General features: G+C 62.3%; 92 protein-coding genes and 2 tRNA genes (1 of these 94 running past the window's edge). 31 read left to right on the forward strand and 63 right to left on the reverse strand.

Annotated elements, in window-relative coordinates; translation table 11 throughout:
* A partial coding sequence (locus tag CGL56_RS18345) for a hypothetical protein (RefSeq protein ID WP_222837668.1) occupies window positions 1-320 on the forward strand: 320 nt, incomplete at its 5' end.
* Between the two features lie 424 nt (window positions 321-744).
* On the opposite strand, the gene CGL56_RS10595 is transcribed toward CGL56_RS18345, so the two are convergent.
* Both CGL56_RS10595 and CGL56_RS10600 read right to left on the reverse strand, forming a co-directional pair.
* Window positions 745-1,890 carry a lycopene cyclase family protein gene (locus CGL56_RS10595; RefSeq protein ID WP_099106534.1) on the reverse strand — a complete coding sequence of 382 codons (1,146 nt, stop codon included), beginning with the start codon at window positions 1,888-1,890 and terminating at the stop codon, window positions 745-747.
* A complete protein-coding gene (locus CGL56_RS10600) occupies window positions 1,887-2,525 on the reverse strand; it encodes a carotenoid biosynthesis protein (protein ID WP_099106535.1) in 639 nt (212 codons plus the stop codon). The genes CGL56_RS10595 and CGL56_RS10600 overlap by 4 nt, the downstream gene beginning before the upstream one ends.
* 214 nt (window positions 2,526-2,739) lie before the next feature.
* Between CGL56_RS10600 and CGL56_RS10605 the strand changes: the two genes are divergently transcribed.
* Entirely contained in the window at window positions 2,740-3,762 is a 1,023-nt protein-coding gene (locus tag CGL56_RS10605; protein WP_099106536.1) for a synaptic vesicle VAT-1 family membrane protein, read from the forward strand.
* A 25-nt stretch (window positions 3,763-3,787) separates the two neighbouring features.
* Here CGL56_RS10605 and CGL56_RS10610 read toward each other — a convergent pair whose 3' ends face one another.
* The 3 genes from CGL56_RS10610 to pth are packed head-to-tail and all read right to left on the reverse strand — an operon-like array spanning window position 3,788 to window position 6,698.
* Window positions 3,788-4,624, reverse strand: coding sequence for a phytoene/squalene synthase family protein (locus CGL56_RS10610; RefSeq protein ID WP_099106537.1), 837 nt, complete (start codon window positions 4,622-4,624; stop codon window positions 3,788-3,790).
* Complete coding sequence (locus CGL56_RS10615) at window positions 4,617-6,101, reverse strand: phytoene desaturase family protein (protein WP_099106538.1); 1,485 nt, start codon at window positions 6,099-6,101, stop codon at window positions 4,617-4,619. The genes CGL56_RS10610 and CGL56_RS10615 overlap by 8 nt, the downstream gene beginning before the upstream one ends.
* Window positions 6,102-6,149: 48 nt before the next feature.
* Complete coding sequence (gene pth / locus CGL56_RS10620; RefSeq protein WP_099106539.1) at window positions 6,150-6,698, reverse strand: aminoacyl-tRNA hydrolase; 549 nt, start codon at window positions 6,696-6,698, stop codon at window positions 6,150-6,152.
* 190 nt (window positions 6,699-6,888) lie between these two features.
* Between pth and tgt the strand changes: the two genes are divergently transcribed.
* Window positions 6,889-8,022 (forward strand): tRNA guanosine(34) transglycosylase Tgt, encoded by a 1,134-nt coding sequence (gene tgt, locus CGL56_RS10625; protein ID WP_099106540.1) that lies wholly within the window; start codon window positions 6,889-6,891, stop codon window positions 8,020-8,022.
* A 119-nt stretch (window positions 8,023-8,141) separates the two neighbouring features.
* Window positions 8,142-8,882 (forward strand): UMP kinase, encoded by a 741-nt coding sequence (gene pyrH / locus CGL56_RS10630; protein ID WP_099106541.1) that lies wholly within the window; start codon window positions 8,142-8,144, stop codon window positions 8,880-8,882.
* Window positions 8,883-8,947: 65 nt separating this feature from the next.
* Here the strand turns inward: pyrH and CGL56_RS10635 are convergent, their stop codons facing one another.
* The 7 genes from CGL56_RS10635 to CGL56_RS10665 all read right to left on the reverse strand — a co-directional run bounded on the left by CGL56_RS10635 (window position 8,948) and on the right by CGL56_RS10665 (window position 18,659).
* Entirely contained in the window at window positions 8,948-10,528 is a 1,581-nt protein-coding gene (locus CGL56_RS10635; protein ID WP_099106542.1) for an aldehyde dehydrogenase (NADP(+)), read from the reverse strand.
* A complete protein-coding gene (locus tag CGL56_RS10640; RefSeq protein ID WP_099106543.1) occupies window positions 10,525-11,355 on the reverse strand; it encodes a fumarylacetoacetate hydrolase family protein in 831 nt (276 codons plus the stop codon). Before CGL56_RS10640 ends, CGL56_RS10635 begins: the two co-directional genes overlap by 4 nt.
* Window positions 11,356-11,380: 25 nt before the next feature.
* Window positions 11,381-12,733 carry a GntP family permease gene (locus tag CGL56_RS10645; RefSeq protein ID WP_099106544.1) on the reverse strand — a complete coding sequence of 451 codons (1,353 nt, stop codon included), beginning with the start codon at window positions 12,731-12,733 and terminating at the stop codon, window positions 11,381-11,383.
* A 6-nt stretch (window positions 12,734-12,739) separates the two neighbouring features.
* The gene (locus CGL56_RS10650) at window positions 12,740-14,461 is read right to left on the reverse strand and encodes an IlvD/Edd family dehydratase (protein WP_099106854.1); all 1,722 of its coding nucleotides are present in this window, start codon (window positions 14,459-14,461) and stop codon (window positions 12,740-12,742) included.
* Between the two features lie 155 nt (window positions 14,462-14,616).
* Window positions 14,617-15,849, reverse strand: coding sequence for a metal-dependent hydrolase (locus CGL56_RS10655; protein ID WP_099106545.1), 1,233 nt, complete (start codon window positions 15,847-15,849; stop codon window positions 14,617-14,619).
* Complete coding sequence (locus CGL56_RS10660) at window positions 15,850-17,346, reverse strand: hypothetical protein (RefSeq protein WP_143470684.1); 1,497 nt, start codon at window positions 17,344-17,346, stop codon at window positions 15,850-15,852.
* A 155-nt stretch (window positions 17,347-17,501) separates the two neighbouring features.
* Window positions 17,502-18,659 carry a hypothetical protein gene (locus tag CGL56_RS10665; RefSeq protein WP_099106547.1) on the reverse strand — a complete coding sequence of 386 codons (1,158 nt, stop codon included), beginning with the start codon at window positions 18,657-18,659 and terminating at the stop codon, window positions 17,502-17,504.
* A 182-nt stretch (window positions 18,660-18,841) separates the two neighbouring features.
* Here CGL56_RS10665 and proS point away from each other — a divergent pair, with 182 nt between their 5' ends.
* From proS to CGL56_RS10680, 3 genes are read left to right on the forward strand one after another with little or no spacing between them, the layout of a single operon-like run.
* Window positions 18,842-20,311 carry a proline--tRNA ligase gene (gene proS, locus CGL56_RS10670; RefSeq protein WP_099106548.1) on the forward strand — a complete coding sequence of 490 codons (1,470 nt, stop codon included), beginning with the start codon at window positions 18,842-18,844 and terminating at the stop codon, window positions 20,309-20,311.
* Entirely contained in the window at window positions 20,311-20,844 is a 534-nt protein-coding gene (locus CGL56_RS10675; protein WP_099106549.1) for a class IV adenylate cyclase, read from the forward strand. Before proS ends, CGL56_RS10675 begins: the two co-directional genes overlap by 1 nt.
* A gap of 13 nt (window positions 20,845-20,857) precedes the next feature.
* On the forward strand, window positions 20,858-21,724 hold the full coding sequence (locus CGL56_RS10680) for a mevalonate kinase family protein (protein WP_099106550.1): 867 nt from the start codon (window positions 20,858-20,860) through the stop codon (window positions 21,722-21,724).
* A gap of 2 nt (window positions 21,725-21,726) precedes the next feature.
* Here the strand turns inward: CGL56_RS10680 and CGL56_RS10685 are convergent, their stop codons facing one another.
* The 5 genes from CGL56_RS10685 to CGL56_RS10705 form a co-directional block, all read right to left on the reverse strand.
* On the reverse strand, window positions 21,727-22,962 hold the full coding sequence (locus CGL56_RS10685) for an alanine dehydrogenase (protein ID WP_099106551.1): 1,236 nt from the start codon (window positions 22,960-22,962) through the stop codon (window positions 21,727-21,729).
* 3 nt (window positions 22,963-22,965) lie between these two features.
* Window positions 22,966-23,400 carry a tRNA (adenosine(37)-N6)-threonylcarbamoyltransferase complex ATPase subunit type 1 TsaE gene (gene tsaE, locus CGL56_RS10690; protein WP_099106552.1) on the reverse strand — a complete coding sequence of 145 codons (435 nt, stop codon included), beginning with the start codon at window positions 23,398-23,400 and terminating at the stop codon, window positions 22,966-22,968.
* Window positions 23,401-23,483: 83 nt separating this feature from the next.
* Window positions 23,484-24,134 carry a YceI family protein gene (locus CGL56_RS10695; RefSeq protein WP_167641693.1) on the reverse strand — a complete coding sequence of 217 codons (651 nt, stop codon included), beginning with the start codon at window positions 24,132-24,134 and terminating at the stop codon, window positions 23,484-23,486.
* Window positions 24,135-24,256: 122 nt separating this feature from the next.
* Window positions 24,257-25,690 carry an NADP-dependent phosphogluconate dehydrogenase gene (gene gndA / locus CGL56_RS10700; protein ID WP_099106554.1) on the reverse strand — a complete coding sequence of 478 codons (1,434 nt, stop codon included), beginning with the start codon at window positions 25,688-25,690 and terminating at the stop codon, window positions 24,257-24,259.
* Between the two features lie 192 nt (window positions 25,691-25,882).
* Window positions 25,883-26,326 carry an RpiB/LacA/LacB family sugar-phosphate isomerase gene (locus CGL56_RS10705; protein WP_099106555.1) on the reverse strand — a complete coding sequence of 148 codons (444 nt, stop codon included), beginning with the start codon at window positions 26,324-26,326 and terminating at the stop codon, window positions 25,883-25,885.
* Between the two features lie 112 nt (window positions 26,327-26,438).
* On the opposite strand from CGL56_RS10705, the gene zwf reads away from it, so the two are divergent.
* Both zwf and nadB read left to right on the forward strand, forming a co-directional pair.
* Window positions 26,439-27,971, forward strand: coding sequence for a glucose-6-phosphate dehydrogenase (gene zwf / locus CGL56_RS10710; protein ID WP_099106556.1), 1,533 nt, complete (start codon window positions 26,439-26,441; stop codon window positions 27,969-27,971).
* A 152-nt stretch (window positions 27,972-28,123) separates the two neighbouring features.
* Entirely contained in the window at window positions 28,124-29,722 is a 1,599-nt protein-coding gene (gene nadB, locus CGL56_RS10715) for an L-aspartate oxidase (RefSeq protein ID WP_099106557.1), read from the forward strand.
* A gap of 82 nt (window positions 29,723-29,804) precedes the next feature.
* On the opposite strand, the gene CGL56_RS10720 is transcribed toward nadB, so the two are convergent.
* From CGL56_RS10720 to CGL56_RS10735, 4 genes are all read right to left on the reverse strand, one after another.
* Complete coding sequence (locus CGL56_RS10720; protein WP_099106558.1) at window positions 29,805-31,145, reverse strand: RagB/SusD family nutrient uptake outer membrane protein; 1,341 nt, start codon at window positions 31,143-31,145, stop codon at window positions 29,805-29,807.
* Window positions 31,146-31,173: 28 nt separating this feature from the next.
* Window positions 31,174-34,311, reverse strand: a complete 3,138-nt coding sequence (locus CGL56_RS10725; protein ID WP_099106559.1) for a SusC/RagA family TonB-linked outer membrane protein — start codon at window positions 34,309-34,311, stop codon at window positions 31,174-31,176.
* Window positions 34,312-34,506: 195 nt separating this feature from the next.
* On the reverse strand, window positions 34,507-36,102 hold the full coding sequence (locus CGL56_RS10730; RefSeq protein WP_099106560.1) for an ATP-dependent DNA ligase: 1,596 nt from the start codon (window positions 36,100-36,102) through the stop codon (window positions 34,507-34,509).
* A gap of 21 nt (window positions 36,103-36,123) precedes the next feature.
* Window positions 36,124-37,170, reverse strand: a complete 1,047-nt coding sequence (locus CGL56_RS10735) for a ligase-associated DNA damage response exonuclease (protein WP_099106561.1) — start codon at window positions 37,168-37,170, stop codon at window positions 36,124-36,126.
* Between the two features lie 333 nt (window positions 37,171-37,503).
* Here CGL56_RS10735 and CGL56_RS10740 point away from each other — a divergent pair, with 333 nt between their 5' ends.
* Complete coding sequence (locus CGL56_RS10740; protein WP_099106562.1) at window positions 37,504-38,148, forward strand: hypothetical protein; 645 nt, start codon at window positions 37,504-37,506, stop codon at window positions 38,146-38,148.
* A 5-nt stretch (window positions 38,149-38,153) separates the two neighbouring features.
* Here CGL56_RS10740 and CGL56_RS10745 read toward each other — a convergent pair whose 3' ends face one another.
* From CGL56_RS10745 to CGL56_RS10755, 3 genes are all read right to left on the reverse strand, one after another.
* Entirely contained in the window at window positions 38,154-38,900 is a 747-nt protein-coding gene (locus CGL56_RS10745; protein WP_099106563.1) for an HpcH/HpaI aldolase family protein, read from the reverse strand.
* A 23-nt stretch (window positions 38,901-38,923) separates the two neighbouring features.
* Window positions 38,924-40,816 (reverse strand): CocE/NonD family hydrolase, encoded by a 1,893-nt coding sequence (locus CGL56_RS10750; protein WP_099106564.1) that lies wholly within the window; start codon window positions 40,814-40,816, stop codon window positions 38,924-38,926.
* Window positions 40,817-40,902: 86 nt separating this feature from the next.
* Window positions 40,903-41,790 carry an SMP-30/gluconolactonase/LRE family protein gene (locus CGL56_RS10755; RefSeq protein WP_143470685.1) on the reverse strand — a complete coding sequence of 296 codons (888 nt, stop codon included), beginning with the start codon at window positions 41,788-41,790 and terminating at the stop codon, window positions 40,903-40,905.
* A gap of 198 nt (window positions 41,791-41,988) precedes the next feature.
* Between CGL56_RS10755 and CGL56_RS10760 the strand changes: the two genes are divergently transcribed.
* The 4 genes from CGL56_RS10760 (at window position 41,989) to smpB (ending at window position 46,799) form a co-directional block, all read left to right on the forward strand.
* Complete coding sequence (locus tag CGL56_RS10760) at window positions 41,989-44,178, forward strand: S9 family peptidase (RefSeq protein ID WP_099106566.1); 2,190 nt, start codon at window positions 41,989-41,991, stop codon at window positions 44,176-44,178.
* A 270-nt stretch (window positions 44,179-44,448) separates the two neighbouring features.
* Window positions 44,449-44,916, forward strand: coding sequence for a helix-turn-helix domain-containing protein (locus CGL56_RS10765; RefSeq protein WP_099106567.1), 468 nt, complete (start codon window positions 44,449-44,451; stop codon window positions 44,914-44,916).
* A gap of 12 nt (window positions 44,917-44,928) precedes the next feature.
* Window positions 44,929-46,263, forward strand: coding sequence for a hypothetical protein (locus CGL56_RS10770; RefSeq protein WP_143470686.1), 1,335 nt, complete (start codon window positions 44,929-44,931; stop codon window positions 46,261-46,263).
* A gap of 71 nt (window positions 46,264-46,334) precedes the next feature.
* The gene (gene smpB / locus CGL56_RS10775) at window positions 46,335-46,799 is read left to right on the forward strand and encodes an SsrA-binding protein SmpB (protein ID WP_099106569.1); all 465 of its coding nucleotides are present in this window, start codon (window positions 46,335-46,337) and stop codon (window positions 46,797-46,799) included.
* Here smpB and CGL56_RS10780 read toward each other — a convergent pair.
* Window positions 46,794-47,765, reverse strand: coding sequence for a lytic transglycosylase domain-containing protein (locus CGL56_RS10780; protein ID WP_167641692.1), 972 nt, complete (start codon window positions 47,763-47,765; stop codon window positions 46,794-46,796). The genes smpB and CGL56_RS10780 overlap by 6 nt on opposite strands.
* A gap of 587 nt (window positions 47,766-48,352) precedes the next feature.
* Between CGL56_RS10780 and CGL56_RS10785 the strand changes: the two genes are divergently transcribed.
* The 3 genes from CGL56_RS10785 to CGL56_RS10795 are packed head-to-tail and all read left to right on the forward strand — an operon-like array spanning window position 48,353 to window position 51,647.
* Complete coding sequence (locus CGL56_RS10785) at window positions 48,353-49,357, forward strand: Gfo/Idh/MocA family protein (protein ID WP_099106571.1); 1,005 nt, start codon at window positions 48,353-48,355, stop codon at window positions 49,355-49,357.
* An 8-nt stretch (window positions 49,358-49,365) separates the two neighbouring features.
* On the forward strand, window positions 49,366-50,220 hold the full coding sequence (locus tag CGL56_RS10790; protein WP_099106572.1) for a hypothetical protein: 855 nt from the start codon (window positions 49,366-49,368) through the stop codon (window positions 50,218-50,220).
* Window positions 50,217-51,647, forward strand: coding sequence for a sugar transferase (locus tag CGL56_RS10795; protein WP_099106573.1), 1,431 nt, complete (start codon window positions 50,217-50,219; stop codon window positions 51,645-51,647). The genes CGL56_RS10790 and CGL56_RS10795 overlap by 4 nt, the downstream gene beginning before the upstream one ends.
* Window positions 51,648-51,924: 277 nt before the next feature.
* Here CGL56_RS10795 and CGL56_RS10800 read toward each other — a convergent pair whose 3' ends face one another.
* Entirely contained in the window at window positions 51,925-52,674 is a 750-nt protein-coding gene (locus CGL56_RS10800) for a TrmH family RNA methyltransferase (RefSeq protein WP_099106574.1), read from the reverse strand.
* On the opposite strand from CGL56_RS10800, the gene tamL reads away from it, so the two are divergent.
* Complete coding sequence (tamL, locus tag CGL56_RS10805) at window positions 52,643-55,165, forward strand: translocation and assembly module lipoprotein TamL (protein ID WP_143470687.1); 2,523 nt, start codon at window positions 52,643-52,645, stop codon at window positions 55,163-55,165. The genes CGL56_RS10800 and tamL overlap by 32 nt on opposite strands.
* Window position 55,166: 1 nt before the next feature.
* Here the strand turns inward: tamL and CGL56_RS10810 are convergent, their stop codons facing one another.
* The 9 genes from CGL56_RS10810 to CGL56_RS10850 form a co-directional block, all read right to left on the reverse strand.
* Complete coding sequence (locus tag CGL56_RS10810; RefSeq protein WP_099106576.1) at window positions 55,167-55,919, reverse strand: ribonuclease H-like domain-containing protein; 753 nt, start codon at window positions 55,917-55,919, stop codon at window positions 55,167-55,169.
* Window positions 55,920-55,989: 70 nt separating this feature from the next.
* The gene (locus tag CGL56_RS10815; RefSeq protein ID WP_099106577.1) at window positions 55,990-56,868 is read right to left on the reverse strand and encodes an OmpA/MotB family protein; all 879 of its coding nucleotides are present in this window, start codon (window positions 56,866-56,868) and stop codon (window positions 55,990-55,992) included.
* 9 nt (window positions 56,869-56,877) lie between these two features.
* On the reverse strand, window positions 56,878-57,654 hold the full coding sequence (locus tag CGL56_RS10820; RefSeq protein ID WP_099106578.1) for a M48 family metallopeptidase: 777 nt from the start codon (window positions 57,652-57,654) through the stop codon (window positions 56,878-56,880).
* 3 nt (window positions 57,655-57,657) lie between these two features.
* Window positions 57,658-58,908, reverse strand: coding sequence for a 3-phosphoshikimate 1-carboxyvinyltransferase (locus CGL56_RS10825; protein WP_099106579.1), 1,251 nt, complete (start codon window positions 58,906-58,908; stop codon window positions 57,658-57,660).
* Between the two features lie 47 nt (window positions 58,909-58,955).
* Window positions 58,956-59,669, reverse strand: coding sequence for a 1-(5-phosphoribosyl)-5-[(5-phosphoribosylamino)methylideneamino]imidazole-4-carboxamide isomerase (gene hisA, locus CGL56_RS10830; RefSeq protein ID WP_099106580.1), 714 nt, complete (start codon window positions 59,667-59,669; stop codon window positions 58,956-58,958).
* A 12-nt stretch (window positions 59,670-59,681) separates the two neighbouring features.
* Window positions 59,682-59,954, reverse strand: coding sequence for a YciI-like protein (locus tag CGL56_RS10835; RefSeq protein ID WP_099106581.1), 273 nt, complete (start codon window positions 59,952-59,954; stop codon window positions 59,682-59,684).
* 46 nt (window positions 59,955-60,000) lie between these two features.
* Window positions 60,001-60,189 carry a hypothetical protein gene (locus CGL56_RS10840; RefSeq protein ID WP_099106582.1) on the reverse strand — a complete coding sequence of 63 codons (189 nt, stop codon included), beginning with the start codon at window positions 60,187-60,189 and terminating at the stop codon, window positions 60,001-60,003.
* 154 nt (window positions 60,190-60,343) lie between these two features.
* A complete protein-coding gene (locus tag CGL56_RS10845; protein WP_099106583.1) occupies window positions 60,344-61,054 on the reverse strand; it encodes a LytR/AlgR family response regulator transcription factor in 711 nt (236 codons plus the stop codon).
* On the reverse strand, window positions 61,051-62,082 hold the full coding sequence (locus tag CGL56_RS10850) for a sensor histidine kinase (protein WP_099106584.1): 1,032 nt from the start codon (window positions 62,080-62,082) through the stop codon (window positions 61,051-61,053). The genes CGL56_RS10845 and CGL56_RS10850 overlap by 4 nt, the downstream gene beginning before the upstream one ends.
* A gap of 171 nt (window positions 62,083-62,253) precedes the next feature.
* On the opposite strand from CGL56_RS10850, the gene CGL56_RS10855 reads away from it, so the two are divergent.
* The 3 genes from CGL56_RS10855 to CGL56_RS10865 all read left to right on the forward strand — a co-directional run bounded on the left by CGL56_RS10855 (window position 62,254) and on the right by CGL56_RS10865 (window position 67,336).
* Entirely contained in the window at window positions 62,254-62,652 is a 399-nt protein-coding gene (locus CGL56_RS10855; protein WP_099106585.1) for a Spy/CpxP family protein refolding chaperone, read from the forward strand.
* Window positions 62,653-62,821: 169 nt separating this feature from the next.
* Window positions 62,822-65,491, forward strand: a complete 2,670-nt coding sequence (locus tag CGL56_RS10860; protein WP_099106586.1) for a M1 family aminopeptidase — start codon at window positions 62,822-62,824, stop codon at window positions 65,489-65,491.
* Between the two features lie 45 nt (window positions 65,492-65,536).
* Window positions 65,537-67,336: an SLC13 family permease gene (locus CGL56_RS10865; RefSeq protein ID WP_099106587.1), complete on the forward strand. Its 1,800-nt coding sequence runs from the start codon at window positions 65,537-65,539 to the stop codon at window positions 67,334-67,336.
* Window positions 67,337-67,424: 88 nt separating this feature from the next.
* On the opposite strand, the gene CGL56_RS10870 is transcribed toward CGL56_RS10865, so the two are convergent.
* The 9 genes from CGL56_RS10870 to CGL56_RS10910 all read right to left on the reverse strand — a co-directional run bounded on the left by CGL56_RS10870 (window position 67,425) and on the right by CGL56_RS10910 (window position 74,511).
* Window positions 67,425-67,498, reverse strand: a tRNA-Pro gene (locus CGL56_RS10870).
* Window positions 67,499-67,614: 116 nt separating this feature from the next.
* The gene (locus tag CGL56_RS10875; RefSeq protein WP_099106588.1) at window positions 67,615-68,550 is read right to left on the reverse strand and encodes an energy transducer TonB; all 936 of its coding nucleotides are present in this window, start codon (window positions 68,548-68,550) and stop codon (window positions 67,615-67,617) included.
* Between the two features lie 23 nt (window positions 68,551-68,573).
* Complete coding sequence (locus tag CGL56_RS10880; protein WP_099106589.1) at window positions 68,574-68,954, reverse strand: VanZ family protein; 381 nt, start codon at window positions 68,952-68,954, stop codon at window positions 68,574-68,576.
* Between the two features lie 65 nt (window positions 68,955-69,019).
* On the reverse strand, window positions 69,020-69,409 hold the full coding sequence (gcvH, locus tag CGL56_RS10885; protein WP_099106590.1) for a glycine cleavage system protein GcvH: 390 nt from the start codon (window positions 69,407-69,409) through the stop codon (window positions 69,020-69,022).
* Window positions 69,410-69,418: 9 nt separating this feature from the next.
* A complete protein-coding gene (locus CGL56_RS10890) occupies window positions 69,419-70,729 on the reverse strand; it encodes a citrate (Si)-synthase (protein WP_099106591.1) in 1,311 nt (436 codons plus the stop codon).
* 140 nt (window positions 70,730-70,869) lie between these two features.
* Window positions 70,870-71,478, reverse strand: coding sequence for a hypothetical protein (locus CGL56_RS10895; RefSeq protein ID WP_099106592.1), 609 nt, complete (start codon window positions 71,476-71,478; stop codon window positions 70,870-70,872).
* A 32-nt stretch (window positions 71,479-71,510) separates the two neighbouring features.
* A complete protein-coding gene (locus CGL56_RS10900; RefSeq protein WP_099106593.1) occupies window positions 71,511-72,323 on the reverse strand; it encodes an aldo/keto reductase in 813 nt (270 codons plus the stop codon).
* Between the two features lie 32 nt (window positions 72,324-72,355).
* Window positions 72,356-73,738, reverse strand: coding sequence for an NAD(P)H-binding protein (locus CGL56_RS10905; protein ID WP_099106594.1), 1,383 nt, complete (start codon window positions 73,736-73,738; stop codon window positions 72,356-72,358).
* Window positions 73,739-73,821: 83 nt separating this feature from the next.
* Complete coding sequence (locus CGL56_RS10910) at window positions 73,822-74,511, reverse strand: LolA family protein (protein WP_099106595.1); 690 nt, start codon at window positions 74,509-74,511, stop codon at window positions 73,822-73,824.
* A gap of 229 nt (window positions 74,512-74,740) precedes the next feature.
* Here CGL56_RS10910 and CGL56_RS10915 point away from each other — a divergent pair, with 229 nt between their 5' ends.
* Window positions 74,741-75,193 carry a MarR family winged helix-turn-helix transcriptional regulator gene (locus CGL56_RS10915; protein ID WP_099106596.1) on the forward strand — a complete coding sequence of 151 codons (453 nt, stop codon included), beginning with the start codon at window positions 74,741-74,743 and terminating at the stop codon, window positions 75,191-75,193.
* A 43-nt stretch (window positions 75,194-75,236) separates the two neighbouring features.
* Entirely contained in the window at window positions 75,237-76,484 is a 1,248-nt protein-coding gene (locus CGL56_RS10920) for an ABC transporter permease (protein WP_099106597.1), read from the forward strand.
* Between the two features lie 105 nt (window positions 76,485-76,589).
* Here the strand turns inward: CGL56_RS10920 and CGL56_RS10925 are convergent, their stop codons facing one another.
* The 3 genes from CGL56_RS10925 to dprA all read right to left on the reverse strand — a co-directional run bounded on the left by CGL56_RS10925 (window position 76,590) and on the right by dprA (window position 80,184).
* Entirely contained in the window at window positions 76,590-77,642 is a 1,053-nt protein-coding gene (locus CGL56_RS10925) for a fatty acid desaturase (protein ID WP_099106598.1), read from the reverse strand.
* A gap of 190 nt (window positions 77,643-77,832) precedes the next feature.
* Entirely contained in the window at window positions 77,833-79,026 is a 1,194-nt protein-coding gene (locus tag CGL56_RS10930; protein ID WP_245184267.1) for an alkaline phosphatase, read from the reverse strand.
* A 54-nt stretch (window positions 79,027-79,080) separates the two neighbouring features.
* Window positions 79,081-80,184: a DNA-processing protein DprA gene (gene dprA / locus CGL56_RS10935; RefSeq protein ID WP_099106599.1), complete on the reverse strand. Its 1,104-nt coding sequence runs from the start codon at window positions 80,182-80,184 to the stop codon at window positions 79,081-79,083.
* A gap of 192 nt (window positions 80,185-80,376) precedes the next feature.
* Here dprA and CGL56_RS10940 point away from each other — a divergent pair.
* A tRNA-Ser gene (locus CGL56_RS10940) sits at window positions 80,377-80,464 on the forward strand.
* Window positions 80,465-80,977: 513 nt separating this feature from the next.
* Here the strand turns inward: CGL56_RS10940 and CGL56_RS10945 are convergent.
* The 5 genes from CGL56_RS10945 to CGL56_RS10965 all read right to left on the reverse strand — a co-directional run bounded on the left by CGL56_RS10945 (window position 80,978) and on the right by CGL56_RS10965 (window position 99,417).
* Window positions 80,978-85,588, reverse strand: a complete 4,611-nt coding sequence (locus CGL56_RS10945) for a T9SS type A sorting domain-containing protein (protein WP_167641691.1) — start codon at window positions 85,586-85,588, stop codon at window positions 80,978-80,980.
* A gap of 292 nt (window positions 85,589-85,880) precedes the next feature.
* Window positions 85,881-86,654, reverse strand: a complete 774-nt coding sequence (locus CGL56_RS10950; RefSeq protein ID WP_099106601.1) for a LytR/AlgR family response regulator transcription factor — start codon at window positions 86,652-86,654, stop codon at window positions 85,881-85,883.
* Between the two features lie 17 nt (window positions 86,655-86,671).
* Entirely contained in the window at window positions 86,672-88,447 is a 1,776-nt protein-coding gene (locus tag CGL56_RS10955; protein WP_167641690.1) for a histidine kinase dimerization/phosphoacceptor domain -containing protein, read from the reverse strand.
* Between the two features lie 336 nt (window positions 88,448-88,783).
* Entirely contained in the window at window positions 88,784-96,841 is an 8,058-nt protein-coding gene (locus CGL56_RS18645; protein WP_167641689.1) for a MopE-related protein, read from the reverse strand.
* A gap of 359 nt (window positions 96,842-97,200) precedes the next feature.
* Entirely contained in the window at window positions 97,201-99,417 is a 2,217-nt protein-coding gene (locus CGL56_RS10965; RefSeq protein WP_099106604.1) for a RecQ family ATP-dependent DNA helicase, read from the reverse strand.
* A 250-nt stretch (window positions 99,418-99,667) separates the two neighbouring features.
* Between CGL56_RS10965 and CGL56_RS10970 the strand changes: the two genes are divergently transcribed.
* Window positions 99,668-100,645 (forward strand): KpsF/GutQ family sugar-phosphate isomerase, encoded by a 978-nt coding sequence (locus CGL56_RS10970; RefSeq protein ID WP_099106605.1) that lies wholly within the window; start codon window positions 99,668-99,670, stop codon window positions 100,643-100,645.
* A gap of 74 nt (window positions 100,646-100,719) precedes the next feature.
* Here the strand turns inward: CGL56_RS10970 and rplI are convergent, their stop codons facing one another.
* The 5 genes from rplI to CGL56_RS10995 form a co-directional block, all read right to left on the reverse strand.
* On the reverse strand, window positions 100,720-101,166 hold the full coding sequence (rplI, locus tag CGL56_RS10975; protein WP_099106606.1) for a 50S ribosomal protein L9: 447 nt from the start codon (window positions 101,164-101,166) through the stop codon (window positions 100,720-100,722).
* A 137-nt stretch (window positions 101,167-101,303) separates the two neighbouring features.
* Complete coding sequence (gene rpsR, locus CGL56_RS10980) at window positions 101,304-101,570, reverse strand: 30S ribosomal protein S18 (RefSeq protein ID WP_099106607.1); 267 nt, start codon at window positions 101,568-101,570, stop codon at window positions 101,304-101,306.
* 30 nt (window positions 101,571-101,600) lie between these two features.
* Complete coding sequence (gene rpsF / locus CGL56_RS10985) at window positions 101,601-102,071, reverse strand: 30S ribosomal protein S6 (protein ID WP_099106608.1); 471 nt, start codon at window positions 102,069-102,071, stop codon at window positions 101,601-101,603.
* Between the two features lie 200 nt (window positions 102,072-102,271).
* Window positions 102,272-103,255, reverse strand: a complete 984-nt coding sequence (locus CGL56_RS10990) for a M23 family metallopeptidase (RefSeq protein ID WP_167641688.1) — start codon at window positions 103,253-103,255, stop codon at window positions 102,272-102,274.
* Window positions 103,256-103,507: 252 nt separating this feature from the next.
* Window positions 103,508-104,020, reverse strand: coding sequence for an RNA polymerase sigma factor (locus tag CGL56_RS10995; protein WP_099106610.1), 513 nt, complete (start codon window positions 104,018-104,020; stop codon window positions 103,508-103,510).
* A gap of 356 nt (window positions 104,021-104,376) precedes the next feature.
* On the opposite strand from CGL56_RS10995, the gene CGL56_RS11000 reads away from it, so the two are divergent.
* Window positions 104,377-104,685 carry a thioredoxin family protein gene (locus tag CGL56_RS11000; protein ID WP_167641687.1) on the forward strand — a complete coding sequence of 103 codons (309 nt, stop codon included), beginning with the start codon at window positions 104,377-104,379 and terminating at the stop codon, window positions 104,683-104,685.
* Window positions 104,686-104,701: 16 nt separating this feature from the next.
* Window positions 104,702-105,235: a response regulator gene (locus CGL56_RS11005; protein WP_099106612.1), complete on the forward strand. Its 534-nt coding sequence runs from the start codon at window positions 104,702-104,704 to the stop codon at window positions 105,233-105,235.
* Window positions 105,236-105,272: 37 nt separating this feature from the next.
* On the opposite strand, the gene CGL56_RS11010 is transcribed toward CGL56_RS11005, so the two are convergent.
* Window positions 105,273-105,800, reverse strand: coding sequence for a helix-turn-helix transcriptional regulator (locus CGL56_RS11010; protein ID WP_167641686.1), 528 nt, complete (start codon window positions 105,798-105,800; stop codon window positions 105,273-105,275).
* A gap of 251 nt (window positions 105,801-106,051) precedes the next feature.
* Between CGL56_RS11010 and CGL56_RS11015 the strand changes: the two genes are divergently transcribed.
* The 4 genes from CGL56_RS11015 to CGL56_RS11030 all read left to right on the forward strand — a co-directional run bounded on the left by CGL56_RS11015 (window position 106,052) and on the right by CGL56_RS11030 (window position 107,837).
* Complete coding sequence (locus CGL56_RS11015; RefSeq protein ID WP_143470690.1) at window positions 106,052-106,528, forward strand: YtxH domain-containing protein; 477 nt, start codon at window positions 106,052-106,054, stop codon at window positions 106,526-106,528.
* Window positions 106,529-106,621: 93 nt separating this feature from the next.
* The gene (locus tag CGL56_RS11020) at window positions 106,622-106,990 is read left to right on the forward strand and encodes a phage holin family protein (protein WP_099106615.1); all 369 of its coding nucleotides are present in this window, start codon (window positions 106,622-106,624) and stop codon (window positions 106,988-106,990) included.
* Between the two features lies 1 nt (window position 106,991).
* Window positions 106,992-107,438, forward strand: coding sequence for a hypothetical protein (locus CGL56_RS11025; RefSeq protein ID WP_099106616.1), 447 nt, complete (start codon window positions 106,992-106,994; stop codon window positions 107,436-107,438).
* Between the two features lie 6 nt (window positions 107,439-107,444).
* Window positions 107,445-107,837, forward strand: a complete 393-nt coding sequence (locus CGL56_RS11030; RefSeq protein ID WP_099106617.1) for a PRC-barrel domain-containing protein — start codon at window positions 107,445-107,447, stop codon at window positions 107,835-107,837.
* 39 nt (window positions 107,838-107,876) lie between these two features.
* Here the strand turns inward: CGL56_RS11030 and CGL56_RS11035 are convergent, their stop codons facing one another.
* The 5 genes from CGL56_RS11035 to CGL56_RS11055 all read right to left on the reverse strand — a co-directional run.
* The gene (locus tag CGL56_RS11035; protein WP_099106618.1) at window positions 107,877-108,983 is read right to left on the reverse strand and encodes an AEC family transporter; all 1,107 of its coding nucleotides are present in this window, start codon (window positions 108,981-108,983) and stop codon (window positions 107,877-107,879) included.
* Between the two features lie 76 nt (window positions 108,984-109,059).
* Window positions 109,060-110,235 carry a pyridoxal phosphate-dependent aminotransferase gene (locus tag CGL56_RS11040; RefSeq protein ID WP_099106619.1) on the reverse strand — a complete coding sequence of 392 codons (1,176 nt, stop codon included), beginning with the start codon at window positions 110,233-110,235 and terminating at the stop codon, window positions 109,060-109,062.
* A gap of 39 nt (window positions 110,236-110,274) precedes the next feature.
* Window positions 110,275-110,673, reverse strand: a complete 399-nt coding sequence (locus CGL56_RS11045) for a hypothetical protein (RefSeq protein WP_099106620.1) — start codon at window positions 110,671-110,673, stop codon at window positions 110,275-110,277.
* Between the two features lie 37 nt (window positions 110,674-110,710).
* Complete coding sequence (locus tag CGL56_RS11050) at window positions 110,711-112,204, reverse strand: SusD/RagB family nutrient-binding outer membrane lipoprotein (protein WP_099106856.1); 1,494 nt, start codon at window positions 112,202-112,204, stop codon at window positions 110,711-110,713.
* Window positions 112,205-112,269: 65 nt separating this feature from the next.
* Window positions 112,270-115,343, reverse strand: the 3' portion of a protein-coding gene (locus CGL56_RS11055) for a SusC/RagA family TonB-linked outer membrane protein (protein ID WP_099106621.1). Its footprint extends 136 nt past the window's final position; only the last 3,074 of its 3,210 coding nucleotides appear in the window; its start codon lies off the right edge, out of view; the stop codon is at window positions 112,270-112,272.

The raw sequence follows: 115,343 nt of genomic DNA on the forward strand, positions 1-115,343 counted from the left end.
CTGCAAAAGTACAGCAAGTTTTTGATTCCTGCAAGCTGAAAAGCAAGTTTCTCACTTTTTCTTTCCAGCCCGTTTCCTCAAGTTTGCCACCGCTCATTCGCGGGGGCCGCAAAGGTACGCCGTCCGTTTCCGTTCCTGCAACCCTTTGGGAAAGTTTCTTTTCCGAAAGATTGAGAACCAAAACTCTTCCGCTACTGCCCCACCCCGTAGCAGCTCATGCGCTGCCGGCCGGGCCGGTTAACTATGGAAGGCGATTCGTCCAGGCCCGTAAGCCAGGTGAATCGGGCGCCGCTCGTTTGCGGGGTGCAAAAGTACAATGACCGCCTTCACCCCTGCAAGCTTTTCGGAGAGAATCTTTCCGAAAGATTGAGGGCCAAATGCCGCTCCATCGTAAAGCCAATAACCGCCGCTGGGCGCCGGTCAACAGGCATTAGTCCAAGGAGTGGATCCGTTCGCTGACCCCGAAGGGTGTAGCGTGGATCGGTCACCGCTCGTTTGCGGGGGCGCAAAAGTACAACGACTCTTCTCACACCCGCAAGCTTATTGCAGTTTGTTTTTCAATTTCCTCCGGGGCGACGATTTCCGTGCACCGTGGCCGTTGCCACCAGCGCTTTTCAGCGGAATCTGTCTGTATAGGAGGGGGCGCGCCAATTCGGTAAGGAGTTACCAGTGTTGGGGCGCAGGATTGTAAACGCACGTACCCAAGGAGGGTTGAATGACGGTTCCTTTTTCCCCGTACTTTTTTCAGCGGCCTCGGTTTCCCAGGGTTTCCCCCAGGAAATGGCGGGCAAAGGGGGCCAGGGGCACGGTCGACATCAGCCGCAGCTCCTCCCACAGGCTGCTTTCCCCGTTCAGGAAGGCCAGCACCCGCGCCGGGGGGTTGCGACGGAACAGGTCTACGAAGACCTCCTCCCCCGCCACCGCGCTCCGCTCCAGGATGCGGAGCAGGGTGGCGTCGTACAGCAGGTGGCGGGCGGGCCAGGGCGCTACCGTTGCGGGCTCCGGATAGGCGGCGGCCATACGCGCCAGTTGCCGCTGCAGTCCGTAAAAGGTATAGCCGGTAGAGGGCCGCGCGGCTCCCCCCCCGAGTCCTATATATATAAGGTTACCGTCCCGCCGCGGAAAGGGGTAGGTAGTCATGGGGATGTTGCCGCTTTCGGAGTGGGTGATGCGGTAGTCGGAGCGTGTCCAATGCTCACCGATGTAGTCCCTCAGCAGTGCGTCGTACGCTTCCGTGGTCAGGTGGTGGTTCCCGAAGATGGCTACTTCCACCAGGGCATGGGTCTTGCTGAACGGCAGGACGTAGAAGAAGCGGGTTTCCCCGGCCTGGGGGGTGCGGAAATCCATAAAGGTGGGCCGGTCGGGATCGAAGGTGGGCTCCGTGGTTTCCACGAACCACCCCCGGAAGTGCTGGTCGAGGTAGGGCTGGCGGACTTCCCGGTAGTCCAGGGGGTGCGGCAGGCTGCTGTACACCCGGTCGGCCTTATACTCCTTACCGTCGGCGATCAGCCGGGCACCGGTGGGCGTTTTTTCTACGCTGGATATCCGGGCCGGGAGGTAGGTGAGTCCTTCGATGGCGTCCACCACGGGATTGACCTTCGCGTAGAAGTCGGTGCTGCGAATCAGCTTGTAGGCGTAGGGGCGCAAATCGCAGGTGCAGTGGCCGGTGGAATTGGCCAGGGTTACCCGCTCCCAGCGGTGGGCTACGATGTCGTCGAAGGGCCCCGCTCCCCGTTCCCAGTACGACCAGGTGCGGTCGTGGACCGATTTGCGCTCCGGATCGACCAGCAGGACGCGCTTGCCCCGGAGTTTGCCGGCCCGGGCAAAGTGGTACAGCAGGCTCAATCCCGCCAGTCCGCCCCCCGCCACCGCGATATCGTAGTCGTTCATAAAGCCAGGTTCAGGACGACGAAGAAGAAGAGCTGGGCCAGCAGGTAGACCAGCAGCACCGGGCTCCGGTAGCGAATACCCAGCAACTGCAGGGGCAGGGAGATCAGGAAGGCCACCACCGCCCACATGAGGTAGTTCCGCAGGGGGATTTCGCCGCCGGCCCACTGCCAGTAATCCAGGGCGATGGCCACCGGCTCGATGGCCACGTCGTATAGCGCGATCAGTACACTGGCCAGGGCCGCGGCGGCCAGGGGGCGTGGGCCGATGATCCGTTCCGCCAGGTCGTTGGTGGCCAGGGTGAGGGCGCACCAGTTCAGGGCGATGACGAAGGGGACCCCCAGCCACTGCCACCACATGGTCGGACCGTAGGCGTAGTCACCGAAAATGGCCCCGGTGGCCACCCCCACGGCTTCGGCCGCGAAGGTGAAACAGTAGGCGAAGGCCAGCCACCCCCACAGGCGACCATCGCCGTGGCGGCGGTACAGGCTGTATAACAGAAGTCCGTTGATCACCAGCAGCAGTCCGTCCGTGGTGTACCGCGTCACCGGCAACACGGCCGGCAGGGTATGCGCCAGTGCCCCCGAGGCGAAGGCGAACAGGAGGAAGGCCGCCAGGTACTTTTCAAATGGGGTCAATCAAGCGGCGGTTTGGTCATGGTATAGACGCGGGCGGCGGCAAATGGTTCTCTCGCCCGGGGCCGGGGATTACTGCCTGCCGCTTCGTTGCGTACTTTCCAGTTTATTCCGCCTTCATCCGATATCATGCCCTCACAATCCTCACTGGATCTCTTCCTGCTTGCCGGACCCCGTGCATGACCTCATGAGACCGTCATTCATTCCCACAACCGCCATGCAAAGCCAATCCTACCGCCTGAAAGCCGGAGCGCTGAGTAACCTTCACCTCGTCAAGGAAGAGCTGCCGCCCCCCGCCCCCGGGGAGGTGACGGTGGCGGTGCGGACCATCGGACTGAACTTCGCCGACATCTTCGCCATCTGGGGGCTGTACGGTGCCACTCCGGAAGGCATCTTCACCCCCGGCCTGGAATATGCCGGCGTGGTAGCGGCGACGGGGGCGGGAGTAGAGAATGTGTCCGTCGGCGACCGGGTCATGGGGGTTACCCGCTTCGGGGCCTACACCACCCGGCTGAATATCGACCACCGCTACGTGCTGCCGCTGCCCGATGACTGGACGCTGGAGGAAGGGGCTTCCTATCTGGTACAGGCCCTGACGGCCTATTATGGTCTGGTACACCTGGGGAACATTCAGTCCGGGCAGACGGTCCTGATTCATTCCGCGGCCGGGGGTGTGGGCACCTTCGCCGGACGCATTGCCCGGCAATTCGGCGCCTACACCATCGGGACGATCGGCAGCGACAAGAAAATCGACTACCTGCGGGAAGAAGGATACCACGACTGGATCGTCCGCGACAAGCGCAGCTTTCAGCAGGACCTCGACCGGGCCCTTGGCCACCGGGAACTAAACCTCATCATGGAATGCATCGGGGGGAAGATCTTTTCCGTAGGCTTCAAGACCCTGGCTCCCATGGGCCGGCACGTCGTCTATGGTTCGGCGCGCTACGGGTCGGTCGGCAACCGGCCCAACTACCCCCGCATGCTCTGGCAATTCCTTACCCGGCCCAAAATCGACCCCCAGAAGTTGCCCGAAAGCAATAAGTCGGTCATGGGCTTCAACCTGATCTGGCTCTACGAGCGGGCTGAGCTCATGCACCGTACCCTGGCGGAGCTGGACAAGCTGGACATCGGTAAACCCAGGGTAGGCCATACCTTCCCTTTCCGGCAGTTACCGGACGCGATCCGCAAATTCCAGAGTGGAGAAACGACCGGCAAGGTGGTCGTCACCGTGGCGGAGTAGGCACCCGCGCGCCGCCGCCCCCCGGTCAGAGCAGGTTGAAGCGGTGCCTGACGGCGGAACTGGCCAGCAGGTACACCTTGCGGTGGTCGGCCACGCGAATGCGCTGCTCGGTCACCTCGCGGGCGGGGGAGTTACGGATCTTCTGGAAGAGCTTCGTGTAGTACACGTAGGCTAGGTAAACGCCGAAGCGGGCGCTGGGCGGCAGCTGAACGATGCCGGTGTAGGCGTGGTCGAAATCGGCCTTGATGTCGGCCTCGATGGTTGCCTTGACGTCGTTGTCGAACCGCTCATAGTCCACGCCGGGGAAGTAGACCCGCCCGCGGTCGTGGTAATCGGAACGAATGTCGCGCAGGAAATTGATCTTCTGGAAAGCGGAACCGAGCGACTGGGCCGGTGATTTCAGGCGCTCGTACTCCTCCTCATCGCCGTCGACGAAGACGCGCAGGCACATCAGCCCCACCACCTCGGCCGAGCCGAAAATGTACTCCTCATATAAGGACGGGTTGTAGCGGGTGTTGTCGAGGTCCATTTCCATGCTGTCGAGGAAGGGATCGATCAGGTCGCGGCCAATGCCGTAGCGGTGGGCCACCTCCTGAAAGGCCTGCAGGATGGGGTTCAGGCTGATGCCGTGTTCGAGGGCGTGGTAGGTGTCTTCGCGGAAGCGGCGGAAGAGTTCCTGCTTGTCCTTGTGGTGGAAGGTATCCACGATCTCGTCGGCGAAACGCACGAAGCCATAGATGCCGTAGATGGGTGCGCGCAGGGGCTTGTCGAACACGCGGATGCCCATACTGAAGCTCGTGCTGTAGCGGCGGGTGACGAGGGAGGCGCACTCCCGGCAGACTTGTTGGTAAAGGCTAAGCATGGGTAGGTTGGGCACTGAAAATATCGCGGGCGGCCACTTCGCCGGAAATGATGCTGGGGGGCATGCCGGGGCCGGGGGTGGTCAGCTGACCGGCGTACCAGAGGTTCTTCAATTTACGGCTTCTCAGCTTGGGTTTCAGGAAAGCCGTTTGCCGCAGGGTGTTGGCCAGCCCGTAGGCGTTGCCGCGGTAGGCATTGTAGTCTTCCCGGAACTCCCGGTGGGCGTAGCCGCGGCGGTATACCACGTGGGGGCGGATGTCAAAGCCAATGCGCTGGCTCAGCCGGTCGCACATCAGGTTCCAGTAGTGTTCCCGCCGTTCGGGGTTGTCGTCGAGGTCGGGGGCCAGCGGGAGGAGGAAAAACATATTCTCACAACCCGGGGGAGCGACCCCAGGATCGGTGACCGACGGCGCGCAGACGTAAAAGAGCGGATCCTCCGGCCACTTTGGCTCCTCGTAGATGTCGTGGGCGTGGCGGTTGAAGTCGGCGTCGAAGAACAGCGTATGGTGGTGGAGGCCCGGCACCTTGCGGTCGAGGCCCACGTAGAACAGCAGGCTGGAGGGGGCCATGGTGCGGTTGCGCCAGTAGTCTTCCGAATATACCCGATCCGCCGGGTCGAGTACCTCCTGTTCGAAATGGTGGTAGTCGGCGGCGCACAGCAGGATATCGGTGGGATACACCGTGCCGTCGGCCGTAGTCACCGACCGTACTTCGCCGTCCGTGGTCTGCACGCTGGCCACCGGCTGGCTGGTCAGGATCTCGGCGCCCTGCTCGCGGGCCACGGCGGCCATGCCCTCGATGATGCGGTGCATGCCCCCCAGGGGGTACCAGGTGCCCAGTTGCAGGTCGGCGTAGTTCATCAGGCTATAGAGCGCCGGGGTATTCGCGGGGGTGGCGCCCAGGAACAATACGGGGAATTCCAGTAGCTGGATGAGCTGGGGGTGTTTGAACAACCGGCGGACGTAGGTGGCCATATCGGTGAGCATCTGCAGCCGGAAGACCGACTGGAAGACCCGCCGGTCGGCGAAGTCGAGGATGCTGTGGCCCGGTTTCTGCACGAACTCGTTGATGCCTACGCGGTACTTGTATTCGGCTTCGTCGAGGAACTTCCGCAGGTTGGCGGAGCTGCCCGGTTCGAGGCGCTCGAAGAGGGCGAACAGCTCAGCGGTGGTGGCGGGTACTTCTACCCGGTCCTCCGCGCCGAAAACCACCTCGTAGCTGGGGTCGAGGCGGACGAGCTCGTAGTAGTCGGCCGCCGAGTGCCCGAAATTCTGGAAGAACTGCTCGAATACCTCGGGCATCCAGTACCAGCTGGGGCCCATGTCGAAGGTGAAGCCCTGCTCGCTGAACTGCCGGGCGCGGCCGCCGAGGCCGGCGTTCTTTTCCAGGATGCGGACGCGGTACCCGCGGCTCCCGAGGTGGGCGGCGGCGGAGAGGCCGGCGAAGCCGGCTCCGACGATGGTGACTTGTGGGTTCAAGCAGGCGGGGTATAGTGTACCGGCCTAACACGGTTTCCCCAAATCGGTTTATCGGTTGTAGGCGCTCATCGTATTGGCCAGGCCGTGGGCGCAAAAGCTGAGGCAGGCCTCGCTGGCGTCCTTGAGCAATTTGGGTAGATCGATCCGCTCGTCGGCCGACCAATCGCTAAGCACGTAGTCGGCCTGCTGCCCGGGGTGGAAGTCGTTGCCGATGCCGATCCGCAGGCGGGCGTAGTTGTTGCCGCCGGTCAGCTGATCGATACTCTTCAGTCCGTTGTGGCCGGCGTCGCTGCCCTTGCCGCGCATCCGCAGGCGGCCGAAATCCAGGTGGAGGTCGTCCATCACCACCAGCAGGTTTTCCTTCGGGATCTTCTCGGCCTGCAGCCAGTAACGCACGGCCTTGCCGCTGAGGTTCATGTAGGTATTGGGCTTGAGGAGGACGATCTGCTTGCCGCGGTGGGTAATGCGCGCCAGATCGCCGTGGGTGCCAGGGGACCAGTCGTCGCTGAGTTGCTCCACCACGCGGAATCCGACGTTGTGGCGGGTGTCTGCGTACTTGGGCCCGGGGTTTCCGAGGCCGACGATGAGAAATTTCATGGCGCGAAGGTAAGTGGTCGGACGACTATAGTCGTCCGACCACTTTGGAGGGGACGACTTAGTGGTCCATGGATTTTTTGTTGGACGACTTAGTGGTCCATGTTTAATTGGTCGGACGACTTAAGTGGTCCGACCACTAACCCGTCGGACCACTTAAGTCGTCCGACCACTAGCCTTACCTTCGCCCCCGATGCAGTTCGACCTCCAGCACACCGACCCGGCCACCGACGCACGCGCCGGCCAGATTTCCACCGACCACGGCACCATCCAGACCCCCATCTTCATGCCCGTGGGCACCCTGGGCACCGTCAAGGGCGTCCACCAGCGGGAACTGAAGGAACAGGTCCGCGCCCAGATCATCCTCGGGAACACCTACCACCTCTACCTGCGCCCCGGCACCGAAGTGCTCGAGGCCGCCGGCGGGCTCCACCGCTTCATGCAGTGGGACGGGCCCATCCTCACCGACAGCGGCGGCTACCAGGTGTTCAGCCTCGCCCACCGCCGCAAGATCACCGAGGAGGGAGCCACCTTCGCCAGCCACATCGACGGCAGCAAGCACCTCTTCAGCCCGGAAAGCAGCCTGGCCATCCAGCGCTCCATCGGGGCCGACATCGTCATGGCCTTCGACGAATGCCCCCCCTACCCTTCCACCCGCAAGTACGCCGAGAACAGCATGCACCTCACCCACCGCTGGCTGGAGCGCTGCGTGGCCTATATGCGCGACAGCGAACCGCGGTACGGCCACTCCCAGGCCCTCTTCCCCATCGTGCAGGGGGGCAGCTACGACGACCTGCGGCGGCAGTCCTGCGAATTCATCGCCAGCCAGAACCAGCCCGGCAACGCCATCGGTGGCCTTTCCGTAGGGGAGCCCATCCCGGATATGTACCGCATCACCCAGCTGTGCTGCGACATCCTGCCGAAGGACAAGCCCCGCTACCTCATGGGCGTCGGCACCCCGGCCAATATCCTGGAGTGCATCAGCCGGGGGGTCGACATGTTCGACTGCGTGCTGCCCAGCCGCAACGCCCGCCACGGCATGCTCTACACCCGACAGGGCATCATCAACATCCGCAACGCCCGCTGGAAGAACGACCACTCCCCCATCGACGACCACCCGGAGGCCGCCCCCACTTCCCAGCTGCACAGCAAGGCCTACCTCTGCCACCTCATCCGCTGCAACGAACTGCTGGCCGGCCAGCTGGCCACCCTGCACAACCTGGCCTTCTACCTTTCGCTGGTCCGGGAGGCCCGCCAGCGTATCCTCGACGGCAGTTTCCGGGAGTGGAAGGAGGAGCTCGTACCCCAGTTGGAACGGAAGCTTTAGCCCCGGCACCCGCGCCCCGGCGCCCGGGAAAGCCGCACGGACTTCTCCACCCGGGCAACCGCCGATTAATTACCTTTGCGCACCGCCGCAGGCCGCAGCGCAGCTTAATCCCTATGAATATGGCTTTGAAGTACCGCCGCATCATGCTCAAACTGTCCGGTGAGACCCTAATGGGGGACCAGCAGTACGGCATCGATCCGAACATGTTGGAATACTATACCAAGCAGATCAAGGAGTTGATCGACATCGGCGTGGAAGTGGCGGTGGTCATCGGCGGCGGCAATATCTTCCGCGGCCTCTCCGCCGCGGAGTCCGGCATCGAGCGCACCCAGGGCGACTACATGGGTATGCTGGCCACCGTGATCAACGGCATGGCCCTGCAGAGCATGATGGAGACCCACGGGGTGTACACCCGCCTGATCTCGGCCATCGAGATGCAGCAGATCGCCGAGCCCTACATCCGCCGGCGGGCCATCCGCCACCTCGAGAAGGGACGGGTCGTGATCTTCAGCGCCGGCACCGGCAACCCCTACTTCACCACCGACAGCGCTGCGGCCCTGCGGGCCAACGAGATCGACGCTGACGTCATCCTGAAGGGCACCCGCGTCGACGGCATCTACTCGGCCGACCCCGAGAAGGACCCGACGGCTACCAAGTACGACCGCATCTCCTTCCGCGAGGTACTGAACAAGAACCTGCGCGTGATGGACCAGGCCGCCTTCGCCCTCTGCGCCGAGAACAACCTGCCCATCATCGTTTTCGACATCAACGAGCCGGCCAACCTGCGCAAGATCATGTTCGGCGAGCCCGTCGGCACCCTAGTGACCAACGGGGGCGGCGTCGTGCATACGCCGGCCTAGTCCATTTCCAACCTTTTTTGGCTCGACCAGCGGGTGCCCGGTGGCGCCCCAAAAGCCGGTACCCGTCAGGCATCCACCCATTCTCCGTCCACCATCCGGCGGAGGCCCAGGGGGTTATCGTCCTGCAGGGCGGGGGGCAGCAGCGACTGGGGGAAGTTCTGGTAGGCCACCGGGCGGGCAAACCGAAGGATGGCCCGCGTACCCACCGAGGTGGTACCGCTGGCCGTCGTAGCGGGGAAGGGCCCGCCGTGAACCATGGAATGGCAGACCTCCACCCCCGTAGGGAAGTTGTTGACGATGAGGCGGCCGACCTTGCCTTCCAGGATTTCCACCAGCTCGCGGTACTCCTCCAGGTCGGCTTCGGTGCCGAAGAGGGTGGCAGTCAAATGGCCGTGCAGGCCACGGGCACCGGCCAGGAGTTGCTCGCGGTCACTTTGGGCGACCAGCACCGTGGACGGCCCGAAGACTTCTTCCTGCAAGCGCGTATTGCTCAGGTAGCGTTCGGCGGTGGTGGTGAATACCCGGGCCGTGCCGGTATAGCCAACATCTGATGTCTTCCCCTGGGCCAGGGCTTCCAGCTCCCCGTCGGCCGCCAGTTCCCGGACGCCCCGCTCGTAGGCATCCCGGATGCTGGCGTTGAGCATCACGGCGGCGTCGACGCCGCGAAATTGCTCGGCCACGGCGTCGGAAAAGGCGGAAGCGTCGGTTTCCGGGGGGAGGAAGACCAAGCCGGGGGTGGTGCAGAACTGCCCCACACCGAGGTTTACGGACTGGGTGAGCCCCCGGGCGATCTCTTCCCCGCTTTCGCTCAGCGCGCCGGGCAGGAGGAACACGGGGTTGGTGCTGCCCATCTCGGCGTAGACCGGTATGGGCTCCGGCCGGCGGTTGGCGGCGTCGAAGAGGGCCTTGCCCCCGCCGTAGGAACCGGTGAAGCCTACGGCCTTGATGGCCGGGTGGTTCACCAGCCAGCCGCCGCTGTCGTGGGTGTGCCCCTGGAGGAGGGAAAATACCCCGGCGGGCAGTCCGCAGCGTTCGGTGGCCCGGTGAATGGCGCCGGCGATCAGTTCACAGGTGCCGGGGTGGCTGGGGTGGGCTTTGGCCACGACGGGACAGCCCGCCGCCAGGGCCGAAGCGGTATCGCCGCCCGCCACGGAGAAGGCCAGGGGGAAGTTGCTCGCCCCGAAGACGGCTACCGGTCCCAGGGGGCGGAGCATCGAGCGTACGTCGGGCTTGGGGACCGGTTCGCGTTCCGGCTGGGCGCGGTCGATGCGGGCGTCCACCCAGGAGCCTTCGGCGGCTACGGCGGCGAACAGCTTCAGTTGGTTCACGGTGCGGCCGCGCTCCCCGGTAATGCGCCCGGCGGGCAGGCCGGATTCGGCGCAGCAGCGGTCGATAAGCGCATCGCCGAGGGCCATGATCTCCTCGGCGATGGCCGTCAGGTAGTCGTGGCGTTGGGCGGGGGTGGTGTGGCGGTATACTTCAAAAGCCTCGGCGGCCGCCTGGGCGGCCCGGTTCACCTCCCCTTCGGTAGCGTCGGTGAAGTGGGTATCCAGTTCAGCCCCGGTGGCCGGATTGATGGCCCGAAAAGTGTCCTGCCCCTCGGCGGAGGCGGTTCCGGCGATGTAGTTCTTGCCCGTTAGTGTCATTGTACAGTATTGATCAGTGTTCCGATGGGTGGGATGGTGATGCGGATCTCGTCGCCGCTGGCCAGAGTAAATTCCGGTCCCGGCACGATGCCCGTCCCGGTCATGAGCAGGCAACCGTAGGGGAAGCTGCACTCCCGGAAGAGGTATTCTACCAGTTCCTCCGGCTTGCGCTTCATGCTGTTCAGGGTGGTCTGACCACGGAATACTTCCCGGCCGCCGCGGAGGACCTCCATGCGGATCTCCGTCTCCGGCGGCAGCGGATCCTCGGTGAGGAGGACGCAGGGGCCCAGGCCGGCACAGGCATCGAAGGTCTTGGCCTGCGGCAGGTACAGGGGGTTTTCCCCCTCGATGCTGCGGGAGCTCATGTCGTTGCCGATGGTATAGCCCACGATTTTCCCGCTTGCCGTAACGAGTAAGGTCAGCTCCGGTTCGGGGACGTCCCAGGTGGAGTCCTTGCGGATGCGGACTTGTCCCCCGGACGCCACCGCCCGCTGCGGGGTGGCCTTGAAGAACAGCTCGGGCCGGTCGGCGTGGTAGACGCGTTCGTAGAAATCCCCGCCGCCGGCCACCGCGGACTCTTCCTGCCGGGCCAGCTTGCTGTTGAAGTAGGTGACGCCGCTGGCCCAGATCTCCTGTCGCCCGGCGGGCACTTGCAGGTCTCCCGGCACCTGCGCTCCGCCGCCGACTTCCGTGCCGCTGGCTATGATGTCCTGCGCCCTGCGGAAGAGGTTATCGTCGTTGACGAAGTCGTCCCAGTCGGCCGCGACGGTATAGAAGCGCCCCGCGGATTCCAGCAGCGGCCCCGAGGTGGTGTTGTAGAGTTTCATGGTTGCGCGTGTTGGGGTGGACTGCCTAGGCGACCACCAGGTAGATCAGGAAAAGGGTGGTGGCCGCGGAAACGCCCAGCACCAGGGAGGCCAGCGACATCATGCGGTAGCCCATCTTGACGTCCATGCCGGACAGCCGGGTAACCACCCAGAAGAAGCTGTCGTTGGCGTGGGAAACCACCGCCGAACCCGCCCCGATGGCGACCACCACCAGCGCCCGGTCGAGGGAGGTGGTGAAGTGGAGCTCGGCCATCATCGGCGCCATGATGGAGGCGGCCGTGATGAGGGCCACCGTGGAGGAGCCCTGGGCCGTCTTGATGGCCGCCGCGAGCAGGAAGGGCAGCCAGATATTCAGGTTGACGCCGGCCAGCGCCTCACCGAGGACGTCGGCGATGCCGGAGTTGCGGAGGATTTGTCCGAATACGCCCCCCGCCCCGGTGATCAGCAGGATGGAGGCCGCCCCGGTCAGGGCCTTCCCGATCCAGCCCGTGGTGGAGAACATCTCCTTTTCCAGCCGCCGGGGTAATAGCAAGGCCAGGAGGCAACCGATGGTGAGGGCGATGAAGGGCTCCCCGAGGAAGAAAACCAGTCGGGGCAGCAGCGGCAACTCGCCGTAGCCTTCCGCCGAGAAGCCCCCCACGGAAACCAGCACCGAGCGAATGACGATCAGCACGATGGGCACGAAGATGGGCACCGAGGAAAGCAGGGCGCCCGGTGCCGTGGCCAGGCGGGCCTCCACTTCCGCTTCCGTCACTTCGGGGGCCGGGTCGATGTAGATGGTGGCCACGAACCGCTGGATGAAAAGCAGGCAGACGCCGAGGGCCACCAGGCTCACGGGGATGCCCAGCAGCAGCACCGTGCCCAGGTCGGCTTCCAGGTAATAGGCTGCGGCGATCGGTCCCGGCGTGGGGGGTACCATGGTGTGGGCGGCCATCAGTCCCATGGCCAGGGCGATGGCGGTGCCGGCCAGCGACAGTCCCGCCTTCTTCGACAGGCTGCGGTTCAGGGGGGCCAGCAGCATGAAGCCGCTGTCGGCAAAGACCGGAATGGAGACCACCCAGCCAATGAGCCCCATGGCCAGGGGCACCCGTTCGCGGCCGGCGATCTTCAGCACGCGGTTGGCGAGGGCGTAGGCGCCCCCCGTATTCTCCAGGAAGGTGCCGATGATGACGCCCAGGATGATGATGAGGCCGATGCCGCCTAGGGTGTTGCCGAAGCCCTCATTGACCGAAGCGACGATGGCGTCCAGGGGCATGCCGGCCAGCAGGCCGTAGCCGAGGGCCACCAGCATGAGGGCCACGAAGGGGTGTACCTCGGCCCGGGCGGTGAGGAAGATGATGGCGGCGACGCTGAGCAGGAGGAGGAGGACGGTCAGCATGGCGGCTTAGTGCAGGTCGCGGTCGACGGTGGAGCCGGACTTGCCGGTCAGGATATCGAGGTCGGCCCCCAGCTCTGCCTGTTCCACGTGGTCGAGGTAGATGCGGACGTAGCCCCGCGTGGCGCGGGGTTCGGGGGCCCGCCATTCGGCTTTGCGCCGGGCCAGTTCCTCCTCGCTGATCTCGAGCTGGAGCAGGCGTTGCTCCACGTCGAGGGTGATGCGGTCGCCGTTGCGGACGACGGCCAGGGTGCCGCCCACCGAGGATTCCGGGGAGACGTGCAGCACTACCGTGCCGTAGGCGGTGCCACTCATGCGCCCGTCGGAGATGCGCACCATATCCTTGACGCCCTGGCGGATCAGCTTTTCGGGCAGGTCGACGTTGCCCACTTCGGGCATGCCGGGGTAGCCGCGGGGCCCTACGCCCTTCAGGACGATGACGCAGTCGGCGTCGATGTCCAGCTCCGGATCGTCGATGCGGGCGTGGTAGTCTTCCATGCTCTCGAAGACCACCGCCCGGCCGGTATGCTTCATCAGGGCCGGGGTGGCGGCACTGGGCTTGATCACGGCCCCGTTCTCGCAGAGGTTGCCGCGGAGGACGGCGATGCCCGCGCTGGGCTGCAGGGGGGCTTCGCGGGTGGCGATCACCTCGCGGTGGTAGCACTTGGCGTCGCGGTAGTTGTCGGCGATGGTTTGTCCGTTGGCGGTGATGGCGCCGCCGTGGAGGAGGTCGCCGAGCTCCTTCATGACCACGCCCAGGCCGCCGGCATAGCAGAATTCCTCCATGAGGAATTTCCCCGAGGGCATGAGATTGACCAGCAGGGGCACCCCGCTGCCGAGGCGGTCGAAGTCTTCCAGCCGCAGGTCGACGCCGATGCGCCGGGCGATGGCCGTCAGGTGGATGATGAGGTTGGTGGATCCCCCCACGGCGGCGTTGGTCACGATGGCGTTCTCGAAGGCCTGGCGGGTGAGGATTTTGGACATCGTGAGGTCCTCCTTCACCATTTCGACGATGCGGCGGCCGGAGAGCTGTTGCATCACCCGCTTGCGGGAGTCGGCGGCCGGCAGGGAGGCGATGCCCGGCAGGGTCAGGCCCAGGGCCTCGCTCATGACGGCCATGGTGGAAGCGGTGCCCATCGTATTGCAGTGGCCGATGCTGCGGGCGGCGCAGATTTCGGCCTCGCGGAGGTCGTCGGCGTCGAAAGCCTCATTCGTCTGCTTTTCCTTGATGAGCCAGTTGAAGGATCCCGAGCCGATGGTTTCCCCGCGGAAGCGGCCGTTCAGCATCGGGCCGCCGGGCACCACAATGGTGGGCAGGTCGACGCTGCAGGCTCCCATGATGGTGGAGGGGGTGGTCTTGTCGCAGCCGGTCAGGAGCACTACCCCGTCCAGGGGGTTGGCGCGGATCGATTCTTCGGTGTCCATACTGGCCAGGTTGCGGAAGAGCATGGTGGTGGGTCGCATAATGGTCTCGCCGAGCGACATGACCGGGAACTCCAGGGGGAAGCCGCCGGCCTCGATGACGCCGCGCTTCACCCGCTCGGCTACTTCCCGCAGGTGGCCGTTGCAGGGGGTGAGCTCCGACCAGGTATTGCAGATGCCGATCACCGGCTTGCCGCGGAAGTAGTCGTCGGGATAACCCTGGTTACGCATCCACGACCGGTGGACGAAGCCCATCTTGTCATCGCCGCCGAACCACTCCTGGCTCCGCAATTTCCTCTCCTCACTCATTTCGTTGTCTTGCATGATCCTGGGTAAGATAGCAAGCCGGCCGCCGTTTCCCATATCCTGCCCGGGGGAGAATTGAAATCGATTGCGTTGGTGGAAGTGGTAGGTCCGGTTTGGTCGGCGCGCGCGGGTGCCGGGTTCGGGGGGAAATCCAGGGGTCAGATGCCCTTCATCCGCTCCCACATGCGCTGCAGCATGCCTTCCCGTTCCCTTTGGGGGCCCTCGGCCGCTTCCACTACCCGGGCTGGCCGGGCAGTGGTGTCGATGCGCCAGCTGAAGATGTAGGAGGCGGGATCCAGCAGGTCGTTGCCGAGGGCGCCGTAGCGCAGGTCGCAGAGGGCTACCGTGCCGTTGCCGGCGGGCAGTACCACGTAGTAGCCCTGGGTGAACCACTGCAGGATTTCCAGTTCGCGGTTACCGGCGGCGTAGGGGGCGAGGCGGTCGTGGTGGCCCGCTACGCCCTGAAAGGGGGTAAATTCCCGGCGTTCGTCCAGGAGGCTGTATTGCCCGAGATAGAAGGAGTCCGGCCCCACCTGGGCGGTGGCCGACCACAGCAGGTTGTTGCCGAGGCTGGGACTGTGGATGGATCGTTCCGCCGTCAGTCCGTGGCGGTGGAGGGTGTGCTCCAGCACTGTCTCCACGTTCAGGTAGTTGACGACCGTGAGGAGGAGATAGGCCGAGGATACCATCAGCCCGGCGGTATTGAGCCGGCCCCGCACCCGCGTGCCCCGCCCACTTCGGGCGGCCGCTATGAGCAGCAGCAGGAACGGCAGGGTGTAGAGGGGATCGACTACGGAGATGGTATTCCAGGCCACCCGCAGGGCCGTGAACGGCTGCAGGAACTGGGTGCCGTAGGCGGTGAAGCAGTCGAGCAGGGGGTGGGTGACGATGGTCAGGAAGAAAAGCCAGGTCCACCCGGCCACGGTAGCGTTGGGGCCCCGCTCTCCGGCCCGGTAGCGCCAGTACACCCGGGCCGCCACCGTGCCGCATATCGCGGCGAACACCAGGGCCACCACCGCCGCCACGGCGGGCAGGTGGAATACCTCCACCGGCATCAGGTAACTGCCGGTGAGCAGGAGCAGCCAGAGGGCAAAGAGGGCTCCCAGGTAGATGGCAAGGGTGGGCAGCCGCGGCCACGTTCGCCCCCCGTAGAGGCGGTGGACGGCCAGGCCGATGATGGGGGCGGCCAATAGCGCGAAGGGCAGGCTGTGGGTAAAGGCCCGGTGGTAGGCCAGGGCACTCATGGGGTCGGTGACCAGGCGGGAGAAGACGTCGAGGTCCGGCAGGGTACCGGCGATGCCCCCCCAGAGCATGGCCCGGTTGCCCACCTTGCGGCCCAGGGCGGCTTCTCCTACGGCGGCGCCGAGGACTATCTGGGTTAGTGAATCCACCTAGAAGCCGGTACCGAAGCCGCGGAAGCCCACCGTAAGCAGTACCGATACGCGGGAGCGGTCGGTCAGGATGGTCTGCCCGGGCACCACGAGGGTCTGGTAGGGCGACTGGAAGCTGGCGTAGGACTCATACTGGGCGGCCAGGTCGACAAAGAACTTGCCGAGGCTGTAGCCCGCGCCGGCGCTGTAGGTCATGATGGCTTCGTCCTCGTTATTGAGGTATTCGGCGTAGGGAACCTGGCGGTAGCCGACGCCGGCCCGCACCAGGATGGGGTCGAGGTTCAGCTCCCCACCGGCCCGGAGTCCGATGCTGGAACCGAGGATGGCGTCCACGTCGGCGTTGACGGCGTCCGAGACGGTGTTGGCCGTGGCGAAGTCGTCGAAGCTTATCTCGTTGCTGGTGTAGTCGGTGTAGTCCGCGTCGACGCTGACGAAGCCACGTTCCCCGACCAGCGCCCCTACCCCGGCCATAAACCGCCAGGGGGTACGGAGATTGTAGGCCTGGGACAGGAGGGGGCTGAGTTCCCGCCCCCCCTCCGCCGAGCCGTTGTCGGTATAGAAGTAGCCGAAGGTGGTGGAAAACTGCTCGTCGATGGTCCAGTAGGTCGGGGTATGTACCGCGGCGCTGATCCGGAGCTTTTCGGTGGGCAGGGCAGTGAGGCCGAACTTCAGGTTGAAGCCGGTCCCGCTGTTGTTGAGGTTCTGGTCGAATTCGGCGTTCTCGAAGGCAGGGATGACGTCCTGGTCGTCGACTTCCTCGTAGGTGTACACCTCGTCGAAGCTGAAGAAGGGGATGCCCAGGCTGAAGCCCCAGAGCACCTTGTCGCGGTAGTTGCCGCCCAGGCCCACGGCCGCCTCGTTGATGCTGCCGCGGCGGTCGTAGAGTCCACTGCGGCGGATGGGCTCGTCGCGGGTGGTCTGGTTGTCGAAGTCGTAGAAGTCGGAGTACACCCGGTTCGTCGCCGGGTCCTCGATGAGGAAGGGCAGGGCCAGGTCGGCGCCGTAGGGATCGGAATCCCCGATGTCGATGACCTCCGCGAAGCCCTCGATGATGCTGCCCGGGGTGCGGCCGGCGAAGGCGAGCTGCTGGTTCAGGTCGGCCAGCCGGGTGACGCTGACGCCGAAGTTAAGGGTCGACCAGTTCACCGAGCGGGTGGGGCCGGCGAAGATGAGTCCCACGCTGGGGAGGGTGAAGGTGGCCGCGGCGTCGCTTACCGTAGCTGCTTCGGTGCTGTTGGCCAGGTCGGCCCGGGTGTTGGTCAGGGAGAAGCCCGGGGTGATCTGGGCCATGTTGTAGCGGTTCCAGCCGATGCCCGCCGGATTGGTGTGGAGGGTGGTGGCGTCGACGCCCATGGGGGTAAGGGCACCACCGGTGGCGGCGAAGCGGGCCGATCCCTGGGGAGAGAAGTAGGAGTACCGCAGCACGTCGGAAAAGGTCTGTCCGTTTACCGCCGCCGCGACCATCAGGGCAAGCGCGGTACTGAGAAAGGTCTTCATATTGGGGAAATTGGCCCTCATGTAATTCCGGGCCTGGGTGAAAGTTTGCCGCCGGCCGGGTAATTATGGATTCTTTAAAACCAGTCCGTAAAGAAAAGGGGTTGAGAACGGATGTCCTCAACCCCTTTCAGTAAGTGGTACGGCCGGTGTGGTCGTTAGGCTTCGTCGTCACCACCACCACCGCGACGGCTGGGTGCGGCCGAGCGACCGGCACCGCTGCTGCTGCCCCGGCTGGGAGTTACGCTGCGGGCGGGAGCCGCGCTACGGGTGGGTGCGGCACTGCGGCTGGGGGTGTAGTTCCGGCTCGGCGTGGCGCTGCGGCTGGGGGTATAGTTGCGGCTGTTGCCACTGCGGCTGGGCGTGGCGCTACGGGTCGGCGTAGTGGAGCGGCTCGGGGTGTAGGTCCGGTTATCCGGACGGGTAGCCCGCTGGGGGATGGCCCGCTGGGATTCCGTGCTGCGGGGGCGTACCGTGGTGCGGCTGCGGTCGATACGGGTATCGTCCGAGGTGCGGGTACGGCCTACGGCGCGGGTGTTTTCACCTCCGCGGATCGCACCGGACTGGATGCTGCGGCCATCGGCGGAGCGGGGGGTCACGGCGGCATTGCGGCGGGCGCGCTCTACGCGGTCGGCAATGGAAGTGGTCGCGGCCCGGGGAGCGGTGGATACCGGACGGTCGTTGATGCTGTTGGGTACGGTGTAGGTGTTGCCGCCACCCCAGGCGGGGGGACAGTAGTATCCGGCACCGGCGCCGTAGACGCCGCCGAAATTGCCGTAGCCACCGTAGGCGTAGGGGTTACCGTACCCGAAGGGGCTGCCAAAGGTGCCGCGTCCGAAACGGGGGTTGTAGGCCCGGCCGTAGAAGAAGGGATCATCCCAGCCAAAGGCACCGGCGTAGCCACGGTTCCAGACCCGGTAAGCGCCTCCCCAGCGGGAGAAGCGGGGGTTGTAGACGTTGCCGAAGGAGTTATAGATCAGCACCGTGGTGCCGGCGGGCCGGAAGAAGGGATCGTAGTAGGCTACGTCCACGTACACGGGGTCGTAGTAACCGAAGCCGGTGTAGGGGCGGTTGAAGCGCCGGATGCGGCTGGTGTAGTAGTAGTCGTAGTAATCGTCGTCGAAGTTGCCGTAGCGGCGATCGTCGTCCCGCTCGGCGCGGTCGTAGGAATCATCGGAGAAATCACGGGCCACTTCGGTACTCCGGAAGTTGTCCGGATCGTAGTACATGTCGTCGTACTGCGCCTGCACACCGGTGGAAACCAGCAGCAGGGCAAAGAGCGAGGATACCGCGATGAGTAGTTTATGCTTGTACATGTTGTGTTGGTGTTTATTAGGGTCCGGGGCCCTTACCCTGATTACAAGGTGTAATGTAGTAAGTTTGTGCCCCCGAATTGGTTAAAGCGGACTTAAAGGGCGCCCCAAAGGCGTTAAATGGCCTGCCTTACGACCAAAAACCCTCTATATATCAACATTTTACCCCCATTATAAGTTGCCCCATGGCCAAAGCAATCACCCCCCGGGAGGAGAATTATTCGGAGTGGTATCTGGATATCGTAAAGAAGGCTAACCTGGCCGCCAACAGCGCCGTAAGGGGCTGTATGGTCATCAAACCCTACGGCTTCGGCATCTGGGAACGGATGCAGCGGCAGCTGGACGATATGTTCAAGGAGACCGGCCACGTCAACGCCTACTTCCCCCTCTTCATCCCCAAATCCTTCCTCAGCCGCGAAGCCGAGCACGTGGAAGGCTTCGCCAAGGAATGCGCCGTGGTCACCCACCACCGCCTGATGAACGACCCCAACGGCGGCGGCGTAGTGGTGGACCCCACCGCCAAGCTGGAGGAAGAACTCATCGTCCGGCCCACCTCCGAAACCATCATCTGGCACACCTACCGCGACTGGATCACCAGCTACCGCGACCTGCCCCTGCTCATCAACCAGTGGGCCAACGTCGTCCGCTGGGAACTGCGCACCCGCCTGTTCCTGCGCACCGCCGAATTCCTCTGGCAGGAAGGCCACACCGCCCACGCCACCGCCGAAGAGGCCCTGGAAGAAGCCCTGCGCATGCAGGAGGTCTACGCCACCTTCGCCGAGGAGTACATGGCCATGCCCGTACTGCGCGGCGTGAAGACGGCCAACGAGCGCTTCGCCGGCGCCCTGGACACCTACACCATCGAGGCCCTCATGCAGGACGGCAAGGCCCTCCAGGCCGGTACCAGCCACAACCTCGGCCAGAACTTCGCCAAGGCCTTCGACGTCAAGTTCAGCAACGCCGACAACCAGGAAGAGTACGTCTACGCCACCAGCTGGGGCGTCTCCACCCGCCTGGTCGGCGGACTGATCATGACCCACAGCGACGACGAAGGACTGGTACTCCCCCCCCGGCTGGCGCCCATCCAGGTGGTGATCGTGCCCATCCCCAAACCCAACGAGGCCCTGAACGCCAAGGCCCGTGAGCTGATGGACGAACTGAAGGCCCGCGGCGTACGCGTGAGCTACGACGACGACGAAAAACAGCGCCCCGGCTTCAAGTTCGCCGAGAACGAACTGAAGGGCATCCCCGTCCGCCTCGGCATCGGCCAGCGCGACCTCGACAAGGGCACCATCGAAGTGGCCCGCCGCGACGAGAAGTCCAAATCGAACCAGCCCATCGAGGGCATCGTGGACCACGTGGTGAACCTCCTCGACGAGATCCAGCAGAACCTCTTCGACCGGGCCGTGCGCTTCCGCGAGGAACACACCACCTACGTCGACACCTTCGAGGAGTTCCAGGCGGTACTCGACCGCGACATCCCGGGCTTCGTCTACGCCCACTGGGACGGTACCACCGAAACCGAACTGAAGATCAAGGAGATGACCAAGGCCACCATCCGCTGCATCCCCCACGACCAGCCGGAAGAGGAGGGCAAGTGCATCCTGACGGGCGCCCCCAGCCGCGGGCGGGTGGTCTTCGCCAAGGCCTACTGATGCAGAAGCACCTGGTGGAGATCAAGGCCCGCGCCGGCAGCGGCGACCACGCGCGGCAGCGGCGGGTGCTGCTGGCGGCCGGGGCGGACTTCCGCGGTACCGACCACCAGGTCGACCACTACTTCCGCGTTCCCGAAGGCCGCCTCAAGCTCCGCATCGGGAACATCGAGCGCAGCCTCATCTTCTACCGCCGCCCCGACGCCGCCGGGCCGAAGGACAGCTCCGTTTCCCTGACCCGCCTGGAATCGGAAGCCGCGGCCACCGACCTGGTGGATACCCTGGGCCGCGCCCTCGGCAGCTGGGTGGTGGTCGACAAGCAGCGGGAGATCTACTTCATCGACAACGTCAAGTTTCACCTCGACCGGGTAGCCGGACTGGGCGATTTCGTGGAGATCGAGGCCATCGGCTCCTCCCCGGAAGAACGGGAGGCGCTGCTGGAGCAGGTAAACCACTACCGCCACCTGCTGGGCGTGGAGGACGGCAATCTGGTGGCCCACAGCTACAGCGATCTGCTGGCCGGGGCCGGGAACTGACTATCTTACGGATATGACCGACGAGCTGGCCACCGGGCGGACCTACCCCGCCAAGGTTCTCCTTTACGGAGAGCATACCCTGCTGCGGGGCGGGCGCGGGCTGGCCGTCCCCTACCCCCGCTACGCCCTCCGGTGGGCAACGGGCGACCCCGACCCGCGGCTCGCCTCCTTCGCTGATTTCCTGGGGGAATCGGTGGCCGACCTCATCGACGCCGACCGCTTTCGGGAGGAGGTCAGTGATGGCCTTCGACTGGCGGGCAACATCCCTACGGGCTACGGACTGGGCAGCAGCGGGGCGGTCTGTGCCGCCGTCTGGGATCGCTACGCCCGGCCCGGGGTAGATCGTGACCGCCCCACCCGCAAATTGCGCGCCGACCTTGCCCGGCTGGAAGCCTACTTCCACGGCAGCAGCTCCGGCACCGACCCCCTCATTTCCTTCCTGAACCACCCCCTGCTGCTGTCGGGGGGCGGGAACGCGGGTGCCGTGAAACTCCCGGCGGGCTGGGCGCGGGGCTTCTTCCTCATCGACACCGGAATGGAACGGTCGGCCGCACCCCTCATCAACCGCTTCCTGGAGGCCTACGCCCGCGCCCCCGAACCCATCCGGGAGGGCTGGCAGGCGCCGGCCGACCGCGCCATCGAGGCACTCATCCAGGGCGACCGGGAGGGGCTCTACCGCGCCACGGCAAGGATTTCCGGCTTCCAGCGGCTGCACTTCTCCCACTTCATCCCGGAGGCCTGGCGCGATCGGTGGAACGGGGGGGAGAACTACCGACTCAAGCTCTGCGGGGCTGGCGGCGGCGGAATGGTACTCGGCCTGGCCCGGGATCCCGAGGCCACCGGCCGCGCGCTGGGCGAGGAACTGGACTGGTTGGGGTGAGGCTACAGCCCGCTGGTCATCAGCAGGTCGATGTCCGTATGCCGCATCTCGAAGCGCTGCCCCAGGTAGCGGTTGGTCAGGCAACCCCGGAAGGTGTAGATGCCGTGGCGCAGCCCCGTATGGTGGAAGAGGAAGTGCTCGAAGTTGCGTGCCCCTTCGGCCCGCAGCAGTAGCGGGGTGAGGATGTTGCTGACGGCAATAGAGGCCGTGCGCCCCACCCGGCTGGCGATATTGGGTACGCAGTAGTGCACCACGTCGTGCTTCAGGAAGGTGGGTTTGTCGAGGCTGGTCAGCTCGCTGGTGGCGAAGCAGCCCCCCTGGTCGATGCTGACGTCGATGATGACCGAGCGGGGCTTCATGGAGCGGACCATGTCCTCGCTTACCACGATGGGCGCCCGACCGTGCTCGGCGTGGATGGCCCCGATGGCCACCTCGGCGTCGAGGAGTTCGCGGCGCAGGTAGACCGGGTTCATGGCCGAGGTGTAGAGCTGGCGGCCCACCGAGGTCTGCAGTCGCATCAGCTTGTGGATGTTGTCGTCGAAGATGCGCACTTCGGCCCCCATGCCCAGGGCTGCCCGGGTGGCGTATTCGGCCACTACCCCGCCGCCGAGGATGACCACCTTGGCGCTGGGTACGCCGGAGATGCCCCCGAGCAGGATGCCGGGGCCACCGTGGCTGGTACTGAGCAGCTCCGCGGCGGTCTGGATGGCGGAAATGCCCGCCATCTCGCTCATGATGCGGACGATGGGGAAGCTGCCCTCGTCGTCCTGCATGTATTCCATGGCCAGGGCGATGATGCGCTTGTGCTTCAGGCGGTAAAGGTATTCGGCGTTGATGATGGGCAGCTGGAGGGGGGAGATGAGGATGCTACCCTCCTGCATCATCTCGATCTCGTCGAGGGTGGGCGGCGCCACCTTGATGATGACGCGGGCCCGGCGGTACACCTCCTGGGCCGAGTAGGCGATCTCGGCACCGCATTCGCTGAAGTCGTGGTCGGTAAAGTTGCTCGAGGCGCCGGCCTGGGTTTCTACCAGCACCCGGTGGCCCCGGGTCGACAGGGTATGCACTCCGCTGGGGACGATGGCCACCCGCTTCTCCTGGAGGGTGATCTCCCGGGGGATTCCAATGAACAGCTCTTCGGACTTCGACTCTACGGCCAGGGTCTCGGACTGGGTCTGGGCGTAACCCGACGTCAACTCCTTGGGTACGTCGATCTTCTCCTTTTCCTTACTGCTCATACCTTAGCTTGCGGATTCACCCCCGGTAATGTTCAAACGTCGCTGCGCTCCACCCTGAGGATCGTGGCCCAGGCGCAGAAAAACAACGTCGGGGGGCAGCAAGGGTTCTATCACCGCCGGCCATTCTACGAAGACGGCCCCGGGGGCGGTGGCCAGCAGCTCCTCCAGGCCGGCATCCATAGCTTCCTCCACGTCTTCCAGGCGGTAACAATCGAGGTGGTAGATCACGCCATACGCCCCGTCGTACTCATTCACGATACTGAAGGTGGGACTGGACACCGGTTCGTCCACCCCCAATTGACGGCACAGTTCGGCCACCAGGGTGGTCTTGCCGGCCCCGAGCTCGCCGGTAAGGGCAAAGACGCGGTCGCGGCCCCATTCCCGCAGTACCCGGGTGGCCACCCGGGGCAAATCATCAAGGGTATACCAAATGTCCATGCCGCAAAGCTAGCCCATAAAAAAAGAGGTTGCCCGCCTGCGGCGGACAACCTCTCCATGGGGTTTTGATACTTAGCGCTATGTTATTGGCGGGCTACCACGCTCAGGTTCAGTCCTACCTCATCCTTGATGATGTTGTCCTGGGCGATGCCGGCGATGGAGCCGGAGCCGTACTGCATGCCCCACTCCGTGCGGTCGATGACGAAGTCGGGAGTGGAAGCGGTGATCTGGTTGTCCTCCACGGTGATCATGGCGGGGATGGTGATGCTGCGGGAAGTACCCTTCAGCGTCAGGTTGCCGGTGATCTCGTGGTTGTATTCGGCCTGTCCGTCTACGGGGCTCACGCCGGTGATTTCGAAGGTAGCGGTGGGGTGCTGGGCTACGTCGAAGAAGTCGGCACTCTTGAGGTGGCCTTCCAGTTTGCCCTTGCCCTCGCCTTCGAGGTCGCGGTTCTCCAGGCGGGTTACGTCCAGGACGAAGGTGCCGCCCACGAGCTCATCGCCGTTGGCGGTCAGGGTACCGCTCTGGATGGGGATGATTCCATCGTGGCTGCCACCGACGAGTTTGCTTCCCTCCCACGCTACGGCGCTGGCCGAGGTGTCGACGGAGAAGGTAGCGGTAGCGTCAACCGACTGCTCGGCGGCTACGGCGTCGGAAGATTCAACCTCGGTGCCGGAAGGACCACAGGCCACAACCAGCAGGGAAAAGAAGAAAAGGGTGATGTAAGCTTTCATAAGGGATGAATTGGGGAAAAGGGAGGACCACCGGTTCCGGTGGGTACACCTGAATAACCGATGTAGGTACATCTAGTTTAATGAACCCACAAATTTAATGTATCTACAATTGACTGCCCCGCTTATTTTTCGTGCACCGTCGGCGAATCCCACTTGGAGTGGAAGATGCCTTTCTGGTCGAGGCGCTCGTAGGTGTGGGATCCGAAGTAGTCGCGCTGGGCCTGGACCAGGTTCAGCGGTAGCCGTTCGCTCCGGAAGGCCTCGAAGTACTGCAGGGCCGACGAGAGGCACATGCTCGGCACCCCGCGCTCGTTGGCCTGGTGGAGTACCTCGGCCAGGGAATCGCGGCAGGCGTGGAGGTCTTCGCGGAATTCGATGGTGGCCATCATGTTTTTCAGTCCTTCCCGCTTGCCGTAGGCCGAGCGGATGGTTTCCAGCAGTCCGGCCCGGATGATGCAGCCGCCCCGCCAGATGCGGGCGATGCCCTCCAGGTCGAGGTTGTAGTTCATTTCTTCGCTGGCCTCGGCGAGCATGTGCATGCCCTGGGCGTAGCAGACGACGAAGCCGAAGTAGAGGGATTCCTCCACGGCATTGGCCAGCCCTTCACCCTTCAGCAGCACCTCGTCCGGGTGGACTACGGTATAGAGCTTGGAGTTGTCCTGGCGGTACTCCTTGAAGGCCGAGATGGCCCGCATGGTGACGGCCGAGTCGATGGTGGGGATGGGCACGCCGATGTCCATGGCCGACTGGCTCGTCCACTTGCCGGTACCCTTTTGCTTGGCCTTGTCGAGGATGACGTCGAGCAGGTGGCTGTCGGTCTGCTCATCCCGGAACTTGAGGATGGCCGCGGTGATCTCGATTAGGTAGCTGTTCAGGCGCCCGTCGTTCCAGCGGCTGAAGAGGGCCGACATTTCGTCGTTGCCCATGCCGCCCACGCGCTTCAGGACGTCGTAGGCTTCGGCGATGAGCTGCATCAGGCCGTATTCGATGCCGTTGTGGACCATCTTCACGTAGTGGCCGCTGCTGCTTTCCCCGATGTAGGTTACGCAGGGCTCCCCGTTCACCTTGGCGGCAACGGTTTCCAGGATCGGCTTCACCTCCTCCCAGGCGCTGCGGTCGCCGCCGGGCATGATGCTGGGGCCCAGGCGGGCGCCCTTGGCTCCCCCGGAAACGCCGGTGCCGAGGAAGCGGATGTTCTTGGTTTTCAGGTATTCGTAGCGGCGGTTCGTATCGTCGTAGTGGCTGTTGCCGCCGTCGATGAGGATGTCGCCCTCGTCCAGCAGGGGCAGCAGTCCTTCGATCACGTTGTCGACGATCTTGCCGGCGGGCACCAGCATCATGATCTTGCGGGGGCGGCTGAGCAGGCTCACGAACTCCTGCTGGGTGTACACGCCCTTGACGCGCATGTCCTTCCCCTCTTCGTTGAGGGCGTCCACGGATTCCCGGTTGATGTCCGTACCCAGGGCACCGAAGCCATCGTCGGCTACGTTGAGCAGGAAATTGCGGCCCATTACGCCGAGGCCGATCATGCCGAAATCATAAAGTTGCTGGTCCATCTATTCAATACGTTTTTGGTGCGCCGGAGCGCGGGTGCAGTGCGAATCAGTGGGGCGGTGCCCCGGAAAGCTTGGCCTTGGTCTAAAGGTTACGGGCGGGAATGGTTCGTTATAAGTAAAAGTAGCGCTTCTATGGTGGAGGCAGGCCGCGGGGGGATCTTGCCCCTTGACCGGGCACCCGCGCGCCGCCGCCTACTTCTCCAGTTCGGCTACCTTGCCCATGCGGCGTTGCTGGCGGGGCAGGTTCTGGTAGCTGGCGCCGAGGAAGTGGTTGAGCAGCTCCTTGGCCAGTTCGATGCCGATGACGCGGCCCCCGAGGCAGATCATGTTCATGTCATCGTGCTCCACCCCCTGGCGGGCGCTGTAGCTTTCGTTGATGAGGCAGGCCCGCACGTTGTTGATCTTGTTGGCCGCGATGCTGGCCCCTACCCCGCTGCCGCAGACGGCCACGCCGCGCTCCACCTCACCGGCGCCCACGGCCCGGGCCAGGGGTACCACGTAGTCGGGGAAGTCGTCGGCGGCGTCGTAGGTGAAGGCACCGAAGTCCCGCACGGTATGCCCCTGGCTTTCCAGGTAGGCCTGCAGTTGTTGCTTGAGTTCAATGCCGCCGTGGTCGGTAGCGATGCCGATAGTCATGGAACGCGAATTTTAAAAGATGGGCCTAAAATTACCTTGTCGCGGCCGTAAACCTTATAAAAAGTGGGACCTTTGATATGGAAACCGATTACGCAGCACTTTTCACTCCCGCATGGCCAATACACTCGACTCCCACATCCTGATCATTTACGGCGCTTCCGGCGACCTGGCCCAACGCAAACTCATCCCCGCCGTTTTCGATTTGTACCGGGGCGGCTACCTGCCCGAGAATTTTGCCCTGCTGGGGGCCAGCCGGACCGACTTCACCGATGAGGAGTTCCGCAACAAGGTGGTCTTCGAGAACGACCTGTTCGACAAGGAAGGCCACGAGGACAAGCTGGAGGCCTTTTCCCAGCTGCTCTTCTACCAGGACCTGAAGACCTACGACGGCGCCGAGGACGTGAAAAAGCTGAAGGCGCGGCTGGAGGAACTGGGACAGGAATTCGGCACCGGCTCCAACTACATCTTCTACCTCTCCACCCCGCCGAAGCTTTACAACACCATCCCGAAGGCCCTGGCCGACGTGGGGCTGAACAAGCCCGAGGGCGGCTGGTCGCGGCTGGTGGTCGAGAAGCCCTTCGGCTACGATGAGGCCTCGGCCCGCCAGCTCAATGAAGAGCTGCAGTCGGTTTTCCACGAGAACGACATCTACCGCATCGACCACTACCTCGGCAAGGAGACGGTGCAGAACCTGCTGGTGACCCGCTTCGCCAACGGCTTCTTCGAGCCGCTCTGGAACCGCAACTACGTCCAGTCGATCCAAATCACCGCCGCGGAGACCGTGGGCGTGGGCAGCCGGGGCGGCTACTACGACGAGAGCGGTGCCCTGCGCGACATGATCCAGAACCACCTGCTGCAGGTGCTGGCCCACGTGGGCATGGAGCCGCCCATCCGGGCCGACGCCTACTCCATCCGCGGCGAAAAGATGAAACTGTTCCAGGCCCTGCGCCCCATCCGCGGCGAGCAGGTGGCCGAGCAGGTGGTGAGGGCCCAGTACACCGCCGGCAAGACCAAGGACGGCGAGGTAGTGGCCTACCGCGACGCCGAGGGCGTGCCCGACGACAGCACCACGGAGACCTACGTGGCCATGAAATTCTTCATCGACAACTGGCGCTGGGCCGGGGTGCCCTTCTTCATCCGCACCGGCAAGTGCCTGCCCCTGAAGGTCACCGAGGTGGTGATCACCTTCAAGAACCCGCCCCAGGCCCTGTTTGCCCAGTACGACGACTACGCCATCAAGTGCGACAACCAGCTCATCATCCGCATCCAGCCCGACGAGGGCATGGCCATGGAGTTCGGCATGAAAGTACCCGGAGAAGGCTTCCGCGTGAAGAACGTGGACATGGACTTCTTCTACCGGGAGCTTACCACCAAGGACGTCCCCGAATCCTACAGCCGCCTCCTGCTGGACTGTATGAAGGGCGATCCCACCCTGTACGCCCGCGGCGACAGTGTCGAGCAGGCCTGGGCCTTCGTCGACCCCATCCTGGAAGCCTGGAAAAAGGAGGAAGCCCCCCTGGCCTTCTACGAGGCCGGCACCTGGGGGCCCGAGGAGGCCGACCGCCTCTGGGACGGCATCGGTGGCGGCTGCTGGCGTAACCCGGACAGCTCGCTGACCGAAAAACGGCACTACACCGAGCTTTAAGGATAGAATTTGGAGTGAGTGAATTTGTGCTTGACTGAATCCGTGGTTTTACAAACCCCGGCGTGTTATGCCTTTCCATTTACCCGGGAGACGAACCATTCACTCACTCCCTCATTCATTCCTTCCACCCTTCACCTCTCCACCCCCTGACCATGATCACCGACGTACTCATCATCGGCTCCGGCATCGGGGGCCTCAGCACCGGCATCAAGCTGGCCATGCTGCGCCCCGACCTGAAGATCGACGTGCTCACTAAAGTCAACGAACGCGAAAGCAACACCAGCTACGCCCAGGGCGGGGTGGCCGCCGTGTGGGACCACGGGGCCGACAACTACGAAAAGCACATCGCGGATACCCTCGACGCCGGGGCCGGACTGTGCGACGAGCACATCGTGCGCATCGTGGTCGAGGAAGGCCCCGAACGGGTGGAGGAGATCATCGAATGGGGCACCCGTTTCGACCTCGACCAGTTCCAGAAGTACGACCTCGGCAGGGAGGGCGGCCACTCCGAGAACCGCATCCTCCACTACAAGGACCTCACCGGGTGGGAGATACAACGCGCCCTCAGCGCCAAGGCGGCCACCCTGGATAACCTGGTGGTGCACGAGCACTACTTCGCCCTCGACCTGCTGACCCAGCACCACCTGGGCCACATCGTCACGCGGCTCACCGCCAACATCGAATGCTACGGGGCCTACGTACTGAACAAGGAAAACTGGGAGATCAGCACCATCCTGGCCCGCACCACCGTGCTGGCCGCCGGCGGCAACGGACAGATCTACCGCAGTACCACCAACCCAGTCATCGCCACCGGCGACGGGCTGGCCATGGCCTACCGGGCCAAGGTGCACCTGGAGAACATGGAGTTCGTCCAGTTCCACCCCACGGCCCTCTACAACCCCGGACTGGAGAAGCAGGCCTTCCTAGTCAGTGAGGCCGTGCGCGGCTTCGGCGCCATCCTGAAGCGGCCCGACGGAACGGAGTTCATGCACGACTACGACCCCCGCGGCAGTCTGGCGCCCCGCGACATCGTGGCCCGGGCCATCGACAACGAAATGAAGGTGACCGGAGCGGAGTATATGTGCCTGGATTGCACCCACCTCGACCGGGAGAAGTTCATGGCCCACTTCCCCACCATCTACGAGAAGTGCAAGGAGAAGGGCATCGACCCCCTGAAGGACCTCATCCCCGTCACCCCGGCCTGCCACTACATGTGCGGCGGGGTGCAGGTGGACGAATTCGGCCGCAGCTCCGTGAACCAGCTCTACGCCTGCGGGGAGTGCACCAGCACCGGACTGCACGGCGCCAACCGCCTGGCCAGCAACAGCCTCTTGGAGGCCCTAGTGTTCGGCCACCGCATCGCCCACTCCATCGCGGCCAACATCGACAACTGCAAGCTGGAGGAGCGTATCCCCCAGTGGGAGCGTACCGGCACCACCGAGCCCAAGGAGCAGGTACTCATCACCCAGAGCACCAAGGAACTCAAGGAAGTGATGTCGAGCTACGTGGGCATCGTCCGCAGCGACAAGCGCCTCAAGCGCGCCAAGGACCGCCTGGAACTCCTCCACAACGAAACCGAGGAGCTCTACCGCAACAGCCTGGTGAGCCCCCAGCTATGCGAATTGCGCAACCTCATCACGGTGGGCTATCTGGTGACCAAGGCCGCCTCCCTGCGCAAGGAAAGCCGGGGGCTGCACTACACCACCGACTATCCCGAGAAGGCGGAGTTTGTGCAGTATTCGGTGCTGTAGCCGGCCGGCAACGGATGTTGAAAACAAAAACCCCGTCTCGCGCTTGCGGGACGGGGTTTCTTCATTCAGGTAGGCCCGAATCCTAGTTGTAGCCGGTATTCTGCTGCAGGTTAGGGTTGGCCACCATTTCCCGGGACGGGATGGGATAGACCAGTTCGGGGGCGTCGTAGCTGAAGTTGCCGACCGAGCCCTGCAACCGCTTGATGTCGTGGATGCGGAAGCCTTCAAAGGCCAGCTCCCGGCGACGTTCCAGCAGGATGAAGGACAGGTCAACTTCGTCGCGGCTCTCCAGACCGGCCCGCCGGAGCAGTCGGTTGATGTCGGCGGTGGGGGTGGCGCCGACTTCAGTACCGAGCCGTTCGTTGGCCTCTGCGCGGATCAGGTACATCTCCGCCAGGCGGATGAGGGTGACGTTGGCGAACTGGTTGTTGAACTTGCCGGTGTAGGTCACGCCGCCGCGCTCGAAGAACAGGTCGCGCCGGTCGTCTTCCGCGGCGTAGAGCGCCAGGTGGGCGGGCAGCACCTCGATATCGCCGTCGCGTCCGCCGAATTCGGGGACGGAGAAGAAGGTGGTCAGGTTATTCACGCCGTCCTGGCTGCTGACCTGCATGGCGAAGATGTCTTCGGTGGAGTTGCTGCCGTTCATGAAGGCCGAGGCGTAGTCGGGGGTCAGGGAGTAGAAGCCACTTTCGATCACCGTATTGGCGGCGTCGCGGGCCTCGGCGTAGCGGTCCATTTGCAGGTAGACGCGGGCCAGGAGGGCCGTGGCGGCGTAGCGGTCGGCGAAGATACCGTTGGTGGCGGGCAGGAGGTCGGCGGCGGTGGTCAGGTCTTCCAGCACCTGCTCGTAGCCCGCGGCCACGGAAGCCCGGCTGACGTTATTCTCCTCCGAGATGCCGCGGGTTGGCGTCAGGATCAGGGGTACCCCTAATTGGTCGTTGGCGGCGCCGCCCTCGTAAGGCTGGGCGAAGAAGCGGAGCAGGTCGAAGTATACGAGTCCGCGGATGAAGCGGGCCTCCCCCTCCACGCGGGCGCGGTCGTCGGCGTCGACGACTTCCAGGGCGGAGAGGACGTTGTTGACGGTATTGATCACCTGATAGCTTTCCAGCCAGGTTTCCTCCGCGTCGAGGTTGCCGACCGAGATCTGCTTGCGGGCGATCTCGTCGGGGCTGTTGAAGGTGCCGACGAAGAGAATCTCACCGGTGCCGCCCAGCAGTTCGGCGTCGCGCAGGTTGTTGCCGCCGTAGAGGTCTCCGCCGCCGAGTTGGTCGTAGGCGCCCACGAGGACGGCCTTGACAGTGGCGTCGGTGCCGAGGGCGACGTCTTCACTGACGTTCTGGAAGGGCTGAATTTCCAACTTGTCGCTGCAGGCGGCGGTCAGCAGTCCGATGCCCAGAAGTAGAAAAGTATTCAGAATTTTCATGGTATGATTGTTGGGTAAGGGACGGGGGTTAGAGGCCGACGTTCAGCCCAACGATGATCGTGCGCGGCTGGGGGGCCGTGTAGAAATCGACGCTGGTGAGGATGTTGGGCGAGCTGTCCGAGAGGAAGTCGGCGGCCACCTCGGGGTCCCAGCCGGCGTAGTCGGTGATCAGGGCCAGGTTCTGGCCGGTGACGTAGAAGCGCAGGCGGTTCAGGCCGATGCGGTCGACGAGGTTGGCGGGCAGTTCGTAGCCGAGGGTGACCGTCTTGAGGCGGATGAAATCTCCGCTACTCAGGTAGCGGCTGCTGCGGCCGTTGTCGGCGTTGCCCCAGAAGAAGCGGGCTTCGGGCACGTCGGTGTCGGTGTTCTCCGGGGTCCAGGCGTCCAGCTGATCGCGGGTCTGGTTGTCGAACCAGCAGCCGCCGCAGCTCTGGAAGACGCCGGCGGAGTTGTGGACTTCGTTGCCGAAGCTGCCCTGGAAAAAGACGTCCAGGGTGAGTCCCTTGTAGCTGAAGTTGTTCGTCCAGCCGGCCAGGGTGGTCGGCAGGGCGTCGCCCAGCATGACGAAGTTGGCCTCGTTGGCGTTGTTGGTCGTGGCCTCGGGGTCGATGATGTTGCCTTCGTCGTCGCGGGCGTTGACGTAGAACAGCCCGTCGCCATTCGCGGGGTCCACGCCGGCGTACTCCAGGCCGTAGAAGGCACCGAGGCTTTCGCCCACCTTCACCACATTCATGTAGCGGCTGCCGCCGTCGTCGATGATGTCCTGCCCGGGGGCCAGCGACAGGATCTCGTTCTGGTTGTAGGAGAAGTTAAAGCTGGTGTTCCAGCCGAAGGCCGCATCGGACACCACGGCGTTCAAGAGCAGCTCCACCCCGCGATTGCGGAGCTCGCCGAGGTTGCGGAACTGGCTGCGGAAACCGGAGGTGCCGGGTACGGGCACGTTCAGCAGAAGGTCGTTGGTGTTCTTGACGTAGTAGTCGAGTTCACCGCTGAGGCGGTTGTTGAACACGCCGAAGTCGATGCCCACGTCGAACTGCTTAGTGGATTCCCAGGTCAGGTCCGGGTTCGGGATCTGCACGGGGGCCAGTCCGGACACCCCGCCGTAGCCGGAAGCGCCGTAGAGGCCGAGGCTGGCGAAGTTGCTGATGTCGGCGTTGCCCGTCAGGCCGTAGCTGCTGCGGAGCTTGAGGTAGCTGAAGACGCCGTTGTCCTGCAGGAAGTCCTCCTCGCTCAGTACCCAGCCGGCGGCCACGGCGGGGAAGAAGCCGTAGCGGTTGTTGGCGCCGAAGCGGCTGGAGCCGTCCATGCGGGCGCTCAGGCTGAAGAGGTACTTGCGGTCGAAGTTGTAGTTGGCGCGCCCGAAGTAGCTCAAGAAGGTGAACTCGGTCAGGGTGGAGGAACCACCGGTGATGTCGGCCGCGCTGGCGATGGTGCGCAGCTGGTCCAGGGGGAACTCCTGGGCGTCCACCTCGAGGTCCTCGCTGGTCGACTGCTGGAACTCCACCCCACCGACGAAGTCGACGTTGTGGCCGGCCGCGAATTCCCGATTGTACAGCAGCAGGGCCTTGGTAGTGTAGTTGACGATGGAGCTCCAGCGGCTATCGGCAAAGCCGTTGGTGGCCTCCCCGCCGTCGGTCAGGCGGCCCAGGAAGCGGTTCTGCTTGATGTTGGCCACGTCCACCCCGGCCTCGGCGCGGGCCGACAGGCCTTTGGTAATGTCGAACTGCCCGAAGACGTTGCCCAGGGTACGGTAGCTGACCGACTGCTTCTCGCTGTTGGCCAGTTCCACCAGTCCGTTGTAGTAGGTGGTGACGGGGCGGTCGAACAGCTGGCCGGGGGCGTAGCCCTGGTATACCTCGTCGGTGGTGTTGCGGACGGGGGTGATGGGGGCCAGGGCGATCAGCTGCAGCGGGGTGCTGAACTGGTTGTCGTTGCTGACGCGCTCGTTGTCGCTCCGGCTGAAGCCGAGCCGCATGCCGTAGGTGAAGCGATCGGAAGCCTCGGCGTCGAGGTTCAAGCGGGTGCTGAGGCGCTGGAATCCGTTGCCCGCCAGTATGCCCTCCTGGTCGGAGTAGCCGAAACTGGCGTAGTAGGCCAGTTTCTCGCTGCCGCCACTGAGGCTGAGGTCGGCGTTCTGGTTGCGGCCGGTCTGGAAGGCCTCCTCCTGCCAGTCGGTATTGGTTTCGTTGTTGCGCCAGTCGCTGGGACCGCTGTAGCGATCGAAGCGTCCCTCCACGAAGTCGGTGTAGGCGGCGATGGTATTTTCCAGGGTGTAGTCGCTGCCCAGACCGAACTCATCGAGCTGGTTGGCCCAGTCGTAGCGGGCGCCCCCCTCGGCGGTTTGCCGGAAGAAAGAAACGAACTCCTCGGCGTCCATGAACTCCCGCAGCCGGCTCGGCTCGCTGGCGCCGGTGCTGAGGTTGACATTGATGCGGGCCTTGCCGCTCTTGCCCTGCTTGGTGGTCACCAGCACCACCCCGTTGGCGGCCCGTGATCCGTAGATGGCCGCCGCGGAGGCGTCCTTGAGGATCTCGATGGACTCCACGTCGTTGGGGTTCAGGTCGGCCAGGAAGTTCTGGCTGCCGGAGCCGGGGCTGCTGAAGGTGCCGCTGGTGATCGGCACCCCGTCGACGACGTAAAGCGGCTGGTTACCGGCCGAGATGGAGGAGCTGCCCCGAACGCGGATGTTGATCCGGCCGCCGGGCTTGCCGCTGACCGCCTGGACGAACACGCCCGCGGAACGCCCCTGCATGGCCTGCTCGACGCTGGACACCGGCAGGTTCTCGATGGCGGCCCCGTCGATCTGGGCAACGTTGCCCGTGAGGGTGCTGCGGATCTGCTTGCCGTAACCCACCACGACCACCTCGGACAGTTGGGCGGCGTCTTCGGACAGGATGATCTCGAGGGTGGTACTTCCGTCGAGGGTGATGTTCCGGGTAGCGAAGCCGGTGTAGGAAACGACCAGTTCGGTCACCTCGTCGGCTACCGTGAGGGTGAAGTTTCCGTCGATGTCGGACACGGTACCCGTGCTCGTGCCCTTGGCCAGCACCGAGGCACCGATCAACGGCATACCGGACTCATCAGAAATCGTTCCCTCGATCACGCGCTGGGCAACCAGCCCCAGGGAAAGCCCCAGGCCGAGAACGGCGAGTAGTAGTTTTTTCATAACAGTGGTGAATTATATGAACCGCCAAAGGTAGGTTGACCCATTTGATTGTCGAACCGACCTTTTTCCCGGATCTGTTACGGGCAACCGCCGCCTGCCCTGTCCCGCCGGAAGGTAAGGATCTCGCAATCAGGCAAGTGTTGGCCGGCCGGGTTTCCGGAGGTTATTGCGTTCACCGGTTCCACGGCACCCGCGTTACCCGCCGTAGGCTTCCAGCAGCGCCTCCAGGTCGTCCTTGGTATTGGCTTCCGCGGCGGGCTTGTCCTGTCGCCATCGCAGCATCCGCGGGAAGCGGAGGGCTACCCCCGACTTGTGGCGGCTGGACTTCCGGATGCCCTCGAAGCCGATCTCGAAGACCTGCTTCGGCTTTACGCTACGGACGGGACCGAAGCGCTCCACGGTGTTGCGGCGCACCCAGGCGGTGATCTTGTTGAACTCCTGGTCGGTGAGGCCGGAGTAGGCCTTGGTGAAGGGTACCAGCTGGTCGCCGTCCCACACCCCGAAGGTGAAATCGGTGTACAGGTTGGCGCGGCGGCCGTGGCCCCGCTGGGCGTACATCATGACGGCGTCGATGGTGAGGGGGTCCACCTTCCACTTCCACCAATCGCCCTTTTTGCGGCCCTGCTTGTATGCACTGTCGAGCCGCTTGAGCATGATTCCCTCGCTGAATTTCTCGCGGGCGGTCTCCCGCTCGGCGGCCAGGTCATCCCAGTCGCTGAATGCGAAGACGGGGGAAAGCTGCAGCACGCCGCCGGTGGGATTATCCTCAAGCAACCGCTCCAGCAGTTCGCGCCGTCCGGCCATGGGCAGCTGGCGGATGTCGCGCCCCTCGTACTCCAGGAGGTCGTAGCACATAAGGATCACGGGGGCGTCCTTCAGCAGTTTCTTGCTGACGGTCTTGCGGCCGATGCGGGTCTGCAGTACGTTAAATCCGAGGGGCTGCCCGTCCCGGAAGGGCAGGATCTCCCCGTCGATCACCGTGCCGTTCGGGATGGCGGAGGCCAGCACGTGGTATTCCGGATACTTGTCGGTGACGAGCTCCTCCCCCCGCGACCAGACGAACACCTCGTCGTCACGCACGATCACCTGTCCCCGGATGCCGTCCCACTTATGTTCGGCCTGCCAGTCGGCGGGGTCGCCCAGCTGCTCGGCGGGCTGCTCCAGCTGGTAGGCCAAGTAGAAGGGATAGGGGCGGGAGATGTCGTCGGTAGCGGATTCGCTGTGGATCAGCTCCTCAAAGGTGGTGTCGTTAGGCGTCCAGTTGCCCATGAGGCGGTGGGCCAGATTGGTTTCCTCGATACCCGTGGCTCGGGAGAGGGCACGGGTCATCAACTTCTGGCTGACGCCCACGCGAAAGTTGCCGGTGATGAGCTTGTTGAAGAGGTAGCGTTCGGTAGTGTCGAGGCCCCGCCAGGCTTCCTGCACGGCCTCCTTCTTGCCCTCCTCGTCGTAGTCGGCGAAGCGCTGGATGTACTCGATCCAGTGGGTGAGGGTGTGGTCGTAGTCCTGCTCCGGCGGCGGGAGGATCAGGGCAATGGTTTCGGCCAGGTCGCCCACCACGTGGTAGCTTTCCTCGAGGATCCAGGGGTCGATGCCGCTGAGTTCCGAGGCCCAGGCGCGCAGGAGCTTGGAGTTCACGGTACGGCGCGGCCGGCGGTGACTCAGCAGGGCGACCGTCCACAGTTTATCCTCGTCGTCCACCTGCTGCAGGTAGTCGGCCAGGGCATCCACCTTGGCGTTGGTCTTGGTGGTGCGGTCGAGGCGACGGAACATTTCGGCGAAGTTCTTCATCCGGCTACCCTTTGTTTACTGCTAGTCGGCATCGGCCGCGGCGTTTTCCTTTTCGGTTTCTTCACTCCCCTTGGATTCAATCTCGGCCAGCTCGCCCTCGTATTCCGTGTGGAGCTCCACGGCGTTGAGGCCCTGCTCCCGCAGGTACTTGCTGAAGATGGCGGTGTAGCCGTGGGTGACGTAGATGTTCTCGGCCCCGGTGAGGTCGATGGCTTCGAGCAGACTGGGCCAGTCGCAGTGGTCGCTGAGCACGAAGCCCCGGTCGGCACCCCGGCGGCGGCGGGCCCCGCGGAGGGTCATCCAGCCGGAAGCCGCGCCGATGGAGGCGTTGCCGAATTTCTTCACCCAGGGCTGACCGATGGCGCCGGGGGTGGCTACTACAATGCTGCCGGGGTACTCTTTCTTGTTGATCTCGCGGGTGACGCGGGTGGTTTCCGGCAGGCTGAAGCCCTGGGCACGGATGACCTCGTTGGTATTCTCGATGGCCCCGTGGGTAAATATCCTGCCGATGGAGGGGTCGAGTCCGTTGAGCAGCCGCTGGGCCTTGCCGAGGGCGTAGCCGGTGAGGATGGCCGTGCGGCCTTCACTGGCGGTTTGCCGCCACCAGTCGTTGATGTCGGCCATCACCTCCTCCTGGGGCGTCCAGCGGTAGACGGGCAGGCCGAAGGTAGATTCGGTGATGAAGTGGTGGCACCGGACGGGTTCGTAGGGCTGGCAAAGGCCATCGTCCTCGAGTTTGTAGTCGCCACTGGCTACCCAGATCTCGCCCTGGTATTCGACACGGATCTGGGCCGAGCCGATGATGTGTCCCGCCGGGTGGAAGCTGAATTTAACGCCGTTGATGGTGCGTACCTCCCCGTATTCCACGGTTTCCTGCTTGATGTCGCCGAGGCGGTAGCGGATCACGGGCGCCGCGGCGCGGGTGCAGAGGTAATACTTGTTGCCCCAGCGGGAGTGGTCGGCGTGGCCGTGGGTGATCAGGGCGCGGTCTACCGGCTTCCAGGGGTCGATGTACACATCGGCACGTTCGCAGTAGATCCCGCAGTCGTTGAAGGTCAGGAGGGGCATTGGGGGTGGAACGGGGGTGGGCGGGTAGAGGTTTGGTGCGCAAGCCCTCTGCTACGCTGCGCGCTGTGGTGACCTTGCCCGGGGTAGAACCCGTCCCCTCCGGGGCCGGGATTCACTACCTGGCTTTGGCAGCGTCGTGCCGCTTTTTATCCGCAAGGCCCCCGCCGCGCTGCGCTTTGCGGTGACCTTGCTAGGGCAGAACCCGTCCCCTCCAGGGCCAGTACTCCGATTATGTGCCTTTTACCCTTACCTGCCCTAACCGTCATGCGCTATTGGGCGTCCCCGGGGGTCGGGGGTGGTCGATTCGTGGCTGCTGCTGTATATTTCTTGCCTATGAAACTCGACTGGCAGAACCACCTGGTAAACTTCGTCCTCATTGTCTTCAGTATTCTACTGGCTTTCCAGTTGGAACGGTGTTCCAGCGAGCGGAGGGAACAGCAATTGGTGGACGCCCACCTGGCGGAAATCGTGAAGGAAACCCGTTTTAACCTCGACAGTCACCGGGAAACCATCGAAGGACAACGCAAGCAGCAGGTGTTCCTGGATTCGCTGCTCAGGCTCATCCGGTCGAGTAGTGACCCCGCGGAAATCAATCCGGTAGTCATGCAGGCCATGAATATGTCGCTGCCGTTCACCAAGACGACCGCCTACAATACTTTTCTGCAGACCGGAGATATTCGGTACCTGAATGATTTCGAGGTCAAATCCGAGCTCATTTCCCTGTACGAGTTTTACAAGATCGCGGAGGTGTACAACGAGTTGATGGTGGAGAACTACGACAACGGTTTCTTCAGCCACATCAAGGCGCACCTCGACATCGTGGGCCAGGAACCGCAACAACTGGAAGCGTACACCGATCGCGGTTTTGTCAATTCCATCGCCTCCGTACGCTACTTCCTGACGAACAGCATCGACATGCTGGAGAACGACTGCCAAAGGATGGAAGCCTTCCTGGACCGGCGGGAACTGGCGAAGTAAGAAAACTATCTCCAGACCTTCATCCACTCCCCCAGCCCGTGCTGGAAGACGATGTCCTCCGTACCGCAGGTCACCAGGTCGAAGCCGCGGGCGACCAGCCCCTCTACATCCCCGGGGCGGATGGTGAAGATCCCCGTGAACAGGCCGTTTGCCTTGCCCACCTCCACCACCCGGTCGAGGACGCCGGAGAGGGTGGGGTCGGAAAAGTTCGCCCGCTCCGCCAGCCCCAGGCTTACGCTCAGGTCCCAGGGACCGATGTAGAGCCCGTCCAGTCCCGGGGTGGCGGCAATCTTGTCCAGCTCCGCAACGGCACCCGCCGTCTCAATCATGACGAAGGTGAGGGTGTGGTCGTTGGCGTCGGCGAAGTAGTCCCCCCGGTGGTGGAGGTTCGCCCGGAAGGGTCCGAAAGAACGGTTACCGAGGGGTGGGTATTTGGCGGCCCGGACGAAGGCCTCCGCTTCCGCCGCGGAATCCACCATCGGACAGATGATGCCCTCGGCCCCGTAGTCCAGGGCTTTCATGATCAACTCCGGACGGTTCCAGGCCAGGCGGCACAGGGACGTGGCTCCCCCGGCCCGGATGGCCTGCAGAAGACCGAGCACGTGGGCATCCTCGATCGAACCGTGCTGCAGGTCGAGGGTGATGCTTTCCACTCCCATTACCCCCATACGCTCGGCAAGGGCCGGGGCGGGCACGGTCATAAAGAGGTTGTACAGGGGCCGGGATTCGGCGAGTCGTTGGCGGAGCGTCATGCCGGTCGGCTTTGGTTCGTGGTTTACCGCCGGGAGGGACTTCCGACTACTGGGAGGCGGACTACACTCGGGTATTCCCGGGAATGGTGAATGGCGTTGCGGGCCACTACCCCCTCCTTTTCGTCGTAGTTGTTGCCTCCGGTGTTCAGGTTGCGGTCGAAGCGGGGGAAGTTGGAGCTGCTCACCTCGATCCGCACCCGCTGCCCCTTCTTGAAGAGGTTACTGGTACTCAGGGGGGTCAGGTCTACCTTGTACACCTTGCCCTTCTCCATGAACACTTCCTTGTCGTAACCCTCCCGGTAACGCACCCGCTGGATGGTCTCGTCCAGGTTGTAGGCGCTGCCGTCTTCCTCGACCACGATCAACTTGAGGGTGAGGTCGGTGTCCTTCACGTCGCTGCTAAGGTAGAGGGTGGACTCCACGAAGCCGGTCACTTCGGTGTCTTCGGTAAAGGGCTCCGAGGTGTAGACGAGGATGTCGTTCCGGGTTTCCATGGGCCGCTGGTCCATGCTCCCACCGTCCACCGCGTCGCCGGTGCAGCAGACGTTGCCGCCGTAGCTGGTCACGGGGTTCATGGGGTCGTAGACGTAGTGATCGGGCTTGTCCTTGGCGGGGGCCTGGGCCGTCAGTCGGCCGTTGCCGTAGAGGGTATTGGCGCCGCCGTCACTGTCGAGGTAGAAGGGCACGAGTTCCGCGGCGGGCGGGGGCCAGGCCGTGGTGGTATTCCACTCGTTGCTGCCCATGGTGTAGTAGGTCACACGGGCCAAAGTGTCCACTATTGAGGCCGGGGTGGTGTCATCCTTCAGCCACTTGTCGAAGAAGCCGTAGATCAAGGCGTCGTAGTCGTAGCGGGCGTCGCCTACGCTACGCTCCCCGACGATGGTGTTCTCGGTGGCGCGGGTGTAGGCGCAGTGGAGGGTGGGTGCGATCCAGAGGAACTGGTTCTCGCGGGCTTCGGCGGATTCGGCGTTTTCGCGCACGTGATTAAACAGCGCCAGATTGGGGCTGATCGACACATCGTACCAGCTGGTGAACCAGAAGGTGGGCACGTCGAAGGGCATATCGTCGTGGTAGAGTCCGCCCTCGTACCAGGCCGGGTCGTTGGGCTTGCGGGCGATCATGTCCTCGTAAATCCCCTTGGGGCCGTGGTTGGCCGACATGATCTCGTCGACCGGCAGGGTGGAGAGCATCTTCTTCGAGGAAATTTCCGGGTACTCCGGCTCCAGGTCGTAGAAGCGCTGCAGGCGGAGCAGGTCTTCCCGCGGCAAACCTTCCGGTAGCCTCGGGGCCATGGGGTCGTGCTGAACGTGGTAGAGCCAGCTGGTGAAGAGCATCTGCTGGGCCCCGCCGCGGTACCAGTTACCCTGCTCCATGAACTCCCCTACCCGACCTACGCCGGCGCCGTAGCCCATGGGTACCATGGCCTTCAGGGCGGGGTGGTCCAGGCTGGCTACGGCCATTTGCCATTCGGCGGTGGAGCTGCAGCCGTAAAGCCCTACGTTTCCGTTGCTCCAGGGCTGGGTGCTCATCCACTCGATGGCGTCGTAGCCGTCGGTCAGCGGCACGCCGAGGATGTCCCAGTCGCCCTCGCTGTAGTAGCGGCCGCGCTCGTTCTGCACCACGTAGGCGTAGCCGCGGCTCACAGCTTCGTAGGCCCGCTCGTAGTTGCGCTCCTGCTCTTCACCGTCTACCCAGCCGTTGAATTGGTAGGGGGTCCGGACAAAGATGATGGGGGCTTGGTCTACTCCCTTGGGGCGGTACACATCGGTGGCGAGGCGCTTGCCATCCCGCATGGGCACCATTATTTTCTGCTCGATCTCGGCAATCTTCTCCAGCCGCAGGTAGGCGTCGGAGGATTGGGCGCAGACGCAGGTGCCGTATAAACAGAGAAAGAGCAGGGTAATAGTGCGATACATAGGGTGTCATTCGGTTAAGGGTGGGGAATATACGCCCGGTTCCCGAGCTGCAACCAGCAACCAGAAACCAGCAACCAACCAAATCCCTACCCCTCCCAATTGACCCGGTAAGCCACCACCCGATTCCCGAAGAAGGTGGGGACTAGCACCAGTTGACTTTCCGGCAGGTAGAAGATGTCGGCGGTTTTGTCCTGCTCGGCGGAGCTGGTGAAGATGCTGGTCGCTTTCCAGTCCGGGCTCACGTAGTGGATCTCCCCGCCCCAGCGGCTCACCAGGTAGCCGCCATCCTCCAGGGCAACGATTCCGTCGGGCTGAACTCCTTGCACCAGCACCTCGCGGCTACCGTCCTCCTTCAGGCGACTGAGGGTTTCGGCACCGGTATCGCCAAGGAGTACGCCCGCTGATGTGACGAGCACGCCATTGGGCCGCTCCATGCCTTCGGTAGCGACCTCCCAGCCGGTGCCGGGGGTGCCGCGATGAACGCGCCCGGTCTGGGAATCACTGACGTAGATCGTCCCGTCGTCGGCTATGTCGATATCATTGAGGCCCGCCGCGCCCTCCAGGACGTAGCGGTTCGCTATTTCACCGCTTTCCAGGTCGATCTCGACCACGGCGTCGATGTCGGCGACGTACAGCATTCCGTTGTGGGTACCCATCCCCTTGGGAGCGTTGAGGCCGGTGGTCCAGCGGGCGTTGGTTACCTCACCCTCCGGGGTCACGATTCCGATGCTGCCCTGCCCATCCATTTCCCAGGGGCCGTTCTCGATATTGGCGGTGTAGAGCCGGCCGCGGTCCGCGTCGTAGTACACGCTCTCTACCGTAGTGAGGCTGGTATCGGTTTCCCATACCTTTTCGAGGGTGGGAACCGTCCGGGCCGCGGGGGCGTCGGCCTCGGCGGCGGCTTGCGTAGGGCCGTTGGCGGGTCCGCAGGCCAGGAACAATACGGGTAAGCTGAGTAGAAAGCGGTACATCATAGCTGGGTGGGTTGAAACCTGAAAATAAGGTGCTGCATCGGAAAGACCAGCAGCCAGCCTGCCCCGGGCCCATTTTTTTGCCAGCCGGGCGTCCCGGGCCAATTGCTCCATGTACCTGAGGCTCAAAAGGAGGAAGTGCACAACCACTCCCCCGCCCGCGCCGTTTCGTATTAGATTTGCCACCCCAAAATTTACCGAATGCGTATTTTATTGTTCCTCCTGTTGGGGGCAACCCTTCCCCTGACCGCCCAGCAGAAAGCCATTTCCCTCGAAGACATCTGGTCTTCCTACATCTTTTCTCCTGATGGAGTCAGCGGCTTCAATTTTCTGCAGGACGGCAGTTCATACGCCGAACTCGAGGGCAACGCAGTGGTCACCTACGACATCACCACCGGCGAGGTGGCCCGCACACTGGTCGATGGCAACGCCCTGCCCACCGATGGCGGCTTCAGCGGCCGCATTGACGACTATACCCTGAGCGACGACGAAAAGAAGATCCTCATCAGCAGCGAAACCGAGCAGCTCTTCCGCCGCAGCTCCCAGTCAAATTACTTCGTGTACGACGTAGCCTCCGGCGCCCTCAATCCCGTCTACCCCGAGGGCAAGATCCGCCTGGCTACCCTGGACCCCACCGGCCGGCGCGTGGCTTTCGTAGTGGACAACAACGTCCACATCAGGGACCTGAGCAGCGGCCGCCTCACCCAGGTGACGGAGGACGGCGAAGTCAACGCCATCATTAACGGAGCCACCGACTGGGTCTACGAAGAAGAATTCGGCTTCAGCAAGGCCCTCTACTGGAGCCCCGACGGCAAGCGGCTGGCCTACCTGAAATTCGACGAGCGGGCCGTTCCCGAATTTACCTACACCGATTTCCACGACGGAGCCTACCCCGAGTACAACACCTTCAAATACCCCAAGGTCGGGGAGGAGAACAGCACCGTCAGCCTCCACGTCTACCACCTGGAAAAGGATGAAACCACCGACCTGCTCACCGTCAACGGCGACGACAGCGGCAGCTGGCACTATTTGCCCCGCGTGCAGTGGACCACCGAAGCCGGTGAACTCACCGCCCAGCGCATGAACCGCCATCAGAATGAACTGGAACTCCTCCTCTTCGACCTGAAAAAGGACAAACAGCGCACCCTGCTGGCCGAAAAGAACCCCTACTACGTGGACGTCCACGACAACCTCACCTTCCTCGACGACAGCTTCATCTGGACCAGCGAGCAAGACGGCTACAACCAGATCTACCTCTACGGCCTGCAGGGCGGGAAACCCCAACAGATCACCGCCGACTCCTTCGACGTGACGGAGTTCTACGGCGTGCACGACGGCCGCATCTACTTCCAGGCCGCCGGGCGGAACCCCATGCAACGGGAGGTCTACACCAAGCAACTGAAAGGCAAGGACCGCCCCCGCCCCCTCGCGGCCGCCGCCGGCTACAACGACGCCCAGTTCTCCGGCAACTACGACTATTTCGTGCTCACCAATTCCACCATCAACCGCCCCGCCAAGGTGGTGGTGATGGACCACACCGGCACCGAGATTCGCGAAATCGTGACCAACCAGGAACTGGCCGAGACCATCCAGGAGTACGGCTACCAACCTGCCGAATTCTTCACCTTCACTACCGAGGAAGGCACCGAACTCAACGGCTACATGATCAAGCCGGCCAGCCACGCAACCGGACAGCAGCACCCCCTGCTGATGCACGTCTACGGCGGCCCCGGCAGCCAGCAAGTACTCGATAACTGGCGGGGACAGAACATGGCCTGGTTCCAGCTGCTGGCGCAGAAAGGGTTCGTCGTGGCGGTTGTCGACAACCGCGGCACCGGCGCCCGCGGCCAGGAACTGAAAAAACAGACCTACCTCACCCTGGGCAAGCAGGAAACCGAGGACCAGATCAGCGCCGCCAAATACCTTGGCTCCCTGGACTTCATCGACGCCAACCGGATCGGCATCTTCGGCTGGAGCTACGGAGGCTTCATGGCCCTCCACGGCATCCTGCAGGGCAACGACGTCTTCGCCGCCGCCATCGCCGTAGCACCGGTGACCAACTGGAAGTGGTACGACACCATCTACACCGAGCGCTACATGCGCACCTACGCCGAAAACAAGGAAGGCTACGACCGCAACAGCCCCATCAACTACGCGGACCAGCTCCGCGGCGACCTGCTGCTCGTGCACGGTATGGGCGACGACAACGTCCACTTCCAGCACACGGCCGAAATGGCCAACGCCCTGATCATGAACAACAAGCAGTTCGAAACCTACTTTTACCCCAACCGCAACCACGGCATCTACGGAGGCCCCACCCGGCTGCACCTCTATACCAAAATGACCAACTTCCTGCTGGACCATCTGGGGCAGGATACCAACACGAAGTAAACATTCGCCCTACTTTAGGGGCTTCTATCAGTAACCTCCAAAGCTAAAACGGCCGTCCAGCAACGGCCCCCATGCTTCGAAAGGCTCCGTCATGACCCGGCGGAGCCTTTCCTTTTTACCCGGGCTGACACTGTCGCCCTGCCCGATACAGTAGCATCCAACGAGGTAATTAACATAAAGTGTCGCATTTCATCAATACGGCATATCCGGCCGGGGCCTAACTTAAACGGGAGGAATCCCCCTCTGCACTCACGCCCCAAATCAGCCGGCATGTCCACGCTGAATTCCACCTTCATCGGTACCGCCATCGGTCTGCTGCGGCACGCCGAGCAACCCGGGACCCGTCAATTTATTCTTTCCGGGTTGAATCAGTGGCGCAATTCCCTCCCTTCGGCCCGCGATCGGCCCTTCCACCACGCCATCAGCCTCATCCACGCCCAGTCCCCCGCGGCGGATTCCGTACAGGGGCTCAGCCGGGCCGTGGGCATCAGTCGCCGGCAGCTGCAGCGAATTTTCCGCAAGCGGCTGGGGGTTTCGCCGAAGGTCTACCTGCGGTTCTACCGCTTTGAGCGCACCTTCCGGTTTTTGCAGCGCCACGGTTGGGTGCCCCTCTCCGCTGTGGCCTTCCGCTACGGCTACGCGGACGCGGCCCACCTCATCCGCGAGTTCAGGGCCTTCACCGGGGCCACACCACGGGTATTGCTCCGGGAGGAGAGCGAGGCCCTGGTTGGCCTGTAATCCACGCCCGCCATGGCACGCCGAACCGTCTTTTACCTGCTGTCCTGTCTGGGACTGTCCGCCTCCCTTATTGCCCAGCCCGTCCCCCCCAGTGTACAGACCAGGGTGGAAACACTTTCTACCCGCCAAGCTGCGGGCTTGCCCATCGGCGAAGTAGAAATCATCCTCGACTCCACCATCCATTATACGGTAACGGACGCCGGCGGGGGAAACACCATCCTGCAACCCCGGGAGCGCCTCGACTACAGCCGGCCCACTGAGGATACCCGGTGGGTGGTTACCTTGCAGTATACCGGTGGGGCATGGCTGAGGGAGCAACAGCTCCGCACCACCTTCGACGACCGGGATCGGATCATTCGTGAGCTGAAGGTACTCTGGAGCGACACCCTACACACCTGGGTCCCCGATCAACAACTATTCCGCTACCCGCGCGGGGCCTCCCCTACCGTGGTAGATTCCTTGCACCTCGAGATATACCAACCGTCGGAGGATGCGTGGCGGGCGGAAACCTCTATCTGGAACACCTTTGATACAAGCGGCCACGTTCAGCAAACCGTCTCCCGGACCTGGGTCGGCGATGAACATGTCTGGTTCACCGACTACTATGGCTACGACGAGAGGGGGGACAACCATGAAATCCACACCTACGTCCAACAGGACACGGGCCTGCTGTGGGTGAACTACACCCAACAGACCTTTGAAGACCACCGCCTCGTCACCTATACCCTGAGCCAGGTACAGGCGGCCGCCTTGCTTCCCCTGCAGAGGATACAGTACAACTATACAGCAAGCGGACAAGCCGACACCACGGTCACCTCCCGCTGGGACCCTAACAATGATTCATGGATCATGAACCACCGCGTGACCTATGAATATGGGCCGAACGATTTGCAGACGGATACCTACGAAGAATATTATATCCACCAGGTGCATCCAGACCAACCTGACATCAGTACCTGGCGGCATTACCAATACCTGGAAGGCACCCCCTTCCTGGAACGTGAAGACCTGTACCGTTTTGATTCCCTGGTGAACGGCTATCGTCGCGAGGAACATACCCGCCATTATTACCGGAATACCACCACCGGGGTAGTTAGCCGTGGGCAGCATGCCCTCCCCCTCGCTACCTGGCCGAACCCAGCCACCAGCTGGGTCGCCTTCCGGCTCCCGGAAGCGGCCCGGGTATGGGTAACCGACCCCCTGGGCCGGGTAGTATTGACCTACGCGGCCGGAGCGGGCGAAAGTCGGCTGGAACTGAATGCCCTGCCCCCGGGAGTCTACCGCCTCATGGCCTGGGCGCCCAACCGCATGTACCACGCCGTGATCTACAAACGCGACTACCCCTGAGCGGTCTGCGGCAGCTTTTCCCGGCGACCGCGGAGCAACTTTTACCTTGGTCGGCGTATTATATCCCAGCTATGGCCAAGAAGAATAAGGAAAAGGAGTTCGTCAACCGCAAGGCGAGATTTGAATACGAATTCCTCGAATCCGTGGAGGCGGGAATCAAACTGACCGGTACCGAGATCAAAAGCATCCGGGCCGGCCACGTCAACCTGCGCGACGGCTACTGCGTCTTCGAGCGCGGGGAAATGCTGCTGCGCTCCCTCTACATCGGGGAATACAAGGAAGGCAACCAGTTCAACCACGAGGAACGCCGTCCCCGCAAGCTCCTGCTGAAGAAGCAGGAACTCCGCAAATGGGAGAAGAAGGTGAAGGAAAAAGGCTTCACCATCGTTCCCTACCGCCTCTACATCAACGAGCGGGGGCTGGCCAAAGTAGAAGTCGTGCTGGTGCAGGGCAAGAAAGTCTACGACAAGCGGGATACCATCCGGCAGCGGGAAAACAAGCGGCAGATGGAACGCGTCAAGAAACAGTACCTATAGGCTGGCAACGGCCCGGTAGTTGTTGAAGAAGTTCATCAGCATCGACTCCCGCAGCTGGACGAAATTCCAGTCGGGATTCGCGTACACCAGGGCTTCGGCCCGTACGCCAAGCAGCGTGCGGTAGGGATCGTACCCCATCAGCGCGGCGGTAGCGTCGGCTACTTCGAGGTTTTCGTCGACCGGCAGTTCCACCAGGTTGGGCCGCCCCCAGAGAAATTGCTGGACGGCTTGCTTCTTGTGGGAAGGTACCCGCAGGCGGTACCCCTCCACGCTGGCGGGGATATAGGCCTGTACGAAATTGGGGTTGAGCCGGCGCAGGGTAGAAATGCGCAGGTCGCATTCGCGGGCAATTTTGGCCAGCGTCATGCGGCGGTGGACGAGCACGTAATCGGTGACCTCGTGCTCGTGGGGTACCAGACCGTGCTCTTCGTAGTAATTGACGGCGTAGGCGGCCGCGACGTAGGCGGCTACGTACCGCTGGGTTTCCCGGGGCAGGTGGCGCTCCACCTTCTTGTAGCGTGGGCTACCGGCGGCGCGGATGGCCTGGCGGACCCGACCGGCGCCGCAGTTGTAGGCGGCGAGCGCCAGGTGCCAGTCGTTGAATTCAGCGTGGAGGTTCTTGAGCATCACTACGGCGGCTTCGGTGCTGCGGTAGAGGTCGAGGCGTTCGTCGACCACCTGGTCGACCCGCAGGCCCATCTCGCGGGCCGTAGAGGGCATCAACTGCCAGAGGCCGGCGGCGCTCATGGAGGATACGGCACCGGGCACGAGCATCGATTCGGCTACGGCCAGGTACTTCAGGGTGGCGGGCATGTCGTGCTTCCGCAGGTAGTAATCGAATACCGGGAAGTACTGATTGGCCCGGCCGAGCATTTTCTCGGTACTGGGGCCGCCCACTTCAAGATAATCAGCGATTTTTCGCTTGGTAAAATCGTCGGTGGCTTCTACCTTTAGCGGCAGATTCAACCGCTGGACGCGATTCACCATTTGTGACCGCGCTCGGGTGTTGTTTAGGGGGGTGAAAAGGGAAGCGTGAGCTATGGTAGGAACCGTGACCAGCAGCATAAGCAATACCTGGCACAGCACCCTTTGGAGCTTGCTCATTAAGGAGTATTTCGTGAAAAAATGGCATCCACTACGTGCAAGTAGCGGAGCTTCAAGGAGACGGAAACCCACCTCCGCAAACACATTGCAGCGGGCCAAAACCCGTATGCTGCATTTGCAAAGCTAGGACGGTTGGTCCACGCCGGTCAAGGGCGCGCGTCCCGCTGCTTCTTTTTTAACACCTCCTTGACTTCCGCAGTTCGGCGGCCGGATTTGGTCAGCCAAATTACCTTCCGACGGATGATTGGCCGGGGCCACCCCCTACCCTACTTCTCACCTCCCTGCCCGCCCAGGCCGAATTTAATTGCATGCCCCGCTGGGGAAGATTCCGAAGAATCCCGAGCGGAAAAATAATGTTAAAGTTTTCCCATCCGGGCCATTTTAACACTTCGCCCGGCCGAATTCCGCTTTCCCCGCTGCGGAGTAGCTTTGCAGCTCAAGCCCTCAGCATGCTCAAAATCGGACTCATCGGCGTCGGCCACCTCGGCAAGATTCACCTCAAGTGCATTCGCCTGGCCCGGGAGGCCTATGATCTGGTGGGCATCTACGATTCGGACAAGGAACTGGCCAAACGGGTGGCCGACGATTACCACACCACGGCTTTCCCCAGCCTGGAAGCCCTGATCGCCGCCGTGGAGGTGGTCGACGTCGTTACCCCCACCTCCACCCACTTCGCGGTGGTGAAGGCCGCCCTGGAGGGAGACTCCCACGTTTTCGTGGAAAAGCCACTGACCGAAACCCTCGACGAGGCGCGGGAACTCATCGACCTCAGCCGCCGCAGCGGCAAGCTCGTACAGGTAGGCCACGTGGAGCGCTTCAATCCCGCCCTCCTCGCCCTGGGCGACGTGCCCGTGCAGCCCTACTTCATCGAGGCCCACCGCCTGGCCATGTTCAATCCCCGGGGTACGGACGTGAGCGTGATCCTCGACCTGATGATCCACGACCTGGACATCGTGCTAAAGCTGGCCAACGACGAGGTGGCCGAAGTACGGGCCAGCGGCGTGGCCGTACTCAGCAATACCCCCGATATCGTGAACGCCCGCCTGGAGTTCCGCAATGGCGCCGTGGCCAACCTGACGGCCTCCCGCGTCAGCCTCAAGAATATGCGCAAGGTGCGCCTTTTCCAGCGCGACGCCTACATCAGCCTGGACCTGCTGGAAAAGGAAAGCCAGGTGGTGCGCCTCTTCAATCCCGGTGCAACGGACCTGCCCGAGCAGGGGCAGCAGTTCCCGCTCGAGACGCCCCGGGGACCCCGCATCATTCACGTGGATCAGCCCGCCAGTGGACCGGTGAACGCCATCCAGATGGAACTGGAAAGCCTGGCTGCCAGCATCCGCGACAACCGACCCGCCGCCGTCAGCATCGAGGACGGCTACCGCGCCCTCGAACTCGCCCAGCGGATCGCCGAGGCGGTGGCCGAGAACCAGGCCCGGATGCCGGACCCCCTATCCTGAATTTTCCCATGTTCCGCTCCCTCCTCCTCCTGCTGCCGGTACTGTGGTTCACTTCCTGCCCCCCGGACCTGGAAGTCCCCCCCGCCCTGGTGACGGTGGAGGGCTTCGAGTTGTCGGTGGACAACGGGCAGGGGGCAGCCACCACCGACATCACCGAGGTATGGGCCTTCGCCGATGGGGAATTTCTGGGGGTGTTTCCCCTGCCTGCCCGCATCCCGGTGTTCCGCCTGGGGCAGGTCACCCTCCGCCTCGAAGCCGGGATCCGGCAGGACGGGCGCAGCGTTACGCCGGACATTTACCCCTTCTACACCCCCTTCGTCCGCACCCTGGAGCTGAGCAGCAACGCCACCGTGAACCTGGGGCGACTGCCCATCCGGTACCGGCCGGAGACGGTCTTCGGCTTCGTGGAGGGTTTCGAGGCCGGAACGCCCCGGGTATTCACCGACCGCCTGGCCGGCAACGGGGAGCTTTCCGTGCAGACCGAAGTCGTGCGCAGCGGCGCGGCCGCGGGTGCCATATCCCTGGCGGACTCCAATCGCCTGGTGGAACTCGCCACTTTCCGCACCTACGGCGGGCTGAACGAACTGCCGATCAACGTCTGGCTGGAGGTCGACTACCTGAGCGACGCCCCGGCCGTGTTCGGGGTCGTCGGCGAACAGGGCGGGCTGCCGGTGCGCGTCTTTGATCCGGGCTTCCTGCCCCGGGCGGAGTGGACCAAGATTTACTTCAACCTCAGCTCGGTGGTGGGCGCGGCCGACGTGAACGAGGTACGCATTGCCCTGTCCGCCCTGCTCGGGCCAGAGCTGGAACGGGGTACGGTGTATCTCGACAACCTGAAACTCCTGTACCTTCCTGCCCGATGACGCGCCCCCCGCAGCAAGCCCGGGACCTACAGCCCGACACCGCCAGTCGGCGGCGGCGCCACCGCTACGTCTACCTGGCCGGTGACTTCCTCGCCGCCTGGCTGGCGTGGACCGCCTTCGCCTCCGGGGGCTATGCCACCGAAGCCTTCGAAGCCGCAGGTTTGGGGCTGCTCATCGCCGTTGCCTGGCTGCTGGTGTACGCCCTCTTCGACCAGTACCGCGACATCTACCGCCTGAGCCGGTTGACGACCCTGGTCCATACCCTGGCCCTGGCGGTGGGGGGTACCCTGGTCCTGTTTTTCCTGTTGCCGGCCGACGACCCGCTTACCGTCTACCAACCACCCTACCGTGGGCTGCCGGTCTACCTCGCTTACCACTTTTTCCTTACCGCCTTCGTACGGATGTTCCTGCTCACCCTGGCCAGCCGGCGGCTGAAGGCGGGGCGGGTGGCCTTTAACACCCTCCTCATCGGCGGTGGCGAACGGGCGGTCAACCTCTATCAGGACATCGTTAGCCGGCCCAAGGGCCTCGGCTACCGCTTCATCGGCTTCGTGGACGGGCAGCGGAAGGCTTCCCCGCCGCTGGAGAAGGAATTGCCGCGGCTCGGGGGGCTCGACGACCTGGGCCGCCTGATCGAGGAGCGCCACGTGGAGGAGGTGATCATCGCTATCGATACCAGCCAGCACAGCCGGCTGCGGGAGCTGCTCGGCGTCCTCAGCGAATACGAGCGCAAGGTACTCGTCAAGATCATCCCCGACATGTACGACATCATGCTCGGCACGGTGAAGATGAACCACGTATTCGGCGCCGTACTGATCGAAATCCGCCAGAACCTGATGCCCCGCTGGCAGCGGGTGGTCAAGCGGCTGCTGGACATCACCTGCTCCCTCCTGCTGCTGGTGCTGCTGTCGCCCCTCTACCTCTACGTGGCCCTGCGCGTAAAACTCTCCTCCCCCGGCCCCGTCCTGTATACCCAGGAACGCATCGGGCAGAACGGCATCCCTTTCCGCATCATCAAGTTCCGGTCCATGTACGAGGACGCGGAAAGCACCGGGCCCCAACTGAGCCGCGACGACGACGAGCGCTGTACGCCCTGGGGGTCCACCATGCGCAAGTGGCGGCTGGATGAGTTGCCGCAATTCTGGAATGTCCTCATCGGGGAAATGTCGCTGGTGGGGCCCCGCCCGGAGCGGCAGTATTACATCGACCTGATCAGCGCCCGCGCACCCCACTACCGCCACCTGCTGAGGGTACGCCCCGGCATCACCAGCTGGGGGCAGGTCAAGTACGGATATGCCTCCAACGTGGAGGAGATGATCCATCGGTTGAAATTCGACATCCTCTACATCGAAAACCGCTCGCTGGGGCTGGACTTCAAGATCCTGTTCTACACCCTGCTGGTGCTCGTACAGGGCAAGGGCAAATAATTGCCTGTTCCCCCGCCGACAAATGAGGGTACACCCTATACGTTTCAATCCGAATACGGCGACATACGTTATCTTCGGCCCCTCAATTTGGTACGCATGGCAAACATACTTTTGTTTTAGAAGTTAAGTTCAGACCTTGCACGCCGATTCAACCGCCCTGTGGCGGTTTCAAGATCATGTAGAGCAGAAGCAACTGAGCTACATCCAGTTATTCCAGAAAGTAGACCCCGCTGCGCCCGGCTTCCCGCCGGGCGTGGCTTTTTTTTGCCCCGGCGGTTCAGCGCCGCAGGGCACTGCAGAGGATTCCGGCCGCCACGGCGGCGTTGAGGCTTTCCGCGGAGCGCCCCGGTGCCTGGGGGATCGTAAGCCAACGGTTCACGTGCACCCGCGTACCCGCCCGGATGCCCGGCCCCTCCGCCCCGATGACGAGTAGACCCGACGAAGGTGGATCAATGCGGTGGACGTTTTCTCCCGACAGGTCGGCCCCGAAAACGGTTAATCCGGGAAAAGCTTCGGTAATGGTGGACAGTTCCTCCTCGCGGTAATCCACCCGCAGGAAGGAGCCCATACTGGCCTGGATGCTCTTGGCGTTGTAGAGGTCGGCCGTGCCCGGTCCTCCGAAGACGTTGACGAAGCCGAACCAGTCGGCGATCCGCAGGATGGCCCCCAGGTTACTCGGCGACTGCAGCCCGTCCAGGTAGAGCGACCAGCCGGCGTCCAGTTCCGAGGGCAGACCGATGTTTCCGGTGGGCATATCCACTACGGCCAGCACCTGGTTGGGGGTGGAAAGCTGGCTGATGCGGCCCAGCTCCTTGGGGGTGACGCGGGTGAGGGGAACATCGAATTCCTCCTCCGCGTTATGGACCCAGCTTTCCAGGGCGTACACGTGATCGACCCGGTAGCGGTCCTGCCGGAGCAGCTCGCCGACGATGCGCCCCCCCTCGGCGGTGAATTTGTGGTAATTTTGCCTGACCTTCTTCTGACGTAGGCTGCTTATGAACTTAATGGTACCGGAGCTGATGGGCATACTGGCTGGGGGTCTGCGCCGCCTGGGTCCGGTCCTGACGGCGGCCGTGCTGCTGACGTCCTGCAATGTTACGAAATACCTCGCGGAGGACGCCGAACTGCTGGCCGCCCAGCGGGTGGAAATCCGTAAGGGCAGCAAGCTGGAAAATCGCGGGGAAGTAAACTACGAACTCTCCCTGCTGGCCCAGCAGAAGCCCAACGGTAATTTTCTTTTCCTTTTCCCCCGGGAGCACTTCTACCTGGCCAACAGCAAACCCCGGGACACCACCCGCATCGACCGCTTCCTGCGCAACACCATCGGGCAACCACCGGTACTGTACAGCGACAGCCTGGCGCGGCGGTCGGCCGAGTTGATGGAAGACTTCCTGCGCTACCGCGGCTACTTCAACGCCACGGCCTACCACGAGCCCGACCGCCGCAAGCGGCAGAAGGTGAACCTCATTTACCACGTCGACCCCGGCACCCGCTTCTACATCGACACCGTCCAATTCTCCAGCCCCGAGCCGGAGATTGACAGCATCCTGCAGGTACTGGAAGCGGACAGTCCCCTCCAGCCCGGCGCCCCCCTGAACCTCAATGTCTTCGACGAGGAAAAGGCGCGCATCGGCCGCTACCTGCGCGACGAGGGCTACGCCTACTTCTCCAACACCTACTTCGACAAACTGGAGATCGACACCACCCGTCGCGCGGGCTACGCCAACATCTACCTGACCATTCTGCCGCCCCAGCAGGAGGAGGTCTACCGCCGGTACCGCATCGGCGACATCACGGTGATCACCGACTATACCCCCGCCCTGGAAGCCGCCGGCGCGGTCTACGCCGCCGATACCACCGTGGAGGGCATCCGCTTCCTGTCCCCATCCCCCGACTTCCGGATGCGGCCCGAGCTGCTGGCCCAAAACATCTTCCTGGAAACCGACAGTGTATACAGCCGCGAGGCCTACGAAAAGACGAACCTCTCGCTGGGCGGACTGGGCATCTACCGTTTCGTGCGCATCAACCAGCTCGTCGACCCCGACGATCCCGAGGTGCTCAATTACCAGATCCAGCTCTCGCCCGACAAGCGGATGTCCGTAGGCGTGGACCTCGACCTCAACTATACGAATCGCAGTCAGCTGGTCAACGCCGACAACGACCAGAACTCGGCCTTCAACAACAACCTGATCGGGGTGAGCGTGAGCCCCAACTTCCGCAACCGCAACGTTTTCGGCGGGGCGGAACTGCTGTCGGTGGCCCTGCGGGCGGGGGTAGAAATCAATCCCGGCTCCGACAGCGCGGCCCAGTTCTTCAACACCATCGACCTGGCGGCCGAGGTTTCCCTGAACCTGCCCCGCTTCAAGGACTTTGGCTTCTACCGGCTGGCCCACCGCACGGGGCTGCTGTCGGACAACTTTTATCAGCAGCTGCGGGAACTGGCCAGCACCCGCTACAGCATGGCCTACGAGTACCTGCTGATCCGGACCTTCTACGCCTACACCACGGCCAACGCCCGCCTGGGCTACGACTTCCGGCCGTCGACCACCACCAGCTACCGCATCAACCACGCGGCGGTCGACATCCTGAATTTTACCATCGAGCCCCAGTTTGAGGAGATCCTGAAGAACAACCAGCGGCTGCGCCGCAGCATCAGCGACCAGTACTTCTTCAGCGCCCTGTTCCGCAACCTGGAGTATTCCCGGGTGGGCCGCCCCGACCGTCACGGGCGGTCGATCACCTTCAACGGTCAGTTCGAGCTGACCGGAGGGGAAGTCTTCCTGGCCCGCCAGTTCTGGTCCAACCTGAACCCCCGCAACAACTTCGCCCAGTACGCCCTGGCGGTTGCTGACCTGCGCTACTACAAGCAGTTCAGCCCCCTGCGCAGCTTCGCCACCCGCTTCCTGTTCGGCATCGGCCGCCCCCTTATCGTGGAACAGGAGCTGCCCTACGTGAAGCAGTTTTTCGCCGGGGGCGCCAACTCCATGCGCGCCTGGGCGCCGCGCGGCCTTGGCCCCGGCGGTTACGTGGACCCCCTGAGCATCGATCCCGCCGACGGCACCTTCAACAACAACCTGCGGCTGTACCAGACGGGCGACCTCCAGCTGGAACTCAACCTGGAGTACCGCTTCAACCTCTTCTCCTTCGTGCGGGGGGCATTCTTCGCGGACATCGGCAACGTATGGACCGTACAGCGGGACCCTGACCGCCCCGGCTCCCAATTCCTCTTCGAGGGACGCCTGCTGCAGGAGGAGGGTGGCGACCCCTTCTACCACAACCCTTTTTACCGCCAGCTGGCCGTGGCGGGCGGAACCGGTATCCGGATCGACCTGAGCTACTTCATCTTCCGCCTCGACCTGGCCCTGCCCCTGCGCTACAACTACCCCCAGATGGGCGACGGGGAGCCCATTTCGCCCCGGGAGCCCATCAGTTATCCGGAAAGCACCTACTGGCGCGACTTCGGTTCCTTCCGCCTGAGCGACATCACCTTCCAGCTGGGACTGGGATATCCTTTCTGACCTACCGCTCCACGAAAACGACCTGATCGTCGGCGAAGGCGGGCTTGCGCTGGTACTTCAGGAACAGTTGGGCGGTAGCCAGGACGTCCTTCTCGCAGTACACGGCGATGCGCTCGACGTCGTCTTCCTCCCAGAACACCCGGCCCACGTCGCTGCCATCGATGTCATCCTTGGGGCTGGGAAAGCCCAGTACGGCGGCCAGCAGTTTGAGGGAAACGTAGGACTTTCGGTCGCCAAATTTCCACAGCTCCATGGTGTCCACGAGGTGTTTGGTTTCCCAGGGTTTCTTGCCGGAAATGTCGAGCAGCGCGGGCATGGGCAGCTGATGAATCACGATGCGGCGGCAAATGTAGGGTACGTCGAACTCCTTGATATTATGGCCGCAGATGTAATAGCGGTTCACATCGCCGTAGTACTGGTCGATCATCTCGCTGAACTCCCGCAGCAGGGTGGCCTCGTCGCGGTTGGCGAACGACTTCAGGCGGATCTTCAGTCGCTTGTCGCGGTCGCGGTAAACGGCTCCGACGCTGATGCAAACGATCTTGCCGAACTCGGCGAAGATGCCCGCCTTGTCGGTATAGCTGGCGGCCAGTTCCTCCTCCGTCAGCTCCTCCCCGTACCGCTTCAGGGCGGAGGGCGCCTTGTACGACCAGAGGTGCTGCATATTCTCATTGAGGGCGGCATAGTCGGGGGCACCGCTCACGGTCTCGATGTCGAGGAAGAGCACTTTCGTGATGTCAATCTGGTCTACCATATGCGTCGGTTGGGGCGAGGGTCAAATTATAAATACTTCGATTAAAGCCCGCCCCCGATCACCAGAAAGTTTATTCGTTCAGGGCCGCGGTCCGCTCGAGCTCCCGCAGCAGGTTGGCCACGCTGCTCGTGAATACAAAGTCAATACGGCGGTTGCGGTAGCGCCCCTCTTCGGTGGCGTTGCTGCGGCTGGGACCGTACTCCCCCTGGCTGGCGGCGATGAGGCGGTTGGGGCTCACGTAGTAGACGGTGGCCAGTTCATCGGCCACTTTCGTGGCGCGCAGGGCGCCGTACTTCCAGTTGTCGGTGCCGCGCAGGGGGTTGGGCTGGTTGTCGGTATGCCCCACGATGCGCAGCTTGAGCAGGGGATTGTCCTGCAGCACCTGGGTGACGACCTCCAGGATGGGCTCGTGGCCGTTCTCGAGGTAGCCCACGGAGCGCGGACGGAAGAGGGCGCTTTCCTGGATACTCAGGACCAGTTCGCCGGGAAGCTCGGTGACTTCGTAGCGGTTGCTGTCCAGTTTGGTTTCCAGGGAGTCGCTGATGCGGTTGGCCGCGCGGCGCAGCCCGGCGGAGTACTCGCGAATGATGCGGCGCTGGCTGCTCACCAGGGAATCCCGCAGCCGCTGGTTGCGGTCCAGTTCGCGGCGGAGTTCGGCGACCTGCTCTCCCATCTCGCTGTTGGTGGAGTTCAAGTTGCTTTCCAGCTCCTCGATCCGGTCGTCCTGCAGGATCAGCCGGTCCTGCAGACGGTTCTGGGTTTCCAGCAGCATATCGTTGCCGCCGCGGCTGCGTTCCAGGGCCAGGGTGAGGCGGTAGATGGAGTCTGCCTGGGCCGTAGCCAGGCTGTCCAGGCGGTCGATCTGGGGCTGGTAGCGCTCGGCTGCCTTTTTGGGAGAAATACAGCCCACCAGGGCCAGGGCCATCAGGCCAATCAAGAGTAGACGCATGGGGTAAAATTAGCCTAATACTAACGGATCGAAACGCAGGCTGTTGCCGTGGTCGCGCAGCCAGGCGTCGTAGTCTTCGTATTCCGGCAGGGCCCGGGCAACTTCGGCCCAGAACCGCGGGGAATGGTCGGCCACCACCAGGTGGGCCAACTCGTGGATGATCACCGCGTCCAGCACCTCCGGGGGCGCCAGCAGGAGTCGGGTGGCCAGGTTGATGTTCCCCAGGTGGGAGCAGGAGCCCCAGCGGCTGTAGGTATCGCCGAGTTTCACGGCCCGGATGGGCCGGCCGAAATGGCGGTCGTTCAGCTCGTGCACCCGGCGGGTCACTTCCGGCAGGCAGCGGCGGCCGAAATGCTTGGCCAGCAACTTGGGAATGGCCCGCGTGGGGTTGGGCCGGGGGTCCTGGGTGCTGAGGGCCACCCGCAAACGGTCCTCGGGGGTAGTCATGATCTTGTGGGTGGCCCCGTCGTGAGACTCAACCTCGATACGGAATTCCTGGCCCCGGAAGTCGAAGGAGTACGCATTGGCCACGGGCGGGGGCACGAAGTGGGCGAAGGCTTCCGGCTTTTCGGCGGCCGTGCGCCGGGCCCAGTCGAGCATTTCGGTAATGCGCCGTTCGCGGTCGCTCCCGGACAGTCCGGCCGGCAGGCGGATGTACAGGGCGCGCTGCCGCACCGAGGCGATGGTCGATCGCCGCCCCCGTTCGGTGATGATGCGCAGCGGCACCGGGATTCCGTTCAGGTCCACGGTGCTGCGGTGCTCGCCGGTTTTACGGGTACGGGCCATGAATCAGTCTTCGCGGGCGGTCAGTCCGAGCGTAGTAAGGTCGCGGTAGAAATCGGGGTAACTCTTGTTCACCACGGCGGGGTCCTCCAGGGCTACCGGGTGGAGCAGCGCCAGGGGGGCCAGGGACATGGCCATGCGGTGGTCGTGGTAGGTAGCAAATCGGGGCGTGCCGGCCGCGAAATCCGCCCGTCCTTCCTGGGCGAAGTAGTTGATGCCGGTCTTTTCCGTCATCCGGGAGGGAATCTTGTAGAGGCTCACCCCCAGCTTGCCCAGCTCGGTCTTCATGGCCTTGACGCGGTCCGTTTCCTTGATGAAGAGGGTCTGCAGACCGGAATACAGCCCCTGCACCCCGAGTCCGGCGCAGGTGGCCATCAGCGTCTGGGCGATGTCGGGGCATTCCACGAAGTTGTGCTCAAAGAGGGCCGGCGGCTCGGTGCCGGCGGGCTTGTGCAGGTGGATGCCTTTCTCGGTGAAGGTGGTGGTGACCCCGAACTCCTCGTACAATTTGTGTACGACGGCATCCCCCTGGAGGCTGTCGGCGAAGAGCCCGTCGATGCGCAGGTCGGCCGATTCGGACAGGGCGGCCAGGCTGTAGTAATAGCTGGCGGCCGACCAGTCGGCCTCCACCGTGAAGTCCCGCGCCTGGTAGTACTGGGGGTTGACCACGATGGTCTGCCCCTCCCAGTGGTGGTGCACCCCGAAGTACTCCATCAGGGCCAGGGTCATCTTGATATAGGGCAGGCTGACGATCTCGCCCTCCAGGGTAAGCTTCAGTCCGGTGGGCAGGGTGGGCGCCAGCATCAGCAGGCTGGAAATGTACTGGCTGCTGGTATCGGCGGCGATGCTGACCCGGTCGCTGCGGTCCAGGGCACTGTAGCCGATGCGCAGCGGGGGGTAGCCCTCCTTTTCGGCGTATTCGATGTTGGCACCCAGGGTACGCAGGGCCTCCACCAGGATGCCGATGGGCCGCTCCTTCATCCGCTGGCTGCCGGTGAGCAGCTGGGTACCCCGCCGCCGGCAGAGGTAGCCGGTGAGGAAGCGGTAGGTGGTCCCCGCCGGGCCGCAGTCGAGCACATCCTCCCCGCTCACCAGCAGCTGCTGCAGCCGTACGGTATCGTCGGCGGCCGCCATCCCGTGGATGGCAAATCCCCCCGGCGTGAGCGCACGGATGAGCAGGGCGCGGTTGGCGATGGATTTGGAACCGGTAAGTCGGAGGTGACCCCTGAGGGGGCCTCCCGGGTAGCTGATGGTCATGGCGGCAAAGGTAAAAAGGATACGGTCGATTACCCCGGCGGGGGAGGTCAGTAGGCGGCCAGTTGCTCAAGCCCGATCCGGCCCTCGTAGATCGCCTTGCCGACGATCACCCCGTAGCAGTCCAGGGCCGCCAGGGCATCCAGGTCGTCGGTGGTCGTGACGCCCCCGCTGGCGATCAGCTTCACCTCGGGTTGCTCGCGGCGGATGCGGGCGTACAGCTCCCGGGCGGTGCCCTGCAGCAGGCCATCCTTGCTCACATCGGTGCAGATGGTGTAGCGGACGCCCCGGGCCACATAGTCGGCCAAGAACTCGAACAGCTCCCGGTCGCTGGCTTCCTCCCAGCCGCTGACGGCGATGCGGGTGCCGTGGACGTCGGTGCCCAGGATGATCCGCTCGGGGCCAAAGCGCTCCAGCCACCCCAGGAATACCTCGGGTTGCTTGACGGCGATGGTGCCGCCGGTTACCTGGTGGGCACCGGCCTCAAAGGCGATGCGCAGGTCCTCGTCGCTCTTCATCCCGCCGCCCCAGTCGATCTTCAGTTGGGTGCCGGCGGCGATGCGTTCCAGCACCCGGTGATTGACGATGCCGCCACCCCGGGCCCCGTCGAGGTCCACGACGTGCAGCCGCTCCAGGCCGGCCTGCTCGAATTCACGGGCGACGGCCAGGGGGTCTTCGTTATAAACGGTCTTCTGGGCGTAGTCCCCCTGGGTGAGGCGCACGCACTTTCCGTCGATCAGGTCAATGGCGGGAATGATGTACATGCCGCAAAAGTACTACTCGATCACCACCGCCCACTTCTTTACGTACCAGCGGCTCACCAGCCCCTTGCGCACGTAGGGATCGGCTTCAGCGAAGGCCTCTGCGTCGGCGGGAGATTCCCCCCGGAACACCAGGGCGGCCCCGTCCGCGGGATCGAAAGCCCCGCCCAGGATGAGTTCCCCGCGCTCCTGGGCCTCCCGGGCCAGTCGCAGGTGAATGTCGCGGTAGGGCTCACGCTTTTCGGTGTACTCCGGTACCGTTTCGTAAAACAGGATGTAATAGTTCATGGGCTGCAGGGATGGCAGGGGCAAGTTACACCGTGCCGGCCATCTCCTACTGCTCGGCGAAGGGGGCTTCTTCCTGACAGAAAAAAACGACCACGCCCGCGAGGAAGGTCACCACGCCGGCTCCCAGCAGGTAACTGCTGAGGGAGGACCCGTAGTCGGGCTGGATGGTCAGCACCGCACCGGCAAAAATGAGGAGGGTGGCCACGACGCCAAGGACAATCGGCAGATGACTCATGAGCTTCAGGTTTAGGTGTGCTGGCGGTTCCGGTAATCAGCTCCCGCGCTGTAGGTGTACAATAGGGTAAGTGCCTTGGAGAAACTTCCCCATCAAGATAGGACTTTTCGGGAAAATGTCAGAACATATTTCTCCCGGCCCGCGTTCCCGCGCCTCAACCCTCCTCCCGGGGGAACAGTCGCCGCAGCACTTCCTCCCGGTAGCTCCCCCCCACGGGAATGCGGGCCTCCCCGATCTGCAGCTGGTTGCCGTCGAGTGCCTCCACCTTGTCGGTAGCCACGATGAAGGACTTGTGGACGCGGAGGAAATTCTGCGGCAGGTTCTCCTCCAGTTGCCGCAGTGAGCCCAGGGCCACGGTGCGCCCCCGCGGGGTATGGTAGGCCACGTATTCCCGCATGCTCTCGATGTAGAAAATTTCCGCGTGGGGGATGCGGTACACCTTGCGGTCGGCCCGCACCAGCTGAACTCCGGGGGGCGGCGGCGCGCCGGTGCCGGGGTCCGGGGGAAAGCGGTAATCCCGGGCCTTGCCCACGGCCCGTACGAACCGCTCGAAGCTGAAGGGCTTCAGGAGGTAATCCACCACGTCGAATTCGTAGCCCTCCAGGGCGTATTCGGAGTAGGCCGTCGTGAGGATCACGGCCGGGGGCTGCCGCAGGGTGGCCAGGAAATCGAGGCCGGTCATCTCCGGCATCTGGATGTCCAGGAACAGCAGGTCCACGGGGGTGGTGCGCAGGATTGACCCGGCGGCCACCGGGTTGGGGGCCTCACCGGCGACGCGCAGGTCGGGGAGCCGCTCGCAGTAGGAGCGTACCAGCCGGCGGGCCAGCTCCTCATCGTCGACGATCAGACAGTTCAGTACGCTCATACCAGTTCCAGTTGCAGGGTAACGATAAAGTGGTGGTCGCCGTGGTCCACCTCCAGGCGGTGGCGGTCCGGGTACAGCAGGGTTAGCCGCTTGCGCACGTTTTCCAGACCGATGCCCCCGGTCTGATCGGCCGGGGAGGGGGTGACCGGTACGCTGTTCTCGACCCGGAAGACGATCCCCGCCGCCGACGTCACAAGGGAGATGCGGACGTAGCCGTCGGCCAGGTCTTCCACCCGGCTGTGCTTGAAGGCGTTTTCCACGAAAGGGATCAGGAGCAGGGGTGCAATGGGCAGCAGGGGGCGGCTCTCGTCCAGGTCCACCTGAATGTCCATCGCGCGGCTGTCCTTCAGCCGCCGCAGGACGATGTAGTTACGGATGTACTCGATCTCCCGCCCCAGGGCTACCCTTTCGGTTTCGGAGTCGTAGAGCATGTACCGCAGCATGCCCGCGAGCCGCAGGAGGCTTTCCGAGGCCTTCTCGTCCTGCAGCAGGGTGAGGGTATAGATGTTGTTGAGGCTGTTGAAGAGGAAGTGGGGATTGACCTGCGACTTGAGGAATTTCAGTTCCGTAGCCAGTTGCTCGCCCCGGGCCTGTACGGCTTGCCGCTCGCGGTAGCTGGCGTAGCGCATGACCTCGATCAGGGCGGACCCCATGAAGGCGGTGGCCAGGGGCAGCAGGTAGCGCAGGGTGGCCGTGCCCAGTCCCCGCGGGCGGGCGCCGCGGCCGAACTGAATGGGGAAGGCGCGGTCGGGCACGAAGCCATACTGCAGGATGAGGGCCACCGCTACCACTACCGCGGTGCCCGCCACCACGTACCAGCCGCGGCGATTGGCGAAGTAGAGGCGGGGCAGCAGCACCGTGGCATTTACGATGACCACCGCGACGATGCCCACCAGCAAGGGGCCCAGGCGGCGGAGGAACCGGAAGGGCGACTCCAAGCCCCCGCCCAGAATCGCCAATACCACCACCCACAAGATCGCCCAGGCCAGGGCCTCAACGGCGATCCGCGGGAATTTTACGCTATGCATCTCGCAAAGGTCGGCCCCAGCTTCCGGGCGGGGAAACGGCTTTTCCCCTGTTCGTTGAGGAAAACGGCCCGTTCATTGAAAAGAATTGGGAAGGATGCCCCCGGCCACCACTTTTGTATCACTAACCGCGGGGAAACCCGCCCTTTCATTCATCATCCAAACCGAATTCCAATGAAAACGACCCGAATTCTGATCCTTTCCTTCCTTTTCGTCCTCTCCGCCGGCGCCCTGTTCGCCCAGCGCGGCCCCGACCGCGAACCCGTCGACCCCACCGAGCGCGCCCAGCGGGAGACCGAGCGCATGGCCACCGTACTCGACCTGACGCCCGAGCAAACCGAGCGGGTCCGCACGATCAACCTGGCCTTCGCCGAGAAGGTCGGGGCCACCCGCGAGGAACGCAAGCAGGAGCGCGACGCGGTGCGCAAGTCCCTCGAGAGCGCCAACGAGGCCCGCAAGGCCGAGCTGAAGTCGGTGCTGAACGCCGACCAACTCGCCAAACTCGAGAAGCTCGAGGCCCAGCGGGAGGACCGCCGCGGTGAAGGCCGCAAAGGCGGACCGCGCCGGAACTGATGCCTACCGGAGCGGAGGGGCGTAGCGCCAGCCACCGGGTTCTCCCCGGCTTGTGCTGCGCCCCCCGGCCGGGCACCCGCGCGCTGCCGCCCTAAAGTCCCGTTAATCCAAGAGCGGTAGTCAAACAATTGCCGCCCTGGCGCGTCCTACTTGCTTAAAGCAAGTCTTGATGTACCGATCCGCGATTCTGAGCCTGCTGGCTACCCTGCTGCTGGCCGCAAGTTGTAATACCACCCGCCCGGCCGTCGCCACCGTCCCCACCCCGACGGAAAGCAGCGACCCCACCATCACGGAGACCCGCAACCTCGACACCATGACGGTGCGGCCCTCCACCAACGGCGTGATCACCGAGGAAGAGATGGAAGGGAGGACCCAGCCGGAAGTCCCCACTACCCTGCCCCCCCGGGCCATCGCCTACAACCGGGTACACGACCTGCTGCACACCAAGCTGGAGATCAGCTTCGACTGGGAGCAGGAGATGGTGATCGGCAAGGCCACCCTGCGGCTGAAGCCCATCTTCCGCCCGAGTGACGAACTCACCCTGGACGCCAAGAACTTTACTTTCAATTCGATCACCCTGGCCAACGGCACGCCCCTTGAGTACGCCTACGACGACGACCGCCAGCGGGTGACCATCCAGCTGGACCGCGCCTATACCCGCGGCCAGGAGTACACCATCGTGCTCGACTACACCGCCACCCCCGCCGCGAGCGGCACCGCCGGGGAAGCCATCACCTCCGACAAGGGCCTCTTCTTCATCAACCCCCGTGGGGAGGAGGGCGACAAGCCCCGGCAGATCTGGACCCAGGGCGAAACCGAGAACAACAGCCGGTGGTTCCCCACCATCGACAAGCCCAACGAGCGGACCACCCAGGAACTCTACGTGACCGTGGACGACCGCTACAAGACCCTCTCGAACGGCACCCTGGTCAGCTCCAAACCCGCCGGAAACGGGAAGCGCACCGACTACTGGAAGATGGACCTGCCCCACGCCCCCTACCTCTTTGCCCTCGTGGTGGGAGAGTTCGCGGTGGTGGAAGACGAGCCCTGGAACGGTATTCCCGTGAACTACTACGTGGAGCCCAAATACCGCGACCATGCCGAGGCGATCTTCCCCTACACCCCCGAGATGCTCACCTTCTTCAGTGAGCTCACCGGCGTCGAATACCCCTGGCCGAAGTACAGCCAGGTGGCCGTGCGGGACTTCGTCAGTGGCGCCATGGAAAATACCACCGCCGTCATCTTCGGCGAATTCATGAACGGTACCGACCGCGACCTGATCGACGTGGACCTGAACGAGAAGATCGTGGCCCACGAAATGTTCCACCACTGGTTCGGCGACCTGGTCACCTGCGAAAGCTGGGCCCAGCTGACCCTGAACGAAGGCTTCGCCAACTACAGCGAATACCTGTGGATGGCCGAAAAACACGGGAAGGACGCCGCCGACTACCACCTGCTGGAAGAATGGCAGGGCTACTTCAACTCCGTGCGCAACGGATCGCCCCATGAGCTGATCTGGTACGACTACCCCGACAAGGAGGACATGTTCGACGCCCACAGCTACAACAAGGGCGGGGCCGTGCTGCATATGCTGCGCCACTACGTGGGCGACGAGGCCTTCTTCAACAGCCTGCAGCACTACCTGGAGCGGCATAAATTCTCGGCCGTGGAGGTCGACGAGCTGCGGATGGCCTTCGAGGACACCACCGGGGAAGACCTCAGCTGGTTCTTCGACCAGTGGTACCTGAGTGCCGGCCACCCCCGGCTGCGCATCACCACCGACTACAGCGACGGCAGCGTAGCGGTGACGGTGGAGCAGACCCAGTCGACCGATGACAACGTGCCCGCCGTATTCAAGCTGCCCGTCGACATCGACGTCTACGTGAACGGCACGGCCCAGCGCCACCGGGTCACCGTGGACCAGCGGGAGCAGACCTTCACCTTTGCCGCCGCGGGCCGCCCCGACGTGGTCGTCCTCGACCCCCACCACCAGCTGCTGGCCGAGTACGATTACCAGAAATCGGCCCCGGAGCTGGCGGCCCAGTACCGCTACGCCCCCGCTTTCCTGGACCGCTACGAGGCCGTGGGCCTGATCGGCCGGACGGAAGGTGGCGGTGAATTCGAAGAGGAAGTGCTTACCGCGGCGCTGCAGGACAGCTTCTACGCCATCCGCGGGGTGGCCGTGCAGAGCCTGGTGGACCCCACCCCCGTCCAGCTCGAACGCGTCCGCGCCATTGCCCGCCAGGACGACCGCAGCCAGGTAAGGGCCGCCGCCCTCGACCTGCTCACCCAGCTGGAAGATGAGCAACTGGCCCCGATTGCCCGGGAAGCCATGGAGGCCCGTTCCTATACGGTGGTGGCCGCCGGATTGCAGGCGCTCGTGGCCACTGACCCCGAGGCCGCTACGAAGGCCGCCGCGGTGCTGGAGGAGATCGACAACGAGGACATCAGCGGAGCCCTGGCCGACCTGTACAGCAGCTCAGGCGACCTGACCAAGCTGCCCTTCTTCGAGAGCCGGCTGGAGAGCGTCGACGGTTACGCGGCCCTCGGGCTGTACACCGCCTACCAGTCCCTGCTGGCCCAGGGGCAGTCGGCCGAGCAAACCACCGGGGTTTCCCGCCTGAAGGAGATCGCCCTGGACCAGTCGCAGACCCCCTGGCGCCGCCTGGCCGCCACCAAGGCGATCAGTGACCTGAGGAACAGCCTTGCGGAACGGGTGGAATCCATGGGTGATGCCGGCGACCTGAACAAGCTCATCCTGGAAATGGGAACGAGTCTGGAAGCCATCAAGGCCGCCGAGACGAATACCGACCTGCAGAACATCTACCAGCAGTTCTGATCCCGGCAGGGCGGCGGGCCGCAGTGTTTATCTTTGCGCCTTCCTATGCTGACACCCGCCGTTATTACCCTGCTTGTTGCCCTGGGGGCCGTAGTGCTCTTCGTTACGGAATGGTTGACGGTCGACCTGGTCGCCATGCTCATCGTGGTGGCCCTGGTGGTCGGTGGGGTGATCACTCCGGATGAGGGACTTGCCGGCTTCAGCAACGACGCCACCCTGACCGTTGCCTTCATGTTCGTACTGTCGGCGGCGCTGTTGAAGACCGGGGCGTTGCAGCAGGTGGCGGGTTCCATGTCGGCCCGCTTCCGCAGCCACCCCAAGCGGGCCCTGCTGCTGCTCATCCTGGTGGTGGCCTTCAGCTCGGCCTTCATCAACAACACGCCGGTGGTGGCGGTCTTCATCCCCGTGGTCATCCGCATTGCGGCAACGGCCAAGATCAAGCCGTCCAAGCTCCTCATTCCCCTTTCTTTCGCCAGCATCTTTGGGGGACTATGTACCCTCATCGGCACCTCCACCAACATCCTCGTGAGCGGGGTGGCCACTACCCACGGGCTGGCGGGCTTCAGCATGTTTACCATTACGCCTATCGGGCTGGTGCTGCTGGCCATCGGGGCGGTCTTCCTGACCTACTTCGGCACCCGGCTGTTGCCCGATCGCGACGGGGACCACAGCCTGGAAGAGAAGTTCGCTCTCCACGATTACCTGGCCGAAATCGTCATCCTCGATCACCCCGACCTGGCGGGGAAGCGGATCATGGATTCTCCCCTGGTGCGCGAGCTGGACATGGACATCATCGAGGTGCGGCGGGAGGACCAGTCTTTCGTGCTGCCCGCCGGCGACTTCCAACTTGCCGTCGGTGACACCCTCAAGGTGCGCTGCGACCGCAAGAAAATCCTCAACTTGAAGGATTGGGTGCGGCTGGTCGACAACTCGGGCAGCGTGCGGGTGATGGGCACCGGTCTGGAGCGCGACAACAGCAGCCTGATCGAGATGGTGATCACCCCCGACTCGGAGTTCATCGGCAAGACCCTGCGGGAGGTCGACTTCCGCCGCAGCTACCGGGCCGTGCCCCTGGCCATCCGCCAGCGGGAGGAAACCCTCCACGAGCAGCTGTACCGGCTGCCCCTGACCCCCGGCGACGTTATCCTCGCCGAGGTGAAAAGCCACTACATCAAGGAACTGCAGCACATCGAGCAGCAGCAGGACAGTCCCTTTATCCTCCTGTCTACCGATACCATCACCGACTTCAACCGGGGCCGGTTTTACTTCGTCAGCGCTACCATCCTTGCCGTCATCGTCATCGCGACCATCGGCCTGCTTCCCATCAGCATTGCGGCCTTGCTGGGCGTGTGCGCCCTGGTGATCGGCCGGACGGTGACCATGTCGGAAGCCTACGAGTCCATCGACTGGAAGATCGTCTTCCTGCTGGCCGGCGCCCTCAGCCTGGGCCGGGCCATGAGCAACAGCGGGCTCGACGACGACATCGCCTCCCTGCTGACGGGTACCATCAGTGAGCTCGGCCCCTTTGCCCTCATTGCAACTTTGTACCTGACCACCAACCTGCTTACGGAGGTGATGAGCAACAACGCTACTGCCGCCCTGCTGGCCCCGGTGGCGATTGCGGCCGCCGAGCAGGTGGGCATCGACCCCATGCCGCTGTTGGTTACGGTAGCCGTGGCGGCCTCGGCCTGCTTCATGACCCCGGTGGGCTATCAGACCAACGCCATGGTCTACAGCGCCGGCCGCTACAAGTTCCTGGACTTCACGCGGATCGGTGCCCCCCTAAGTCTGATCTTCTGGCTGGTAACCACCGTGGGCGTTCCCCTGCTCTTCGGAATGGTATAAACGGCGGCCGTAGTACCCCAAAACAGGAAGGAGCCAAGCGGTCGGGCGGGCGGTTGAACGCCTACCGGACCTCTCGGCTCCTGGGGGGTCGGGATGACTGGATTCGAACCAGCGGCCTCGTCGTCCCGAACGACGCGCGCTACCGGGCTGCGCTACATCCCGCAATCGGTGGGCAAAGATACGCTTTGCGCTTAATTTCTCGGTGGGCCCCGGGCAACAAAAAAGGCCGGCAGCTCGCGGGGAGCTGCCGGCCTTGATTGCCGTGGAGCAAGGGGGTATTACTCGAGCTGGAACTTCACCGGCAGGTTGAACTGAACGCGTACGTTCCGTCCACCTTGCTTACCGGGGGTCCACTTGATGCCTTTCTCGTTCATCAGGTTGACGACGCGGAGGGCTTCTTCGCCGGTTTTCGCACCGGGGTTCCGGACTACTTTGGCGTCGGTTACCGAACCGTCTTTCTCGACTACAAAGGAGACTACTGCCATACCTTCTACACCGTTCTCCCGGGCAATGGCGGGGTACTTGATGTTGCCGTAGATGAATTCGAGCATCTTCTTGTCGGCACACTGCTTCTTCTCAGCGTAGCTGCCCAGGTCGTCACAACCGGGGAAGAGCGGCATTTGCTCTACGACTTTGAAGATTTCCTCCACTTCGGGAGCGGGGGGCGGTGGCGGGGGCGGCGGGGGGGGAGGCGGAGCCTTGTCCTCCTTCACTTCCGGCGGAGCTTCCTTGATGATGGTTTCTTCGTCGATGGAGGTATCCTCGAATTCGGGGGGATCTTCCTCGATCAGTTCTTCTTCCGGCACCTCCTCAATGACGGGGGGCGGCGGGGGCGGGGGCGGGGGCGGGGGCTCGGCGGTACGCGGCGGCTCCATCTCGATCTCCTCGTCGAGCTCCAGGGCTCCTTCGGGGATGACGATCTCCGCTTCGTACTGCGTCCAGGCGAAGGCCAGGAGAGACAGGCCGACGGCGAGGGCGAGACCGAAGTTGAAGAAGGTAGAGCTCAGACCGAAGACATCGACCCGCTCGTACTTCGCCCGGTTCTCGATGTAGGAGCTGTTCTTTTCAGCATCCTCGGTGTACTCACCGGCAATACCCTTTTCGGTCCGGGACTTGTACACGTTCCGCATCATGACGATGAGGCCGATGAACAAGAGCAGGATGACCGCGAAGGCTATCGCCAGGGAACCACCACTTATTGATAATTGGTCCATGGCAAATATTTAAACAGTTATCGCTATGACCTCACCGGGGCGAGGTACTTGAACAGTAGAGGTTGAAGAAGCAGGTATACCGCTCCTCCCAGCAAGGCACCGATCAGGTTGGCCACCATATCGACGGGATCGAAATCGCGACCGGTCCCGGCAATGCCTTGCAGCACTTCCATCAGGACCCCGAACAGGGCGGCAAGTAAGGCAGCCGTTGCCGCCCGCTTCCACCGGGAAGCCATGCCGTTTGAGAAAGACAATAATACTGCAAAAAAGGCGTAAGCGCCAAAATGTGCAATCTTATCCGGCGAAAATAGCTCACCCCAGTTGAAAATTCCCGGTATCCGTTGACCCGGGGCCAGACTGACGTAAATCAGCAGGAGGGCATACAGGGCGGTGATGAATCGCATCCCTCGTTTCCGCTGCAGAGAAGATGCCGGGTGGCGACCTTTTGGTGGTTGCTCGGGCAAAATTATCAGGAAATAAGTGCTGAGTAGGCCGCGGCGTCCAGCAGGCCTTCCCGGTCTTCGGGGTCGGTCAGCTCCACCTTCACGATCCACCCCTTGCCGTAGGGATCCTCGTTTACCATGGTGGGGTTGTCGCCATCGCTCTCGTCGAGTTCGCTGTTGAAGGCGATGATCTTGCCGGCCACGGGCATGAACAGGTCGCTGGTCGTCTTCACAGCTTCCACCGTACCGAAGACCTCGTTGCGGCTCAGGGTCTCCCCTACCGTATCCACTTCCACATAGACGAGCTCATCGAGCTGCTCCTGGGCAAAATCCGTAATTCCTACGGTGGCAATGTTTCCTTCGATCATCACCCACTCGTGCTCCTCGGTGTAGAAGAGATTAGCTGGAACGTTCATACAGTGGTCTTATTTAGAGTTGTTCTTTACCTGGTTCATTACCCATTCGCTGGTCACCGACTTGGGGCGCTCGAGGGGCATGCCCAGGGCGCGGCTCCAGATGCCGGCGGCCAGTACACCCAGGGCACGGCTCACGCCGAAGAGGACGGTGTAGTAGCTGAATTCGCTGAAGCCGTAGTGCACCAGCAGGGCGCCGGAGTGGGCATCGACGTTGGGCCAGGGGTTCTTGACCTTGCCGAGGGACTGCAGGATGGGCGGTACCACGTCGAAGATCTTCCACACCGTGGAGATCAGGTCGCTGTCGTGGATGTACTGCTCGGCGAAGCGGCGCTGGGCGGTGAAGCGGGGGTCGGGCTCGCGCAGTACGGCGTGGCCGTAGCCGGGGATCACCTTCCCCTCGTCCAGGGTTTGCTGGACGTAATCGGCGATCTGCTCCTTGGTGGGCGTTTTGGTGCCGAGGTTGTCGATCATTTCGAAGATCCACTTGATCACCTCCTGGTTGGCCAGTCCGTGCAGGGGGCCGGCCAGGGCGTTCATGCCCGCCGAGAAGGCCAGGTAGGGGTCGCTGAGGGTGGAGCCCACTAGGTGGACGGTGTGGGCCGAGGCGTTGCCACCTTCGTGGTCGGCGTGGATGGTGAGGTAGAGCCGCATCAGGCTGCGGAAGTCCTCATCGTCGCTGCCCAGCATGTGGGCGTAGTTGGCGCTGTAGTCGAGGCTGGTGTCGGGGGCGATGTGGTCGCCACCCTTGAACGTGCGCCGGTAGATGTAGGCGGCGACGCGCGGGAGCCGGGCAATCAGGTTCATGCTATCCTCATAGACTGCATCCCAGTACTCCGTCTTGGGCATGCCCTCCGCGTAGCGGCGGGAGAAGATGCTGTCCGACTGCATGGCCATGACGCCGATGGTCAGCTGCGTCATCGGGTGGGCGTCGGTGGGCAGGCTGTCGAGGGTGGTGAAGACGGCCTCCGGCACGTCGGCACGGCGGTGCCACTCGGCGGTGAGGGCGTCCACCTCCTCCGCGGTAGGGATCTCACCCGTCAGCATGAGCCAGAACAGTCCTTCGGGCTTGGGTTCCCCCTGGGGGCCGCTGGGCAGGGCCTCCTTGATTTCGGGGATGGAGTAGCCGCGGAAGCGGATGCCCTTATTCGGATCGAGCTGGCTGGTTTCCCACAGCATCATTTTGATGCCCCGCGCGCCGCCGACCACCTGGCTCAGCGTTACTTCGTCGACCTTGAGGGAGCCGTTGGCTTTCGTGGTGGACCGGAGTTCTTGGTAAAGGGAAAGGGCCTTTTCGGCGAATTTCTGTTTAAGGGCTTCCATTGACTGGGTGGGGAATTTGAAGGGATTGGTCTATTCGGTAGCTAGCTAACGTTGACGATAGCGGAGGGTTTGCAGTACGCTATCGTTGGCCCGCCAAGAAACAAAATTTCGCTGGCAACGACGCTAAGGACAGCGGCAAACTATTTGGTTCCCCCCGATGCCTCGTCTTCTTCCTCAATGACCAGCCTTTCCCTTTCCCGCTTGGTAGGCAGGTCCGGATCCTCATCTTCTTCCGCGTATAGCCCCACCACCTTGCGGTTGGGATGGGCGATGAGGATGATGTCGCGGGCCGCCTGATAAAGCAGGAGGATGATGGTGATCATGCAGCCCCCCATCAGGGCGGTATAGCTCAGCAATACGTAATAGATGATATTGTAGAAGCCAGCGAAGGTCTCCTCCGCGTTGCTGATGGGTACGTTCAACACCATCAGCAACACCAGGGCGGCAATGAAGATGCCGGCGGCAAAACGGGCGATCCAGCCGATCCGGTTGTAGTGGTAGGCTTTCAGCTTCCGTTCCGACTGCTGGCTGAACGACAGCAAGGTCAGCATCAGGGCCAGGATGGTGGCCGTAGAGGTCATCATCCCGCTGGCCGTGAAGCGGAGGGTAGGCCGAACTTCCTGGAGGTTCTCAATCGCCTCGTAGTTGGTTACCGTCCCCAGCAAGTAGGTGCCGATGAAAATGATCATGGCGGCCAGTGCCCCCCCGATGAGGGACGAGCGAAGCAGGGAATGGTGGGAAGAGGACATGGCGGTGGTTAGGGTAAGAGGGTGGCAGCCTCCTAGAAATCGAAATTGCGGGGGTCGGGCCCAAAGCGCTTGCCGCGCTCGAGTTCGTCGATGGCGACCATATCTTCTTCGGAAAGCTCAAAGTCGAACAGGTCTCCGTTTTCGATGATGCGCTTGCGGTGGACGCTCTTCGGGATCACGATGACGTCATTTTGCAGGCACCAGCGCAGGACCACCTGGGCCGCCGTTTTGCCGTAGCGTTCGCCTATCTCGGCAAAGAGGGGCTCCTTCAGGAAGTGGCCCTGCATCAGGGGCGACCAGGCGGTGATGGCGATGTCGTGGGCGTCGCAGGCCGAGATCGCGTCCGCCTGCGTCAGATAGGGGTGGTACTCGATCTGGTTGACGACGGGGAGTACGCTGCCCGCCTCGATAATTTCTTCAATGTGGTCGTCCATGAAGTTGCTCACGCCAATGCTGCGGACCTTCCCCGCCTCCAGGGCCTTTTCCAGTTCCTGCCAGGCGGCCACCCGACCTTCCACGGGCCAGTGCAGGAGCACTTGGTCTACGTAATCCAGCTTCAGCCGCTTGAGGCTGTTGTCCAGGGCCTCTGTGGTGCGGCCGGCCCGGATGTCGTCGTTCCAGACCTTGGTGGTGAGCCAGACCTCTTCCCGCGGCAGACCGGCCGTGCGGATGGCTTCTCCTACGGCCTCCTCATTCCGGTAGGCCTTGGCGGTATCTACGTGGCGGTAGCCGGCCTCCAGGGCCCAGTGAATGGCGTCAATTGTTTCCTTTCCGTTCTCGCTTTGCCAGACGCCCAGCCCGAGGCGGGGCATTTCCAGGCCATTGTTCAGTTTGTAGGTTCTCATACCTCCAATAACCTGAAGGGGGCCGTCGGGTTCTAGGCCTTCATGTTTGAGAGGTAGCGGCCGAAGCGGTTCATCACCCACTGGTGGGCGCGGGCCTGGGTGAGCACGTAGAGGTACCAGGGCAGGGCAGGCACGAAATTGTGGATGGCCGAGATGATGTACCGGCCGTTGAGCACGCTGCGGAATTCCAGCCAGCCCTTGTTCTCCTTGCGGGCCAGCAACCCGCCTACGATATAGAAGAGTTGGCGCCGGCTGTCGCTGCGTCCCGGGATGAAGGTGAGTTTCAACAGGGGGATTCCCAGCACCTGGAAGGTAGAGTGATCCCCCCGGGTCTTTACCCCGATAAGGGTCCGGAAGAAGACCGGCAACCAGCGCTGGTACAGACGGGCGACGTAGGTGGCGGTGTGTTGCTGGGGGTTGGGCAAACGCTGGACGCTCCGAACGGTGTTGCGCACCCCCGGGTCGGCCGCCGGCAACCGCGGGGGCAGGGGCGGCAGTAGATCCTCCGGGTGGAGGGCGCGGTGGGCGGCGGCGCGGAAATTCAGTCGGTCCGGAAAAGCCCGCAAGACCTCGTTGTCGCGGGCCACCATGCGGTGGCGGAGGCTCTCGACCAGAGGACTGACCAGGTCGGAGGGGGTATCCGTGAAGACACTCACCCAGAGGGTGGACAAACCGGGGCTGAAAAAAGATACGGGTTGAATGAAGCGCCGCTTGCCCATCAGCTCGGCTACCGTAGCGAGCATATCCATATAGGTGGTCACCTCCGAGCCGCCGATGTCGATGGCCCGCCCGAAAGTGGAAGGACGGTCGAGGCAGTAATCGATCAGCCGGAGGGCATCGAAGAGGTCAATGGGGTGGGTGGCGGACTGGCACCAGGCGGGACAAATCAGCACCGGAAGCCGATTCACGAGCCGCTCGACCATCTGGAAGGAGGACCCGCCGGGCCCCACGATGATGCCGGCCCGCAGGGTAGTGACCGCCACGCCGGTAGAGGCCAGGGTTTCTTCTACCTCCCGCCGGCTGCGCAGGTGGCGGCTGTAGTCGGCGGGTAATTCATCCTCCGGCAGCAGGCCGCCGACGAACAGGATCTGGCGGATGCCCTGCTTGCGGGCGGCCCGGGCGAAGTTGTCGGCCAGCAGCACGTCGGTATCCTCAAAACTGCCCTGGGAAAGGCGGGCCGAGGGCGACATGGAATGAACGAGATACAGCGCCAGGTCGGCGCCGGCCAGTCCGGCTTCGGTGCTCGTGATGGAATACAGTTCCACCTGCCGCCATTCGGCTTTGTCGTAGGTAGGGTCAGGTTGAAGGGCACCGCGACTGAGCGCGATGATGCGGTACCGGTGGTGGTACCGTTCGATGAACCAGCGGCCGATGAAGCCGGTGGCGCCGGCGATGACGAGGGTGGGCCGCTGCATATCCCACCAACGGCTGCGGCACCCCGATGTTAACGCGGCACCCGCGTGCAGCGCCCGGAATCAGCAGCCTGGGGGGGGGAAGGTCAGAAGCGAAGGTCCTCGACGTGGTAGCCGGGGAACTGCGCCTTATCAAAGGTGAAGTTGTTGTCGGCCAGGGTGGCGTTGCCCCGGGTCTTGTCGAGGAAAAAGGTATAGCTGCTGCCGTCGCGGATGAAGGCCTTCACGGAGGCGATCTCCTTCCGCTGCTGGTCGACCTGCAGGCGCAGTTTGGTGAAATCGCTGGCGTGGCGATCCACGGGCTTCAGCTCGATGATCTGCAGTTTGCGGCCGTTAACGGTTTCCTCGCCCTGCAGCGACAGTACGTAGTTGTCGCCTTCGTAGAAGCTGAACAGGTTCTGGGGAGTGGGCATGCCGGTGGATTCCCCCGGCTCGGGCAGGTCGTTGATCTGCACCTCCTTGCTGCCGTGGAGGATGAAGTAGGAGGCGTCCTTGTTGATGATGCCCTCCTGGTCGCCGAGCTTGAAGCGTACCAGGTCACCCTTGCGGCTCAGGTTACCGGCCTGTACTTCTTTCGGCTGGTTGGGGAAAGCCATTTCCAGGCGGAAATCGGCCGTCAGGGTAGTATAGCCATCGTATTTCTGGCGAATACTTTCCAGTATCCTTTTCGCTTCCGCATCACTCTGGGAAGCGCTGGTGTAATGGTTGTTCTGGGCGGCCAGCGGAGTGGCAAACAGCAGACAGAACAGGGGCAGCAGAAAGGCGGGAAATTTCATACGCAGTAATTGTTAGCAGCATAACGCGGCAGGGAGACGGATGGACGTTGGCGCGGTCTTAATTTGACGTTAAAGCGAGAAATGGCACGGAAAACCCGGTAATCCCGAACGGGAATACTTAATAAAACCATTTGCTCAAATATCAGAACATAATAGGCGTTTTTATTACCTTTGGCAGCGGCCTTGATCGAGGGGCCGGGATATTTTACCCCACACAGAGAACCCCAACATGAAGGAAAGGCCCGAGAACGATAGGAATTACGTATGCGACGATCAATTCAGGGAGCTGCGTTTCAATCTATTGCACAGCTGCAGCTGGATCAACAACAGCATGCGTCAGTTCCTCCAGCCCCATGACATTACCCCCAAACAGTACAGCATTCTCCGCATCCTCGACGAGCGCTTTCCGGAGTCGCTCTCTATCCAGGAGTTGCGCGATATGCTGGCCGACAAGATGTCGGACGCCAGCCGCCTCGTAGACCGGCTGGAGAAAAAGAACCTCCTCGACAAATTCCCTTCCGACCACGACCGTCGCAGCAACCGCACCCGCATCACCGAAAAGGGCAGTGAGCTGGTGGCCCGCATCAACGAGGGCCGCAAGGACCTCGACGCCCTGATCCGGGAGCGGCTTTCCGACGGCGAGGTGGACTATCTGAACGACCTGCTGGAGCGGCTCCGCTAAACGCCGCCGGGGGCGCTTACCGCGGCTGAAGTAACTTTGCCGCATGAACCTTTCCGCGCGGATGGCTTGGCGGTACCTCTTCGCCCGCAAGTCGACCAATGCCATCAACATCATCACCTTCGTCGCGGCCTTCGGGGTGGCCATCGGCGCCGCCGCGCTGATCATTGCCCTGAGCGTTTTTAACGGTTTTGAGGACATCTTCGTCGGGATGTTCAATAACCTTAACCCCGACGTACGCATCACTGCCGCCCGGGGAAAGACCTTCGAGGCCTCCGACGAACTGCTGGCCAAGGTGCGCAAAACGGAGGGTGTCCGGATTATTTCCCACACCCTGGAAGAAACGGCCCGGTTCCAGTACCTCGGCCACCAGGCCTTCGGTCCGCTGAAGGGAGTGGACAGCGAGTACGCCCGCATCAACGGGATCGACACCATGGTAGAGGAGGGGCACTACGACCTGCTCCTCCCCCAGTTCGAGACCCTCGGAGCCATCGTGGGACAGAACCTGGCGCGGGAGCTCCTCATCGACCCCTACAACCAGATCAACCTGCTGTCGATCTACGTGCCCCGCCCGCGTACCCGCGGGGGCGGCACCGTGCTGGCTTCGGGCCGGCTGCCCTACCAGGTGCGGGAAGTACTGCCGGTGGGGGTGGTACGCAGCCGGGAGGCCTTCGAGAACCAGGCCGTACTCATCGACATCGGGCTGGCCCGGGAGATCATGGGCGTGGAAGCCCCCACGGTCTCCTCCCTGGAAATCAAGCTGCTCCCCGGCTTCGCCAATAAGGCTACCTACCGGGCCCTGCAAGAGGCCCTGGGCGAAGACTACGTGGTGAAAAACCGCTTCGAGCAGGAAAACAGCATCCTGAAACTGATGCGGGTGGAAAAGTACGTGGCCTACGCCATCGTGACCCTGATGGTGATCCTGATCAGCTTCAACCTAGTGGGGGCCCTGTGGATGATCGTCCTGGAAAAGCGCAAGGACATCATCATCCTGCGCAGCCTGGGCATGCTCGGGACCGATATCCGCAACGTATTCCTGCGGGTGGGGCTGCTGATCTCCGGAATCGGACTCCTTTCCGGCTTCGGATTGGCCATCCTCACCTACCTCATCCAGAGCCACTACGGCATCGTGGGGCTGCCCGGCACCCTGGCCGAAGCCTACCCGATGTCGTTGCGCTTCTCGGACTTCATGATCGTAACCGCCACCGTGATGGTGATCGGACTGCTGGCCTCCCTGCTCCCGGCCCGCCGGGCGGAGCAGGTGGCGGAGAAGCCGGTCGTGGTGGTGGACTGACCCGGGGGGGGGGTTACCTCACTAATGCAAAAATGGGTGCCCGACCGAAGTCGTGCACCCATTTTCAGGTAGTCAGATCAGGAATCAACCAACCAGCCGTGGCGGCTAGGCGGCCATCTTCCGCTGTTCGTTGCGGTAGAACTCCCGGAAGGAGATCATGCGCTGCTTCTCCTCGTCCCACAGCTTGTTGAACATGAGGGGGAGGCTCTGCAGGAAGGTGATCTTGGTCACGTGGCGCTGCAGTACCGGGTTCTCCTTGGCGCAGCGGCGCAGGTTGTAGTTGGGGATGCGGCTGCTCAGGTGGTGGATGTGGTGGTAGCCGATGTTACCCGTCAGGAAGTGCATGATGCGGGGCAGCTTGTAGAAGGTAGCGCCTTTGATCGCGGCCGTGAGGTAATCCCAGTTCTTGGACCACTGCATGTAGGTGTGGTCGTGCTGGTGCTGCACGTAGAAGAACCAGAAGGCGATGATGCCGAAGAAGAAGATGATGCTGCCCTGTACGATGAGGAAGGCTTTCCAGCCCACCAGAAAACCGAGGCCTACGTAGGCAGCCAGGATCAGCAGGTTGTTCAAATGCATCTTCCGGTGAATGGGCGACCATCCGGGGAAGTTGATGCGGGGTACGCGCAGAACCACGCCGAGGTAGATCATGGGCAGGAGAATGAACAGTACGAAGGGGTTGCGGAAAACCCGGTACTTGAAGCGGCCCCAGCCGTTCAACTTGCGGAACTCTTCTACCGTCAGGAAGTCGATGTCGCCGATGTCGCGGTGCTCGAGCTGGCCGGTGTGGCCGTGGTGGAAGCTGTGCACGCGCGCCCAGTAGGTATAGGGGATCGAGCTGAAAAAGGAACAGACGAAGCCCATGGCGTCGTTGACCTTACGCTTGCTGAAAAAGGAGTAATGGCCGCAGTCGTGCTGAATGATGAAGATGCGGACCAGGAAGAAGGCATTGACCATGCCCAGCAGGAGGGTGAGCCAGATGGAGTAGCCCACGCTGAAGTACATCGCTACCCAAAGCGCCAGAAAGGGACCAAAACTGCTGAACAATTGGCCGATCGCGCGCCAGGTATTGGCCTGTTGGTACTGGGAGATGATAGTCTTCCAGTTTTTGAGCGACTGGTGGATGTCTTCGACAGTGTTTTGAATTTGTGCTTGCACTTGTAGTATTTTAAGGTTGAAGCCCTTGAATCATTGACGGAAATTGGGGGATGAACTGCTAAAGATACATCCCATGCGTTTTCTGACCGCTCCTTCCCACCTACCTAACGGTTTGCGGGGGGTAGAGTTATGACGCACAAGTTAATATTAGGTCAAATTCGGGCATCGTCTCCGGCGCCCAAGCCCTGTTCTACCGCTTGGAGAAGCCGTAGAGCAGTTTCATTTTATCAAAAATAGCCGTGTTTTCGAAAATGCCCGAGAACTGCTCCGCCCCCGGTCCGTAGGCGAAAACCGGGATCAGGTCGGCGGTGTGATAGTCGGAGGTGAAGGCCCCTTCGATCTGCCCCATTACCGATCCGTTGTTGATGGCGTAGCCCCCGGTCTCGTGGTCGGCGGTAACGATGATGAGGGTTTCTCCATCCCGCTGGGCGAAGTTCAGGGCAGCCCCGATGGCGCGGTCGAATTCGATCATCTCGGAGATGATGTAGTCGCTGTTGTTGCTGTGGCCGCCCCAGTCGATCTGGGAGGCCTCGACCATCAGGAAGAAGCCCTTGTTGAGGCTGTCGCGGTCATTCAGAAAGTCCATGGCCAGCTCGGTGGCGTCGACGAGGTAGTCGCGCCCTTGGTTGAAGGGCACTGGCTCACTGTCGGCCGTATAGTAGGCTACCCGCTTGGCGCGCTTCACCTTCAGCTTCTTCAGGTCGGTATCCACGAAGGAAGACACCTCGATGCCCTGGCTGCGCAGCTCCTCGGTGAGGTTGCGGGTGTCCGTCTCCCGACGTTCAAAGTACTTGGCCCCGCCGCCGATAAAGAGGTCGATGTCGGTCTTCAGCAGGTCAGCGGCAATGGCTTCGTACTCCTTGCGTTGCTTGACGTGGGCGTAGAAGGATGCCGGCGTGGCGTGAACGATGGAGGAGGTAGCCACCAGTCCGGTGGGCATGCCGGCCGATTCAGCCATCTCCAGGATGGTGGTCACGGGCAGGGTATCCACATCCACCCCGATGGCCCCGTTGTAGGTTTTCACCCCGGCGGAGAAGGCGGTGGCCCCGGCGGCCGAATCGGTGATCAGGTTATCGGCGCTGTAGCTCTTGTGGAGGCCCACCACGGGGAAGCGCTCCAGGTTCAGCTGGTTGTTGTTGCTGTACAGGCCGGCTGAGATCTGGGTGACGCCCATGCCGTCGCCGATCATCAGGATGATGTTCTTCGGTCCGCGCTGGGCCCGGGCGTAGCTGGAGACGGTGCCCTCGGATTCGCGGTCATCGCGGTCCATGGTGGCTTCCGTGGTCGAGGTCCGGCCTCCTGCCAGGGTATCCTGGGGGGCGGGCGGACAACTGGTGAAAAGGGCGATCAGCAGGCAGCAAGAGAAGAGGTAGGTCACATTCATGGCACAAAGATAAATGTCCAGCGGCAGGCGACGGGATTAAGGCTTGGTTAAGGATCATCCTGCGCGCAGGCGGTAGCGGTAGCCGGGCAGGGCCATGATGACTTCCCGCATTTCCAGGCCCAGCAGCAAACCGGCCAGCTGGCCCGGCGGCAACTGCAACTGGCGGTTGAGGTCATCGATGGTGGCCCCCGCATCCCCGTCCAGTTTCCCCACCACGGCCCGTTCTTCGACCGACAGGGTCTCAAACAACTGCATCTGTCGTTCGTGAGCGGGTGGGTCGCGCCAGCCGAGCAGGCTAATAATATCTGCCGCGTTGTCAACCAGGTGGGCTTTGCCCGCCTTGATCAGGGCATTGCAGCCGGCGGTGCGCGGGTCCCCACCCCTACCGGGGCAGGCTCCGATCTTTCGACCCAGGTCGTGCCCCATGTTGGCCGTAATGATGGATCCGCCACTCAGGTCCGACTCCACTACCAGGATCAGTTGGGCGAGCATCGCCACGATCCGGTTGCGGGCCGGGAAGTGTTCCCGCTCGGGGGATTGCCAGGGCGGGTACTCGGTCAGCAGTCCCCCACCCTGCCCCGCCATCCGGTGGGCCACGCCCTGGTGGCTTTGGGGGTACACCTGGTCCAGCCCACTGCCCAGTACGGCCAGGGTGGGCAGCCCGATCCGCAGCGCACAGCGGTGGGCAGCCACGTCCACCCCGTAGGCCAAACCACTTACGATGAGGGGCTGGTAGGGGGTCAGGGGATCGAGCAACCGCTCCACCTGCCGCCCGCCCTGCTCGCTCATCCGGCGGGTGCCCACTACGGCGATGGCGCGCGGATTGGATAAGTCGGTCTCCCCCCGGTGGTAAAGCACGGGCGGGGCCTGCTCAAAACCTCGAAGGGCCGGGGGGTAGCGGTCGCTGCCCGCGTACAATATCTCTACGGCATGGGTGCCGGCGTGGGAAAGAATGGACTCGGCTTCTCGCAGGTGGGTGCCGGTGGCGAAGTAGGCGGCGGTGCGATGGCCAATACCGGGCACGGCCATCAGCTCCACGGCGGACGCCCGGCACGCCACTTCGGCGGAACCGAAGTGGGTCAACAACTGGCGATAGATCTTGGCGCCCACGGTGGGAACGCGGCTCAGGGCCACGGCGTAGAACTCCTCGGAGTGCATACGGAACAACTCAACGGGTAAGGAAAAGCCACGGAGCGCAAAGAGGGGGCGGATGATCGGGTAAGGGTCAGAAAGCGTGGCGTGCTGAAGATACGGAATTTACCACAAAATGTTTGCCAATCACCAGAAACTTTCTCCGCCGCTTGGTGCATTTCGGTGGACAGAGTAACTTTGTGCCGCTGTACAGCTTCCGGAGGATTGGCGGAGCTGGCTGAACGTGCCTGATTCGAAATCAGGTGTACCCTTACGGGTACCGGGGGTTCGAATCCCTCATCCTCCGCAAACGGCCGCGCGCTGATCGGCGCAGCCGATACAGCACGAAGCCCCCCTCCCCGTCTAAAGCCGCAGGCTTTGGTAAGCGGGAGGGGGGCTTCGTGCTTTGTCCCGCAGGGCAGCGCGCGGCCGTTTGCATCCCCCACCCCGGGGATCACGCAGTAATCCCCCGTCTTAACCCCTGAACTTTGGTAAGCGGGGGCTTTATGCTTTAGTCCCGCAGGGCAGCGCGCGGCCGTTTGCATCCCCCACCCCGGGGATCACGCAGTAATCCCCCGTCTCAAACCCTGAACTTTGGTAAGCGGGGGCTTCGTGCTTTGGTCCCGCAGGGCAACGCGCGGCCGTTTGCATCCCCCACCCCTGGGATCACGCAGTAATCCCCCATCTCAAACCCTGAACTTGGTAAGCGGGGGCTTCGTGCTTTGTCCCGCAGGGCAGCGTGTGAAGTACTGCTTGCACCCCCCAAAAAAGGGGCCGGCACCTTTCAGCGCCGGCCCCAGTCAAATCACAGGTGCTTACATCATTGTTTCACAAAGCGCTCCACCAGCTGGCACTCACTCTGTTGCAGCAGCAGGTGGTAGAGCCCCGGGGGCAGATCGCTCACGGAGAGGTCGGTCCGCAGCAACCGGTCTTCCTTGCGCAGGCGTTGCTGGCGGACCTGCCGTCCCAGGGCGTCTGCCACCTGCAGGACGACTTCTCCCTGGTAGCCGTCGGCCAGTTCCACGGTGACGTGATCCGTGACCGGGTTCGGGTATACGACCAGCTCAGGTGCCGCGAACAGCGCGTCGTCGTAGGGAAGCACTTCCTCCATGGCCGCGCCTTTCAGGGCGAGAGCGGCCGCGGCCGGACAATTCTGGGCGGGTGCGCCGGTGCCAAGGGGCAGCACCTCATCCGGCGACAGAATCAGCTTGTCCAGCTTGGTGCCCGGCTCCCGAGGGGCTACCGTGATGGTGTGCTCGCCGGGTGACAGGACGAAGGCCACGGGGCGGGTATCGTCGTTGACTTGCCGCCACTCAAATCCGGTGGTCAGGAGTTGTCTTCCATCCGCTTCCCGCCACATCTTGATCCACTTTCCGTCGTCTACGCGGACCCAGAAAGAGTTGCGGCCTCCGTCGGGCGCATCCAGCCGCAGGAAAAGGTAGAAAGTATCGGTTTCGGTGGTACGGAAGTCAAAGTTCAGGTGACGGTCGGCCTGCTGCGGCGTCGGTTCATCGATACAGTGGCAGCCCGTATAGCTGACGAAGCGGTCGCCACTGGCCTCACTGCTCGCGCTCAGTCTCCAATCGCGGTCGCGGAAGGTACACTCCGCTTCGAAGGAAAGGGGGAGGGTGGTCGGCAGGTCGGCGGGCTCGGTTGCCAGGATGGTGAGGCTGGTGGTGTTGGATTCCCCGTCGTTGTCGGTCACCTTCAGCAGTACTTTATGGGTGCCGGGGGCGAAGGTCGCCGTGGGGTTCGGTCCCGTGGCGCTGCCTCCCGGCCAGCTCCAGGCGTAATCCACGATGAATCCGTCGAAGTCGTAACTCAGCCTGCCATCCAGCTCCACGGCCAGCGGGGCGCTGCCGTGGGTGGTGGAGGCCCGGGCGATCGCGGTGGGCGGCTGGGAAGTGAGGGCCTCACAGTTGGTCGCCGGTTCGCCAAAGCCGCCGGGGCGGGCAGTTTCCCGGGCCAGGTAGAGCTTGTCGAGGATGGCACCGCCCTCCCGGAAGGCCACGTCAAAGGTGTTGGAACCCGCCAGCAGCTCCAGCGGGGTGGGCAGGGTCGCCCAGCTGAATTTGCGGTTGCAGTCGATGTTGTTCCACTGGATCCAGCTGCCTCCGTTTACCCGCACCCAGAAGGAATCTTCCCCGCGGTTGCGGGTATAGGCGCGGATGTGGAGGAAGTAGCTGCCGGCCGCCGCCCGGTCGAGGGTGAAGCGGATGCGGTTCTCGGGCACGTCCGCCGGAGGCTGGGCGGTGGACCGCCGGCCGGGGGCGTAGACGAAGGCCTGGTTGGAGGCGTTGGCGTCGGCCGTTACCCTCCACTGACCACCCACGATGCCGCACTCGGCTTCCAGCCAGTAGGCGGATAAGGTGTCGCCGCCGCCCGTGGTATCGCAGGCGTCCCCTACCCCGTCGCCATTGCTGTCGGACTGATCGGGATTAAAGGCATCCGGACAGTTGTCCGTCTCGGTGGACGTAAGTTCGGAGACAGCAAATCCATGAGCGGGGCGGGCACAATCTATGGTAGAGGATTCCGGGTAGCCGTCGTGGTCCCGGTCGAGGTACCAGCGTTGGCCGGGGTAGGCCAGTGCATCACTGTCGTCGCAGTCGCCGGGTAGGGCTACGTAGCCCGCCGGGGCGGTGCAGGCGGTGAGGGTAGCCGCGGCGTCGCCGTAGCCGTCCTGGTCGACGTCGGCGTAGAAGGTTTGCTCGCCTTCTCTCCCCGACGGATCGACGACGGTGACGATCGCGGTTTGCCGCGCCAGGTTTTCCGATCCATCCGCCACGTAGAGGGTAACCACCTGCTCGCCAACGTCGCGGCAATCGAAGGTGGAGGGAGAAACCCACCGGTCGGCAATGCCGCAGTTGTCCGTCGATCCGCCGTCCACATCATCGGCGAAAATGCGTGCGGCACCTGCTTCGTCAAGGTAGACAACTGTGCTTTTCGTTACCACCTGGGGGGGCAGGTCATCGACAATGGTGATGTTCTGGTAAGCGTAGCCCCGGTTTCCGGAAGCATCGGTCGCGTACAGCGTCACCATCATGGTGCCCAGATCGTCACAGTCGAAGGTGGATTTTGGCTTGATTTCCAGCGTCACCTCAGAGCAGTCATCGTAAGACCTACTGCCTAAAGTGGACGCGTCGAGGCTTGCCGTGCCGTCCGGTCCCAGTTTAACCTCTCCGGGGTAATTGAAAAACACGAAAGGATCAATATCATCTACTACCGTAACGGTGGCCTCCGAATATGCGCTTTCACTTGTTCTGGGATTGTATACGTGGAGCAATACCTCATTATCTCCGACATCCTCACAGGTGAAGGTGGAGGGAAACACTTGCATTTCCAAATAGCAGGGCAACTCAGGGCCAGCGTAAACATCCCCCGGGTCTACGGTGACGGTGCCACCGTGCCTCAGCTTTACGGTTTGATCTCTGGTGTTGATTGCGGCGGGCATAGGCCCGGGCTCGACGATCACGTACGTTTGGCAGGAAGACGTAGCGGTGCCGTTGCTGACGAACAGTTCCACCCACACCTGGCCGAAGGGTTTGCGGAGATCGTCACAGTCGAAAACCTTCTGGCTGGCTGAGAAGTGGAGCGGGGCATTGGGGTCGTTGGGGTTGTAGCTGCCATTATTGAGCTGGGCTGGATCAATCACCGCCTGCCCGTATTCATCCAGCTGAACCACTAGTGGCTTACACCGGGCCACGGGCGGAGACAGGGTCACCGCCGGATCGTACTTCTGCTGAAAAATGGGTGTATTCAGCAGTTCGTACTGATCGATCTGGGTCTGAACCCCGTAGGGCGTCTGGCAGGTGACCTTGGCGGTAGTGGTTTGCCCGGTCACGAAAGTGAGGCAATCGTTGCAGCCGTTGGCATAGCCGCCGAACTCATTGCTTTCGGGAGTAGACAGGCACCACAGTTGTCCACCGTCTACCCCCCATTTTTCCAGTACGTCGTCTTCGATGCCGCCGTTGTAACAGTGAATACCGTAGCGGGTATTGCTGATGTACATCTCATCAATTCCGAAGCCATCGTCGGGGTCAACGTTATCGGTGGATACCCGAATGTGGGTGTACAGCTGCGGCATGGCCGGCATCACCTTCTTGAACTGAAAAAACGAATCGCCCAATCCATTACAGCCCGGCACCTGGGTCTGCGTTCCGATCAGTTCGGGCCCGTTGTACAATTGTACGGTAATCTTGTTGGAGGTGGCCCCTCCGGCAATCCAGTTGATGTTGCAGTCAAAGGCCACCGTAAGGTCCACTTCCCTCTCGTAGTCGAAATTGGTCTTGATGATCCGGTAAATGAGCCCCTCACCGGGAAAGTCCATGACCACGGTGCCGACGGGAGTCTGGCTTGGCACGTCGTTGAGCGCAAAAAAGACGTCGCGATTGAGGTAACTGGCCACGTCGTGGGGCACCGGCGCCGCCGCCACGGTGAGGTTAAGGCCATTGGTCCAGTTGTGTACCCAATTGCCGGAGGCGATGAGGTCGGGCGCATCCCGAAGGTGTTTCACGGCTGCTGCGCTGAGTACGTTCACGCTTTCGCTGTAATTGTTCTGGGTTTCAATATTCCCGTTGGCGTACTGGAATAAGGGTATATCATCCTCGTTCCCTCCCGTACGGTGAATCCATAGTTTTCCCCGCAAATCATTTAATCTCGGAATGGTCGTCGAGAAGGTAGCCGTACCCGGCTGCTTTACATTCCAGACCGGGTAGCGGAGCCGATCGGTATATTGAATGCCCTCCTTTCCGTTGGTGTCTTCCCAAAGGATATTTTTAAACCGATTTGTCCAATCCTCTTTCTGCTCTGATGTATAATCACTGCTGCCCTCGTAGTAGGTGCGCATGATGATGGCCTCCGTCGGGTTTTGCTTCAGGAAGTAATCCATATCCGCCAGGATGGTCTTCAGGGTGAGCCGCGTCCCTCCATAGCAGATCCCAAATTCATCCTTGATCTTACACTCCCGGTACTGAGGGAATACTCCGTGGTAGACCGCCAGGTTGTCAGGGTTATCCGGGTCGGGCTTCAGACGGATGTCAAAATAGCGGATACCGGCTTCCAGCTGTTCGCGGATACTCCAACTTTGGGTTTCAGCGGCCGTCCCCCCCCACTCGGCACCGGAATCGTGGGTGCCTGGGATGGAAATTTCGTTGATTTTTTTTGAGCCGTCAATTCTCCCCATCCACCCCTTAACCACTTGCTTGATGCGTTCGCTTGGCGCGTTTACCGCATTAAACTCGTGGTTTTCCATATAGGAATTGGAGCAGAAAGAATAGCAGCCGCTCCCACTGCAGTGGTCGCCTTCCAGTTCCGCATTGTACTGCCATACCCCGTTCGCGTTTGGCTGGGCTACGGCGCGGGGACATACCAGCGTCCATACGACAAGCAAAAAAAGGAGGGGCAGGGATTGAGCCGATAACAAACCATTCATAGTGTCTCTTATATGAGTGTAAAAACTTCGCCCCGGACAATGGACGGGCCCTGCCCCTCTAGGACGGTTTCTCCAAATCTTCTTTAAAAAAATAGGAAATGGGCAGGGGCGTTGCGCCCCTGCCTCTACCTCAAACATCGCCATACGACCATCTCCGTCAGTTACCTGATCGGGGAGGCGTCTGACTCCAGCAAAAGTATGGTGTCGGCGAGGGCCCTTTTACGAAATGTGGGTGAAGGTGGCCTGTGGCGGGGTAGACAACGGGAACTTGAGGGTGAACGGCAGCGGAAGCCTAGCTGAAATTGAAGTAATCCAGGAAAGCCTGCTTGTAGTTCCGCCCCAGGGGGATGTCGCGGGGGCCCACCTGCACCTCGGTTTCGGTGAAGGATTCCACCTGATCCAGGTTTACGGCAAAAGAACGATGAGTACGCACCAATCGGGGCACGGCGAGGCGATCAAGGATGGCTTTGAGGGGCTGGCGAATGGCCAGTTTCTGGGCGGCGGTATTGATGACCGTATAGTTGTTATCGGCCTCCAGGTACAGGATATCGGCGAGGCTTATCTTGACGAAGCGGTAGTTGTTTTTGACGAAGATGTGGTCCTCGACCTTCAGGATGGAATCGCGGCTCGGGACCGGGTTGCTTTCCGCTTCGGCCACTCCCGGTGTATCCGTTCCGGGGGTCAATTCTCCCTTGCGCAAGGCAAAATTGTTGATGGCCAACTCAATCGCGATGCGGAGACTGGTCAGGTTGTAGGGCTTGGAAATGTAGGCGGCCGGATAGGTTGCCTTGGCCCGTTGGATGGTTTCGTGATCCGCCAGGGCCGTCAGGTAGATGACCGGCACCGGACGGATGGCCATGAGTCGCTGCACGGTTTCGATGCCGTCCCAAGGCCCCTGGATGCTGATGTCGCAGAGTAAGAGGTCCACGCTGGACTCCCGGAACAACTCCAGGGCCTTTTCTCCGCTGGCCGCGGTGCCTACTACGGTATACCCCTCCGATTCCAGGGTCTCCTCCATTTCCATGGCCAGTACGGCCTCGTCTTCGACCAGGAGAATGTTGATCATCTGATTGAATTTATAATTTACGCCGCCTTGCGTTGGACTACGTGCAGCTTGAAGCGCGTACCGTTATCCCCGCTTATTTCCATCTCACCGCCGATCTGCGCGCTGAGGTTATGGACCAGGCGCTTGCCGAACGATTTACCCCTTTGCTGCCACTGGTCCTGTGTCATACCCGGGCCGTTGTCCTGGATCTCCAGGGTAAGGTCCCGTTCTCCGGTCAGGCGAACGGCCAGCGACGGCCGGTCCACCTGTGAGAAAGCGTGTTTGAAGGCGTTGGTCAGCAGTTCGTTCAGAATGAGGCCGAGCGGGATGGCCAGGTCCACGTCCAGCTCCTGCCGCTCGATCTGCAACTGCAAGTCGAAGTCGTCGGGTTCGTAACCGTAGGCCCGCATCAGGTTCTCGGTCAGGTCAATGATGTAGTCGCGCATATTGACCTTGGTTACCAGGTCGGTCTGGTACAGTCGCTGGTGGATGAGCGACATGGCCTCCACCCGGTGTTGCCCCTCGCGCACCGCCCGCGCCGCCGATTCCTCTTCCAGGCGGTTACTCTGCAACTTCAGCAGGCTCGATACGATGGCCAGGTTGTTCTTCACGCGGTGGTGCAACTCTTTCATCAGGAGCTTGAGTTGGTCGGATTGTTCACTTATCCGGGCCCGGCTCTGCTGCAGACGCCGGTACTGCCAGACCAGGACACCGATGAACAACAGTGCTCCGGCCAGCACCACCAGCATCATACGCAGCTGCCACTGCCTGGTTTCATTTTCGGCGCCCAGCAGCGCGATTTGCTGCTCCTTTTGCCGGCTTTCAAACTGGGTTTCCAGGCGGGCTATTTCCCGCTTTTTCTCCAGGCTGGTGAGGCTGTCCCTGTTCGCTACGGCTAAGCCGTAATGAGCGTAGGCTTGCTCGAAATCGCCCGTGCTGGCGTATATCTCGCGGAAATTATCGTGGATGGCCGCCAGGTAGCGAAATTCTTTGTGTTCCGGGTGAGACTCGATAAAGTCCAGGGCCTCCTGGTTGACGGCCAGGGCCTCGGCGGGCTGGTTAGCGGACAGCAGGGCGGGTGGCAGGTTAATGAATACCGACATGAGCAGGTAGTCCACCTTCCCCTGCCGTGCATATTCCTCCACCCGGCGGAAGCGGGTCACGGACTCGGCGGAGCGCCCCATCTTCCGCAGGGTGATGGCCGAGTTAAGCAGGGTGCCAAACGCGAAGGTATCATCCCCCGCTTCCTGGTAAATGGCTCGTGCCTGGTCCGCATACTCCAGCGACTGCGCATGCTTGCCCTGCTCTCCGTAGATGTTCGCCAACTCATTGAGCGCATCGCCCTTCAGGTAAAGGGGCAGATCGGGGTGGGCATTCAGCAGATCCAGGGCCTGCTGCACGTACTTTTCGGCAAGATCGAATTCCCGGGAATTGAAATACAGCTGCTCCATCCGCAGGAGAATATCCACCAGCATTCCTGGTTTTTCCAGTGATTCAAAGGCCGCATATGCCTCCTGATAGGTTTGCAGGGCCGCCCCCGTGTCTTCGCGGGCCTGTTCCACGATACCCCGCTCCCGTATCAGTTTGGCAGCCACGAAGGCTGACCCGAGACCGGAGCTGATGCGCTCGGCTTCTTCCAACATCAGCTCAGCCTGTTCGAACTCCTTGTCGAACAGGGCGGTATTGGCCGCGGTCATGCCCAGGGTGATCGCGCGGACAGAGTCATCAGCAATAACCAACAAAGAATCAGGAATCTGGGCACTCACCTGCCCCGCAAGGACGAGGGGGAGAATGGTAACAAGTATTCTGTTCATTGGCATAACCGGGTAAATGAAAACGTCCAGAGGCCGTTCCGATGCCGTAGAACCGCGTGGCCAAACTGCTAGTACGAGGAAAATTTCGCCACTGAAGCTATCAGGGTGACCCAGGCAGCGTGATCAATTTTAACCCAAATGTGAGAAAAATATTGAAAAATTCGGCAGTTATCCTTGTCCGAATCATTCGAATTGTAGCTATCCCAGGTTGCAGTAGTAATCACGGTGTAGGCAGAACCATCATTTTTACGGATAGGCGCTTCCCAATCAAAACGGCCCGTTTCCGGGTGGAAACGGGCCGTTACGGTTACCGAGCTCCTGCGCCCGGCGAAGGTATTACTGCTTGACGAAGCGCCTTACCGTCTGGCAATCGCCCTGCCGTATCAGCAGGTGGTAGAGACCGTGCGGCAGGTCTGCCACCGACAGTTCGGTCCGTAACACCTGATCCTCCTTGTTACGGTTCCGGTGAAGTATTTGCCGACCCAGTGCATCTACCACGGAAACGGTCACTACGCCCAGATATCCGTCGCTTAGTTCCACTGAAACCTGGTTAGTGGCCGGGTTCGGATAGACCGCCAACGCGGGGGTGATAAACAAGTCATCATTGTAGGGAACCACCCTTTCCTCCACAAAGGGTTGCCCCCCGGTGTAGATCGCGGTTTCCGTACAGTTTTGGGCGGGGGCGCCGGTGCCGTGGGGAAGGCTATTATCCGCGGACAGGATCAATTTGTCCAGCTTGGTTCCCGGTTCACGGGAGGCCACCGTTATACTGTGCTCACCGGGAGCCAGGTCAAAGGATATGGGTCGTGCATCATTGTTGACGCGGCGCCATTCAAAGCCGCTGGTCAGGAGCGGACTGCCATCTTCTTCCTTCCACATCTTGATCCAGTCACCGTCGTCCACGCGGACCCAGAAGGAGTTACGACCCTCATCGGGCGCGTCGAGACGAAGGAAAAGGTAGAAGGTATTGGACTGGGTGGTAAGGAAGTCATAGGTCAGGTGTTGTCCAGCCCGTTGCTCAGCCGGCTCCTCCATACACTGGCACCCCGTATAGCTGACAAAGCGGTTGCCACTTGCCTCAGTGCTAGCACTGAGGTGCCAGCTGTCATCACGGGCGGTACACTCCGCTTCGAAAGAAAAGGCGGAGGAATCAGGCGCGGTGGGGGCAGTCGCTTCCACCGTGATGGTTGTCGAATTGGTTAGCCCACTGTCGTCGGTGACCTGCAGTTTGACCTGATAGACTCCGGCATCAAATACCACGGTTGGTTTGGGGCCACTCGCGCTTCCCCCTTCCCAGGTCCAGTTGTACCCGGTAATGTGGCCATCAAAGTCATAGCTCCGGCTGCCGTCAAAGTGTACCGTAAGGGGAGCGATACCGTGGGTTCGGGAAGCGGAAGCAATGGCCGTAGGGGGCTGGTCACTCAATCCGGGACAGTTGGTCGCCCAATCTCCGAAACCCGTAGGTAAAGTGCCATTCTGTGATATGAAGACCTTATCCAGCATGGTACCTCCCTCCCGGAAGGCAACGTCTAGCGTGTTGGTACCGGATTCGAGCTCCAGGTTGACGGGCATGGTCGACCATTTGAAATGGCTGTCGCAGTCGATGTTGTTCCATTTGATCCACTCCCCATCGTTGAGGCGGATCCAGAATGAGTCTTCGCCACGGTTGCGGCTGAAGGCACGGACATGCAGGAAGTAGCTCCCGGCCTCGGCGCGGTCCAGGGTGAAGCGGATGCGGTTATCCGCTACGTCCGCCGGTGCGCGATGTATGAAATGTTTGCCGGGGGCGTGGACAAACGTTTGATTGGAAGCATTCGCATCGGGAGCAATCTTCCAATGGTTGCCAACCGTACCACACTCGGCTTCCAACCAGAAATCGGAAACCAGCTCTGAATCCGGGGTATCGCAATCATCACCGGTTCCATCCCCATCGCTGTCGGATTGGCCGGGGTTGAAAGTGCCCGGGCAGTTGTCGATGGCCGTTGACGTCAACTCGAATGCCGCGAAGCCATCCGTGGGTCGGGAACATTCGCTTACCGTCGATTCCGGATAACCGTCGCGGTCGCGGTCAATGTACCACTGCTGACCGGGGTAAGCCAATGCATCGTTGTCGTCACAGTCGCCAGCAACAGTCACGTAGCCGATGGGTTTCACACATGCCGTGAGGGTGGTGGATCCATCGCCGTAGCCATCCATGTCCACATCCGCATACCAGGTCTTGGCAACTCCGATCGTAGCGTCACCATCGTCGCAATCGTTAGCGTTGCTGACGTAGCCCAACGGCTGGGCGCAATCCGTGACCGAACTGGCCGGGTCACCCAGACCGTCGCCGTCCGCGTCCGCGTAGTAGGTGGCAGTGGCCACGTCCTCATCCACGTTGCCATTGCAGTCGTTGTCCAGCCCATCGCACAGCTCTGGGGCCCCGGGGTATACGGTTTCATCACCGTCGTCACAGTCGCCCGCGACGGACACGTAGCCCGTCGGGGCGGCACAGTCGGTCAGGGTGATGGATGCATCGCCATAACCGTCGTTGTCCACATCGGCGTACCAGATCGTGGCAACTCCGATGGTGGCATCACCATCATCGCAGTCATCTGCATTACTGACGTACCCCAACGGCTGGGCGCAGGCCGTGACCGAGCTGGTCGGGTCACCCAGACCGTCGCCGTCCGCGTCCGCGTAGTAGGTGGAAGTGGCCACGTCCTCATCCACGTTGCCATCGCAGTCGTTGTCCAGCCCATCGCACAGCTCTGGGGCCCTGAGGTAGACGGTAGCATTACCGTCGTCGCAGTCGCCCGCGACGGATACGTAGCCCGCCGGGGCAGTACAATCGGTGAGGGTAATAGATGCATTGCCATAACCGTCGTTGTCCCCATCAGCGTACCAGATCGTGGCGGCTCCGATGGTGGCGTCCCCGTCGTCGCAGTCGTCAGCGTTACTGACGTAGCCCTCCGGCTGGGCGCAGTCCGTGACCGAGTTGGCCGGATCGCCCAGGCCGTCACCGTCGGCATCCGCGTAGTAGGTGGCGGTAGCCACGTCCTCATCCACGCTGCCATCGCAGTCGTTATCCACGCCGTCGCACAGTTCCGGGGCGCCGGGGTAGACGGTTCCATTACCGTCATCGCAGTCGCCCGCTACGGACACGTAGCCCGCCGGGGCGGTACAGTTCACTATCAGGGTCTCGGCATCGCCGAAACCGTCGTTGTCCACGTCGGCGTACCAGATTGTGGCAACTCCGACGGAAGCGTCACCATCGTCGCAATCGTCCGCGTTGCTGACGTAGCCCTCCGGCTGGGCGCAGTCCGTCACCGAGCTGGTCGGGTCGCCCAGACCGTCGCCGTCCGCGTCCGCGTAGTAGGTGGCGGTGGCCACGTCCTCATCCACGTTGCCGTCGCAGTCGTTGTCCAGGCCATCGCACAACTCCGGCGCACCGGGGTATACGGTTCCATTACCGTCATCGCAGTCGCCCGCTACGGACACGTAGCCCGCCGGGGCGGTACACTCAATAATCAGGGTCTCGGCGTCCCCGTAGCCGTCGTTGTCTTCGTCGGCGTACCAGATTGTGGCGGCTCCGATGGAGGCGTCCCCGTCGTCGCAGTCGTCGTCGTTGCTGACGTAGCCCAACGGCTGGGCGCAGGCCGTGACCGAGCTGGTCGGGTCACCCAGACCGTCGCCGTCCGCGTCCGCGTAGTAGGTGGAGGTGGCCACGTCCTCATCCACGTTGCCGTCGCAGTCGTTGTCCAGCCCATCGCACAGCTCTGGGGCCCCGGGGTAGACGGTTCCATCACCGTCGTCACAGTCGCCCGCTACGGACACGTAGCCCACCGGAGCGGTACAGTTCACTATCTGGGTCTCAGCATCCCCGTAGCCGTCGTTGTCCACGTCGGCGTACCAGATTGTGGCAACTCCGACGGAAGCGTCACCATCGTTGCAATCATCGCCGTTACCAACGGAGCCCGCCGGCTGGGCGCAGTCCGTGACCGAGCTGGCCGGGTCACCCAAGCCGTCGCCGTCGGCGTCCGCGTAGTAGGTGGCAGTGGCCAAGCCTTCATCCACGTTGCCATCGCAGTCGTTGTCCAGGCCGTCGCACAGCTCTGGGGCCCCGGGGTAGACGGTTCCATCACCGTCGTTGCAGTCGCCGGCTACGGACACATAGCCCGTCGGGGCGGTACAGTCGGTCAGAGTGATGGATGCATCGCCATAACCGTCGTTGTCCACGTCGGCGTACCAGATTGTGGCAACTCCGACGGAAGCGTCACCGTCGTTGCAATCATCCGCGTTGCTGACGGAGCCCGCCGGCTGGGCACAGTTCACAATCGAGCTGGTCGGGTCGCCCAGACCGTCGCCGTCGGCGTCCGCGTAGTAGGTGGCAGTGGCCAAGCCCTCATCCACGTTGCCGTCGCAGTCGTTGTCCACGCCGTCGCACAGTTCCGGGGCGCCGGGGTAGACGGTTCTATCGCCGTCGTCGCAGTCGCCCGCTACGGATACGTAACCCGCTGGTGCGGTGCAATCGGTGAGTGTAACGGACGCATCGCCGTAGCCATCCCTGTCCCTGTCGGCGTAGAACACCTGCTGGGTATGAATGGAAGCATTGTAGGGGTCACAGTCCTCGGTATCCGCTACCTCATCGTTGTCGTCGTCTGGATCGCAGATATCTCCTATGCCATCGTTGTCAAAATCCTCCTGGTCAGGATTGAAGGCATTCGGACAATTGTCATCATCATCGTCTATATCATCTCCATCGGTGCCGAATTCGTCCGCGCCGATACTCGGCGTATCACTCCGCTCCTCACCGTCAATGTCCGTATCGATTTCCGAAATGGAGATGCCGGCTTCAGACAGCGCAAGATTCTGGGTGTGTAGATCCGTGGCCGACACAAACTGGGGGTCTACGCTGAGGGAATGCGTGCCCTGATTCGAAATCGTTCTCCAGGCCGGCAGGTCCGCTACCTGATTCCCGCCCCACCAGCCCAGGAAGCTGCCGTCACTGTACAGGTTGTTGTAGTCCATGTCCAGGGAAGTAGCATTGGAAACGTTCACCGCCTCTCCCGTACCCGCCCGGAAGATGTTGTTTTTCACGGCGACGCTCTCGGAGGACAGCATATTGAAGGCCGTTCCACCCCCGGCCGCGTAAACGCTATTGTGGTAAAAATCCAGGTGCTCGCTGCTGGCGAGGTAGACCGCCTGGGTTCCACTGTGGGGGAGGGAGACGAAGTTGTTGGCTACCAGCACCGGCGCAGCCGCCGTTCCGTCCCAGTTACTCACATAGAGTCCGTAGTAGGTATACACCCCGGGCTTGCCGATGATCCGGTTACCCGTGAGCATCCCACCCTGCAGATGGAATAATGCGATCCCCTGGTAGCGAAAATCCTCCACCACATTATCCGTGACTTCAGTGCCCGACGGCGGAGCACTGCTGGAACCGGCAAAGTAGATGCCCCGGCTGCCGCCACTGATCCGGTTGTCCCGGATGTGGATATTGCTGGCCAGGGTGGGGTTCAGGTCAAGAACCGTAAGGCTGAGGCTGGCGGAGGTTGTTTGCGGAGCCAGGAGCCGGTTGCCTGCGAGCAGCAGGTCATCCGCGCGGTTCACCACCTCCACCACCCGACTGTAAATTTCACCGGTCGCTTCCAGCGTAAGGTGTTGGAGCCGGACGTTGGAAGCGTTACTCAGTCGCACCACGTAGTTGTCGGCGGCGGTTGTAGCACCGTGACTGAGGATCACGGAGGCGGCGTCACCCGAAGCCGACTGAAAGGTTATCGTATGGGTCATCGAGGCGCCGGGGATGGCCGGGATTTCCAGCTGTTCGGGGTAGGTAGCCGCTGCCGCATTAAAGGTCACCGCCCCGCTGATGCCGTTGATGCGCATGGCGTCCACCGCGGCGTTGAAGGTGGCGAAGTCCGCGGCCTCTCCACCGATTGTGTACGTCCCCGACAGCGGTACCAGGGCCGTGGCCGAGTATTCGTCGGCGCCGACGCTCGGCGTGGCGTCGCGCAACTCCCCGTCGATGTCCGTGGTAAGGCCGGGAATGGCGATGCCGGCGTCGGCCAGCGCCGGTGCCTGGGCGTGGAGATCCGTTGCCGAGACGAACTGGGGGTCAAACCCAAGGGAATTGCTCCCCTGACCCGAAGTCGTCCGCCAGGCCGCCAGGTCGACAACCTGAGTGCTGCCCCACCAGCCCAGGAAGCTGCCGTCGCTGAACAGGTTGTTGTAGTCCATGTCCAGAGAAGTTGCGCTGGAGACGTTCACCGCGTCGCCCGTCCCCGCCCGGAAGATGTTGTTCTTCACCGCTACGTCCCCGGTGGAAACCATATTAAGGGCCGTTCCATTTCCAGCTACGTGGACACTGTTGTGGTAAAAGTTCAGGTACTGGCTGCCGGTCAGGTAGACCCCCTGGTTGCCACTGTGGGGGAGGGAAACGAAGTTGTTGGCCACCAGCACCGGCGCAGCCGTAGTACCGTCCCAATTGCTCACATACAGTCCGTAGTAGGTGTATTCCCCGGGCTTGCCGATAATTCGGTTGCCGGTGAGCAACCCACCCTGGAGATGAAATAATGCAACCCCCTGGTAGCGGAACCCCTCCACTACATTGTCCGTAATTTCCGTGCCGGTGGGTTGGGCACCACTGGACCCGGCAAAGTAAATGCCCCGGCTGCCGCCCGTGATTCGGTTGTCCCGGATGTGGATATTGCTGGCCAGGGTGGGATTCAGGTGAACGACGGAGAGGCTGAGGCTGGCGGAGGTGGTTTCCGGAGCCAGGAGCCGGTTGCCTGCGAGCAGCAGGTCATCCGCGCGGTTCACCACTTCCACCACCCGATTGTAGGTGATGCCGGTTGCTTCCAGGGTAAGGTGTTGGAGCCGGACGTTGGAAGCATTACTCAACCGCACCACGTAATTGTCACCAGCGGTCGCGGCACCGTAACTGAGGATCACGGAGGCAGCGTCCCCCGTAGCCGACTGAAAGGTTATCGTATGGGTCGCCGAGGCGCCGGGGATGGCCGGGATTTCCAGCTGCTCGGGATAGGTACCCGCCGCTGCATTAAAGGTCACCGCCCCGCTGATGCCGTTGATGCGCATGGCGTCCACGGCGGTGTTGAAGGTGGCGAAGTCCGCCCCCGCCCCACCGATGGAATATGTCCCGGATAGCGGTGACAGGGCCGCGGCCGAGTACTCGTCCGCGCCGACGCTCGGCGTGGCATCACGCAACTCTCCGTCGATGTCCGTGGTAAGGCCCGATATGGCAATACCGGCGTCGGCCAGCGCGGGTGCCTGGGCGTGGAGATCCGTTGCCGAGACGAACTGGGGATCAAAACCGAGGGAGTTGCCCCCCTGCCCCGAAGTCGTCTGCCAGGCCGCCAGATCGACAACCTGAGTGCTGCCCCACCAGCCCAGGAAGCTGCCGTCGCTGAACAGGTTGTTGTAGTCCATGTCCAGAGAGGTAGGATTAAAGATGTTCACCGCGTCGCCCGTACCCGCCCGGAAGATGTTGTTTTTCACCGCTACGTGTTGGGCAAAAGGCAGGTTGAAGGCCGTGACATCCTCGGCCGCGTACACGCTGTTGTGGTAAAAACCCAGGTACTCGCTGCGGGACAGGTACACGGCCTGGCTTCCTCTGTGGGGGATGGCAACAAAGTTGTTGGCCACAAGCGCCGGTGCAGCCGCCGTGCCGTCCCATTGGCTCGTATACAGGCCGTAGTAGGAATACCCCGCAAGCTTGCCGATGATCCGGTTGCCGGTGAGAATCCCGCCCTCCAGGTGGCTCAGTGAGATTCCCTGGTAGCGGAAATTCTCCACCGTATTCCCCGTGATTTCCGTGCCCGTGGGTTGGGCGGTGGTGGACCCGGTGTAGTAGATGCCCCGGCTGCCGCCCGTGATCCGGTTGTCCCGGATGTGGATATCGCTGGCCAACGTGGGCTCCAGGTAGAGGACGGCAAGATGGGTAGTCGTGGAATTCGTTTCCGGCGATGAGAACTGGCTGTTCTGGATCAGCAAGTCTTCGGCTTCGTTGATCACCGCTACCGCTCGCGCGTGGGAAGATCCACCTGCATCAATGGTCAGGTGCTTGATGCGGTAGTGGCTGGCGCCGTTAAACTGCAGGACATAATTGTCGGTGGCCCCCGACGCCGCGTAGGAGATGATGACATCCGAAGCGTTGCCGCTTTCCGCCTGGAACGTAATGGTATTTGTACCGGACGCTCCATTGACCGCCCCCAGTTCCACCTGTTCGGCATAGGTACCGGGGCGAAGGTCGAAGACAACGGCTCCGGATACGCCCTGGGTCGTCAGGTCCGCTACCGCCGCATTGATCGTGGCGTAATCCGGGCTGCTTCCTCCGATGGTGTAGGTCCCCTGCAGCTGGGCAGCCACTGGCAGGGAAACTGCGAGCAGGGCCAATGCGACCCAAAATCTGAACTTGGTGTATAAATGCGTTGGGTAAAGTTGTTTCATAGTGTGCTGGAATTCGAAAATCGCGCCTGCTGACATTCGGCTATGTGACGCGGTCGAACAGTCCAGCGGAGCGGTATTCTATCCTCTCCCACTTACCCATCACAGCCAAAATTTCCGCAGGACACTAGTGGTATAACACGATCAATTTAAGCCGTCTAAGTGACATTACACCAAAATATATGTCATCAACCTCGAACTCCCGCGGGATTTTATTCCCCACAACTCCTCCTGGCCAACAAAAAAAGCCCGCTCCACCAAGGTGGAACGGGCTTCAGATTTAGTCTTTGGCACCTGCGCGCCGGCGGCTAGTTGGCCATTTCGCTCAGGAACTTGATGCGGACGAGCTTGATCTCCTCGAGGGTGACGTCGTCTTCCTTGAGTTGCTGGTAGGCCACGTCGGGGTCGTCGGTTTCGGCCTGCATAAAGTACTCGTAGGTGTCTTCCAGGCTGTACTCGTCGACTTCCTCCTCGATGTAGTAGTCGATGTTGAGCTTGGTACCCGAGGAGACGATCACCACCATTTCGTTCAGCAGCTCGTCCATGCTCAGCTGGTTGCCGGAGGCAATGTCTTCGAGGGGCAGCTTGCGGTCGACGCCCTGGATGATGTTGACCTTGGTTTTGGACTTGTTGGCGACCTGCTTGACGACGAAGTCGCTGGGCCGGTCGATGTTGTTCTCCTCGCAGTACTTCTCGATGAGCTGCAGGAAAGGAGTGGCGTACCGGCGGGCCTTGCCAATGCTGACGCCGTGGATGTTCTTCATCTCCTCCAGATCGATGGGGTAGCGGGTAGCCATGTCCACCAGCGAGGGGTCCTGGAAAATAACGAAGGGAGGGATGCCCAGCCGCTTGGATTCCTTCTTGCGGAGGTCCTTGAGGGCTACCAGCAGGGGCTCGTCGAGCACGACCGCCTTGGCATCGTCGGCTTCCCCCTGCATATCCTGCGCCAGCTCCTTCTCGAAGTCGTGGTCGATGGGAATCTCGAAGGAGGTGGGCTTCTTCAGAAAGGCCTCCCCTTCCGGAGTGATCTTGATCGTGCCGTAGCTCTCGATGTCCTTCCGCACCAGGTTGTTCAGCAGGGCCTGGCGGAACACCGAGCTCCAGAAGACCTCCTCACGGTCCTTGCCGGTACCGAAGCCGGGCAGCTCGGTGAAGCCGTAGTCCTTCATCTGCTTCGTCTCATTGCCGAGAACGAACTCGATAAGGGTCTTGAGGGGGTAATTCTCGTCCAGGGTCTTGACGGACTCGAGGGCCTGGACCATTTCCTGGCTGACCTCCACCCGCTCGCGGGGGTAGCGGCAGTTGTCGCACATCTTGTTGCAGTTCGCCTCGTCGTATTCCTCGCCGAAGTAGTGCAGCAGGAAGCGGCGGCGGCAGGCGGTGGTTTCGGAGTAGGCCATGACCTCCTGCATCAGCTGGGCGCCCATTTCCCGCTCCATGAGGGGCTTATCGCGCAGGAATTTCTCGAGCTTCAGGATGTCCTTGTAGGCGTAGAAGGCGATGCACCTTCCGCCCAGTCCGTCGCGGCCGGCCCGGCCGGTTTCCTGGTAGTAGTTCTCGATCGACTTGGGGATGTCGTAGTGCATGACGAAGCGGACGTCCGGCTTGTCGATTCCCATGCCGAAAGCGATGGTGGCGCAGATGACGTCCACGTCCTCCATCAGGAACTGGTCCTGGGTGCGGGAGCGCGTCTTCGGGTCCAGACCGGCGTGGTAGGGAGCGGCCTTTACGCCGTTGACGACCAGGGCCTGGGCGATTTCCTCGGCGGCTTTCCGGCTCTGGACGTAGATGATTCCCGACTGGTCGGGCATCTCCTTCACCAGCTTGATGATCTGGCGGAAGGTGTATTCTTTCTTGCCCTTGGGGCGTACCTCGTAGTAGAGGTTGTCGCGGTTGAAGGAAGACACGAAGGTATTCTGGTCCTCCCCCATGCGCAGGTTCTTCACGATGTCGGACTGCACCTTGGGCGTGGCCGTAGCCGTAAGGGCGATGATGGGGATCTGGTGTCCGATCAGGTCAAGCATCTCCCGGATCCGGCGGTACTCCGGGCGGAAATCGTGGCCCCATTCCGAAATACAGTGGGCCTCGTCGATGGCCACGAAGGAGATCTTCGCTTCCCGGAAGAACTCGATGTTCTCCTCCTTGGTGAGGGTCTCCGGGGCTACGAAGAGCAGCTTCGTCTTGCCGGAGGTGATGTCTTCCTTCACCTGCCGCATCTGGGTTTTCGACAGGGAGGAGTTGAGGAAGTGGGCGATCTCGTCGCTTTCGCCGTAGGAGCGGATGCTGTCGACCTGGTTCTTCATCAGGGCGATGAGGGGGGAAATCACCAGGGCGCAGCCTTCCATCATGATGCCGGGGAGCTGGTAGCAGAGGCTTTTGCCGCCGCCGGTGGGCATGATGACGAAGGTGTCCTTGCCGTCAAACAACGACTGAATGATTGCTTCCTGATTGCCTTTGAAGGTATCGAACCCAAAGGTGTCGGCTAACGCCTCTTCCAGAAAATTTACTGACGCTTTTGCAGTCATTTGGTTGTGGCTTTACTAAGACCCAGGGGGCACCGGCCGATCAATATATGCCGAAAAATATTATTCGAGCGTATAGTCGGGCCCTGATGGGGAGTACGGAATGTATCCGCGTGGTGGTTGAATGGAAAACGGCAGGCTGGGCCGGGAAATGGCGTGTTGCCATCCCGCCCGAATGTTGAGGCGTTTGGATTTACGAAAAGCCCTGATCTACCTTGCCGGCTGCCCTTAGGCACTTAAATGACACTTTACTTTGAAAAAATCCGATGTAGTCGTCCGAACCGCACGGCAAACCCTGCGAATCGAAGCTGATGCACTCAGTCAATTGGCCGATGGCATCGGGGAAAACTTTGCCCGGTCGGTCGAGGCGATCTTCCACAGCGGGGGTCGCCTGATCGTAACGGGCGTTGGTAAAACAGCCCTGGTCGCCCAAAAGATTGTCGCCACACTCAATTCTACCGGTACACCGGCCTTCTTTTTACATGCGGGCGACGCAATTCACGGCGACATCGGTATGGTACAACCCGCTGACGTTGTGCTTGTTCTGAGCCGCAGCGGAGAAACTACCGAGATACGCGTCCTTACCCTGCTGGTCCGCAACCTGGGCAACACCCTGATCGCCATGACCAGCCGGGAGGATTCGGCCCTGGCCCGGGCGGCCGACTACCTGCTGCTGACGCCCTTCGAGCGGGAGGCCGACCCCAACGAGCTGGCCCCGACGACGAGCACCACCCTGCAGATGGCGATGGGAGATGCCGTGGCCACGGCCCTGCTGGCCCTGCGCGGCTTTACCCCGGCGGATTTCGCCCGTTTTCACCCCGGCGGCTCCCTGGGAAAGCAGTTGTACCTGCGCGTGCGCGACCTCTACCCCCACAATCAGAAACCGGTGGTGTCGCCAACGTCTTCCCTGAAGGAGACGTTGTACGAAATGACGGGCAAGTGCCTGGGCGCTACCGCCGTGGTTGACCCGCAGACCGACCGGCTGGTCGGGGTGATCACCGACGGTGACCTGCGGCGCTTCCTGAACCGGGACGTACCCCTGGATACCGCTACGGCGGCGGACATGATGACCCCCAATCCGAAAACCATTCCCGAGGATGAGCTGGCCGTGCAGGCGGTGGCCCGACTGCAGGAGCACAGCATCAGCCAGCTGATCGTGGTCGACGGTGCCGCGGGCAATTACCTAGGTTTTGTCCATCTGCATGACTTTATCCGGGAAGGGCTGGTGTAAGACTAGAGTGGGGATGCAAGCCACTTGTGCTTTACATCCCCACGCTCCAATTCGTCAGCTTTTGCTGCTCGTATTTACTCCTGGACGATTTCCATGTCCATCTCCTTGACCACTTCGGGGTGAAGGCGCATGGTGAACTTGTAGGTTCCCAGCTCCTTGGCTTCCTCGGGCAGGACGATCTTCTTGCGCTCAACGTCAACGCCGAACTGCTCCTGGAGGAGGTTGCGGATCTGCAGCTGGGTGATCGAACCGAAGATGCGGCCGCTCGTGCCCGACTTGGCGCCGACGCGCAGGGTCTTGCCCTCCAGCTTCTTGGCGATGTCGCGGTAAACGTCGAGTTTCTTCTGCTCCTGGGCGTTCTCCCGGCGGATCATCTCCTCCAGGCGGCCCATGTTGGATTTGTTGCCGATGATGGCCAGGCCACGGGGCAACAGGTAATTGCGGCCGAAACCGTCCTTTACCTCAATGACTTCGTGCTTATCGCCGACTTTATCGACGTCTTGCAGCATAATTACTTTCATGATAAATTATGTTGTCCCGGCCTTTCGGGGCGGTGCCCCATTTACGAACCGGTTAGAGTGATGAGTAGGATGCTTGAGTAGTCGGGTCGAACGCCAGCACCGGAGTGCGGAGCGTACTACCCGACTACTGAACGCACTTACTTGAGAAGGTCCGTGACGTACGGCAGCATGGCCAGGTGACGGGCCCGCTTGATGGACGAGGCCACCTTGCGCTGGTACTTCAGGGAGTTGCCGGTGATCCGGCGGGGGAGGATCTTGCCTTGCTCGTTCACGAAGGTGAGGAGGAAGTCAGGGTCCTTGTAATCGATGTACTTGATTCCGAAACGACGGAACCGGCAGTACTTCTTCCGGCGACCACCAATCTTGGGGTTCGACAGAAACTTGATATCATCGCGACTGGCCATGATGGTTGTTTTTTGTTGTTACTACTGTGGTTACTCCTCTTCCTTGAAGGACTCGGCGTCGCCCGAGGGCACACCGGTGAGGTGGGGCGAGTCGGCCTTCTTGCGGCTGATGCCGTGAGCGGCGGGCTCGTTTTTGGCAGGCTTCTCCTGCTTGTGGCGCTTGGCCTTGCCAATTTTGCCGGCGCGCTTGTCGGCATTGTACTGAACGCCGTACTTGTCGAGGGCCACGGTCAGGAAGCGCAGGATGCGCTCGTCCCGGCGCATGCCAAGCTCGAAGTTGTTCAGAAAGGCGCCGTTTGGAGCGGTATACTCCACACAGTAGTAGACACCGTTGTTGCGCTTGTTGATGTCGTAGGCCAGCGTGCGCAGGCCCATTTCGTCCACAAACACAATCTCGCAGCCCTCCTTCTGGAGGTTGTCTACGTACGCCTGAGCTGTCGCTTTAATCTCATCCCCCGACAGCACTGGGTCTACGATGAATGTAGTCTCGTAATTTCTCATCGGATCAGGTGTACTGATTGGTTAAAAACAATGGTTTCGCATGCTTCGGTCCCGTTGGCGGGTCCAAAGCGGGTGCAAAGATACACTTAATTCCACTTATGAACAAGGAAAACTTCAGCAAGCCACAAGGGCCCACCGGAAATGGGAACGGCCCGCGAAGGGCGGGCCGTCCAAAACAAGTTGGTCTGTAAAAATCCCTGTTATTCGTCGAAGGACATGTTCATCTGCCGGGCGGCCTCCACCAGCTCCTGGTACTCGGCGGGGGTGAGCCCGTCGTAGCAGTACTGGATGGGGTCGACCCGCTCGCCGTCCTTCTCAATTTCGTAGTGCAGGTGGTCGCCGGTGCTCATGCCGCTGCTGCCAACGAGCCCGATGAGGTGGCCGCGGCTCACTTCCTGCCCTTTCTTCACCTTAATGGAGCTCATGTGGGCGTAGCGCGACTTGTAGCCGTAGCCGTGGTCGATGACCACGCAGTTGCCATAGCCGGATTGCTGGCCGGCGAACTCCACCACTCCCTTGCCGGAGGCCTGGATCTCCGTGCCCCGGGGGCAGTTGAAGTCAATGCCGTAGTGCATCTTGTTAACGCCCAGCTTGGGGTGGACCCGGTAGCCGAAGCCGGAGAGGTTTTCCATCTTGCGGGCGAACTGGTCGACCCGGACGGGCTTGATGCTGGGGATGGAGGCCAGCATATCTTCTTTTTCGAGGGCCTTGTCGGCAACCTCATCGATCGACCGGCTGTGGAGGTCGATTTGGTACCGCAGCTGATCCACCTTTTCGCGGAGGCTGGCGATCTGGGGCCCTACGTGGGGCAGACTCTTCAGGTCTTCGTAGGCGTCGTGGCCACCCTTACCGCCCTGGAAGACATCGTCGTCAACGGGTTCCATGCGCAGGGCCAGGCGTACGGTATTGTTGTTTCTTTCGTGGAGGTGGGCGACGATCTCGGCCAGCTCATCGTAGTCGGCGGCCAGGGCCTCGTTCTGGGCGCGGGCGATCTCCAGTTCCTGCAGCACCATCCGCTCACCCGGGCTGGGGAGGTAACGGTGAACCGCCGCCGTAAGCAGCAAGCCGGCCAGCACAGCGGCGCAGCCGAAGCTGAAGAAGCGAAGCAGGGTAAAACTTAGGGGCTCTACGATCCGGTCGTACTCGAGGGTACGCTGATTAAACACAAATTTTTCACGTCTCATTGACGAAAGCTTGAACCAAAAAATGCCGGAGAAGAAGGCGGTTGGTTTGGGCGAATCTCCTGCGGCGTGCGTGCCAATGGCGTTATCCCCATATAGGGATGCTGCCAAATTAAGACTAAACAGTCTATAGCTACAACCCTCCTTCGAGAAAGTTGCGCCCGCTGTCATCACGGCGGTGACGCGGGTGCCATGAGAACGCCCGCCAGCCGTGGAATCGCACTTATTTGCTTCCGAAAATGTGGAAAAATATTTTTAGACGGCCGTCGAACGATCGCCGATTAATGCCTTGAGCTTCTTGCGGGCCAGGAAAATGCGGCTCTTCACGGTCCCGATGGGAATGTTCAGGTAGCTGGCGATCTCCTTGTACTCGTAGCCCCGGTAGAACATCAGGAAGGGTACGCTGTAGATCTCGCTGATCTGCCGCAGCTTGCCCTCCAGTTCCTCCATCCGCATGTTCATCTCGCCGCCGTTGGCGATGGCACCCTTGTTCTCCACGGCGAAGAGGAAGCTCTCAACCGGTTCGTTGACGTGCTTGCGGCTCTTCATCTTCCGGTAACGGTTGATGTAGGTATTGCGCATGATAGTGGAAGACCAGCTCTTGAAGTTGGTGCCCATGGCGAACTTGTCGCGGTGCTTGTAGGCCCGGAAGATGGTTTCCTGCATCAGGTCCTGGGCGTCTTCGTAATTGCGGGTGAGGCGGAGTGCGAAAGAAAACAGGATGTTTTCGAGCCGGTCCATTTCGGACATAAACTGCTGGTTGGTCATGCTAAAGCTTAATCGGGTGTGTGTATAGGGTAAAATGCACTCGAATGAACTTTAGCAACAATCGTGCCAATTTGACAAACACCTGACGAACAAGCATTTACACAAATCAGCAATTGCCGATCAATGTTCACATTTCACTAAATGATGATATTCAATCATTGGGTTGTCCTGACAATTCCGGCTTTCCCAATATCTTTAGGCCCGCTCGTCAACTATATGGTTGGGGCGTGAACATGCTTCCGGTGCACTCGTTAGTCCCCACAGGATTCCACGCCGCAGCCGGTGCATTTTGCATTTTCACTAGTAGGGGCCGACTCTAAGCGAATTTTGGAACGAACTCCATGCAAGGGCAAAATTTGACACACATAAATGACGCCAAGATCAACGAAGTCCTGGCTCACGCCGGCCTGTCGGTGTTGCTGATCACTTCCACCTGGGACGGTCACGGCATCATCATGCGTACCCTGCTGGAGGGCCTCTCGAACCGCTACGGCAAGGTTTTCTTCGGCGTAGCCGACGTGGAGGATTCACCCCGTATCTGCAAGGTCTTCAACGTAACCAACCCTCCCGGCCTCTTGCTGGTGAAGGACGGGGAACTCATCGAGCGCGCCATGGGCCCCATCGGGGGCAGTGGAATCGTCGAGCTGATCGAACGCAACTCATAAGTAAATTCATTCCTACGTGAGCGACGAAATATTTAAGGTTTTCATCCTGGAGGATATGCCGGTCGACCTGGAGCTGGTGAAGCGTCAGGTAAGGAAGTTCAACCCGAACGTGCTCTTCGCCGTAGCCCGCCACCGCGCGGAATTCCAGGAAAAAGTTGCTCTCTTCCAGCCCGATATCGTGCTGTCTGACTACAACCTCCCCGACATGAACGGACTGGAAGCCCTGCTCCACGTGCGGGAGCACCTCGACAGTACGCCGTTCATCTTCATCACCGGCATCCTCAACGACGAGGAGAAGGTGGCCGAAGCCATCCTCAACGGAGCCTCGGGCTACCTGCTGAAGGAGAACCTGCGCAACCTGCCCGAACTACTGGCCACGGTGGTGAAACAGAACGAACGGGCCATGGCCCAGCGCGAAAACGAGTGGGAACGCAAACGGAACATCCAGATCAAGCTGCGGAAGAGCATTGCCATGCTCCGGCAGGTGAATTTCCCGGGAAGCGACGAAATTGCCCTCAGCCTGCAGGAGGTCGCGGACGACCTGGGGTAAGCGAGGAAGATCAGTCTAGATAATAAGGATGGGGGGATCAGTTGGCAGCCACGGGGGTGCCCACGGCTTCCTGGGCGGCAGGACCGGCAGCGGCGGCGCGGCCGGCGTTGGCGGTGACGATGTTCTCGATCATGCGGTTGTACTCCAGCATGTGGTTGATGAACACCAGGAAGTTGTCGATGTCGCCGACGGGGGTTTCACCGTCGTGCTGATTCATGTTCTTCTTGAATTCGTAGAATACCTTGAACCCGTCCAGCATCCGCTGGATCTTGCCCGACAGCTGGACGATCTCCTCCACGGAGGTGGGGGGCAATCCGGTAGCGCGGGCTCCCCGGCCCTTTCCGCCGCCGATGTACTCCGCCTTGAGGTCGGTAATAACCAGGTCCTCCAGCGCCACGCCGAAATAGGTGGCCATCTCGTGAATCAGCGCCAGGCGCGGTTCAACGTTTTTGGTTTCGTAAGCCGCAATATTGCTGCGCTTGACGCCCAAATCGTCCGCCAGTTGCTGCTGGGAGAGTTTACGCTGTTTGCGCAGAAACTTAATGTTGCTGGATAGATAATTCAATTTCCGGAGTTCTGTGGTTATCCTTGAGTTAAACCAAAGGTAAGGGAAAAGGGCGAAATTCGTTCAGATTTTGACCGATTGACAAAATCATACTCGAAAGAAACGAAGGCCCGGTGGGTCAAGTTGCCCTTTAAGGGGGGCGAAACCCGCATTTTTCGTCAAGCAGCCGCGCTAATGAACATTATTGAGGAGAGGCGCGATATAATAGCGAGCGCCGATTGTGGGCCTCACTAAACTAAAAATTCCTAAAGATGAGAGACAATAATGGTTCTGGAAAAGGGTGGGCCCTCGGCTTCGGCTTGTTGGCCGGTATTGCTGTGGGATACTACCTCAACTCCAACGAAGGCCGGTCCATGCAGCGCAAGGCCCGTGCCCAATTTGACGAATACGGCAACCAGATCAACGCCTACGGGCAGCGGGTATCGACCAAGGCCAACCAGCTGGTCGACGAAGCCAAGCACAAGGGTCAGGAGTACCTCGACCAGGCGAAAGTAAAGACGAACGAACTGACTACCCAGGCCAAGACGAAACTGGAAGAGGGCAAGCAGTGGGCCGCCACCCAGGCCGAAACCGCCCGCAAAACCGCCGATGAAAAGGCCGCCCAGGCCAAGGCCTCGGCCCAGTCCACCGCCAAAAGCGCCGAGAGCAGCTTCAACCGCGGCGTGAACAAGGCAGAACGCAAGATGGACGAAAACCGGGAAAAGATCGACCGCACTACCGAAAGCTAGGCAGCGGTCACCGACCGAACATGAGTCTTAATCACACGACGGCCATGCAATGTATCCATCACTGCATGGCCGTCCCTATTTAAACAGCTACCTATGCAGGCTAAAGAAGAACTACTCGAACAACTGGGCGAGAGTTACGGATACGTAAACCGCCTCGTCGAAAAGAAAATCGAGTACTTCAAACTCAACCTGGCCGAAACGTCGGCCACGACCATTTCAGGAATCATCACGGCCGTCGTGCTGGCCGTTATCGGCCTGATTACCCTGATTCTTGCCTTGATTACGGCGGGATTCGCCCTGGCCCTGGCCTTCGACAGCTACGTATACGGGTTTGGCCTGGTCACCCTGATCTTCCTGCTGCTTTTCCTGCTGGTACTGGCCCTGAAAAAGCCCCTCATCACCAACCCGGTAGTTCGCAAGGTCATTTCCAAGTTTTTTGAGCACGACGGTAAAGAAGTTTAGCATGATACGAGAACCCAAAATCACGACCCTCGCCGAACTGCGGAAGCGAAAAAAGCAGGTGCGCATGGAAGCCGAGCTCGCCAAACGGGAGTTCGCCCACAGCATCGGCACCACCCGCGACAACGCCGGCACCTTCCTGGTCAAGAACGTCGTCCTGCCCGCCGGCGGCGGCCTGCTGGGCCTCATGGCAATAAGCAAGCTGTTCTCCTCCAACAACCGGGGGCCGCAGGTGATCAAGGAAACCAAGGTCATCCACGAATACCCGGACGGCACCCCCTACGTCGCCGGCAAGCACCGCTCCAAGCGGAGCCGCGCCAAGCAGTTTACCGCCCTTATGGGCAGCCTCCGCATGCTCATGCCCATCATCCAGGCCATCATCGGGGCCGTCAACACCCACAAGGCCCAGGAGGCCGCCAAGACGGCCAAACGGGCCGCCGTAAGAAAGTAGCACCCGGTGCCTGACCCCCTCGATAAGGTGATCTTCTCCCTCTCCGCCCTACTGGGCACGGAAGTCTACTCCACCAAAGGAAAGGTCATCGCCGTGCTCTGCGACGTGGTCTGCAACAAGGACACCGGCAAAATCACCTACCTTATCCTCTGCCCTGGCAGCGCGGAAGAACAAACCGGCGAGCCTGCCGACTACTTCGCCATCCACCATTCCTTTTTCTATCTGGGCGGGCCCGAGGAATCCCTCACCTACAGCCCCAAGCTGGGCAACGACGAACACTCCTTCTTTCTGGACCTCCCGGAGCAGTACGGCGATACGGACGTCAAGGACATCACGGACTTCAACTCCTACCTCTATACCCACACCACCGTAGCCGGCCACCGCAGCGACAACGACTGACGCAGGGGTACGGCACCCGCGCGCCGCCGCCCCCGGAGTTCAGGCGCGGGCCTCTTCCACCTCCCCTTCCGCGGGGGGTGCGAACCAGGGCTTCACGGCGTAGGCCAGGGGAGCGATCCACATGATAAGGCCTGCGGGAACCATCACGGAAGGAGCCGCAAACCACTCCCCGAAGGAAAGCACGGAAAGGATCACCACCGTGGAGAATGGCAGTGAAAAGGCCAGCACGTTCAGCCCCAGATCCAGGTCGAACACCGGATGGCTCCCCTCCCCCCTCAGCACCTCCACCGCCGACATATGGGCGTAGGGCCAGAAGCTCACCGCGCACTGGGCGAAGATGACCGTGAGCAGGGCCAGGGGGCCACTGAGCCCGGCCGCGAAAACCAGGCCCGCGCTTAAGAGGAAGGACAGGCCGGAGCGGAAGCAGAGGACCCGCAGGATCAGGGCCACCTCACCGCGCTCAAAACGCACGGCCATGCCGATGAACAACAGTACCAATGGCGTCATCAGGGCGGCCAGCCGGGCCACCGTCCCCTCCAGGAAAGCGGGCAGGTCGGTAAGCGTCCAGCCCGCCGCCAGCATGACCGCCGCCAGCAGAATCACGATGTTCACGGGCTCCTGTACCAGGGCCAGCCCCAGGTCCCGGAGCTTGTCCAGGCGGTTCGGGGCCTGCTCCACCGCGGCGTCCTTGCGGGCGTAGTACCAGTTCATGGCCACGAGGTAGAGGATGATGAGCACGAAGACCTTGTTGCCCACGTCGGCCAGGGCGGCCAGGGCCAGGGGCTCCTCGCCCAGGTACTCCAGAATGAAGGGAAAGGCACTGAGGCCGGGCGCGAGGGAAGGCAGCAGGAGTACCATGGTGCGCCACCCCGGGGTATCGCGGGGGAAGCCCAGCCGGGGCAGCAGCGCGCCGCACACCCCGTACAGCACGAAGTTGAGCACCAGGGCCAGGACGGGGAGCACCAGCATGGCACTGGTCACCTCTACCTTGAGCAGGGCGACGAAAATAGTAGCGGGCAGCACGATGCTCAGGATGAGCACCTTGACGCCGACGAGTTGCTGTTTGCCAACGATCTTGCGTTGAAGGAGATAGCCGGCGAGGATGAGTAGCAGGAAAGCGAGGGTTTTCTGAAGCGCGGGGTTCATCAGGGAAGAGAGATTACCAGAGAAAAAAGATGCTGCGGGCCGTCGTCAATAGACCGGCCCGCAGCGGTTAATGGGATTATGCCAGAACCTGGCGCAACGCCGTGAGGAATAAATCCACCTCCTCAGGCTTTCCGACGCTAACGCGGCAGTAATCATCACCGTGGATAGAAAAAGATCGTACCCCGATCCCACGGTCAAACATCTGTTCAAGAAATACTTCTCCCCCCAGCGGGATTGGGAAGAGCACGAAACTGGCGTAGGAAGGCAGGTACTCCATGCCCATGCCTTCCAGTCCGGCGTATACCTGCTCGCGGAAGGCGGCCGTCTGCTGCCGGCTGGTCTCCTGGAAGGTTTCGTCTTCCATGCTCGCCATCGCTCCCTCCAGGGAGGTCTTGCACAGCCCCATGTTCCCGCGGCTGATCCGCCCCACCTTCTCGAGGGTCTCGGGGCGGGCCACCGCGTAGCCTACCCGCAGTCCGGCCATGCCGTGGATCTTGGAGAAGGTGCGGGCCACGATGACGTCCTTGCCCTCCCTGATCAGGGGCACCATGGTTTTGGCGCGGTGATCGGGCAGAAATTCCAGGTAGGCTTCGTCGACGAACACCGGTGTCTCGTCCGCGACCTCCCGGCAGAACGCGGCCAGGGCGTCGCTGTCCGTCAGGGTACCCGTGGGGTTGTTGGGGTTACACACGTAGACCAATTTGGTATCGGCATTGATGGCCGACCGCATGCCCGCCAGGTCGTGGGCCCAGTCGTCGGTCACCTTGACCTTGTTCCAGGAACCGCCCATGCCGATGACCACCTTGATGAGCGACATGTAGGTGGGGTCGGCGGCCACTACGTTGCCCCCCTCCTGGAAATGCACCAAAGCCATTTTCTCCAGCACCTCGCTGGACCCCGGGGTGATCATGATGTAGTCTTCCGGCACGCCCTCGAAGGCGGCGATCATGCCCTTAAGTTGCTGGGCGGCTTCGTGCTGGTAGCGGTTGCCGGCGGACGCCGAGGCCGCGATCGCTTCCACGCACTTCGGCGAGGGGCCGTAGGGGTTCTCATTGGCCAGCATGCGGGCCTTCAGGGGCATGCGCCCGCTGAGCTGGCGCTCCCATTCCAGTTGGGGCAGGTACTCCCGGAAGTTGGCGGGAGCGGCGGCGGGGCGGGCCGACAGGGAGAGAGAAGGAAGGGCGGCCAGGCCGGCACCGGTGAGGGCGGCGCGGCGCAACCATTGGCGGCGGCTGGTGGAAAGCGAGTTCATAGACGTAGAATTAGAAGGATGATGAGAAGAGAGCGGTAGCTATAAGTTGGTGAGTAACCGGAAGGCCTTGCCCTGGTAGGTGCCCGCCCATTCCAGCCGGGACACCCCCTGCAGGGTGGCGGTGGGCGCGGAGAAGACGACCTGGCCGGCATCGTCCGTGATGACGGTCTCCAGCGCGGTTTGCGTCTGGCTGTATACGGTCAGCTCGAGGCCCGCCGCGGGGGTGGAAATGATGCCCACGTTGGCGTCCAGGATACCTTCCTTGTCGAGTTCGGTGAAGGTGGCCCGGTAGCTGACCGTGCCGTCGGGGGCGTCGTCCAGGCGGACGATTTCCGCTTTCAGGGGAGAGGCTTCCACGGTGAAGGCCATTTCGTCGTCCAGGCAGGACGTCAGGGGCAGGAGGAGCAGGAGGAGCAGGAGCAGGTAGATGAATTTCATGGATATTCTTTTTGGGGATGAGGACGGGGAGGTTGGCTTACTGTGCCCACCAGAGCTTGGTGAGCTTGTTGTCCGGTCCGCCGTTCAGGTCTACGCCGGCGGTCACGTTGGCGTAGTTGAGGCTGTATTCTGATTCGGGGTAGCGCAGGCGGGTGGGTACCTGCCCTTCGTTTTCCATGACGGCGCGGGGGTCGGGATCCGGCAGTACGGGGAAGCCGGTGCGGCGGTACTCGGTCCAGGCCTCGATGCCCTGGGCGAAGAGGGCCTTCCATTTTTCGGTCATCAGGGTTTCGCGGCTGATGCCCCGGCCGGCGACGTAGTGGTCGGGCATGGTGAGGCCGAATTGCTCAAAGCTGGCCCGAATCCCGGCTTCCATATAGTCGGCGGCACCGGCGCCATCGGTGTACTCCCCGTCCATGGCCGCCTCGGCCAGGATGAAGTTGATCTCGGCGAAGGTGATCAGGGGCACCGGCTGGGTTTCGGCCGTGAAGTAGTCCCCGGGCCGGCTGGCGGTGGTGAAGTAGGCCACGGCGTCGCCTTCGGGCAGTCCGTTCGGAGCTCCAGCGTAGCGCCCGGCGCGGTCACCGGCCTGGGCGGGGCTGGCGTAGACTTCCAGGCGGGGGTCGGTGGGGTTGCCTTCCTCATCGGCCATGGCGTTGATCAGGGTGGTGCTGATCGACCAGTCCTCCCGGCTGTCGAACACCATCACCTCGTGCCAGCTGTTGTTGTTCTCGTCGCTCTGCCGCGAGGTGGGCCGGAAGAAGGAAGCGTCGTAGATGGAAGTGATGATGGGGTAGGTTTCGGGGTTACCGAGGATCTCGGCGAAGACGGCGCGGCTCGCTTCGGGCGCCCGGTCGGCCTGGCGGTTGGCCAGTCGCAGGCGCAGGCTGTTGGCGAACTTCTTCCACATCACGATGTCGCTGTCGAAGAGGATGTCCTTGTCGATGGGCTTGCCCGCGGGGTCGAGCGCTTCCGCGGCCGCCTTCAGGTTGGCCAGCATCCCGGCGTACACCGCTTCCTGACTGTCGTAGGCGGGGGCCAGGTTGCCCGCCGTTGCTCCCTCCAGCGCCCGGGTGTAGGGGATGGCCCCCCAGGTATCGGTGAGGATGGAGAAGACGTACTCCCGCATGATGGTGGCCGCGGCGGCGTAGTTGGTATTGTAGTAGCGGCCGTCCGGGTCGCCGGTCAGGTCGATCACCGTTTGCAGGTTCACCAGGCTTTCGGTGTAGAAGCCGTCCCAGGTCTCGTTCCTCAGGGTGGCGGCGGGGTTGTAGGTATCCCCTTCGTTGACGTACTGGTTGCGGGCGAAGTACTGCATCCAGAGCATTCCCCCATCCAGGTTGAGCCGTTCGTTGCGGCTGCGGTGGCCGTGGATGCGGTCGACGGCCTCCCGCACCGCCAGGGGGAAGAGGGTGGCCGGCGGTACGAGTTCGGGTTCGTTGGGGTTAGCGTTCAGGGCCTCGAAGCCGTCGTCGCAGGCGGTAAAGAGCAACAGCAGCAGGAGGGGCAGGAGAAGGTGGGAAGCGTTCATGGACTGGTTTTTTGGGGCGTGTGGACTGAGGTGGGGGGCGGCGGAGCGCGGGTGCCGGGCGCCCATCAGAAGGTGAGGTTGAGGTTGACGCCGAAGCTGCGGGTGCTGGGGACGGTGGTGTAGTTCAGGGCGCCCTGGAGGTTGCCGCCGTAGCTGTTGAATTCCGGGTCGACCTGGCTGTGGTTGCTGTACAGCATGGCCAGGTTGCGGCCGATCAGGCTGACGCTGGCGGCCCGCAGGAAGGACACCCGGTCGACCAGCGCGGCGGGCAGGGCGTAGGTGATGCCGGCCTCCCGCAGCTTGACGAAGCTGGCGTCGAAGATGGCCCCCTCGTTGGCGTACCGGACGCTCAGGGCACCCACCACGTCGCGGGTCGGGGCCACCACGTCGTTGACGACGTAGACGGGGTTCTCCGCATCACCCACGTTGCGGGCACCTACGCCGATCACCCCTTCCTCCCGGCCGATGGCCGTCAGGGGGTACACCCCGGTCTGCATGCCGATCGAGCTGCTCTCCTCGGCGATGTCGCCGCCGATCTTGGCGTCGATGAGGAAGTTGGCGCTGAAGGCCCCCAGGCGGAACATGTTGCGCACCCCGCCGATCCAGTCGGGGGTCACGTTGCCCAGCACCTTCAGGTTGGGGTCCTTGACCGGCACCCCGTTTTCAAAGATGACCTCTCCGGCCAGCGGGCCTTCCTCCACCCGGGCAAAGCCACTGCCGAAGAGGGTGCCGAAGGGCTCCCCTACCCTGGCTTCCAGGCTAAGGCCGCGGCGCGACTGCAGCACGATGGTCTCGAGTTCGTTGCCGCTCTCGTCGGTGTAGAGTTCCAGGACGGTGTTGTTGTTCTTGGCGTAGTTCAGGGCTACGTCCCAGCCGAACTTCGGCAGGTCGATGACGGCTCCGGAGAGCACCACTTCCACGCCGCGGTTGCGCACCTTGCCGGCGTTGATCAGCTTGCTCTCGTAGCCGGTGGCCCGGCTCACGGCGATGTTGATGATTTGGTCTTCGGTGGTCTGCTCGTAGGCCGTCACGTCCAGGCCGATCCGCCCTCCGAGGAAGCGCAGGTCAAGTCCGGCCTCCTTGCCGGTGGTCCGCTCGGGGCGCAGGTCCGAGCTCGCGATCGTGGCCTGCTCGGCGAAGAGGGGGGTGGTGGAGTTCCAGGGGGTGGAGGGCGCGAACACCTGCCGCAGGCGGTAGGGGTCGGTATCGGACCCCACCTGGGCCCAGCCGGCACGCACCTTGGCGTAGCTGAGCACGCGGCCGCTGATGGGCAGGGCGTCGGTGAGTACGCCACTGAGGCTGACCGAGGGGTAGAAGTAGCTGTTGTTCTCTACCGGCAGGGTGCTCGACCAGTCGTTGCGGGCCGTGACGTCGAGGTAGAGGAAGCTCTTGTAGCCGAAGCTGGCGGCCCCGAAGAAGCTGTTCACCTCCTTCTCCTCGATGCGGCTCACGTTGGTGTTCTGGCTGGCGTTGTTGGCCACGTTGTACAGGCCGTTGATCGTGGCGTCGTTCACGCCGATGTAGTTGCGCTTGAAGTAGTTGGTGCGGTGGTTACCCCCGAACTGGGCGTTCAGGCTGAAGTCCTCGCCGAAGTAGCCGTTGTAGGTGAGGATGAAGTCGAGGTTGGTTTCCTGCCGCCGCAGCACGTCCTCGCTGAAGGACTGGGTACGCTCCGTACCGCTCTTGATGCGCTCGCCGCGGGTCACGGCCCGGCGGGTGTCGGTCCACAGGTCGGTTCCGCCGCGGACCAGCAGGCTCAGGCTGGGCAGGAACTCGTAGGTAAAGGCGATGTTGCCCAGCAAGCGGTCCTTCTCGTTGGCGTTGGTGAGGTATTCCTGCTCGTAAAAGCGGTTCCCGGCGAAGGAATGCTGCCAGTTGGCGTAGGGGTAGGCGTCGCCCTCCCGCACGATGTGGACGTCCATATAGTCGGCGTAATCGCGCAGCAGCCCCCAGTCGTCGTGGCGGTGGTGCCAGGTGCCGAGTTCCCAGAGCGCGGGCTGCTGGCGGTTGTCGGATCCAGACTTGATGTACTCCGAGCTTACCTGCACGCGGAGCTTGGGGGCCAGCTCCTGGTCAATGTTCAGGCGGAAATTGTTCCGCTCGTAGTCGTTGTTGTACAACAGCCCTTTGGTATCCACCCGCCCGAAACTGAAGCGGAAATTGCCGCTGCCGTAGTTGTTGGAGATGCTCAGGGTGTTGTTGGCCGTGGTGCCCGTATCCCAGAAGTTGCTCCAGCTGTCGGGCACGGGGACCAGGGGGGCCAGCTCGGTGCCCGTCCACCAGTGGCGGACGAGGCGGCCGTCCATCGGGGCACCCCAGCTCTCGTCCACCCCGGCGGTACCCACCAGGGGGGCGTCCGGGTAGACGTTGCGGAACTGCTCCACGGCCAGGGGGTCGGTGATGCCGCCGTTGCGGCCGTCGGCGTACCAGGTTACGCCCCCCGTTCCGCCGCCGTAGATGTTCTGGAATTCGGGGACCACGAAGGGGTTCTCCACGGAGTAGCTGCCGGCGTAGCTGATGGTGAGGCCTTCCGCCTGGCTGCCGTTCTTGGTGGTGACCAGAATGACGCCGTTGGCGGCGCGGCTGCCGTAGAGGGCGGCGGCGTTCGCCCCTTTGAGGACGGTGATGGAGGCGATGTTGTCGGGGCTGATCTCGGAGATGCCCCCGCCGTAGACATTGTTGTCGGAGGCCCCGTCGATGGGGGCGGCGAAATCACCCTCCATGGGCACCCCGTCGATGACGTAGAGGGGCTGGTTGTTGCCGAGGACGGAGCTGTTGCCGCGGATGGTGACCTGTGATCCCCCGCCGGGTACGTTGGCCGCCGAAACTTGCAGGCCGGCCACCTTGCCACTGAGGCCGTTGACCACGTTGGTGCTCCGCGTCTGCTCAATGGCGTCGGCCCCAAGGTCCTGCACGGCGTAGCCGAGGGATTTTTTCTCCCGCTTCACCCCCAGGGCGGTGACGACCACCTCGCTGAGGTCGAGGGCCGACTCCTGGAGCACGACGTCGTACTCCGACTGGGCGGTGATGGGCAGGTACTGGGCCTGGTAGCCGGTATAGGTAATGAGGAGGCGCTCGACGCCGTCCGGGACGGTAAGTTCGAAGTAGCCGTTGTAGTCGGTGACGGTACCCACGGTGG

The sequence above is a fragment of the Neolewinella marina genome (genome assembly GCF_002631205.1).
In the GTDB taxonomy this organism is placed as follows: Bacteria; Bacteroidota; Bacteroidia; order Chitinophagales; family Saprospiraceae; genus Neolewinella; species Neolewinella marina.

Excerpts from the sequence above, each read along its gene's own strand:
- CGL56_RS10865 (WP_099106587.1), top strand. The coding sequence starts at position 65,537 with ATGCTGACACCCGCCGTTATTACCCTGCTTGTTGCCCTGGGGGCCGTA.
- CGL56_RS10610 (WP_099106537.1), bottom strand. The coding sequence starts at position 4,624 with ATGCTTAGCCTTTACCAACAAGTCTGCCGGGAGTGCGCCTCCCTCGTC.
- CGL56_RS10640 (WP_099106543.1), bottom strand. The coding sequence starts at position 11,355 with ATGAAACTCTACAACACCACCTCGGGGCCGCTGCTGGAATCCGCGGGG.
- CGL56_RS10920 (WP_099106597.1), top strand. The coding sequence starts at position 75,237 with ATGAACCTTTCCGCGCGGATGGCTTGGCGGTACCTCTTCGCCCGCAAG.
- CGL56_RS11035 (WP_099106618.1), bottom strand. The coding sequence starts at position 108,983 with ATGAACCCCGCGCTTCAGAAAACCCTCGCTTTCCTGCTACTCATCCTC.
- CGL56_RS10755 (WP_143470685.1), bottom strand. The coding sequence starts at position 41,790 with ATGATGTACCGCTTTCTACTCAGCTTACCCGTATTGTTCCTGGCCTGC.
- gcvH (WP_099106590.1), bottom strand. The coding sequence starts at position 69,409 with ATGAACGTTCCAGCTAATCTCTTCTACACCGAGGAGCACGAGTGGGTG.
- CGL56_RS10730 (WP_099106560.1), bottom strand. The coding sequence starts at position 36,102 with ATGAAGAACTTCGCCGAAATGTTCCGTCGCCTCGACCGCACCACCAAG.
- CGL56_RS10740 (WP_099106562.1), top strand. The coding sequence starts at position 37,504 with ATGAAACTCGACTGGCAGAACCACCTGGTAAACTTCGTCCTCATTGTC.
- CGL56_RS10840 (WP_099106582.1), bottom strand. The coding sequence starts at position 60,189 with ATGAGTCATCTGCCGATTGTCCTTGGCGTCGTGGCCACCCTCCTCATT.
- CGL56_RS10895 (WP_099106592.1), bottom strand. The coding sequence starts at position 71,478 with ATGTCCTCTTCCCACCATTCCCTGCTTCGCTCGTCCCTCATCGGGGGG.
- CGL56_RS10770 (WP_143470686.1), top strand. The coding sequence starts at position 44,929 with ATGGCACGCCGAACCGTCTTTTACCTGCTGTCCTGTCTGGGACTGTCC.
- pth (WP_099106539.1), bottom strand. The coding sequence starts at position 6,698 with ATGAAATTTCTCATCGTCGGCCTCGGAAACCCCGGGCCCAAGTACGCA.
- CGL56_RS10875 (WP_099106588.1), bottom strand. The coding sequence starts at position 68,550 with ATGGACCAATTATCAATAAGTGGTGGTTCCCTGGCGATAGCCTTCGCG.
- CGL56_RS10995 (WP_099106610.1), bottom strand. The coding sequence starts at position 104,020 with ATGACCAACCAGCAGTTTATGTCCGAAATGGACCGGCTCGAAAACATC.
- CGL56_RS10845 (WP_099106583.1), bottom strand. The coding sequence starts at position 61,054 with ATGAGCGTACTGAACTGTCTGATCGTCGACGATGAGGAGCTGGCCCGC.
- CGL56_RS11050 (WP_099106856.1), bottom strand. The coding sequence starts at position 112,204 with ATGAACGCTTCCCACCTTCTCCTGCCCCTCCTGCTGCTGTTGCTCTTT.
- CGL56_RS10800 (WP_099106574.1), bottom strand. The coding sequence starts at position 52,674 with ATGCCCATCAGCTCCGGTACCATTAAGTTCATAAGCAGCCTACGTCAG.
- CGL56_RS10750 (WP_099106564.1), bottom strand. The coding sequence starts at position 40,816 with ATGTATCGCACTATTACCCTGCTCTTTCTCTGTTTATACGGCACCTGC.
- smpB (WP_099106569.1), top strand. The coding sequence starts at position 46,335 with ATGGCCAAGAAGAATAAGGAAAAGGAGTTCGTCAACCGCAAGGCGAGA.
- CGL56_RS10815 (WP_099106577.1), bottom strand. The coding sequence starts at position 56,868 with ATGCGTCTACTCTTGATTGGCCTGATGGCCCTGGCCCTGGTGGGCTGT.
- CGL56_RS11040 (WP_099106619.1), bottom strand. The coding sequence starts at position 110,235 with ATGAACTCGCTTTCCACCAGCCGCCGCCAATGGTTGCGCCGCGCCGCC.
- CGL56_RS10595 (WP_099106534.1), bottom strand. The coding sequence starts at position 1,890 with ATGAACGACTACGATATCGCGGTGGCGGGGGGCGGACTGGCGGGATTG.
- CGL56_RS10705 (WP_099106555.1), bottom strand. The coding sequence starts at position 26,326 with ATGACTATCGGCATCGCTACCGACCACGGCGGCATTGAACTCAAGCAA.
- CGL56_RS10680 (WP_099106550.1), top strand. The coding sequence starts at position 20,858 with ATGACCGACGAGCTGGCCACCGGGCGGACCTACCCCGCCAAGGTTCTC.
- CGL56_RS10835 (WP_099106581.1), bottom strand. The coding sequence starts at position 59,954 with ATGAACTATTACATCCTGTTTTACGAAACGGTACCGGAGTACACCGAA.
- CGL56_RS10735 (WP_099106561.1), bottom strand. The coding sequence starts at position 37,170 with ATGCCCCTCCTGACCTTCAACGACTGCGGGATCTACTGCGAACGTGCC.
- proS (WP_099106548.1), top strand. The coding sequence starts at position 18,842 with ATGGCCAAAGCAATCACCCCCCGGGAGGAGAATTATTCGGAGTGGTAT.
- CGL56_RS10965 (WP_099106604.1), bottom strand. The coding sequence starts at position 99,417 with ATGACTGCAAAAGCGTCAGTAAATTTTCTGGAAGAGGCGTTAGCCGAC.
- gndA (WP_099106554.1), bottom strand. The coding sequence starts at position 25,690 with ATGGACCAGCAACTTTATGATTTCGGCATGATCGGCCTCGGCGTAATG.
- CGL56_RS10650 (WP_099106854.1), bottom strand. The coding sequence starts at position 14,461 with ATGAGTGAGGAGAGGAAATTGCGGAGCCAGGAGTGGTTCGGCGGCGAT.
- CGL56_RS10955 (WP_167641690.1), bottom strand. The coding sequence starts at position 88,447 with ATGAACAGAATACTTGTTACCATTCTCCCCCTCGTCCTTGCGGGGCAG.
- CGL56_RS10675 (WP_099106549.1), top strand. The coding sequence starts at position 20,311 with ATGCAGAAGCACCTGGTGGAGATCAAGGCCCGCGCCGGCAGCGGCGAC.
- tsaE (WP_099106552.1), bottom strand. The coding sequence starts at position 23,400 with ATGGACATTTGGTATACCCTTGATGATTTGCCCCGGGTGGCCACCCGG.
- CGL56_RS10990 (WP_167641688.1), bottom strand. The coding sequence starts at position 103,255 with ATGAGACGTGAAAAATTTGTGTTTAATCAGCGTACCCTCGAGTACGAC.
- CGL56_RS10790 (WP_099106572.1), top strand. The coding sequence starts at position 49,366 with ATGTTCCGCTCCCTCCTCCTCCTGCTGCCGGTACTGTGGTTCACTTCC.
- CGL56_RS10605 (WP_099106536.1), top strand. The coding sequence starts at position 2,740 with ATGCAAAGCCAATCCTACCGCCTGAAAGCCGGAGCGCTGAGTAACCTT.
- dprA (WP_099106599.1), bottom strand. The coding sequence starts at position 80,184 with ATGCACTCCGAGGAGTTCTACGCCGTGGCCCTGAGCCGCGTTCCCACC.
- zwf (WP_099106556.1), top strand. The coding sequence starts at position 26,439 with ATGGCCAATACACTCGACTCCCACATCCTGATCATTTACGGCGCTTCC.
- nadB (WP_099106557.1), top strand. The coding sequence starts at position 28,124 with ATGATCACCGACGTACTCATCATCGGCTCCGGCATCGGGGGCCTCAGC.
- pyrH (WP_099106541.1), top strand. The coding sequence starts at position 8,142 with ATGGCTTTGAAGTACCGCCGCATCATGCTCAAACTGTCCGGTGAGACC.
- rplI (WP_099106606.1), bottom strand. The coding sequence starts at position 101,166 with ATGAAAGTAATTATGCTGCAAGACGTCGATAAAGTCGGCGATAAGCAC.
- CGL56_RS10785 (WP_099106571.1), top strand. The coding sequence starts at position 48,353 with ATGCTCAAAATCGGACTCATCGGCGTCGGCCACCTCGGCAAGATTCAC.
- CGL56_RS10665 (WP_099106547.1), bottom strand. The coding sequence starts at position 18,659 with ATGTACAAGCATAAACTACTCATCGCGGTATCCTCGCTCTTTGCCCTG.
- CGL56_RS10765 (WP_099106567.1), top strand. The coding sequence starts at position 44,449 with ATGTCCACGCTGAATTCCACCTTCATCGGTACCGCCATCGGTCTGCTG.
- CGL56_RS11025 (WP_099106616.1), top strand. The coding sequence starts at position 106,992 with ATGATACGAGAACCCAAAATCACGACCCTCGCCGAACTGCGGAAGCGA.
- CGL56_RS11015 (WP_143470690.1), top strand. The coding sequence starts at position 106,052 with ATGAGAGACAATAATGGTTCTGGAAAAGGGTGGGCCCTCGGCTTCGGC.
- CGL56_RS10915 (WP_099106596.1), top strand. The coding sequence starts at position 74,741 with ATGAAGGAAAGGCCCGAGAACGATAGGAATTACGTATGCGACGATCAA.
- CGL56_RS10795 (WP_099106573.1), top strand. The coding sequence starts at position 50,217 with ATGACGCGCCCCCCGCAGCAAGCCCGGGACCTACAGCCCGACACCGCC.
- CGL56_RS10810 (WP_099106576.1), bottom strand. The coding sequence starts at position 55,919 with ATGGTAGACCAGATTGACATCACGAAAGTGCTCTTCCTCGACATCGAG.
- CGL56_RS10725 (WP_099106559.1), bottom strand. The coding sequence starts at position 34,311 with ATGAAAAAACTACTACTCGCCGTTCTCGGCCTGGGGCTTTCCCTGGGG.
- CGL56_RS10685 (WP_099106551.1), bottom strand. The coding sequence starts at position 22,962 with ATGAGCAGTAAGGAAAAGGAGAAGATCGACGTACCCAAGGAGTTGACG.
- CGL56_RS10880 (WP_099106589.1), bottom strand. The coding sequence starts at position 68,954 with ATGCGATTCATCACCGCCCTGTATGCCCTCCTGCTGATTTACGTCAGT.
- CGL56_RS10825 (WP_099106579.1), bottom strand. The coding sequence starts at position 58,908 with ATGACCATCAGCTACCCGGGAGGCCCCCTCAGGGGTCACCTCCGACTT.
- CGL56_RS11045 (WP_099106620.1), bottom strand. The coding sequence starts at position 110,673 with ATGAAATTCATCTACCTGCTCCTGCTCCTCCTGCTCCTCCTGCCCCTG.
- CGL56_RS10905 (WP_099106594.1), bottom strand. The coding sequence starts at position 73,738 with ATGCAGCGGCCCACCCTCGTCATCGCCGGCGCCACCGGCTTCATCGGC.
- CGL56_RS10745 (WP_099106563.1), bottom strand. The coding sequence starts at position 38,900 with ATGACGCTCCGCCAACGACTCGCCGAATCCCGGCCCCTGTACAACCTC.
- CGL56_RS10760 (WP_099106566.1), top strand. The coding sequence starts at position 41,989 with ATGCGTATTTTATTGTTCCTCCTGTTGGGGGCAACCCTTCCCCTGACC.
- hisA (WP_099106580.1), bottom strand. The coding sequence starts at position 59,669 with ATGTACATCATTCCCGCCATTGACCTGATCGACGGAAAGTGCGTGCGC.
- CGL56_RS10855 (WP_099106585.1), top strand. The coding sequence starts at position 62,254 with ATGAAAACGACCCGAATTCTGATCCTTTCCTTCCTTTTCGTCCTCTCC.
- tamL (WP_143470687.1), top strand. The coding sequence starts at position 52,643 with ATGAACTTAATGGTACCGGAGCTGATGGGCATACTGGCTGGGGGTCTG.
- rpsR (WP_099106607.1), bottom strand. The coding sequence starts at position 101,570 with ATGGCCAGTCGCGATGATATCAAGTTTCTGTCGAACCCCAAGATTGGT.
- tgt (WP_099106540.1), top strand. The coding sequence starts at position 6,889 with ATGCAGTTCGACCTCCAGCACACCGACCCGGCCACCGACGCACGCGCC.
- CGL56_RS10950 (WP_099106601.1), bottom strand. The coding sequence starts at position 86,654 with ATGATCAACATTCTCCTGGTCGAAGACGAGGCCGTACTGGCCATGGAA.
- CGL56_RS10820 (WP_099106578.1), bottom strand. The coding sequence starts at position 57,654 with ATGGCCCGTACCCGTAAAACCGGCGAGCACCGCAGCACCGTGGACCTG.
- CGL56_RS10635 (WP_099106542.1), bottom strand. The coding sequence starts at position 10,528 with ATGACACTAACGGGCAAGAACTACATCGCCGGAACCGCCTCCGCCGAG.
- CGL56_RS10660 (WP_143470684.1), bottom strand. The coding sequence starts at position 17,346 with ATGAAGACCTTTCTCAGTACCGCGCTTGCCCTGATGGTCGCGGCGGCG.
- CGL56_RS10910 (WP_099106595.1), bottom strand. The coding sequence starts at position 74,511 with ATGAAATTTCCCGCCTTTCTGCTGCCCCTGTTCTGTCTGCTGTTTGCC.
- CGL56_RS10720 (WP_099106558.1), bottom strand. The coding sequence starts at position 31,145 with ATGAAAATTCTGAATACTTTTCTACTTCTGGGCATCGGACTGCTGACC.
- CGL56_RS10860 (WP_099106586.1), top strand. The coding sequence starts at position 62,822 with ATGTACCGATCCGCGATTCTGAGCCTGCTGGCTACCCTGCTGCTGGCC.
- CGL56_RS10900 (WP_099106593.1), bottom strand. The coding sequence starts at position 72,323 with ATGAGAACCTACAAACTGAACAATGGCCTGGAAATGCCCCGCCTCGGG.
- CGL56_RS10645 (WP_099106544.1), bottom strand. The coding sequence starts at position 12,733 with ATGCTGACCGTCCTCCTCCTCCTGCTCAGCGTCGCCGCCATCATCTTC.
- rpsF (WP_099106608.1), bottom strand. The coding sequence starts at position 102,071 with ATGAGAAATTACGAGACTACATTCATCGTAGACCCAGTGCTGTCGGGG.
- CGL56_RS10695 (WP_167641693.1), bottom strand. The coding sequence starts at position 24,134 with ATGAAAGCTTACATCACCCTTTTCTTCTTTTCCCTGCTGGTTGTGGCC.
- CGL56_RS10890 (WP_099106591.1), bottom strand. The coding sequence starts at position 70,729 with ATGGAAGCCCTTAAACAGAAATTCGCCGAAAAGGCCCTTTCCCTTTAC.
- CGL56_RS10850 (WP_099106584.1), bottom strand. The coding sequence starts at position 62,082 with ATGCATAGCGTAAAATTCCCGCGGATCGCCGTTGAGGCCCTGGCCTGG.
- CGL56_RS10945 (WP_167641691.1), bottom strand. The coding sequence starts at position 85,588 with ATGAATGGTTTGTTATCGGCTCAATCCCTGCCCCTCCTTTTTTTGCTT.
- CGL56_RS10930 (WP_245184267.1), bottom strand. The coding sequence starts at position 79,026 with ATGAATGTGACCTACCTCTTCTCTTGCTGCCTGCTGATCGCCCTTTTC.
- CGL56_RS11020 (WP_099106615.1), top strand. The coding sequence starts at position 106,622 with ATGCAGGCTAAAGAAGAACTACTCGAACAACTGGGCGAGAGTTACGGA.